At 66.0% G+C, this 110412-nt stretch carries 111 protein-coding genes and 1 pseudogene (1 of these 112 only partly in view); 71 read left to right on the top strand and 41 right to left on the bottom strand.

Annotated features, from left to right (window positions below):
- Positions 1-217: 217 nt before the first annotated feature.
- Together GV832_RS06170 and GV832_RS06175 are read right to left on the bottom strand one after the other, a co-directional pair.
- Positions 218-964 (bottom strand): class II aldolase and adducin N-terminal domain-containing protein, encoded by a 747-nt coding sequence (locus GV832_RS06170; RefSeq protein WP_168773974.1) that lies wholly within the window; start codon positions 962-964, stop codon positions 218-220.
- A 1-nt stretch (position 965) separates the two neighbouring features.
- On the bottom strand, positions 966-1847 hold the full coding sequence (locus GV832_RS06175; protein WP_168773975.1) for an alpha/beta hydrolase fold domain-containing protein: 882 nt from the start codon (positions 1845-1847) through the stop codon (positions 966-968).
- A gap of 109 nt (positions 1848-1956) precedes the next feature.
- On the opposite strand from GV832_RS06175, the gene GV832_RS06180 reads away from it, so the two are divergent.
- Positions 1957-2388 carry a hypothetical protein gene (locus GV832_RS06180; RefSeq protein WP_168773976.1) on the top strand — a complete coding sequence of 144 codons (432 nt, stop codon included), beginning with the start codon at positions 1957-1959 and terminating at the stop codon, positions 2386-2388.
- A 60-nt stretch (positions 2389-2448) separates the two neighbouring features.
- Here the strand turns inward: GV832_RS06180 and GV832_RS06185 are convergent, their stop codons facing one another.
- Together GV832_RS06185 and GV832_RS06190 are read right to left on the bottom strand one after the other, a co-directional pair.
- A complete protein-coding gene (locus tag GV832_RS06185; RefSeq protein ID WP_168773977.1) occupies positions 2449-2655 on the bottom strand; it encodes a cold-shock protein in 207 nt (68 codons plus the stop codon).
- Between the two features lie 157 nt (positions 2656-2812).
- Positions 2813-3046 (bottom strand): HP1242/YdcH family protein, encoded by a 234-nt coding sequence (locus GV832_RS06190; protein ID WP_168773978.1) that lies wholly within the window; start codon positions 3044-3046, stop codon positions 2813-2815.
- A gap of 112 nt (positions 3047-3158) precedes the next feature.
- Between GV832_RS06190 and GV832_RS06195 the strand changes: the two genes are divergently transcribed.
- On the top strand, positions 3159-4967 hold the full coding sequence (locus GV832_RS06195) for an ABC transporter ATP-binding protein (protein WP_354001931.1): 1809 nt from the start codon (positions 3159-3161) through the stop codon (positions 4965-4967).
- Positions 4968-5001: 34 nt separating this feature from the next.
- On the opposite strand, the gene GV832_RS06200 is transcribed toward GV832_RS06195, so the two are convergent.
- Positions 5002-6243 (bottom strand): class II D-tagatose-bisphosphate aldolase, non-catalytic subunit, encoded by a 1242-nt coding sequence (locus GV832_RS06200; RefSeq protein WP_168773979.1) that lies wholly within the window; start codon positions 6241-6243, stop codon positions 5002-5004.
- A 75-nt stretch (positions 6244-6318) separates the two neighbouring features.
- Here GV832_RS06200 and GV832_RS06205 point away from each other — a divergent pair, with 75 nt between their 5' ends.
- Both GV832_RS06205 and GV832_RS06210 read left to right on the top strand, forming a co-directional pair.
- Positions 6319-7089 carry a DeoR/GlpR family DNA-binding transcription regulator gene (locus tag GV832_RS06205; RefSeq protein ID WP_168773980.1) on the top strand — a complete coding sequence of 257 codons (771 nt, stop codon included), beginning with the start codon at positions 6319-6321 and terminating at the stop codon, positions 7087-7089.
- Positions 7086-8030 carry an SIS domain-containing protein gene (locus tag GV832_RS06210; RefSeq protein ID WP_168773981.1) on the top strand — a complete coding sequence of 315 codons (945 nt, stop codon included), beginning with the start codon at positions 7086-7088 and terminating at the stop codon, positions 8028-8030. Before GV832_RS06205 ends, GV832_RS06210 begins: the two co-directional genes overlap by 4 nt.
- Positions 8031-8114: 84 nt before the next feature.
- Here GV832_RS06210 and GV832_RS06215 read toward each other — a convergent pair whose 3' ends face one another.
- Both GV832_RS06215 and GV832_RS06220 read right to left on the bottom strand, forming a co-directional pair.
- Complete coding sequence (locus GV832_RS06215) at positions 8115-9131, bottom strand: DUF4432 family protein (RefSeq protein ID WP_168773982.1); 1017 nt, start codon at positions 9129-9131, stop codon at positions 8115-8117.
- A gap of 83 nt (positions 9132-9214) precedes the next feature.
- The gene (locus tag GV832_RS06220) at positions 9215-10201 is read right to left on the bottom strand and encodes a LacI family DNA-binding transcriptional regulator (protein WP_168773983.1); all 987 of its coding nucleotides are present in this window, start codon (positions 10199-10201) and stop codon (positions 9215-9217) included.
- 325 nt (positions 10202-10526) lie between these two features.
- Here GV832_RS06220 and GV832_RS06225 point away from each other — a divergent pair, with 325 nt between their 5' ends.
- The 11 genes from GV832_RS06225 to GV832_RS06275 all read left to right on the top strand — a co-directional run bounded on the left by GV832_RS06225 (position 10527) and on the right by GV832_RS06275 (position 21364).
- The gene (locus GV832_RS06225; protein WP_168773984.1) at positions 10527-12116 is read left to right on the top strand and encodes an extracellular solute-binding protein; all 1590 of its coding nucleotides are present in this window, start codon (positions 10527-10529) and stop codon (positions 12114-12116) included.
- Between the two features lie 134 nt (positions 12117-12250).
- Positions 12251-13099 (top strand): carbohydrate ABC transporter permease, encoded by an 849-nt coding sequence (locus tag GV832_RS06230; RefSeq protein ID WP_168773985.1) that lies wholly within the window; start codon positions 12251-12253, stop codon positions 13097-13099.
- Complete coding sequence (locus GV832_RS06235) at positions 13096-13953, top strand: carbohydrate ABC transporter permease (RefSeq protein WP_168773986.1); 858 nt, start codon at positions 13096-13098, stop codon at positions 13951-13953. The genes GV832_RS06230 and GV832_RS06235 overlap by 4 nt, the downstream gene beginning before the upstream one ends.
- Entirely contained in the window at positions 13950-14975 is a 1026-nt protein-coding gene (locus GV832_RS06240) for an ABC transporter ATP-binding protein (RefSeq protein WP_168773987.1), read from the top strand. The genes GV832_RS06235 and GV832_RS06240 overlap by 4 nt, the downstream gene beginning before the upstream one ends.
- Positions 14975-15955 (top strand): ABC transporter ATP-binding protein, encoded by a 981-nt coding sequence (locus GV832_RS06245; protein ID WP_168773988.1) that lies wholly within the window; start codon positions 14975-14977, stop codon positions 15953-15955. The genes GV832_RS06240 and GV832_RS06245 overlap by 1 nt, the downstream gene beginning before the upstream one ends.
- 1 nt (position 15956) lies before the next feature.
- Positions 15957-17021 (top strand): Gfo/Idh/MocA family protein, encoded by a 1065-nt coding sequence (locus GV832_RS06250; RefSeq protein WP_168773989.1) that lies wholly within the window; start codon positions 15957-15959, stop codon positions 17019-17021.
- Between the two features lie 12 nt (positions 17022-17033).
- Complete coding sequence (locus GV832_RS06255; RefSeq protein WP_168773990.1) at positions 17034-17945, top strand: sugar phosphate isomerase/epimerase family protein; 912 nt, start codon at positions 17034-17036, stop codon at positions 17943-17945.
- Positions 17946-17988: 43 nt separating this feature from the next.
- Entirely contained in the window at positions 17989-19167 is a 1179-nt protein-coding gene (locus tag GV832_RS06260) for an aldose 1-epimerase family protein (protein WP_227754273.1), read from the top strand.
- A gap of 3 nt (positions 19168-19170) precedes the next feature.
- Positions 19171-20271 carry a fatty acid desaturase family protein gene (locus GV832_RS06265; RefSeq protein ID WP_168773991.1) on the top strand — a complete coding sequence of 367 codons (1101 nt, stop codon included), beginning with the start codon at positions 19171-19173 and terminating at the stop codon, positions 20269-20271.
- Entirely contained in the window at positions 20271-20576 is a 306-nt protein-coding gene (locus GV832_RS06270) for a MocE family 2Fe-2S type ferredoxin (RefSeq protein WP_168773992.1), read from the top strand. Before GV832_RS06265 ends, GV832_RS06270 begins: the two co-directional genes overlap by 1 nt.
- Complete coding sequence (locus GV832_RS06275) at positions 20573-21364, top strand: 3-methyl-2-oxobutanoate hydroxymethyltransferase (RefSeq protein WP_168773993.1); 792 nt, start codon at positions 20573-20575, stop codon at positions 21362-21364. Before GV832_RS06270 ends, GV832_RS06275 begins: the two co-directional genes overlap by 4 nt.
- Positions 21365-21393: 29 nt before the next feature.
- On the opposite strand, the gene GV832_RS06280 is transcribed toward GV832_RS06275, so the two are convergent.
- Positions 21394-22050 carry a GntR family transcriptional regulator gene (locus tag GV832_RS06280; RefSeq protein WP_168773994.1) on the bottom strand — a complete coding sequence of 219 codons (657 nt, stop codon included), beginning with the start codon at positions 22048-22050 and terminating at the stop codon, positions 21394-21396.
- An 86-nt stretch (positions 22051-22136) separates the two neighbouring features.
- Between GV832_RS06280 and GV832_RS06285 the strand changes: the two genes are divergently transcribed.
- From GV832_RS06285 to GV832_RS06300, 4 genes are read left to right on the top strand one after another with little or no spacing between them, the layout of a single operon-like run.
- Positions 22137-23279, top strand: coding sequence for a mandelate racemase/muconate lactonizing enzyme family protein (locus tag GV832_RS06285; protein ID WP_168773995.1), 1143 nt, complete (start codon positions 22137-22139; stop codon positions 23277-23279).
- Positions 23280-23300: 21 nt separating this feature from the next.
- A complete protein-coding gene (locus GV832_RS06290) occupies positions 23301-24530 on the top strand; it encodes an ABC transporter substrate-binding protein (RefSeq protein WP_168773996.1) in 1230 nt (409 codons plus the stop codon).
- Complete coding sequence (locus tag GV832_RS06295) at positions 24530-25384, top strand: carbohydrate ABC transporter permease (RefSeq protein ID WP_168773997.1); 855 nt, start codon at positions 24530-24532, stop codon at positions 25382-25384. Before GV832_RS06290 ends, GV832_RS06295 begins: the two co-directional genes overlap by 1 nt.
- 19 nt (positions 25385-25403) lie before the next feature.
- The gene (locus GV832_RS06300) at positions 25404-26183 is read left to right on the top strand and encodes a carbohydrate ABC transporter permease (protein WP_227754274.1); all 780 of its coding nucleotides are present in this window, start codon (positions 25404-25406) and stop codon (positions 26181-26183) included.
- Here GV832_RS06300 and GV832_RS06305 read toward each other — a convergent pair whose 3' ends face one another.
- The 5 genes from GV832_RS06305 to GV832_RS06325 form a co-directional block, all read right to left on the bottom strand.
- A complete protein-coding gene (locus GV832_RS06305) occupies positions 26184-26951 on the bottom strand; it encodes an SDR family NAD(P)-dependent oxidoreductase (RefSeq protein WP_168773999.1) in 768 nt (255 codons plus the stop codon).
- A complete protein-coding gene (locus GV832_RS06310; RefSeq protein WP_168774214.1) occupies positions 26951-27679 on the bottom strand; it encodes an SDR family oxidoreductase in 729 nt (242 codons plus the stop codon). The genes GV832_RS06305 and GV832_RS06310 overlap by 1 nt, the downstream gene beginning before the upstream one ends.
- Positions 27676-28626: a tagatose kinase gene (locus GV832_RS06315; protein WP_168774000.1), complete on the bottom strand. Its 951-nt coding sequence runs from the start codon at positions 28624-28626 to the stop codon at positions 27676-27678. Before GV832_RS06315 ends, GV832_RS06310 begins: the two co-directional genes overlap by 4 nt.
- A 108-nt stretch (positions 28627-28734) precedes the next feature.
- Positions 28735-29850 carry an ROK family transcriptional regulator gene (locus tag GV832_RS06320; RefSeq protein ID WP_168774001.1) on the bottom strand — a complete coding sequence of 372 codons (1116 nt, stop codon included), beginning with the start codon at positions 29848-29850 and terminating at the stop codon, positions 28735-28737.
- Positions 29851-29881: 31 nt separating this feature from the next.
- Positions 29882-30766 carry a sugar phosphate isomerase/epimerase family protein gene (locus GV832_RS06325; RefSeq protein ID WP_168774002.1) on the bottom strand — a complete coding sequence of 295 codons (885 nt, stop codon included), beginning with the start codon at positions 30764-30766 and terminating at the stop codon, positions 29882-29884.
- Positions 30767-30936: 170 nt separating this feature from the next.
- Between GV832_RS06325 and GV832_RS06330 the strand changes: the two genes are divergently transcribed.
- From GV832_RS06330 to GV832_RS06370, 9 genes are all read left to right on the top strand, one after another.
- On the top strand, positions 30937-31881 hold the full coding sequence (locus GV832_RS06330; protein WP_168774003.1) for a helix-turn-helix domain-containing protein: 945 nt from the start codon (positions 30937-30939) through the stop codon (positions 31879-31881).
- 199 nt (positions 31882-32080) lie between these two features.
- Positions 32081-33508 (top strand): extracellular solute-binding protein, encoded by a 1428-nt coding sequence (locus tag GV832_RS06335; protein WP_168774004.1) that lies wholly within the window; start codon positions 32081-32083, stop codon positions 33506-33508.
- Between the two features lie 49 nt (positions 33509-33557).
- Positions 33558-34439 (top strand): carbohydrate ABC transporter permease, encoded by an 882-nt coding sequence (locus GV832_RS06340; RefSeq protein ID WP_168774005.1) that lies wholly within the window; start codon positions 33558-33560, stop codon positions 34437-34439.
- The gene (locus tag GV832_RS06345; RefSeq protein ID WP_168774006.1) at positions 34439-35269 is read left to right on the top strand and encodes a carbohydrate ABC transporter permease; all 831 of its coding nucleotides are present in this window, start codon (positions 34439-34441) and stop codon (positions 35267-35269) included. The genes GV832_RS06340 and GV832_RS06345 overlap by 1 nt, the downstream gene beginning before the upstream one ends.
- A gap of 4 nt (positions 35270-35273) precedes the next feature.
- Positions 35274-35453 (top strand): DUF2160 family membrane protein, encoded by a 180-nt coding sequence (locus GV832_RS06350; RefSeq protein WP_168774007.1) that lies wholly within the window; start codon positions 35274-35276, stop codon positions 35451-35453.
- Between the two features lie 23 nt (positions 35454-35476).
- On the top strand, positions 35477-36514 hold the full coding sequence (locus tag GV832_RS06355) for an NAD(P)-dependent alcohol dehydrogenase (RefSeq protein ID WP_168774008.1): 1038 nt from the start codon (positions 35477-35479) through the stop codon (positions 36512-36514).
- Positions 36515-36523: 9 nt separating this feature from the next.
- A complete protein-coding gene (locus GV832_RS06360) occupies positions 36524-37579 on the top strand; it encodes an ABC transporter ATP-binding protein (protein ID WP_168774009.1) in 1056 nt (351 codons plus the stop codon).
- A 91-nt stretch (positions 37580-37670) separates the two neighbouring features.
- Positions 37671-38393: an SDR family oxidoreductase gene (locus tag GV832_RS06365; protein ID WP_168774010.1), complete on the top strand. Its 723-nt coding sequence runs from the start codon at positions 37671-37673 to the stop codon at positions 38391-38393.
- Between the two features lie 14 nt (positions 38394-38407).
- Positions 38408-39055 carry an HAD-IA family hydrolase gene (locus tag GV832_RS06370; protein ID WP_168774011.1) on the top strand — a complete coding sequence of 216 codons (648 nt, stop codon included), beginning with the start codon at positions 38408-38410 and terminating at the stop codon, positions 39053-39055.
- 115 nt (positions 39056-39170) lie between these two features.
- Here GV832_RS06370 and betC read toward each other — a convergent pair whose 3' ends face one another.
- A complete protein-coding gene (gene betC, locus GV832_RS06375; RefSeq protein ID WP_168774012.1) occupies positions 39171-40679 on the bottom strand; it encodes a choline-sulfatase in 1509 nt (502 codons plus the stop codon).
- A 155-nt stretch (positions 40680-40834) separates the two neighbouring features.
- Here betC and GV832_RS06380 point away from each other — a divergent pair, with 155 nt between their 5' ends.
- The 6 genes from GV832_RS06380 to GV832_RS06405 all read left to right on the top strand — a co-directional run bounded on the left by GV832_RS06380 (position 40835) and on the right by GV832_RS06405 (position 48856).
- Complete coding sequence (locus tag GV832_RS06380) at positions 40835-42838, top strand: CocE/NonD family hydrolase (protein ID WP_168774013.1); 2004 nt, start codon at positions 40835-40837, stop codon at positions 42836-42838.
- 85 nt (positions 42839-42923) lie between these two features.
- Positions 42924-44516: an ABC transporter substrate-binding protein gene (locus tag GV832_RS06385; protein WP_168774014.1), complete on the top strand. Its 1593-nt coding sequence runs from the start codon at positions 42924-42926 to the stop codon at positions 44514-44516.
- 4 nt (positions 44517-44520) lie between these two features.
- Entirely contained in the window at positions 44521-45477 is a 957-nt protein-coding gene (locus GV832_RS06390) for an ABC transporter permease (RefSeq protein WP_168774015.1), read from the top strand.
- Entirely contained in the window at positions 45474-46289 is an 816-nt protein-coding gene (locus GV832_RS06395; protein ID WP_168774016.1) for an ABC transporter permease, read from the top strand. Before GV832_RS06390 ends, GV832_RS06395 begins: the two co-directional genes overlap by 4 nt.
- Complete coding sequence (locus GV832_RS06400) at positions 46282-47913, top strand: ABC transporter ATP-binding protein (RefSeq protein WP_168774017.1); 1632 nt, start codon at positions 46282-46284, stop codon at positions 47911-47913. Before GV832_RS06395 ends, GV832_RS06400 begins: the two co-directional genes overlap by 8 nt.
- Positions 47914-48019: 106 nt before the next feature.
- Complete coding sequence (locus GV832_RS06405; protein ID WP_168774018.1) at positions 48020-48856, top strand: alkaline phosphatase family protein; 837 nt, start codon at positions 48020-48022, stop codon at positions 48854-48856.
- A gap of 129 nt (positions 48857-48985) precedes the next feature.
- On the opposite strand, the gene GV832_RS06410 is transcribed toward GV832_RS06405, so the two are convergent.
- Both GV832_RS06410 and GV832_RS06415 read right to left on the bottom strand, forming a co-directional pair.
- Positions 48986-50197, bottom strand: a complete 1212-nt coding sequence (locus tag GV832_RS06410) for an ROK family transcriptional regulator (RefSeq protein WP_168774019.1) — start codon at positions 50195-50197, stop codon at positions 48986-48988.
- A gap of 7 nt (positions 50198-50204) precedes the next feature.
- Positions 50205-50648, bottom strand: coding sequence for an RbsD/FucU family protein (locus tag GV832_RS06415; protein WP_168774020.1), 444 nt, complete (start codon positions 50646-50648; stop codon positions 50205-50207).
- Positions 50649-50867: 219 nt separating this feature from the next.
- On the opposite strand from GV832_RS06415, the gene GV832_RS06420 reads away from it, so the two are divergent.
- From GV832_RS06420 to GV832_RS06435, 4 genes are all read left to right on the top strand, one after another.
- Positions 50868-51878, top strand: a complete 1011-nt coding sequence (locus tag GV832_RS06420) for a substrate-binding domain-containing protein (RefSeq protein WP_168774021.1) — start codon at positions 50868-50870, stop codon at positions 51876-51878.
- Positions 51879-51972: 94 nt separating this feature from the next.
- Positions 51973-53088 carry an ABC transporter permease gene (locus GV832_RS06425; protein ID WP_168774022.1) on the top strand — a complete coding sequence of 372 codons (1116 nt, stop codon included), beginning with the start codon at positions 51973-51975 and terminating at the stop codon, positions 53086-53088.
- 29 nt (positions 53089-53117) lie between these two features.
- On the top strand, positions 53118-53864 hold the full coding sequence (locus GV832_RS06430; RefSeq protein ID WP_168774215.1) for an ATP-binding cassette domain-containing protein: 747 nt from the start codon (positions 53118-53120) through the stop codon (positions 53862-53864).
- Positions 53861-54466 (top strand): nucleoside triphosphate hydrolase, encoded by a 606-nt coding sequence (locus GV832_RS06435; RefSeq protein WP_168774023.1) that lies wholly within the window; start codon positions 53861-53863, stop codon positions 54464-54466. Before GV832_RS06430 ends, GV832_RS06435 begins: the two co-directional genes overlap by 4 nt.
- Here GV832_RS06435 and GV832_RS06440 read toward each other — a convergent pair.
- On the bottom strand, positions 54463-54915 hold the full coding sequence (locus GV832_RS06440) for a GNAT family N-acetyltransferase (protein WP_168774024.1): 453 nt from the start codon (positions 54913-54915) through the stop codon (positions 54463-54465). The genes GV832_RS06435 and GV832_RS06440 overlap by 4 nt on opposite strands.
- 87 nt (positions 54916-55002) lie before the next feature.
- Between GV832_RS06440 and GV832_RS06445 the strand changes: the two genes are divergently transcribed.
- Complete coding sequence (locus tag GV832_RS06445; protein WP_168774025.1) at positions 55003-55599, top strand: nicotinate-nucleotide adenylyltransferase; 597 nt, start codon at positions 55003-55005, stop codon at positions 55597-55599.
- Positions 55599-56987: a D-alanyl-D-alanine carboxypeptidase/D-alanyl-D-alanine endopeptidase gene (gene dacB / locus GV832_RS06450; RefSeq protein ID WP_168774026.1), complete on the top strand. Its 1389-nt coding sequence runs from the start codon at positions 55599-55601 to the stop codon at positions 56985-56987. Before GV832_RS06445 ends, dacB begins: the two co-directional genes overlap by 1 nt.
- A 67-nt stretch (positions 56988-57054) precedes the next feature.
- Here dacB and GV832_RS06455 read toward each other — a convergent pair whose 3' ends face one another.
- Positions 57055-57480 (bottom strand): tellurite resistance TerB family protein, encoded by a 426-nt coding sequence (locus GV832_RS06455; protein ID WP_168774027.1) that lies wholly within the window; start codon positions 57478-57480, stop codon positions 57055-57057.
- A 99-nt stretch (positions 57481-57579) separates the two neighbouring features.
- On the opposite strand from GV832_RS06455, the gene GV832_RS06460 reads away from it, so the two are divergent.
- Complete coding sequence (locus tag GV832_RS06460; RefSeq protein WP_168774028.1) at positions 57580-59160, top strand: lysine--tRNA ligase; 1581 nt, start codon at positions 57580-57582, stop codon at positions 59158-59160.
- Between the two features lie 67 nt (positions 59161-59227).
- Positions 59228-59674 carry a DUF4864 domain-containing protein gene (locus tag GV832_RS06465; RefSeq protein WP_354001932.1) on the top strand — a complete coding sequence of 149 codons (447 nt, stop codon included), beginning with the start codon at positions 59228-59230 and terminating at the stop codon, positions 59672-59674.
- Between the two features lie 54 nt (positions 59675-59728).
- Here the strand turns inward: GV832_RS06465 and GV832_RS06470 are convergent, their stop codons facing one another.
- Entirely contained in the window at positions 59729-60184 is a 456-nt protein-coding gene (locus GV832_RS06470) for a GNAT family N-acetyltransferase (RefSeq protein ID WP_168774029.1), read from the bottom strand.
- 96 nt (positions 60185-60280) lie between these two features.
- On the opposite strand from GV832_RS06470, the gene smc reads away from it, so the two are divergent.
- Positions 60281-63730, top strand: coding sequence for a chromosome segregation protein SMC (smc, locus tag GV832_RS06475; RefSeq protein ID WP_168774030.1), 3450 nt, complete (start codon positions 60281-60283; stop codon positions 63728-63730).
- Between the two features lie 30 nt (positions 63731-63760).
- Here the strand turns inward: smc and GV832_RS06480 are convergent, their stop codons facing one another.
- The 7 genes from GV832_RS06480 to GV832_RS06510 form a co-directional block, all read right to left on the bottom strand.
- Positions 63761-64573, bottom strand: a complete 813-nt coding sequence (locus tag GV832_RS06480; RefSeq protein ID WP_168774217.1) for a lysophospholipid acyltransferase family protein — start codon at positions 64571-64573, stop codon at positions 63761-63763.
- Between the two features lie 83 nt (positions 64574-64656).
- Complete coding sequence (locus tag GV832_RS06485) at positions 64657-64923, bottom strand: HPr family phosphocarrier protein (protein WP_168774031.1); 267 nt, start codon at positions 64921-64923, stop codon at positions 64657-64659.
- Positions 64920-65318 carry a PTS sugar transporter subunit IIA gene (locus GV832_RS06490; protein ID WP_168774032.1) on the bottom strand — a complete coding sequence of 133 codons (399 nt, stop codon included), beginning with the start codon at positions 65316-65318 and terminating at the stop codon, positions 64920-64922. The genes GV832_RS06485 and GV832_RS06490 overlap by 4 nt, the downstream gene beginning before the upstream one ends.
- Positions 65315-66223: an RNase adapter RapZ gene (rapZ, locus tag GV832_RS06495; RefSeq protein ID WP_168774033.1), complete on the bottom strand. Its 909-nt coding sequence runs from the start codon at positions 66221-66223 to the stop codon at positions 65315-65317. Before rapZ ends, GV832_RS06490 begins: the two co-directional genes overlap by 4 nt.
- 7 nt (positions 66224-66230) lie before the next feature.
- Positions 66231-66647, bottom strand: a complete 417-nt coding sequence (locus GV832_RS06500; protein WP_168774034.1) for an HPr kinase/phosphorylase — start codon at positions 66645-66647, stop codon at positions 66231-66233.
- A 33-nt stretch (positions 66648-66680) separates the two neighbouring features.
- Positions 66681-68378, bottom strand: a complete 1698-nt coding sequence (locus GV832_RS06505) for a sensor N-terminal transmembrane domain-containing protein (RefSeq protein WP_435531743.1) — start codon at positions 68376-68378, stop codon at positions 66681-66683.
- A gap of 1 nt (position 68379) precedes the next feature.
- Positions 68380-69081 carry a response regulator transcription factor gene (locus GV832_RS06510; RefSeq protein WP_168774035.1) on the bottom strand — a complete coding sequence of 234 codons (702 nt, stop codon included), beginning with the start codon at positions 69079-69081 and terminating at the stop codon, positions 68380-68382.
- A gap of 348 nt (positions 69082-69429) precedes the next feature.
- On the opposite strand from GV832_RS06510, the gene GV832_RS06515 reads away from it, so the two are divergent.
- Positions 69430-71022 carry a phosphoenolpyruvate carboxykinase gene (locus GV832_RS06515; protein ID WP_168774036.1) on the top strand — a complete coding sequence of 531 codons (1593 nt, stop codon included), beginning with the start codon at positions 69430-69432 and terminating at the stop codon, positions 71020-71022.
- Positions 71023-71100: 78 nt separating this feature from the next.
- On the opposite strand, the gene GV832_RS06520 is transcribed toward GV832_RS06515, so the two are convergent.
- Positions 71101-72261 carry a lytic murein transglycosylase gene (locus GV832_RS06520; RefSeq protein WP_168774037.1) on the bottom strand — a complete coding sequence of 387 codons (1161 nt, stop codon included), beginning with the start codon at positions 72259-72261 and terminating at the stop codon, positions 71101-71103.
- 162 nt (positions 72262-72423) lie between these two features.
- Between GV832_RS06520 and GV832_RS06525 the strand changes: the two genes are divergently transcribed.
- Positions 72424-72774, top strand: a complete 351-nt coding sequence (locus GV832_RS06525; protein WP_168774038.1) for a hypothetical protein — start codon at positions 72424-72426, stop codon at positions 72772-72774.
- Here GV832_RS06525 and GV832_RS06530 read toward each other — a convergent pair whose 3' ends face one another.
- Positions 72775-73923 (bottom strand): MalY/PatB family protein, encoded by a 1149-nt coding sequence (locus GV832_RS06530; protein ID WP_168774039.1) that lies wholly within the window; start codon positions 73921-73923, stop codon positions 72775-72777.
- Between the two features lie 171 nt (positions 73924-74094).
- On the opposite strand from GV832_RS06530, the gene def (GV832_RS06535) reads away from it, so the two are divergent.
- From def (GV832_RS06535) to fmt, 4 genes are read left to right on the top strand one after another with little or no spacing between them, the layout of a single operon-like run.
- Entirely contained in the window at positions 74095-74616 is a 522-nt protein-coding gene (gene def, locus GV832_RS06535; RefSeq protein ID WP_168774040.1) for a peptide deformylase, read from the top strand.
- Complete coding sequence (gene def, locus GV832_RS06540) at positions 74613-75065, top strand: peptide deformylase (protein WP_168774041.1); 453 nt, start codon at positions 74613-74615, stop codon at positions 75063-75065. Before def (GV832_RS06535) ends, def (GV832_RS06540) begins: the two co-directional genes overlap by 4 nt.
- The gene (gene def / locus GV832_RS06545) at positions 75062-75562 is read left to right on the top strand and encodes a peptide deformylase (protein WP_168774042.1); all 501 of its coding nucleotides are present in this window, start codon (positions 75062-75064) and stop codon (positions 75560-75562) included. The genes def (GV832_RS06540) and def (GV832_RS06545) overlap by 4 nt, the downstream gene beginning before the upstream one ends.
- Positions 75559-76443, top strand: a complete 885-nt coding sequence (gene fmt / locus GV832_RS06550) for a methionyl-tRNA formyltransferase (RefSeq protein WP_168774043.1) — start codon at positions 75559-75561, stop codon at positions 76441-76443. Before def (GV832_RS06545) ends, fmt begins: the two co-directional genes overlap by 4 nt.
- Here the strand turns inward: fmt and GV832_RS06555 are convergent, their stop codons facing one another.
- Positions 76444-78393, bottom strand: coding sequence for a methylmalonyl-CoA mutase family protein (locus GV832_RS06555; protein WP_168774044.1), 1950 nt, complete (start codon positions 78391-78393; stop codon positions 76444-76446).
- A gap of 130 nt (positions 78394-78523) precedes the next feature.
- On the opposite strand from GV832_RS06555, the gene GV832_RS06560 reads away from it, so the two are divergent.
- From GV832_RS06560 to GV832_RS06585, 6 genes are all read left to right on the top strand, one after another.
- Positions 78524-79876, top strand: a complete 1353-nt coding sequence (locus GV832_RS06560; RefSeq protein WP_168774045.1) for a 1-acyl-sn-glycerol-3-phosphate acyltransferase — start codon at positions 78524-78526, stop codon at positions 79874-79876.
- 71 nt (positions 79877-79947) lie between these two features.
- Positions 79948-80292 (top strand): hypothetical protein, encoded by a 345-nt coding sequence (locus tag GV832_RS06565; RefSeq protein WP_168774046.1) that lies wholly within the window; start codon positions 79948-79950, stop codon positions 80290-80292.
- A gap of 128 nt (positions 80293-80420) precedes the next feature.
- Positions 80421-81710, top strand: coding sequence for a crotonyl-CoA carboxylase/reductase (gene ccrA, locus GV832_RS06570; RefSeq protein WP_168774047.1), 1290 nt, complete (start codon positions 80421-80423; stop codon positions 81708-81710).
- A gap of 127 nt (positions 81711-81837) precedes the next feature.
- The gene (locus tag GV832_RS06575) at positions 81838-82032 is read left to right on the top strand and encodes a hypothetical protein (protein WP_168774048.1); all 195 of its coding nucleotides are present in this window, start codon (positions 81838-81840) and stop codon (positions 82030-82032) included.
- Positions 82033-82075: 43 nt separating this feature from the next.
- Positions 82076-83596 carry an ATP-dependent DNA helicase gene (locus GV832_RS06580; protein ID WP_168774049.1) on the top strand — a complete coding sequence of 507 codons (1521 nt, stop codon included), beginning with the start codon at positions 82076-82078 and terminating at the stop codon, positions 83594-83596.
- A gap of 83 nt (positions 83597-83679) precedes the next feature.
- On the top strand, positions 83680-83916 hold the full coding sequence (locus GV832_RS06585) for an Lrp/AsnC ligand binding domain-containing protein (protein ID WP_168774050.1): 237 nt from the start codon (positions 83680-83682) through the stop codon (positions 83914-83916).
- Positions 83917-83986: 70 nt separating this feature from the next.
- Here the strand turns inward: GV832_RS06585 and GV832_RS06590 are convergent, their stop codons facing one another.
- On the bottom strand, positions 83987-84853 hold the full coding sequence (locus GV832_RS06590; protein ID WP_168774051.1) for a universal stress protein: 867 nt from the start codon (positions 84851-84853) through the stop codon (positions 83987-83989).
- 222 nt (positions 84854-85075) lie between these two features.
- Here GV832_RS06590 and ccoN point away from each other — a divergent pair, with 222 nt between their 5' ends.
- The 8 genes from ccoN (at position 85076) to ccoS (ending at position 93236) form a co-directional block, all read left to right on the top strand.
- On the top strand, positions 85076-86683 hold the full coding sequence (ccoN, locus tag GV832_RS06595; RefSeq protein WP_168774052.1) for a cytochrome-c oxidase, cbb3-type subunit I: 1608 nt from the start codon (positions 85076-85078) through the stop codon (positions 86681-86683).
- 12 nt (positions 86684-86695) lie between these two features.
- Positions 86696-87421 carry a cytochrome-c oxidase, cbb3-type subunit II gene (ccoO, locus tag GV832_RS06600; RefSeq protein ID WP_168774053.1) on the top strand — a complete coding sequence of 242 codons (726 nt, stop codon included), beginning with the start codon at positions 86696-86698 and terminating at the stop codon, positions 87419-87421.
- 6 nt (positions 87422-87427) lie between these two features.
- Positions 87428-87619 carry a cbb3-type cytochrome c oxidase subunit 3 gene (locus tag GV832_RS06605; protein WP_168774054.1) on the top strand — a complete coding sequence of 64 codons (192 nt, stop codon included), beginning with the start codon at positions 87428-87430 and terminating at the stop codon, positions 87617-87619.
- Positions 87620-87622: 3 nt separating this feature from the next.
- Positions 87623-88561: a cytochrome-c oxidase, cbb3-type subunit III gene (gene ccoP, locus GV832_RS06610; protein WP_168774055.1), complete on the top strand. Its 939-nt coding sequence runs from the start codon at positions 87623-87625 to the stop codon at positions 88559-88561.
- Between the two features lie 402 nt (positions 88562-88963).
- Positions 88964-90409, top strand: a complete 1446-nt coding sequence (gene ccoG / locus GV832_RS06615) for a cytochrome c oxidase accessory protein CcoG (protein ID WP_435531744.1) — start codon at positions 88964-88966, stop codon at positions 90407-90409.
- A gap of 1 nt (position 90410) precedes the next feature.
- Positions 90411-90896: a FixH family protein gene (locus GV832_RS06620; protein WP_168774057.1), complete on the top strand. Its 486-nt coding sequence runs from the start codon at positions 90411-90413 to the stop codon at positions 90894-90896.
- 4 nt (positions 90897-90900) lie between these two features.
- Entirely contained in the window at positions 90901-93084 is a 2184-nt protein-coding gene (locus tag GV832_RS06625; RefSeq protein ID WP_168774058.1) for a heavy metal translocating P-type ATPase, read from the top strand.
- Positions 93072-93236 (top strand): cbb3-type cytochrome oxidase assembly protein CcoS, encoded by a 165-nt coding sequence (gene ccoS, locus GV832_RS06630; RefSeq protein WP_168774059.1) that lies wholly within the window; start codon positions 93072-93074, stop codon positions 93234-93236. Before GV832_RS06625 ends, ccoS begins: the two co-directional genes overlap by 13 nt.
- Here ccoS and GV832_RS06635 read toward each other — a convergent pair.
- The 3 genes from GV832_RS06635 to GV832_RS06645 form a co-directional block, all read right to left on the bottom strand.
- A complete protein-coding gene (locus tag GV832_RS06635) occupies positions 93233-93895 on the bottom strand; it encodes a fumarylacetoacetate hydrolase family protein (RefSeq protein ID WP_168774060.1) in 663 nt (220 codons plus the stop codon). The genes ccoS and GV832_RS06635 overlap by 4 nt on opposite strands.
- Positions 93892-95361 carry a D-alanyl-D-alanine carboxypeptidase family protein gene (locus GV832_RS06640; protein ID WP_168774061.1) on the bottom strand — a complete coding sequence of 490 codons (1470 nt, stop codon included), beginning with the start codon at positions 95359-95361 and terminating at the stop codon, positions 93892-93894. Before GV832_RS06640 ends, GV832_RS06635 begins: the two co-directional genes overlap by 4 nt.
- A 129-nt stretch (positions 95362-95490) precedes the next feature.
- Positions 95491-96186, bottom strand: coding sequence for an HAD family hydrolase (locus tag GV832_RS06645; protein ID WP_168774062.1), 696 nt, complete (start codon positions 96184-96186; stop codon positions 95491-95493).
- 118 nt (positions 96187-96304) lie between these two features.
- On the opposite strand from GV832_RS06645, the gene clpS reads away from it, so the two are divergent.
- Both clpS and GV832_RS06655 read left to right on the top strand, forming a co-directional pair.
- Positions 96305-96625 (top strand): ATP-dependent Clp protease adapter ClpS, encoded by a 321-nt coding sequence (gene clpS, locus GV832_RS06650; protein ID WP_168774219.1) that lies wholly within the window; start codon positions 96305-96307, stop codon positions 96623-96625.
- A complete protein-coding gene (locus GV832_RS06655; RefSeq protein ID WP_168774063.1) occupies positions 96626-97588 on the top strand; it encodes a class I SAM-dependent methyltransferase in 963 nt (320 codons plus the stop codon).
- On the opposite strand, the gene GV832_RS06660 is transcribed toward GV832_RS06655, so the two are convergent.
- A complete protein-coding gene (locus GV832_RS06660; RefSeq protein WP_168774064.1) occupies positions 97576-97959 on the bottom strand; it encodes a hypothetical protein in 384 nt (127 codons plus the stop codon). The two genes, GV832_RS06655 and GV832_RS06660, sit on opposite strands and share 13 nt — an antisense overlap.
- A gap of 108 nt (positions 97960-98067) precedes the next feature.
- Here GV832_RS06660 and hemF point away from each other — a divergent pair, with 108 nt between their 5' ends.
- Together hemF and cobS are read left to right on the top strand one after the other, a co-directional pair.
- Positions 98068-98913 carry an oxygen-dependent coproporphyrinogen oxidase gene (gene hemF, locus GV832_RS06665; RefSeq protein WP_168774065.1) on the top strand — a complete coding sequence of 282 codons (846 nt, stop codon included), beginning with the start codon at positions 98068-98070 and terminating at the stop codon, positions 98911-98913.
- The gene (gene cobS, locus GV832_RS06670; RefSeq protein ID WP_168774066.1) at positions 98904-99632 is read left to right on the top strand and encodes an adenosylcobinamide-GDP ribazoletransferase; all 729 of its coding nucleotides are present in this window, start codon (positions 98904-98906) and stop codon (positions 99630-99632) included. Before hemF ends, cobS begins: the two co-directional genes overlap by 10 nt.
- Here cobS and GV832_RS06675 read toward each other — a convergent pair.
- Positions 99621-100505 carry an EamA family transporter gene (locus tag GV832_RS06675; RefSeq protein WP_168774067.1) on the bottom strand — a complete coding sequence of 295 codons (885 nt, stop codon included), beginning with the start codon at positions 100503-100505 and terminating at the stop codon, positions 99621-99623. The genes cobS and GV832_RS06675 overlap by 12 nt on opposite strands.
- Positions 100506-100512: 7 nt before the next feature.
- The gene (gene hemE / locus GV832_RS06680; RefSeq protein ID WP_168774068.1) at positions 100513-101541 is read right to left on the bottom strand and encodes a uroporphyrinogen decarboxylase; all 1029 of its coding nucleotides are present in this window, start codon (positions 101539-101541) and stop codon (positions 100513-100515) included.
- A gap of 131 nt (positions 101542-101672) precedes the next feature.
- Between hemE and hemC the strand changes: the two genes are divergently transcribed.
- A complete protein-coding gene (hemC, locus tag GV832_RS06685; protein ID WP_168774069.1) occupies positions 101673-102608 on the top strand; it encodes a hydroxymethylbilane synthase in 936 nt (311 codons plus the stop codon).
- A 105-nt stretch (positions 102609-102713) separates the two neighbouring features.
- Here the strand turns inward: hemC and GV832_RS06690 are convergent, their stop codons facing one another.
- Positions 102714-103874, bottom strand: coding sequence for an MFS transporter (locus tag GV832_RS06690; RefSeq protein WP_168774070.1), 1161 nt, complete (start codon positions 103872-103874; stop codon positions 102714-102716).
- Positions 103867-105078, bottom strand: a complete 1212-nt coding sequence (locus GV832_RS06695) for an MFS transporter (RefSeq protein ID WP_168774071.1) — start codon at positions 105076-105078, stop codon at positions 103867-103869. The genes GV832_RS06690 and GV832_RS06695 overlap by 8 nt, the downstream gene beginning before the upstream one ends.
- Before the next feature lie 162 nt (positions 105079-105240).
- Between GV832_RS06695 and GV832_RS06700 the strand changes: the two genes are divergently transcribed.
- Complete coding sequence (locus tag GV832_RS06700; protein WP_168774072.1) at positions 105241-106833, top strand: GMC family oxidoreductase; 1593 nt, start codon at positions 105241-105243, stop codon at positions 106831-106833.
- On the opposite strand, the gene GV832_RS06705 is transcribed toward GV832_RS06700, so the two are convergent.
- The 3 genes and pseudogenes from GV832_RS06705 to GV832_RS22500 form a co-directional block, all read right to left on the bottom strand.
- Entirely contained in the window at positions 106817-108415 is a 1599-nt protein-coding gene (locus GV832_RS06705) for an alpha-amylase family glycosyl hydrolase (protein ID WP_168774073.1), read from the bottom strand. The genes GV832_RS06700 and GV832_RS06705 overlap by 17 nt on opposite strands.
- Before the next feature lie 81 nt (positions 108416-108496).
- Complete coding sequence (locus tag GV832_RS06710) at positions 108497-109441, bottom strand: substrate-binding domain-containing protein (protein WP_265332499.1); 945 nt, start codon at positions 109439-109441, stop codon at positions 108497-108499.
- Positions 109442-109489: 48 nt separating this feature from the next.
- Positions 109490-109567: pseudogene (locus tag GV832_RS22500) on the bottom strand (LacI family DNA-binding transcriptional regulator); the annotation flags it as partial.
- A 162-nt stretch (positions 109568-109729) separates the two neighbouring features.
- Between GV832_RS22500 and GV832_RS06715 the strand changes: the two are divergent.
- Both GV832_RS06715 and GV832_RS06720 read left to right on the top strand, forming a co-directional pair.
- Positions 109730-110074 (top strand): carboxymuconolactone decarboxylase family protein, encoded by a 345-nt coding sequence (locus GV832_RS06715; RefSeq protein WP_168774075.1) that lies wholly within the window; start codon positions 109730-109732, stop codon positions 110072-110074.
- A gap of 59 nt (positions 110075-110133) precedes the next feature.
- A protein-coding gene (locus tag GV832_RS06720; protein WP_168774076.1) for an EF-hand domain-containing protein crosses the window boundary here: on the top strand, positions 110134-110412 show its 5' portion. The gene runs 159 nt beyond the window's last position; only the first 279 of its 438 coding nucleotides appear in the window; the start codon lies at positions 110134-110136; its stop codon lies beyond the right edge, outside the window.

Below are 110412 nucleotides of genomic sequence, written 5' to 3' on the forward strand. Positions count from 1 at the left end.
TCTTGGGAAAGAAGGGCCGAAGCCGGTCCATCTGGGCTTCGGTCAGCCAGAACAAGTTGCTCATAAATCAGGTCTCCTGGCCGACCGTGAATCACGGTCTTAGAGCGTGATCAATGGGTCCTGACCCAAGGGGGCAGCTGGAGACTGCTTCGACGATTTTTTTGTCTTTCGTCAATTGCTGCTTCTGGCCCAAAGAGGGCAATAAAGTGAACGCCCTTCACCCCGCATAGCCCGCCCCCTCCTCGTCCAACAGCGCCTTGATCTCCCGCAAGTGGAACTCCGCAAACCCCGGGTAGGCTTCCCATTCCCGAGCCGTCTTCTCGGCGACCTCATCCGACAGCACCCGCAGGGGGCGGCCGGTCTGCAGGGCCTTGATATAGGTCTCCGCCGCGCGTTCGAAGTAGTAGAGGCGGTTGAAGGTCTCGGCGACCGTCTTCCCGATGATCAGCACGCCGTGGTTGCCCATCACCATGGCGATGACCTTGGGGTCGGAGAGCATCGCGGCGCAACGCGCGCCCTCTTCCTCGAAGGCCATGCCGCCGTAAGACCCGTCCACCACCTGGCGGCCAAAGAACATCGCGGAGTTCTGGTCGATCGGCGGCAGCACGCTATCCGCCAGCGAGGCCAGGACCGTCGCATGGATCGAATGGACATGCATCACGCAGCGCGCATGGGGGAGAGCGCGGTGGATCGAGCCATGCAGGCCCCAGGCGGTGGGGTCGGGGGCATCGGGGCGCTCCATCGTGCCGGGGTCGTTGGCGTCGATCTCCACCAGGGAACTCGCCGTGATCCGCCCGAAATGCCGCCCGTTGGGGTTGATCAGGAAGCGCGAGCCGCTGTCGTTCACGGCCAAACTGAAGTGGTTCGCCACCGCCTCGTGCAGGTTCAGCTTCACGGTCCAGCGGAAGGCGGCGGCCAGGTCCACGCGCTCGGCCCAGTTGGTGATATTCGCCCGCTCGTTCATCTTATCCCCCATAGGGCCAGTGGCCCTCAGCCAGCGCGGCAATCGCCGCCTTGATCCGTTCGAAACTGTCGCGCGCGCGGGTCACAGAGTGGCGCGCGCGCAGATAGCCATGCACCAGGCCCTTTTCGGTGAAACTGACCGCCCTTCCCCCCGCCGCCCTCACCGCCGCCGCATAGGCCTCGGCATCGTCGCAGAGCGGATCACATTCGGCACCGAAGGCCACGGTCGGCGGCAGGCCCTCGAAGGGCCCAAGCAGCGGAGAGACCGAAGGGTCAGGCGCGGGCACTTCGCCGCCATGCCGGATGCCCGCGTAAAACAGCACATCGGCCCGGGTCAGCATCGGCGCATTTGCATGGGAGAGGTAGCTGCCCTTGTCATGGTCTCCGCCCAGGCCCGGATAGATCAGGACCTGGCCCTTCACGGCAACCTGGGCTGCCACGGCGGCACAAAGGTTGCCGCCCGCGCTGTCGCCCGCCAGGACCACATCGCCCAGGCTGCGCACGACCGCCAGGCAGTCGTCAAGCGCGGCGGGGTGGCGGTTCTCCGGTGACAGGCGATAGTCGACCAGAACCACCCGCAGCCCCGTGGCCGCGTTGATCTCGGCGCAGATGTCGTCGTGGCTGTCGAGGCCCCCCACCACGAAGCCGCCGCCGTGCAGATAGACCACGGCCGGCGCGGCGCCCGCGAAATCCCGCACCCTCACGCCCGCGATCACATGATCGAGTGGCCGCTGCGGGTAATCGCGGTGGAAGACCGCGCACATGGCGTCATAGACCCGCCGCTGGCCCGCGATGTCCAGGTCCACCGCATCAGGCGGATAGGCGGCATCGGTGGCGCGGATGAAGGCCCAGGTCTCGGCGTCGATGAGTTTCGCGTAATCCATGCCCGCAGTCTGCCCCAGGCCGCCGCCATCGCGCCAGCCCCTTGCCCCACTTCCGCCCGGATTCTTCGCAAGATTGAATCAAACAGGCCATGCTGGCAGGGAGGCGCCCATGCAACTGATCCACACTTTCCCGCATCCCGGTCTTCTGTCCGGAGCCGGTATCCGTGTGCTTCTGCTGTCCGGTGAGGCCGACCCCATCGCCCGCAAGCTCGAGGCCCTGGGGGCCGAGGTTCAGGCCCGTGACGAGCTTTACACCGCACTGGCCGATATCCTGGACGACCCGCAGGACGCCGGGCTTTTCGTGATGGATTGCGACACGATCGAGGCCGAGGGCGTCGAGGGCGCCCGCAGGGCGCTGCGCATCCTGTCCGAGACGCGGCGCCATATCCCCGTCATCCTGATCTCGCGCGCTTTCCAGCGCCAGAGCTTCCCCGAGGACCGGTTCCAGCCCGTCGAGCTGCGGGCGCCCCTGTCGGCGGTGTCGCTGAAGGTGGGGTTCGAACATGCCCTGCGCGACCGGCTGGATGTGGCCTGCGCCTGACAGGGGGCATGAAAAAAGGCGCGAGGGGCCTCGCGCCTTTTCCCGAAATGTCGTGCGAGCTTACGCCAGCGAGATATTGATCGCCGATTCGCGGCCATCGCGGCCCGACTCGATGTCGAAGACGACCGGCTGGCCGTCCTTCAGCGAGGTCAGACCCGCGCGCTGCAGAGCGGTGATGTGGACGAACACGTCCTTCTTGCCGCCTTCGGGGGCGATGAAGCCGTAGCCTTTGGTTTCATTGAACCATTTCACGGTGCCCTTGGCCATCGTGAGTACTCCTGTCAAAACCCGCCCGCGGAATGCGGCGGCTCGGCTCAGTCAGCTTTTCGAAAGTCGGGCCGACGGGGGCGGACAGGTCGAAGACAACGTAGCAGTCTTCATATGCAAGAATGCGGGGGCCAAATCAAGACCCCCGCTGTTAACCTTAGGCCAAAGCCTTGGCAATCTGGTCTTTCAGCGACAGTCGCTGCTTGCGCAGGCGGGTTTCCTCCTCCTCCGAGATCGTGTCGACCCGGGTTTCCGCGCGGTGAAGCGCGCGGTTCACCTCGTGGTAGCTGTCGGCCAGCTTGCGGAAATGCTCGTCACTCTGGCGCAGGGCATGGATCGCCTCGGCCTTGGCGGGGAATTCGTCGTGCAGCTCGTGGGGGGTGTTGGACATCTTGGTCTCCTTTCGTCCGGACTGTCGCGCCTTGGGCCCTGCGCCGCCTTGACCTGCATCAAGCCCCCCCCTTTGCGCTTTGCCCCCCGTTGCGCTAGACCTGCCGCAAAAGGTGGAACCCGACGTGCCCCGCATCCTCTCCCTGATCCTGGCCCCCTTCGCGCGTCTTCTGGGCAGCGCCCAGGTGAGGTCCACCCTGGGCCGCGTCATCGCGCAGAACGTGCCGCAGCAGAAGTGGACCTATGTCTTCGCGGGCCTGGCCATGGCGGGGGTCGCAGCCGCCACCGCCGCCTCGGCCTGGATCATGCAGGCCTTCTTCGACGCCATCGCCACGCCCTCGGACCGTGCGCAGGTCTGGACCGTCGCCGGGGCCATCGCGCTGATCTTCCTCTGTCGCGGGGTGTTTTCCTACCTGCAGGCCGTGCTTCTGGCCAAGGCGGGCAACCGCGTCGTGGCGGGGATCCAGTCGCGCATCTTCTCCCGGCTGATGGGCCAGGACCACGCCTTCTTCAGCGGCACCGAAAGCTCCGAGATCCTGATGCGGCTGACCCAGGGCGCGACCTCGGCCCGGGCGATGATCGACGCCCTGGCCGTGGGGCTGATCCGCGACCTTCTGACCTTCGTGGGCCTCGCCGCCGTCATGGTCTGGCAGCATGCGACCCTGTCCCTGATGTTCCTGGTGATCGGCCCCCTGGCGGCCATCGGGCTGCGGCTGGTCCTGGCGGGGGTGCGGCGGCTGGCGGGGCAGGAGCTCTCCTCCATCGCCGATGTCTACCGCGTGCTTCAGGAAAGCGCGGCCGGCATCCGCATCATCAAGGCCTTCGCGCTGGAGGACCTGATGTCCGCCCGCATGGACCAGGCCGTCCGCCAGACCGAGGCGCGGCAGAACGCCCGCACCCGCGTGGCCTCCTTGACCGTGCCGATGCTGGACGTGCTGGCGGGCTTCGCCATCGCGGGGATCCTGGTGATCTCGACCACGGCTCTGATCGGTGGAGAGGCGACCTCGCCCGGGCAGCTCATGTCCTTCGTGACGGCGCTGCTGATGGCCTATGACCCGGCGCGGCGGCTGTCACAGACAAGGGTGGCGATCGAGGCCAATATGGTCGGCGTCAACCTGATCTTCGACCTGATGGACCGCCCCCTGGGCCTGGCCGAGGCGCCGGACGCGCAGGCTTTGCCTGGGGCGCCGCTGGAGGTCGCTTTCGACGGCGCGGGCTTTGCCTATGGCGAGAAGGTCGCCGTCCATCCCCTGACCCTGACCTGCGCGGCGGGGCAGACGACGGCCTTCGTGGGCCCCTCGGGCTCGGGGAAATCGACGCTGTTGAACCTGGTTCTGCGGCTGCAAGACCCGACCTCGGGCGCGGTGCGGATCAACGGGCTGGACCTGCGGCAGGCGCAGATGGGCTCCTTGCGGGCGGCGATTGCCTATGTGGGGCAAGAGACCTTCCTCTTCTCCGACACCTTGCGCGAAAACATCCGGCTCGGTCGCCGCGATGCCAGTGATGCCGAGGTCGAGGCGGCGGCAAGGGTCGCCCAGGCCCATGACTTCATCGCGGCCCTGCCCCAGGGCTATGAGACCCCGGTGGGCGAGAACGGCGCCTTCCTGTCGGGCGGGCAAAAGCAGCGGATCGCGATTGCCCGGGCGGTCTTGAAGAACGCGCCGATCCTGGTCCTGGACGAGGCGACCAGTGCCCTGGACAATATCTCGGAACGTGGGGTGCGGGATGGGCTGGCGGCGCTGTCCCAGGGCCGGACGACCATCGTCGTGGCGCATCGCCTGACGACGATCCAGCATGCCGACCGGATTTGCTTCCTCGAGGCCGGGCGCGTGGTCGAGGAGGGGACGTTCGACGACCTCATGGCCCGGGGCGGCAAGTTCCGCGCGCTGCATGATGGGGCTGCGGGGGAAGCGGTGGGTTGACACCCACCCTACCCGGCCTGGCGTAGGGTGGGTGTCAACCCACCGCCCCCTGTGCCGCCCGGTTGTACAGCGCCACCACCCGCCCGACCGCCGCATCCAAAAGCCCCGAGGCCGTCGGTGCGCAAAGCCCCTCGGCCCAGACCGCGCCGAGGTGCTGGCTGACCAGGGTCTCGGGGATGATACGCTCGCCCAGCCGCTGTAGCACCGCCTCCGCCGCCTGGGCCGCAGGGGCTTGCGTCCAGTAATAGCGGATGCGGTCCGAGTAGGAGTAATGCCGCATCAGCCGCTGCTCCTGGGCCGAGCCGGGGTAGTATTTCGCCCAATGCTTCGGATCGGAGAGCATCAGGGCCTCCATCGCCGCCTGGACCCTGGGGGGCTGGCCGTCGAGCTCTGCCGCGATCAGGTCGAGGCCATAAAGCGCCTCCCGCAGGGCAAAGGTCAGCCAGGGGCCGACCTTCAATATCGCGAAACCGTCGGTGACCAGGGCGCGCAGGGCCTCTTCCGACTGGTAATCCGTCGAATGGGCTTCGAAGACCAGGCCGGGCAGGGCCTTCAGGCTTTCCGACAGCGCCCGCGCCTTGTCGGGCGCATAGGGGATGACGTTGGAATTGCCGAACTCCACCCCCGGCTGGACGACCAGTCCGATGACGCGGTCGAAGGCCGAGGCCAGCCCCGCCTTTGCAAAGGCCGCGCGGTGATCCTCCACCGTCTGCGCCGCGGCCTTGGGGTCGGTCACGGCCAGGGTATCGACATGATGCAGCGCGCCGCCGGGGATCGGGACTTCGGTGCCGATCACATAGGCGGCAGCCCCATGTGCCTCGGCCACCTTGGCAAGCCTTGCGGCGCGGGTCGCCGTGACCTCATCGGGCAGCGCCTCGGGCTCGCCCGCGCAACCCATCGAGCAATCGAGGTGGATCTTGGTGAACCCCGCCGCCGCATAGGCCGCGACCATGGCCTCGGCGCGTGCCATGGCGGCCTCGGCGGACAGATGCTTCCACGGGTTCGGCCCGAGGTGATCGCCCCCGAGGATCAGGTCGGCCGTGTCAAAGCCCTCGACCGCCGCGATCCCTTCGACAAAGCGCCGGAAGTCGGTCGGGGTCATGCCGGTATAGCCGCCCTCCTGGTTGACCTGGTTGCAGGTCGCCTCGATCAGGACCGGCCCCCCGCGCCCCAGCCGCAGAGCCGCAGCGATGACACGCGGATGGGCCGAACAGATCGAGGGGATGCCACGGCGATAACGCCCCTGGGCCAGGTCGAGCAAAGCGGGATGAGTCATGGGAACCTCCTGTTTCGATCAGTAACGATCAAGATTGCGATTGACAAGCTTCGTTTCACAGTGAAAACCACGGATATGAAATCTGAACGCGCCGCCCTGATCCGCCGGTATCTGCACGAACACGGCCCCTCTTCGCTGGCGGCCCTGTCGCAGGCGACCGGGGCCTCTTTGCCCACGCTGCGCCGCGACCTGACCGAGATGGAGCGTCAGGGCCTGGTGATCCGCGACCACGGGGGGGCCTCGCTCGCCGAGAGTCACCTCCGCGAGGCCGCCTTCGAGGCGCGCGAAGCCCTCGCCCTGCCGGAAAAGCGCGCCATCGCCGCCGCTGCCCATGCCCTCCTGACCCCCGGGGCCACGGTCTTCCTCGATGCTGGGACCACCGTCCTGCAACTCGCCCGCCGCATCCGGGCCGAACCCCTGGCCCTGTCAGTCTTCACCAATTGCCTGCCCATCGCGCAGACGCTCGCCGAGGCCGAAGGGGTCAAGGTCACGCTCCTCGGCGGCGCCTACCGGCCCGAAAACGCCTCGATCACGGGACCTTTGGCCGAGGCGATGCTGGAGAGCCTCTGGGTGCAGCACCTCTTCCTCGGCTGCGGATCGGTGGCGCCCGACCTGACCCTGACCTCGGCGGACGAGTCCGAGGCGCGGCTGAACGCCCGCATGATCTCGCGCGCCGCCCAAGCCACCCTTCTGGCCGATCCGTCGAAGTTCGGCCCCCGTCTGACCTATGGCTTCGCGCCCCTCGCCGCCGTGCATCGCGTCATCACCACAGAGCTTCCCCCCGACACCGCCGCCGCGATCCAAGCCGCTGGCGCAGCCCTCATCCAGACCCGGAGCCCGTCATGAATGTCACCGAAAAAGTCATCCGCGAACAATTCGCCTTCTGGCAGGGCGCGGCGAGTGCTCCCCTGCCGCAGATCACGCAAAGGACCGTCGTCGTGGTCGGCTGCGGGACCTCCTTCTACCTCGCCCAATCCATCGCGGCGGCCTTCAACGAGGGCGGGCGGCGGGCGATCCCGGTGCCGGGCGCCGAATGGGCGCGGCGGATGGGGACTTACCTCGCCGACCGCAGCGATACCCTGGTGATCGGCCTCTCGCGGTCGGGGACGACGACCGAGACGGTGCAGGCCATCGAGGCCTCGCGTGCGGCGGGCCTGCCGACCCTGGCGATTTCCTGCGAAGAGGGCTCGACCATCCTTCAAGCGGCGGATCGGGCGATCTACCTGCCGACACACAAGGAAGAGGGGATCGTCATGTCGGTCTCGGCCAGCCTGATGCTGATCGCGGGCCTGCGGCTGGCGGGGGTGACGCCTGCGCGGGCGGCAGAGGCTGCGGCGGCGATGGCGGCGGTCGAGGGGGCCGATGACCTCCTGCGCGGCAAGGGGCATTTCGTCTACCTCGGCGCCGGGGCGATGTATGGCGCGGCCAATGAGGGGGGCCTCAAGCTGATGGAGATGTCGATCAGCCTCTCCCAGGCGTTCCACCCGCTGGAATACCGCCACGGGCCGATTTCGCTGATCGACGAGGGCTCGCTGGTCGTGATGCTCTATTCGGCGGAAACGGCGGAGGAAGAGGCCAAGGTGGTCGCCGATGTCCGCGCCAAGGGGGCCAAGGTCATCGGTTTTGGGGGCCCGGGGGATCTGTCGGTGGCCCTGGCCTCCAAGGGGCCCGCGCGGGCGGTCGAGGTTCTGCCCGCGCTGCAGCTCCTGGGCGAGAAGGTGGCGCTGTTGAAGGGTCTCGACACGTCGCAGCCCCGCCACCTGACCAAGGTCGTGACGCTGGTCTGAACAGGGCTTTGGTGGCGCTGCGTAGCCCGGGGTATACCCCGGGTCTGCGGTGGAAACCCGGGGTATACCCCGGGCTACGCGGATTTAGACCGAGTCCTGCGATCCGAACCGCAGCTCTGTGCGGAAGCGCTGCCCCGGCTCCAGCCACACCACCTGGCCATCCCGCATCGCCTGGGCTCGCCCGTCGGGCCGCGCCGTGGCTGGGAGCGCGAAACCCATGGCCTGGAACCCCGGATGCCGCGCCATCCAGCGCACCAGGTGGGGCAGGTCTGCGGGCTTCCAGGCCACGACATCGGCGTGCTTCCCATCGACCTGCCGCGCCTCGGTCCAGCCATCCGCCCCCGCCTTGGGCGCAAGGGTGAGGACCATGTCGCGCACCTCGGCCTCGGCGCCCGGGACGATGCGGTGAAAGCCCGGGTCCTTTTCCACCTGCGCATACCAGGCCAGGGCCGCCGCCGTGTCATGGGCATTGGGCGGGCGGCGGTGGATCGCCCGGTCGTCCTCTTGCGCATCGGTCAGCCGCGCGCCCGGCACGGGGCGGAAGTTCACATGGGCGAGGTAGAAGAAGGGCATCCGGCCCCCGCCGATGTTCTCGACCTCGAGGCTTGCATGAAACAGGCTCTCCCCCTCATGCAGCCGCAGCCTCGGCCGGAAGGCAAAGGCATGCCCGAAGGCGACGCGGTCCAGGGCCTCGCCCGACAGCTCCACATAGCGGCCGACCTGGTCCTGGCCGAAATGCAGCTCGGCGCGGGCATAGGGGATGTTCGGGAGCTCCCCATGCAACGGGTGATCGTCGCCCGGCCCCGGATTTCCCAAAGAGGTCCCGCCGCAATGCAGGAAGAAGCCGCCATAGGTGCGCAGGTAATCGCGGGTCGCCACGGGGGCCGTGAACCCCGTCTCCATCGTCAGCCTGCGGCCCTGAAAGGTCGCGTCCCAGACCTGCTGACCCTGGAACGGCAGGAGGATGACCCGCCCTGCGCCGTTCTCGATCTCCAGCGCCTGCACCCCGGTGGGATAGGTGAAGGCCCTCACCACAATGGCGCCGTTGCGGGCCAGGAGGCGGTCGGTGAAGAGGTCGGGATAAAGCGGGAGCGTCGTCAAGGCGGGCCTCGTCAGGTTTGGTGTCGCGGGGCAGGCTTTCGGGTCCAGTCTGTGGCGCCCTCTCGGCGCCCAATCCTTGGCGTCTAGTCCTCCGGGATATTCTCGCGGAAGATGATGTGCTGGCGGGGCGGGATCGGCGTATAGGCCTCGCCGCGCAGGGCGGCGGTCAGGCAGGCCAGCGCCTCGCGCGCCTCGACCCTTGGGTTCTGGTCGATCACGGCATCCATCGTGCCATCGAGGAGCATCGCCTTGTTGCCCGGAGTCGCCTCATGGCCGATGAGCACGATCTTGCCCGCCAGCCTCCGGTCCTTCAGCGCCTGGCCGATGCCGTAGCTGCCCGCGCCCACGTTGTAGATCGCGGCAAGGTCGGGGTGGCGGTCGATCAGGGCCAGGGTCTCGGCGCGGGCCTTCTCGCGGTCGTCCAGCATTTCGCGCAGCTCGACCACCTGAAGCTCGGGGAAATCCTCGTGCAGCACCTGGCGGAAGCCCATCTCGCGCTCCTGGTGGCCGCGGTAGGACAAGGACCCCGCCATCAGCGCCACCTTGCCCTGACCGCCCAGGAAGCGCCCCAGGACATGGCCCGCCAGCCGCCCGGCCTGGGCATTGTCGGTGCCGATATAGGCGATGCGCGGGGTGCTTTGGATGTCGGAACACAGCGTCACCACCTTGACCCCCGAGGCGCAAAGCCCCCGGATCGCCTCGCGCACCAGGGGATGGTCCAGCGCAATCACCCCCAGCCCATCGACCGTGCCCCTGAGCCCCGCAATCCGGGCGGCAAGGGCAGAGGGATCGAAGCCCTCAAAGGTCTCGACCCGCGTCGCGACGCCTTCCGGGGCCTGGGCCTCGATCTGGGCGCGCAGCATCTGGATGAAGGTATTGGTGCCCTGCGGCAGAAGGAAGGCCAGGCGCAGCGTCGGAGTGGCGCGGTCGATATAGCCCAGCCGCCGGGCCACGGCCAGGACATGGGCGCGGGTATGTTCCTTGACGCCAGGGCGTTCGTTCAGAACCCGGTCCACGGTTGCAGGCGAGACCCCGGCTTCGCGGGAAATGTCGGTCAGGGTGGCGCGCATCGTGTCTCCTCTGCCCTGAGGTAGGGCCAAGGCGCAGGGTTTTCAACAGGCGGTGTGGGTGACCTCAAAATGATTATTTTTCCATCTTTGCCCTTCGGCGCTGTGGTCTGGACTTGGATCAAGCACTTGGATTCCGGCCGATTTCTGCGTCGTGGTGTGTTGGAGCTGCGAAGAATCAGCGGAATCCCTTCATAGTGACGCCAATTCATGCCAATGCAATCATCTTTTTGATGTTAAAGAGTGACGAAAATGATTGACTCATGCCTTGGGCCTCCCGCATAAACCCTCCTCACAGGCTTCGGGAGAAAGCCTTTGGGAGGAACCAATGATCCATCGCATGACCCGGCGCGGCCTGATCAAGGCCAGCGCCAAGGCAGGACTTCTGGGCGCCGGCGCGCTCTTTGCCCCTCGCTTCATCGGCCAAGCCTGGGCGGCAGAGCTCGCCCCCGGCATGATCGGTGGCCCCACGGGCTTTGACGGCGCCGAGACCTATCAATACGGCCCCGACACGCCCGAGGGCCGCGCCATCGAGGGCGCCCGCGCGCTCAAGGCCAAGGGCGTCGACAAGATCGTCGTCGGCCTCTCGGATGGCTCGATCGGCCAGTTGACCCAGCCCTTCCCCGCCGGCGCCCCCTCGATCAAGGAGCTTTGGGAGCGCGAAACCGGCATCACGCTCGAGATCGTGGGCCTGCCGAACGGGCAGGAATTCACCAAGACGATGCAGGATATTTCCACCTCTGCGGGCGGCTTCGACATCTATTCGACCGACTGGAACCGGCTGGGCGACCTCGCCGAGTCCGGCGGTATCGCGAAACTCGACGACTATGTCGCGGCCTACAAGCCCGAGTGGGACGATGCCGAGAATGGCTATGTCGGTGGCGCCCAGGGCGTGGCGCTCTTGAACCAGTATCGCGGCGCGACCTATGGCGTTTCGCTGGACGGCGACTTCCAGACCTGGGTCTACCGCACCGACCTCTTCGGCGATGCGAAAGAGCAGGCCGACTTCAAGGCCAAGACCGGCCGCGACCTGGCCGTGCCCAAGACCTGGGCCGAGCTCGACGAGGTCGCGGCCTTCTTCACCCGGCCCGACAAGGGCATGATCGGCTGTTCCGACCTGCGCAACCAGGGCTGGGGCTATACCAACTGGGTGCAGCGTTTCACCTCGATGGGCAATCCGAACCAGTTCCTCTTTGCCGAGGACGGGACGCCGCTCATCAACTCCGAGGCCGGGATTGCGGCGACCAAGGAATACGTGGCCTCGCTGGCGGTCCATTCGCCGGATGCGATCTCCTGGGGCTGGCCGGAGCAATATGGCTCCTTCGGCCAGGGCAATACGGCGATGACCTGCGCCTTCTCGAACCTGCCGAAGTTCCTGGACAATGCGGGCAACACCGGCAGCGTCGTCACCGGCAAGGTCGGCTCCATGCTGCCCCCGGGGCGCGAGGTCGGCGGCGGCCTCATCCGCCGCTCGGTCCTGTGGTTCTCGCTGACCGGCATGGTCTCCAGCCAGTCGAAGAACCCGGAGGCGGCTTACCTCTTGCTGCAATGGCTGGGCTCGGCGCGGATCTATGCCTGGATGACGGCCAACCCGGGCGGCTATTTCGACCCCTTCCGGCTCTCGGACTTCAAGGACCCGCTGGTCCGCCAGACCTACCACGCCTACCACATGGACGTGGTTCGCGAGACGGTGGCCCGCACGGTCCCCACGATCAACTACGCGGGCGCGACCGCCTATCACAACGCCCTGGACGAGAACCTGATGGCGGCGCTCACGGGCGCCAAGGCCCCGGAACAGGCCATGGCGGATGTGGAAACCGAATGGGCCAAGATCACCCGCCGCACGGGGGAAGAGAAGGTCATCGAGGCGATCAAGGCCAACCGCGCCGGCTGGCCCACCCTGGTCGACCCGGTCTAAGGCGCCCGCGATCCGGGCCCCCATCCGGGCCCTGATCTCGGCCCCGATCCTGGCGCGGTCCCATACGCGCCAGGGTCGCATCCATCTCCTCGACTGGGGGAGGCCCCGTCCTCCCCCCCTTTCCCCGGACACACATGACCCGCGCGATCCTCCGCACCCTGGCCATCCTGGCCGCCCTGGCCGTGACGCTGATCCCGATCCTGTGGATGGTGTCGATGGCCTTCAAACCGCCCTCGGAATGGCAGGCGGCGGGCGAGGCCCTGACCTGGGTCCCCCGCGCGCCGACCCTGGACAATTTCCGCTATCTCTTCGGCCAAGGCGGGTCCGACCTGATCGCCACGCTGGACCGGACGGCGGTCAAGCCGATCCTGTCCTCGCTTCTCTCGGCCTCGGTGGGCACGCTGATCGCCATGACCTGCGGGACCGCCGCCGCCTATGGGCTGAGCCGCTTTGGGTCCGGCGCCAACCTGCCGCTCGCGCTGATCCAGTTGCGGCTCTTCCCGCCCATGGCCGTCATGATCCCGGTCATGATGATGTGGGCCTTCCTGGGCCTGATGGACACCTGGTTCGGCCTGGCCCTGGTCTATGGCATCGTGACCCTGCCCTTCGCCTTCTGGCTGATGAAGACCTTCTTCGACGACATGCCCAAGGAAATCGAGGAGGCAGCCCTGGTCGAGGGCTGCACGCGGTGGCGCGTCTTCACCCGCGTCACCCTGCCGATGATGGCCGCCCCCTTGGCCGCCGCATCGCTCTTCGTCTTCATCCTGAACTGGTCGGACTACCTGATCGCGCTTTTGCTGACCACGCGGGAGTGGGTGACGATCCCGGTCTACATGGCCTCGCTGTCCTCTTCGATGACCGGTCAGCTTTACGGGGCGAAAGCCGCCCTGGGCCTGATCGCCGCCGTCCCCCCCGTGGTGCTGGGCGTCCTGATCCAGAAGCACCTGGTCCGCGGCCTGACCTTCGGAGCGCTGAAGCAATGAAACTCGGTCTCCGCCTTACCCTTCCGGCCCAGGTCCTGGTCCTCTTCATCTCGGTCTTCCCGCTGCTGATGCAGCTTTACATCTCTCTGACCGACTGGTCGCCCCTGTCGGGCGCGCCCTGGCCTCGCGCATGGGAGTTCTGGAACAGCTTCGCCAATTACACCGACATTCCCGGCGACCGCCGCCTCTGGGCCGCCCTGGGCCGCACGCTTCTGGTCATGGTGATCTGCGTGCCGGTGGAGTTCCTCCTGGGCCTCGGGCTTGGGCTTTTGTTCGTCGAGGATTTCCCGGGCAAGAAGCTGGCCTATTCCATCCTGATCATGCCGATGATGGTCGTGCCTGCGGTGGCGGGCTACATGTTCTTCATGCTCTTCCAGTCCGGGGGGCCGGTGAATGACCTGCTCTCGGTCTTCGGCCCGGTCACCATCGCCTGGCTCTCGGACCCCTGGCTGGCCCTCGTCGCCGTCATGGTCGCCGACATCTGGCAATGGACGCCCCTGATGTTCCTGATCCTGCTGGCGGGCCTGGTGGGCGTGCCGCAAGACCAACTCCGCGCCGCCACCCTGCTGGGCGCCAGCCCCTGGCAAAGGTTCCGCACCATCACCCTGCCGCGCATGAAAGTCATCATCACCATCGCCTTGGCCATCCGCGCCATCGAGGCCTTCAAGATCTTCGACACGCTTTACATCATGACCGGCGGAGGCCCCGGCGTCGCCACCGAGACCATCTCTGTCTATTTCTACAAGATCACCACCAATGACCTGATCTGGGGCTATGTCGCGGCGCTCGCGCTCTTCATCCTGGTCTCGCTGTCCATCGCCGCCCAATTCGCGATGAAGAGGATGGCCCGATGACCGCCATCCATCTGCAAGGCCTGACGAAACGCTTCGGCCCCTTCACCGCGCTGCAACCCATGGACCTGGAGATCCGGGATGGCGAGTTCCTGGCGCTCCTTGGCCCCTCGGGCTGCGGGAAGTCCACCACGATGAACATGATCGCGGGGATGGAGAAGCCCACGGGAGGGCGCATCCTGTTCGGCGACCGCGACATGGGCGCCGTCCCGATGGCGCGGAGGGGCGTGGGCTTCGTCTTCCAGAACTACGCGATCTTCACCCATATGACGGTGCGGCAGAACCTGGATTACGGGCTGCGCATGGCCGGGGTGGACCCGGGGCCGCGCACCGCTGCCATGGCCGAGCTTCTGGGCCTGACCGACCTCCTGGACCGGCCGTCGCAGGGCCTTTCGGTCAATATCCTGCAACGCCTGGCCATCGGGCGCTCGGCCATCATGGAGCCCGCGATCTTCCTTTTGGACGAGCCCCTGTCCAACGTCGACGCCGCCTTCCGCGCCGTGATGCGGACCGAGCTGAAATCGCTGCAACGCCAGTTCCGGCAGACCATGGTTTACGTGACCCATGACCAGCTCGAGGCCATGACCATGGCCGACCGCATCGCCGTCATGGATCACGGCGTGTTGCAACAGGTGGGCACCCCGCTTCAGGTCTATAACCGCCCGGCCAATACTTTCGTGGCGCGGTTCCTGGGCGCTCCGGGGATGAACCTCTTGCCGGGGCATGCGGTGCAGTCGGGCAGTGCGGTGCAGGTGGACCTCGGGCCCATCGGTCTGACGCCGCCCCTGCCGGGCCCGGCCTCGGGGCCGGTGACCTATGGCTTCCGCCCCGAAGAGGTCACGCTTGACCCCGCCTCGCCGCTGAAACTGCCTGTCACCCATGTCGAACGGATCGGCGCGCGCTGCATCGTCCACCTTGGCCCCGTGAAGGCCGTCTTCCCGGCGGGGACCGAGATCCCCTCGGGCGTCGTGGGCTTCACCCCCGGCAAACCCTGCCTCTTTGACGCCAAGGGGGGGCGCATCTGATGGCCTCCATCGAATTCCGCAATGTCTGCAAGAGCTTCGGCACTGTGAAGGCCGTGGTCGATGCCAGCTTCAAGGTCGAGGACAACGCCTTCTTCTGCCTCTTTGGGCCGCCGCTCTCGGGCAAGACCACGATCCTGCGGCTGATCCTGGGGCTGGAAACCCCCGACAGCGGCGAGATCCTGATCGACGGCAAGCCCGCCCTTGGCGTGGCCGAGCGCAATGTGGCCATGGTCTTCCAGAACCTCGCGCTCTTCCCCCATATGACCGCGCGCGACAACATCCGCTTTCCCCTGGTCGAACGCCGCCAGCCCGAGGCGCAGATTGCGCCCCGTGTCGCCTCGGTCGCGGAGAAGCTGCACATCACCCATATCCTGCACAAGCACCCCGGCCAGCTTTCGGGCGGGGAGCGTCAGCGGGTGGCCATCGCCCGCGCCCTGGTGCGGGACCCGGCGGCCTATCTGATGGACGACCCGATCTCCGCCCTGGATGCGCGCCTGCGCGAAGAGGCGCGGGTCGAGTTGAAGCGCATCCAGCGCGAGGCCGGGCGGACCCTGGTCTATGTCACCCATGACCAGGAAGAGGCCATGTCGGTCGCCGACCAGATGGCCGTTTTGGACCAGGGCCGGATCGTGCAGATCGGCACGCCTTCGGAGTTGTATGACCGCCCCCAGACGCCCTATGTGGCGCGGCTCCTGGGCTCTCCGCCGATGAACCTCTCGACCTCGGGCGCCTTTGGCCCGGGTCAGGTCGGCATCCGCCCCGAGGACCTGACCGTGACGCAATCTGACACAGGCGCCGCGCTGATCACCGGGGTGGAGCCCTTGGGCGGTTACACCGTCCTGACCCTGGCCCAAGGCCCCGAGACCTTTCGGGCGCTGTTGCGCGGTCAGCCGGAGGTCTCCCCCGGCACCCGCGCGACGCTTTCCGCCACCAAGACCCATCCTTTCACCGCAGACGGCCACCGCCAGACAGGAGCCTGACATGGACTTCCGCCCCGACCCCGAAATCCGCTCGAAATCCCTGCCCATCGGCTGCATCGGCGCAGGCATGATCATGGCCGAATGCCACCTCGCCGCCTATGCCATGGCGGGCTTTCCCGTGGTGGCCATCGCCAGCCGCACGAAGGCCAAGGCGGAAGCAGTCGCCGCGCGTTATGGCATCCCCAAGACCCATGCGACGCCGCAAGACCTGATCGAGGATGCGGGTGTCGCGATCCTGGACATCGCCTACCCGCCCGACCTGCAACCGGCCCTGATCCGGGCGGCGCTGAAGCAGCCCCATATCAAGGCGATCCTGGCGCAGAAGCCGCTGGCCCTGACGCTGGAAGAGGCCCGGGCGCTCCGCGACGAGGCGGCAGCGGCGGGGAAGCTCCTGAGCGTCAACCAGAACATGCGCTATGACCAGTCGATGCGGGTGCTGAAGCAGATCCTTGACGCGGGGATCCTGGGCACCCCGGTCTTCGCCCAGATCGACATGCATGCCATCCCGCATTGGCAGGACTTCCTGAAGGGCTACGACCGCCTGACCCTGTCGAACATGTCGGTCCATCACCTGGACGTCATGCGCTTTCTGTTCGGAGAGCCCGAGAGCATCACGACCCAGACCCGCACCGATCCCCGCACGAGCTTCCCCCACCAGGACGGTATCACGATATCAACTCTGCGCTTCAAGGACGGACTGCTGGCGCTTTCCCTGGAGGATGTCTGGTCCGGCCCGCGTGAGGCAGGCTATCCGGACGACCAGCACATCACCTTCCGGGTGGAGGGGACCCTGGGCGTCGCCAAGGGCTCGATCGGCTGGCCGAATGGCAAGCCCTCGACCCTGAGCTACGCCACCAAGGCCAGTGGCGCATGGATCACGCCCTCCTGGGAGACCCATTGGTTCCCCCATGCCTTCATCGGCGTGATGGAGCAGCTGCAACACGCGGTCGCCACCGGCACCGAACCCGCCCTGACCGTGGCCGACAATGTGAAAACCGTGGCCCTGGTCGAGGCCGGTTACCGCTCCATCGCCCTGAACCGCACCGTTCAACTGTCTGAAATCTAAAGGGAGGCAAACATGTTCCAATCCGGCATCTTCACCGGCTATTTCCCCTATGGTCTGGAGGAATCGGCCCGTCGCATCCGCAGCCACGGCTTCAACACCGTGCAGCTGGACCTGCATTTCAAGGACATCGATTTGGGCTTCGGCCAGATCACCAAGGCCAAGGCCAAACAGGTCCGCGACACGTTCCGAAACCATGACCTGCCGATCTGCTGCATCAGCGGTTACACCAACATCATCCACCCCGACCTCGCCCACCGCAAAGCCAATATGGAGCGGCTGAAGGAGATCATCCGCTGGGCGCGGGAGTTCGGAACGCCTTATGTCATCTCGGAAACCGGCACCTTCAACACCGAATCCGAATGGATGTCGGACCCGAAGAACAAGAGCCAGGAGGGTTTCGACCTCTGCGCCGCTGCCATCAAGGAGCTGTCCCAGGTGGCCTATGACCACGGCGCGCAGTTCCTCTTGGAGACCTATGTGAACAACGTCGTGGGCAGCGTCGAAGAGACGGTGAAGATGTTCGCCGCCGTCGATCACCCGGGGCTTGGCCTCTTGATGGACCCGACCAACTACTTCGAGGACCACAATATCGACAACATGGACGGGGTCTTGAACCAGGTCTTCGACACGCTCTCCGACAAGATCAAGATCGCCCATGCCAAGGACGTGGCCCGGGCCAAGGATACCACCGAAAAGCACGCCGATATCGGCGATGACGACGCGCTCGCCTCGCATACCTTCCGGGGCGTGGGTGCCATTGCGCTCGATGCGCCGGGGATGGGGGTCTTGAACTATGACCTCTATCTTCAGCGGCTGGCGCAGAAGCACCCGAATATCCCGATCATCGTGGAACACCTGGACGAGGCCGATGTGCCCCGGTCCAAGAAATTCCTTGAAGACAAGATGCGCGCGAACGGATTGTAATGGCGAAAGGCGCGCCCGGAGGAGGGCGCGCCACTTCGGAGGAATGATGCCCAAGCTTTACGGAGAAACCCTGTCGCGGCTGGATTTGGCGCGCATGTCCGGCGACGCCCGCGCCTTTGGCGGCGTCCGGCTGATGACGCTCGGCGATGGGCTGGAGCGCGGCATCCGCCTGCTGGAGTTCCGCGCCGGGTCCTTGCGGTTCACGGTGGCCGTCGACCGTGCCATGGATATCCTGGAGCTGGAATGGCAGGGCGTGCCCTTGCACTGGTCGGGGCCCTCGGGCCTCCGCTCGGCCAGCCTGCATGAATATGAAGGCGAGGGCGGGTTTTCCTGGGGCCGCAGCTTTACGGGCCTCCTGGTGACCTGCGGGCTGGACCACACTTTGGGCCCGGCGGAAGTTCCGGCCAGCAATTACAACTATCCCGGGGTCAAGACGATCCGCCACGGGCTCCATGGCCGCGTCTCCACGATCCCCGCCCGCCTGACCGGCTATGGCGAGCGTTGGGAGGGCGACCGCTGCATCCTTTGGGCGGAAGGCGAGATCCGCCAGGCCGCGACCTTTGGCGAGAACCTGACGCTGTATCGCCGCATCGAATGCGACCTGGGTTCCCAAGAGATCCGGCTGTCAGATCGGGTCGTCAACACCGGCTTTCTGAACACGCCGCATATGTTCTTCTACCACGTCAACCTCGGAGCCCCCCTCTTGGCCGAGGGCGCCCGCTACCTCGCCCCCATCACCGACACGCCTTGGGCCGCCCATGAGGCCCGCTACCGCGACCAGGGCGTCGGCTATCAGACCATCCCCGCCCCGCAGCGCCACTTCTCCGAACAGGTCTGGCAGCACGAGACCAAAGCCGACCCCCAGGGCGAGACCCATGTGGCCCTGGTCAACCCGCGCCTCGGCCTCGGCTTCATGGTGACGACGCGCAAGGATCAGCTCCCCTGCCTTTACGAATGGCAGCACTTCCAGGAGGGCGGCTATGCTTTGGGGATCGAGCCCTCGACCCATCATGTGCTGGGCGACACTGCCGCGCGGGACCGCGGCGAGATGATCTGGCTCGGCCCCCAGGAAGAGCGCCGCTACGACAGCCGCTTTACCGTCCTGACCGACCTTGGCGCGGCGGAGGCCCGCATCCGCGCCATCCATCCCCAACCGCAAGATGATTACCCGCAGCCCTCGGGCCACTTCCGCCCCCTGACGGGCCGCCCGCAGAAAGAGTAAGCCATGCCCCTGGATCAAACCGTCACCCAACGCGATTACACGCTGACCGGGCCCTCTTCCGAGAGGGCGCGCGAGCTCGGCCTGGCCTCGGCCGAATGGTATCACTCCGACATCCCCCGCAAGGTGATGAAGGAGCTTATGGCGCGGAAAGACGGCCCCGCGATCCGCGATACGGTGATCTGGGTGGTCGCCCATGTGCTGACGGCCTGGGGAGGCATCCACTTCTGGGGGACCTGGGCCTGCGTGCCCTTCTGGATCGCTTACGGCGTGCTGTATGGCTCGGCTTGCGACTCGCGCTGGCATGAATGCGGCCATGGCACTGCGTTTCGGACGGCCTGGATGAACGATGTGGTCTACCACATCGCCAGCTTCCAGGTGATGCGCAATCCCGTGTCGTGGCGCTGGAGCCATGCCCGCCACCATACCGACACGATCATCGTGGGCCGCGACCCCGAAATCGGCTGGATGCACCCGGTCTCGCTCTTCATGAAGCTCCTCAGCTTCACCTCGATCATCGATGCCTGGGTCTCGTTGAAGATCCTCGCCCGCAACGCCATGGGCAATTTCACCACCGATGAGCGTGATTACATCCCGGCGTCCGAGCTGCCCAAGGCCGTTCTTGCCGCAAGGGTCCATATGGCGATCTATGCGGCGACGGTGCTCGCCGCCGTCGCCTGGCAAAGCTTCATACCCTTCATGCTCATCGGCCTGCCGAGGCTCTACGGCTGCTGGCACATGTATATGACCGGCCTCATCCAGCATGGCGGCCTCGCCGAAGACGTGCTGGACCACCGCCTGAACTCCCGCACCGCCTATATGAACCCCGTCAGCCGCTGGATTTACTGGAACATGAATTACCATGTCGAACACCACATGTTCCCCATGGTGCCCTATCACGCGCTCCCGCGCCTGCATGAGCTGGTGAAGGCGGATTACCCCGCGCCTTGCCCCTCGATCTGGGCCGCCTATGCCGAGATGATCCCCGCCGTGATCCGCCAGCGCCACGAGCGCGGCTATTTCCTGAAAAAGACCCTGCCGCCGACCGCCCGCCCCTACCGCGAGGACCTGCAGCCCCCCGCCCCCACCCGAGAGGAGATGCGCTGATGTGGGTTACCGCCTGCGCCCTTGACGATATCGACACCGAAGACCTGGTCCGCTGGGATCATGACGGCCGGACCTTTGCGATCTACCGCGACACCAAGGGCGCGGTCTTTGCCACCGACGGGCTTTGCACGCATGAAAACGTGCATCTCTGCGACGGTCTGGTGATCGGCGACCAGGTCGAATGCCCGAAACACAACGGCCGCTTCGACTATAAAACCGGAGAGGCCAAGCGCCTGCCCTGCACGGCGCGGCTGAAGACCTGGGCCACGCGCGTCGTGGATGGGAACGTGGAGATCGACCTATGAGAAAGCGCCCGACCGTCGCCGACCTCCGCGCGCTGAAGGGGAAGAAGCAGCTGACCATGCTGCGCATCTTCACCGTGGAGGAAGCCGCCGCCGCCGAGGAGGCCGGGATCGATGTGGCCTCGGTGCCGCCCTCGCTGATCCGGCATCCCGATTTCCGCCAGGCGGCTCCGGGGATCTTCGCCATGACCGGGGTGGATCACCGCGAGATGGGAAGCCGCGAGGATTACCTGCGGCTCTCCTGCGAGATGCTGATGAAAGGCGCCGATGCGATGTATTGCTCGGCCAGCCTGGAGACGGTGAGCTATCTCGCCCGGGAGCATATCCCGATCGTGGGCCATGTGGGCCTCGTGCCCTCGCGCGCGACCTGGACCGGGGGCTTCAAGGCGGTGGGCAAGACGGCGGAGCAGGCCCTGGCGCTGCTGCGCGAATGCCAGGCCTACGAAGATGCCGGCGCCTTTGCGGTCGAGATCGAGGTCGTGCCGGAGGAAGTGGCCTCCGAGATCAGCCGCCGGATGAAGAAGCTGCTTCTTTGGTCGATGGGGGCCGGGGCGGGCTGCGATGTGCAGTATCTTTTCGCCATGGATATCCTGGGTGAGCACAAGGACCACATGCCGCGCCACTCCAAGGTCTATCGCAACTTCGCCGCCGAATATGACCGGCTTCAGCGCGAGCGCGTGGCGGCCTTTGCCGAGTTCAAGGCCGATGTCGACGAGGGGCGCTTCCCCGAGGAGCGCTACCTGGTGAAGATGGACCCAGGCGAGCTGGCGAAGTTCAAGGCGGCGCTCTGAGAGAAGAAAGCTGGCCCAAGCACATCACCTCACGCCACCCCCAGGTTGCGGTTCAGCGCATTGGTCAGGTGGCGGGCCATGGCGGCCTCGGCCTGGGTCTCGTCGCGGATCAGGCAGGCGGCGATGACCTCGCGGTGTTCGCCCACCGACACCAGGGCGGCCCTTGGATAGACCGCCGCCTTGACCCTGATGATCCGCGCCATCAGTTGCAGGCGGCGGTAAGATGCGTCCACCAACTCGTTGCCAAGGGCCGCGATGATCGTGGAATGGAAGGCGCCTTCCAGCTGCGAAAGCCTTGGCCCCACATCGGCATTGGGATCGGCGGCGGCAAAGCCCTCGGCGGCGGTGTCATGCAGCGCCATCATGTCGCGCAGGACGGGCTCCGGCGCGGTCATGGCAAAGGCGCGGGCGGCGGGACGCTCCAGCATGGCGCGGAACTGGTAAGTCTGGCGCACCAGGTCGGTTGATCGTCCAATGACCTGGATCCCGCTGCGAGGATGAACCGTGACGATGCCATCGGCCTCGAGCAGTTTCAGCGCGTCGCGCACCGGGCCCAGGGGCACTCCGGTCACCGCGATCAGCGCGCCTTGCGTCAGACGCGCGCCCATCGCAAGGCGGGCGTCGAACAGCGCCTCGAGGATGCGCTGATAGGCAAGGTCGGAGAGGAGGGGCGTGTCGTGTTTCATGACCTAAGGGTAACGGGAGGCTTGTGCGGCGGCAATAGATGTGATTGGCTATCTGATAAATCAGATAGCCAGCCTGAGTCGATCAAATGCACCCCTGCGCCATCAAGGACTTTACCCTGACGCGGTTCCAGTTTCGCCGCGATCGGGTCATCGGCGATGCCCAGGTGAAGTTCGACACGTTCAACGCCCTGGCCCTGGAGCTTTCGGATGGCGCGGGCCATACCGGTCTGGGTTTTGCGCATTCCATGTGGGACGCGATGCCCTCCTTGGCCGCGCTGACCCAGACCTTCACGACCCATCTCTGGCCCGGGCTTGACGGAAAGCAGCCCGGCGCCCTGATCCACCGGATCGAGCGACCCCGGGGCGGCAATCAGCGTGACACGACTTACGGCTTCGCAGAGGCTTTGCAGATCGCGCTTTGGGACCTCGCCGCGCAGCAGGCGGGGCTGCCCCTGTCGGATTACCTCGGCGGCAGTCGCAGGACATCGCCCGTCTATGCCTCGGGGCTGGACTATCACATGACGGATGCCGAGTTCAGCGCCTTTTTCACCCGCGCGGCGGACCTCGGCTTCACCGCCTTCAAGATCAAGGTCGGCCCGGATGCGGCTTGGAACCTGCACCGTCTCGACCTCCTCCGCCAGGCCGTCGGACCACAGGCCGGCGTCATGGTGGACGCCAACGAGACCTGGAGCGCCAAGGAGGCCTCTGCGCAGCTCCACCTCTTTCACCGCGCGGGTCATCACCTGGTCTGGGCCGAAGACCCGATCCTGCGGACCGATTTCGACGGGTTGAAGGCGCTGTCGGCCGCCTGCCCCTGGACGCAGATCAACGCGGGCGAATATCTCGACGCCCCCGGTCGCGCGCGGCTGTTGATGGCGCGGGCCACCGATATCATCAATGTCCATGGCCGCATCACCGAGGTCATGCACACCGGCTGGCTGGCCGCCGAACTGGGCATCCCGGTCGCGCTGGGCAACACCAACCTGGAAATCGGCGTCCATACCGCCTGCGCCTTGCCGGAAGTGCCCTGGCTGGAATACTCCTTCCAGAATTACGACCACCTGGTCGAAGAGCCCTTCCGCATCCATGCCGGCGAGATCCATGTGCCCGACCGCCCCGGTCTTGGCCTGACGCTCTCGCAGGCCGCAAGGACCACCTGGTCGGCCCCCGAGCCACTGCAAGAGCTGCAAACCGGACCTGATTGCCAATTGTTTCAACCCCGGGCCTGACCGGGACGGGAGGAGGACCCCATGAAGTATCTGCTTGGAACCGCGCTGGCCCTGATGACCTCTGCCGCCATGGCACAGGAGCTGACCGTCTGGGACTGGAAGTCCGGCGACCCGGCTGCGGCGAGCTATATCGAGGCGGCCAAGACCGCTTTCGAGGCCGCCCATCCCGGGGTGACGGTGAATTTCGTCATGCAGCCGAATGACCAGTATTACACTTTGCTGGGCACGGCCCTGTCCTCGGGCGCGGGGCCCGATGTCTTCCTGATGAACGGTGGCGCCCAGGCCAAGGCGCGCTTCGATGCGTTGACCGATCTTTCGGCGGAGGCCAAGGGCCTGGCGGGCTTGGCCGAGTTCTCGGATGGCGCCACGGTCCATGCCCTGCCGATCACGATCCAGGGCTTCGTCGTCTATTACAACAAGACGCTTTACGCCGATGCTGGCCTTGACCCCGAAAAGCCGCCCACCACCTGGGAGGAGCTGAAAGCCGCCTGCGAGGCGATCAAGGCCAAGGGCTCTGCCCCCTGTTTCGCCATGGGCAACAAGGAGGGCTATGGGGCGGAGTTCTTCGTCTCGGCCCTGGCGGCCTCGATGCTGACCGCCGAGGAACAGGCGGCCTTCGCGGAAGGCAAGCTCGCCTGGTCCTCGCCCAAGATGAAGGCGATCCTGCAGGCCTTTGTCGATACGCAGACCTGGGGCTGGTATGGCGAGGGCGCCAATTCCACCGCCAAGTTCATGGATGAATACGAGATGTTCATGCGGGGAGAGGGCGCCAATACGATCGGGTTGCTCTCGGACGTGGCCCATTGGAAGCAGTTCGGCGAGATGATGGGGCCCGAGACCATCGGCGCTTTCCGTCACCCGGCCCCGGATGCGGTGACTTTGGCCGCCGATGGCGGGCCAATGCTGCCCCTGGCGGGGGGGATCGGCTATGGCGTCAACAAGGCGGGGGCGCATGTCGATCTGGCGACTGACCTGGTGAAGACGCTGGCCGATGCCGGGCCCATCGCGGTCTTCACCAAGGATGCCGGGATCCTGCCGGCCAATCCGGCGGTGGATACTTCGGGGCTTTCTTCGCCCACGCTGACCACGATCCTGCCCTGGACCCTGGGCGCCGCGCCCATGGCCCATGCCAATGCCTCGGCGGCGGAGCTCGAGGCGCTGCACCAGCAAAGCCAGCTCCTCCTGAACGGCGAAACCACGGTTGACGCGGCCGCCGCCGCGTTGGACGAGGTCCAGGCCAAGGCGCATTGATGGAGAGCCGGACCGCCTGGGCCTTTCTGGCGCCCTCGCTTGTGCTGATCGCCCTTTTCCGCATCGCCCCCCTCATCTGGGGGGCGCAGCTTTCGTTGACCGATGCGCGGGGCATCACGCCGGGGGACTATGTCGGCCTCGCGAACTACCGCGAGCTGGCCAGCGACCCGGCCTTCCAGGATTCGATGTCCAACACGATCCTTCTGATTGCCACCCTGCCGGTCTGGGTCTGCTTTCCGCTCCTCCTGGCCATACTGATCCACCAGGGCGTGCCGGGGGGGCGGTTCTACCGCGCCACCTATTTCCTGCCCGCGATCCTGTCCTCGGTCATCGTGGGGTCGATCTTCAACACGCTTCTGCGCCGGGATGGCGCGGTCAACGCTTTGCTGAAACTGGCGGGCATCGCGCCGGTCGATTGGCTGGGCAGCTCCTCGACCGCGCTGATCTCCTTGATCGTGGTGCAGCTTTGGGCGACATTTGGCATGTCGCTGCTCATCTTCCTCGCGGGGCTTTCGACCGTGCCGCAAGACATGATCGAGGCGGCGACCTTGGACGGCGCGAAACTCCGCCACATGATCTGGCATATCATCATCCCGACCCTGCGGCCGATCATCGAGTTCGTCGCCGTCGTCACCACCATCGGCATCCTGACCTCGATGTTCGGGCTGATCTATGTGCTGACGGCGGGGGGGCCGGGGACATCCACCACGCTGCCCGAGTTCCTGATCTGGCTGGAGCTGGGGAAGCTCAACCGTCCCGGCTATGCGGCGGCGATTTCCATGGTGCTGTTTGCGCTGATGGCGGGGCTGGCCTGGGCGCAGATCCGCATCATGCAGAGGAATGCCGATGTTTAAGCGGCTTTTGTCCCTCCCCATGGCGGTGATCGCCTTCACCTGCCTTTACCCTTTGTTCTTCACGCTGAACAACGCATTGAAGACGAACAAGGAATATATCCTCGACCGCTTTGGCCTGGTGTCGAGCCCGACCTTCGAGAACTTCGTCCAGGCCTGGACCCGGTCACGGCTGAGCGAATATTTCCTGAACTCGGTCACCGCCACGGTCGGGGCCTGCCTGCTCTTGATCCTCCTGTCCTCGATGGCGGGCTTTGCCCTGGCGATCCTGCGCTTTCCGCTGAGGAGGCTGGTCTTCATCGCGATCCTGGCCAGCCTGATGATCCCGGTGCAGGTCGTGCTGGTGCCGTTTTACAAGACGATCATCGCCTTTGGGCTGCTCAATACGCGGCTGGGCCTGATCCTGAGTTACACCGCGTTCTTCCTGCCGTTTTCGATCTACCTGATGACCTCCTTCTACGCCGGGCTGCCGCGAGAGCTGACCGAGGCCGCCCGGATCGACGGCTGTTCCTACCCCCAGATCTGGTGGCATGTGATCTTCCCGCTGGGCAAGCCCGCGATGATCACCCTGGGGATCCTGAACGCGCTCTACTGCTGGAACGACGTGCTGATCTCGCTTCTGGTCTTGCAGAACGAACGCACGCTGATGGTGGGCATTGCCGCCCTGCGGGGCGAATACACCACCAACGTGCCCTTGCTATGCGCGGGCATTGTGCTGGCCGCCCTGCCCATCGTGGCGCTTTACCTGATCTTCCAGCGCCAGATCGTGAACGGCATCGCGACCGGAGCCGTCAAGGGCTGATCACCACACCGTCAGCCCGCCATCGACCGCCAATATCGCCCCGGTGATCAAGCTGGCGGCAGGCGAGGCCAGGAACAGCACCGCCGCCGCGACCTCGTCCGCCTTGCCCATCCGGCCCAGAGGCGTATCGGCGATCCAGACCGGGATGCGCTCTTGGTTCTCGGGAACGGCCAGAACCATGGGCGTCTCGATATAGGTCGGCGCAACGGCGTTGACGCGGATGCCATGCGGCGCCCATTCGGCGGCCAGGTTGCGCGTCAGGTGATGCACGGCGGCCTTGGAGGTGTTGTAGGCCGTCTGCGCCTGGGGCCGGTTGACGATGGTCCCCGACATCGACCCGATGTTGACGATCACCCCCCGTTTGGCCGCAATCATCGCCCGGCCAAAGGCGCGGGCGCACCAGAAGACGCCGCCCACATTCACCTCCATCATCAGCCGCCATTCCGCGTCGGTCAGGTTCTCCGCCGAGGTCCCATTCCGCCCCACGCCCGCGTTGTTGATCAGCACCGAGGGCGCCCAATCCTGAAGCTCTGCCGCGCAGGCGTCCATCCGCGCCGGGTCGGTCACATCGCCCTGGATCGCGCGCGCCTGGAACCCCTTGGCGCGGAGCCCCTCTGCCGCCGCCTCGGCCTCCTCGAGCCGGGGCTCCAGGATCACCAGCCGCGCCCCCGCCTCGCCCAGGGCCTCGGCGCAGGCGAGGCCGATGCCCCGCCCGCCGCCGGTGATCAGGGCCGTCTCTCCGGCCAGTCGAAAGCGCTCCAGGTACATCAGATGTCGAAGGCTGCGGGGAGGATGATCACGTCGCGGATCGTGACCGTCCGGGGCCGCGAGAGCATGAAGACGGCCGCCGCGCCGATCTCTTCGGCACCCAGGAGCGCACCGTCGGCCTTGGCCTTGGCCAGGCGCTCGGGCAGCCAGTCCTTCAGCAGCGCGGTCTCCACCGGGCCGGGGGAGAGCTCGCCCACGCGGATGCCGTGCTTCAGGGCCTGGCGGCGGACGGCGTTCACGAAGGCGGTGACGGCGTGTTTGGAGGCGGTGTAGATCGGCTCCCAGACCACCGGCGTATGGCCCGCGACGGAGGAGGTCGCGAGGATATCCCCCGTGCCGCGTTCGATCATATGGGGCAGGACGCGGTGGATGCAGCGGAAGACCGCGTTGATGTTGAGGTAAAGCATCCGGTCCCAGGCATCGGCGTCGCCTGTCCAGGCCTCACCCGCGATATAGGCGCCGGCATTGGCGTGGAAGACGTCGAGGTGGGGGACCAGCTTCAGGATGCCGGGCAGGATCTGGTCGATCGAGGCCGGGTCCAAAAGGTCGGCCTGAAGCGCCAGGGCCTTGGGGCCAAGCTCGGCGCAGATGCGGGCCATGGCTTCGGCGTCGCGGTCGATCAGGACGACGGTCGCGCCCTCGGCCCAATAGGCCTTGACGCAGGCCAGCCCGATCCCCGAGGCGGCGCCGGTGATGGCGATGGTCTTGTCTTTCAACAACATGGTCAGATCCTTGCAGCGATGAATTGGTTCAGGTCTTGCAGCGTGCCTGCGCCCTCCATCGGGCCCAGCACGGTGACATTGCGGGCGCCCGCAGCCGCCGCCAGTCGCAGCGGCTCGGCCAGGCCCAGGCGGCGGGCGGTCAGATAGGCGGCGCCGAAGCAGTCGCCCGCCCCGGTCGGGTCGATCTCGGTGACGGCGAAGGCCGCTTGGTCGAGGCGCCCCTCGCGGGTGAAGAGCGTGGCGCCCTGGTCGCCCCGTTTCAGCACGATCTCGGGGACCTTTTGCAGCAAGGCCGCGACGGCCTCGGCCTCTGTTGCATCGGGGAGGCCAGCGGCCAGTTGCAGCTCGGGCCCCGAGGGGAGCAGAAGGTCGCATTGCGCCACGACCTGGGCGAGGCGGGCCGAGGTCTCGGGCGTCATCAGCTCTTTCCTCAGGTTGGGGTCCAAGGAGACGCTGCCGCCGCGCGACTTCACCGCCGGGATGGCCTTGGCCAGCACGGCCCAAAGATGGGGGATGGCAAAGGCCGAGCCCATGACATGCAGATGCCCCGCGCGGGCGACCAGGGCGCGCGCCTCGGGTGTCATGGCGATCTGCCCCGCCGCCGATTTCGCGATGTTGAAGACGAAGTCGCGCCCTCCGTCCGGGCGATAGCGGACAAAGGCCGTGCCGGTGGGCAGGTCGGGCGAGATCGCCACGGCCGAGACATCGGCACCATCCGCGCGCAGGCGATCGGTGTTCAGCCGCCCGAAGTCGTCGTCTCCGACGCAACCCACGATGCCCGCCTGGCCGCCCAGCCTGGCGCATTGCGAGATGAAGATGGCGGGCGCGCCGCTGGGAAAGGGGCCGCGCAGGTCCAGGGCCTCGGTAAAACCATGGCCGGGCAGGGTGGCCATGATCTCGACGAGGATCTCGCCGAAGGTGATCGTCGGGCCTAGAGAGTCAGGGGAAAGCATCGGGCCGGATCCAGGATAGCGCCTTGCGGCATCAGGTGAGGGGTCCGGCAACCCCATGATTCGACGTCAGGTTAGCCGGATTTGTCGCGCCGCGCAACATACCCTTCGTCAATTCGCCGCATCCGCTCCCGAGAGGGCGCGTTGATGCATCATGGCCGCCGCGCCAAAGGCCGCGCCGAAGGTGCTGTCGGGGGCAAGCTCGATGGGCGGCAGGGTAAAGCTCTGTGTCTGCGCGGTCAGCCGATGCACCTGCACCCGCGCCGCCACCAGCGGGTAAAGTGCCGCCACCGAGCCGCCGAGGATCACCCGGTCGGCATCGATGATCCGGCAGGTCTGGGTCAGGGCAAAGGCCAGGGTCTGGGCCCAGTCCTCGGCGATCAGCACGGCACGGGGTTCGCGTTCGGCCACTGCAGAGAGGAAGCTTGCGAGCGGTGCGCCATAGTCGGCCAGGAGGCGCCCCAGCCCCAGGCGCTCCTCGATCACGGGGCCGCCGGGGCCCATCTGCATGTGGCCGATCTCTCCAGCCAGGCCCCCGCCGCCGCGAAAGAGCCGCCCGTCGATCAGGATGCCGCCGCCGACCCCGGTCTCCATGTTGATCAGAAGCGTGACCCCGGGGGCCGAGAGCCTGCGCCCCCAGGTCACCCCCAGCGCCAGGGCATTGGCGTCGTTCTCGGCGCGCAGCGGAAGCCCCGGGGGCAGGTCGCCGACCTCGCGCGCAAGGGCCGCCAGGTCCAGGTCGCGCCAGCCCAAAAGCGGCGCAAGGCGCAGCCCCCCCGCCCGGTCCATCTGCGCCGGAACCGCGATGCCAATCCCTGCCAGCCGCCTCGGCCGCCCTGCCATTTGCAGCGCATGGGCCAGGGCCAGGCTGACCGAGGCCGTGGCGCCGTCGAAGGCCCGAGTCTCGGTGCGCAGCACCCGGGCCGAGAGGTCCAGCTCGACGACGGAAAGATGTTCGACCCCCAGTTCCAGCCCCAGGAAACTCATGGAATCGGGGATCAGGTCCAGGAGGATCCCGGGCCGCCCCGGCCCCGGTGCGGGGGCGCTGGCGGCGGTCTCGCGGACCAGGCCCTGGTCGATCAGGCTGGCGATGATATGGCCCGAGGAGGAGCGGTTGAGCCCCATGACTCGCGCCATATCGGCCCGCGTCATCCGCCCCTGTTCATAAAGCGCGCGCAGGGCGGCCTTTTCGCTGGGCAGATCGGGAAGGCGGGGCGGGCTGTGCATCGCGGCAGAATCGGCGTCCGGCGGCCTTTGGTCAAGGGCGCGCATTGGTCTGGCGCCGTCGCAGGGCCTCGGTCCGTTTCAGGTCGATGAAGGCTTTCGCATGGGCGGCCAGGGGCACGCTGTCCGTCCAGGTGTCGCGCCAGATCGCGCAGGCCAGCGACAGGCTCTCATCCACCACGGCGCCCGAGAAGCTCTCAAACGTCATGTCGCGGGCATAGCCGATGTCCAGGAGCGCATCGAACTGGGCGGCAAAGTCGATGACACCGTCGCCCAGGTAGCCCCGGTTCGATTCGCCGATGTGGAAATAGCCCAGGCGGTCGCCGGCCAGGCGGATCGCGGCCGCCGGATTGGCCTCTTCGATGTTCATGTGGAAGGTGTCGAGATGCAGCCGCACATCGTCGCGGCCCACCAGGTCGAGGTATTCCAGCCCCTGGGCCGTGGTGTTCAACAGGTTGGTCTCGAAGCGGTTGACGACCTCCAGCACGATTTCCACCCCGGCCGCCTTGGCCTTTTCGGCGGTCTTGGCGATGACCTCGGCGGAAGTCTTGCGGCCATCCGCCGAGGGCAGGGCGTTGTATTTCGTATGGGCCGAATAGAGGATCCCGCCCAACCGGACGCCCCCGATATCGCGCACCGCCGCTACGGCCGAGGCCAAAAGCGCCTCTCCGGCGGCGACCTTGTCGCGGTCGGTCGAGGAGATATCGGCCGAAACCGGCAGGCCCATGGTCACCGTTATCCCGAGGTCCAGCGCCTGGGCCCGTTTCGCCAGGGCGGAAAGGTCGAACTTCTCGGGCCGCAGATAGGCCAGCTCTATGGCCTTGAACCCGGCCTCTGCCGAGCGGTCCATCGCCATCTCCAGCCCCTCTTGCGTCGTGCCACCGGTCCAGACGAAAGAGTGAATGCCAAGCCGTGCCATGGGGGACTCCTATATGTTGTTGTGTGCAACAAAATCACGAAACCGCAGCGAGTCAAGTGGGTTTCGCAGCGGATGCCCCTGCGGCAATGCAGGCGCAGCAGGAATAACCAGTTGACACGACTCGGCTTGCGGATGATTTGTTGTTTAAAGCAACATAACGGGAGGGGAAGATGAAGGGACAGCTTCGGCTTGTGCCGCATTACGAAGTCATCGTTTGCCCGCCCGAGGAAAGCTTCCGCTGGTACAGCCACGACTACCCCTGGCACCTGGCCAAGTTCAACTATCACCCGGAGTATGAGCTGCACCTGAACCGCATCTCCTCGGGGACGATGATGGTGGGCGACTACCTGGGCGACTTTGGCCCGGGGAACCTGGTGCTGACCGGGCCCAATGTGCCGCACAACTGGGTGTCGAATATCGCGCCCGGAGAGGTGATCCGCACCCGCGACATGCTGATCCAGTTCACTCCGGACTGGGCCGAAAAAATCGCGGGCCTGTGCCCCGAGCTGGGCCGGCTGCGGGCGCTTTTCGACGATGCGGCCTGGGGGGTGGAGTTCTCGGGCCTGACGGCACGAGACGGCGCGCGGATGCTGGAGGAACTGGGGACGGCCACGGGGCCTGACCGCTTCTTCCTCTTCCTGCGGCTCCTGGAGCGGCTGGGGCGGAACCCGGCGGACCGCCGCAAGCTCTCGCGCCAGGCGCCCCTGGAGGCCGCGGCCCTGCCGGGCCAGGTCGACCGCGCCATGCGCTTCCTGAACGAGAACCTCTCCGAAGAGATCGACCTGACGACCGCCGCCGCCAAGGCCGGGCTGACGCCGCAGACCTTCTCCCGCGCCTTCAAGCGCCAGACCGGGCATACTTTCGCCAGCTACCTGGTGATGGCGCGGGTCTATGCGGCCTGCACCGCGCTGACCCAAAGCCATGCGCCCATCACCGATATCTGCTTTGACGTCGGCTTCAACTCGATCGCCAACTTCAACCGGCAGTTCCTGAAGATCACCGGGCGCACGCCGTCCGACTACCGCCGCGCCGCCCACCGAATCGCCGCCGAAGGTCATGACGTGACAGAACAGTTTTCGCCCCGGGAATCGCGTATTTCAGGCGGAAAAGGTTAGGTCTGGCGCGGTCTGCGCGTGGCGCGACCCCGTCCCGACCCCTAACGTAGATGAACGCCAAATCCCCGACGGCTCCGGCAAGCCATTGGGAAGTCAGGCGAATTCTGTCCGAAGTCGCGAGAGGAGGCGCGATTTCCGGGCCCGGAAACCTGCGCCCATAGCGCGGGAAAGACCAAGACAATCCAGCAAGGAGGAATGGATGTATCTCAAGTCCAAGATCACGGCCATTGCGGCCGTTCTGATGACCACCGCCTTCCCCGCTTTCGCCGACTTCTGGTCGGATGCGGGCGCGAAATACAAGGGCGTCGTGCTGCACGGCGTGACCGAAAGCTCGCCGCCCTCGGTCTATATCAAGGAAGTCCTGGCCCCGCAGTTCGAAGCCGCCACCGGCATCAAGGTCGAGATCGAGACGACCTCCTGGGACCAGATGTACGACAAGGCCATCAAGGACATGGAGGCCGGGACCGGTCTGTATGACATGGTCTATATCGAGCAGGACATCATCTACGCCTATCTGTCGCGCAACTTCCTGGTCGACATGACCCAGACCCTGGCCGACAAGCCGGAGCTGAAGGCGCCGACCTATGACGACGCCAACTTCACGACCTTTGCGAACTACTTCAAGAACGCCGACGGGCATCTGTTCGGCGTGCCGATGGAAGCCTTCATCAAGCTGTATCTCTACCGCAAGGACCTGTTCGAGAACCCGGACATCCAGGCCGCCTACAAGGCCAAGACCGGCAAGGACCTGGCGCCCGCGACGACCCACGAGGATTACACCGCCATCGCCGAATTCTTCACCGAATACGGCAAGGAAAAGGGCATGGAGCTTTGGGGCACGACCGCCCAGGCCCATACCGGCCATGCAGCTTCGTGGTACGAATACTACGAGTCGATCGCGCCCACCTTCGGCGTCTACAACTGGGGCATCGACCCGGCCAACAACTATGCGGCCTCGGTCGCCAATGGCGGTCGGATGAACTCGGATGAAGCCAAGGCGGCCATGAAATACTGGCTGCACCTGCGCGACATCGCTCCGCCTGAATCGGCCCAGTCGACCTGGACCGAGACCGCGACGACCTTTGCCGCCGGCCGTGCGGCCCAAGGGCTGATCTATGGCGAGAACGCCGCCTGGATTGCGTCCGATGCCGAGAAGTCGAAAGTCGTGGGCCAGGTCGGTTTCGCGCTTCCCCCGCTCGCCGATGGCGTGATGGCGGCGGCCGAGGGCGGCACGGGCTATATCGGCTACTATGACGGCGGCGCCTTTGGTCTGCCGGTGACCTCCAAGAACCAGGAAGCCGCGCTTCTCTTCCTGCAGTTCATTGGCCAGAACGAGGTTCAGCCCGACTGGGCGGTCGCGGCTCCGCGCATCACCAACTCCGCCACCTATGACGACCCCAAGGTCGTGGCGATGGATGCGACGCTGGGCGGCTACTACACGATGCTGAAGGACCAGGGCAAACTCTTCGCCGGTGCGCCGCCCTATCCGTTCCACGCCCAGGTGCGTGAAGCGACCGCGCCGATCTTCTATCAAATCCTGACCGGGGCCATTGGCCCGGATGAAGGTCTGGATGCGATGGCCGCCAAGGCCGAGGAAGAGCTGACCAACCTCGGGTATCGTCAATAACACCAAGATCCCCGGCCGGAGACGGCCGGGGCTCCCAGGGGAGGGGAAGATGAGATCGAACAGAACCGGCTGGCTGATGCTGGCCCCCACGCTTGCCATCCTTGGCACCTTCGGCATCCTGCCCTTCATCTATGTGGTTTACGTGGCCTTCCACCGCTGGAACCCTTTCGGCGCCAGCCCCGACATGGTCTACAACGGCGCCAAGAACTTCCGCCGCCTGGTCTTCGATGCGGAATTCCTGACGGCCATCGCCTATACGCTGAAATTCGCGGTCTTCGCCGTGGGGTCAGAGGTGATCCTGGGCTATTTCCTCGCCCAGCTTCTGATGAAGAACTTCCCCGGCAAGGCGTTTTTCCGCACCATCCACACCCTGCCGCTGATCGTGGCGCCCATCGTCGTGGGCTCGGTCTGGCGGCTGATGACCACGCCCTCCATCGGGATCATCCCGCATTACCTGAACGAGTTCTTCGGCTATGACATGAACATGGGAAGGGACGCGGGCACCGCCTTCCTGATGACCGTGATCATGGACATCTGGCACTGGACGCCGCTCGTCACCCTGACGCTTCTGGCCGCGCTGCTGGCTCTGCCCCGTGACCCCTTCGAGCAGGCCGAGATCGACGGCGCCAACCGGCGGCAGATCTTCTGGCACATCACGCTCCCGATGATCAAACCGGCCATCCTCGCCACGGTCTTCATCCGCCTGATGGACGCGCTCCGCACGGTCGACGAGGTCTGGATGCTGACCGGAGGCGGCCCGGGCGATGCCACCCGCTATGTCGGCCTGCATATCTGGAAGGTGGTCTTCCCCAAGACCGACTACGGCTATGGCTCGGCGATTTCCATCATCGTCCTCTACCTGACCCTGGTCATGTGCTGGATTCTTTACGTGGCGCTGGTCGCCCCCCGTCCGAAGAAAGAGGTCCTGTGATGCGCGGTCCCATCTCGCAACTCATGCTTTGGCTGGCCCTGTCCTTCCTGACGCTGTTTCCGATCTACTGGCTTTTCGTCATCTCGGTCACCCCGGCGGTGGAGCTGTTCTCCACCCCCTCGATCCTGATCGACACCGCGATCTGGACCAATTACCGCGAGATCTTCCACGACGAGACCCTGCGGCGCTACATGCTGAACTCGGTCATCATCTCGACGGGCAATGCCTGCCTGGTGACGGTCCTGGCCTTCTTCGCCTGCTATGCGCTGTCGCGCTTCGACCTGGGCGGGAAAGAGAACATCTTCTTCTGGACCATCACCAACCGGATGGCGCCCGCGGCGGTCTTCCTGCTGCCCCTGTTCCTTCTCTTCACCAAGGTCTTCGCCATCGGCGACTGGAAGCTTTACGACACCCATGTCGGCATGATCCTGCTTTACTGCACCTTCAACCTGCCCTTCGCGATCTGGACCCTGCGGCCCACCATCGACGGCATCCCGAAAGAGCTGGACGAGGCCGCAACGGTTGACGGCGCCTCGACCTGGACCGTGATCCGCCACGTGGTCTTCCCCCTGGCCGCCCCGGGCCTCGCGGTCACGCTGATCCTGACCTGGGTCTTCGCCTGGAACGAGTTCCTGCTGGCGGCCACGCTCACCTCCTTCAACGCCCGCACCATCACCACGGGGCTTTCCGAATACGTGACCACGACGGGGACGGAATGGGGCAAGATGGCCTCCATCGCCATCATCACCCTGATCCCGGCGCTCGTGATCTTCTCGGTCGTCCAGCGTCATATCGTGGCGGGCCTCACCTTCGGCGCGGTCAAGGAGTAAGCCCATGAAGAAACGCGGTTTCCTTCCCATCGTCACCAACTGGTTCGACAGGCTCTTCATCGGCATCTACCTTTGGGTTGCCATAGAGTTGTTCTGGCTGCGCTTCCTGGAAGCTTACGCGCCCTTGACTTTCGCCCATCTGCTTTCCTTGGCTGTGGCCCTGTTGATCCTCACCCGCGGCTGATGCGGCCCACCATGGAGATAGCGATGAAGTCGCTCGTTCTGGAAGAAAAACTGAAACTCTCGCTGCGGGATTTCCCGATTGAGGAAGCCCTGGGGCCGCGCGATGTGCGCATCGGCATCCATACGGTCGGCATCTGCGGGTCGGATGTGCATTACTACACCCATGGCGGCATCGGGCAGTTCATCGTGCGCGAACCGATGATCCTGGGGCATGAGGCCTCGGGGACGGTCACGGAAGTTGGGGCGCAGGTGACGAACCTCAAGGTCGGCGACCGCGTCTGCATGGAGCCGGGGATCCCCGACCCGAACAGCCGGGCGTCCAGACTTGGCATGTACAACATCGACCCCGCCGTGCGCTTCTGGGCCACGCCGCCGGTGCATGGCTGCCTGCGGCCTTCGGTCGTGCATCCGGCCGATTTCACCTTCAAGCTGCCCGACAATGTCAGCTTCGCCGAGGCCGCGATGGTCGAGCCCCTGGCCGTCGGCGTCCATGCCGCGACCAAGGCGCGCGTGAAGCCCGGCGACGTCGCTTTGGTCCAGGGCGCCGGGCCGATTGGCCTGGTGACCGCGCTGTCCGCCCTGGCGGCGGGCTGCGCCAGGGTCTTCCTGACCGATGTCGACGATACGAAGCTGGAAATCGGGGCGAGCCTCTCCAAAGCCATCACTACGATCAATGTGGGCAAGGGCGACGCGACGGCGGAAATCCTGCGTCAGACCGAGGGTTGGGGCGTCGAATGCGTCTTCGAATGCTCGGGCCACCCCCGCGCCGCTGGCCAGGTCTTCGACGCGCTCTGCCCCGGCGGGGTCGTGGTCTTCGTGGGCATCCCGGTCGAGCCCTTCCACTATGACCTCGGCAAAGCCATGGTCCGCGAAGCCCGCGTCGAGCAGATTTTCCGCTATGCCCATGTCTTCCCGCGCTGCGTCGGCCTGATCGCCAGCGGAGCCATCGACGTCAAACCCCTCATCACCCGCAAATTCGCCTTCGAGGACTCGGTCCATGCCTTCGAGGTCGCGGCCACCGCGCCCAAGGGCCAGGTGAAAATGCAAATCGAATTGCCATAAGGAGCCATAATGGCCGAAGTCAGGATCAAGGATGTCGTCAAGGGCTATGGCGATGTGAAGGTGATCCACGGGGTTTCCGTGGATATCAAGGATGGCGAGTTCGTCGTGCTGGTCGGCCCCTCGGGCTGCGGGAAGAGCACCCTTCTGCGCATGATCGCGGGGCTCGAGACGATCACCGGGGGGGAAATGTCCATCGGCGGCCGTGTGGTCAACGACGTGCCGCCCAAGGACCGCGACATCGCCATGGTCTTCCAGTCCTACGCCTTGTATCCGCACAAGACCGTGGCCGAGAACATGGGCTTCTCCCTGATGATCAAGGGCGCGCCCAAGTCCGAGATCGAGGCCAAGGTCGGTCGCGCGGCCGAGATCCTCGACCTGACCAAGCTTCTGAACCGCTATCCCAAGCAGCTTTCCGGCGGCCAGCGCCAGCGCGTCGCCATGGGCCGTGCGATTGTCCGTGACCCCCAGGTCTTCCTCTTCGACGAGCCGCTTTCGAACCTGGACGCGAAGCTCCGCGTCCAGATGCGGGTCGAGATCAAGGAGCTTCACCGCCGCCTGAAGACCACGATCATCTATGTCACTCATGACCAGATCGAGGCCATGACCATGGCCGACAAGATCGTCGTGATGAAGGATGGCCGCGTCGAGCAGATCGGCCGTCCGCTCGACCTTTACGACCGCCCCGGCAATCTCTTCGTGGCGGGCTTCATCGGCTCTCCGGCGATGAACTTCCTGAAGGGCGTGACGGCGCAGCGCGACGGTCGGTCGGTGGTCGTGACACCGGATGGCATCGAACTCCCCGCGCCCGAGACCCCTGCGGGCCGCGAGGTCGTCTATGGCATCCGCCCCGAACATATCGGCGTGGGTCCGGGCGGCAATCGCGTCAAGGTCGGCATCCTGGAGCCCACGGGGTCGGAGACGCTGATCTTCGCCCATATCGGGACCCAGAAGATCGACGCCGTGATCCGCGACCGGATCGAGGCCGAGCCGGGGCAGGACCTGTCCTTCGTGCTCGACCCCGCGCGGGTGCATCTGTTCGACGCGGGCACGGGTCTGCGTCTCTGACGTCCTCCCAACGGAGGGGCGGTCACCCCTCCGGGACAGCGGGCCGCGCCTTGGCAGAAAGGCGCGGCCCGTCTCAAACAAGGAGAAGAACATGGATTTCACCGGCAAAAGGGTGCTCTTGACGGGCGCAGGCAAGGGGATCGGCAGGGTCCTGGCCGAGATGCTTTTGGCGCGGGGGGCGCAGGTCGTGGCGCTGACCCGCTCAGCGGGCGATGTGGAGGAGCTGCGGGCCTTGGGCGCCGAGGCGCAGCAGGTGGACCTTGCGGATGCCGAGGCCACAAGGGCGGCGGCGCGGGCCGCGATGCCTTGCGACTACCTGATTTCGAACGCCGGGACGACGGAGTTGCAGAGCTTTCTGGACACCACGGTTCAGGCCTTCGACCACCTGATCGCGGTGAACACGCGGGCTCCGATGATCGTGGCGCAGGAATATGCGCGGGATGTGATCGCGCGGGGCGCCAAGGGGGCGATCGTGAACGTCTCTTCGGTGGCGAGTTTCGTGGGCATCCCGGATCACGCGGCCTATTGCACCAGCAAGGCCGGGGTGGATGGGCTGATGCGGGTCATGGCGAAGGAGCTGGGGCCCAAGGGCATCCGCGTCAACAACGTCAACCCGACGGTCACCCTGACGCCCATGGCGGTCAAGGCCTGGTCCGATCCCGCGAAATCGGCGGGGATGCTGAACCGCATTCCGCTTGGTCGTTTTGCAGAAAGCGCGGAAGTGGGCGAGGTCGTGCTTTTCCTTCTGTCCGATGCGGCCTCGATGATGAACGGTGTTTCGCTTCCCGTGGATGGCGGCTACATGATCGCCTGAATCAGGAGGCGCGCATGGAATTTACCGGTAAGCTGGGGCCGTTTCAGGCCTTTCTCTTTGATATGGACGGCACGATCCTGACCTCGATTGCCGCGGTGGACCGCGCCTGGCGGGCCTGGGCGCGGCGGATCGGGACGGATGAAGAGGCGGTCATGGCCTATATGCATGGCCGCCGGGCGCGGGATACGATCAGCCATTTCATGGTGGGCGCGCCGGATGCCGCCATCGACGCCGAGGCCGATTGGCTCGAGGCCTTCGAGCTTTCGGATATCGGCGGGATCGAGCCCATCCCGGGGATCCAGGCGGTCTTGGAGGCGGCCAAGGGGCGCTGGGCGCTGGTGACCTCGGCCACGCCGGGGATCGCCCGGGCGCGGGTCAAGGCGGCGGGGCTGAGCCTGCCAGAGGTCGTCGTGACCTCGGCCGATGTGACGCGGGGCAAGCCCGATCCGATGGGCTACCTGATGGCCGCCAAGGCGATGGGCGTCGATCCGGCGGCTTGCCTGGTCTTCGAGGATGCCCATGCCGGGATCGCGGCGGGGCAGGCTGCGGGCGCCACGGTCATGCAGATCCTCGGCACCGAGGCGCCGCAGGCCGAACATGGCATCCGCGATTATTCCGGGGTTTCCGTGACCTTCGACGGCGGGCTTTGGTTCCAACGCTAGCCCCGGGGTTTACCCCGGGCTACGCAGCGGAAGCAGAGCGCCCTCCCCCCGCGCCACGGTGCAGATGATGCACTCGGACAGGGGGTGCGTAGCCCGGGGTAAACCCCGGGTCTGCCTATTCCCCGCGTGGGAAGCGCTTGTTTTCCTCAAGCACGTTCAGGTCCATGTGGTTGCGCATATAGCGTTCCGAGGCGAGTTTCAGCGGCTGGTAGTCCCAGGGGTAGTAATTGCCGTTGCGCAGGGCCTCATAGACGACCCAGCGGCGGGCCTGGCTTTGGCGGACCTCGGCGTCATAGGCATCGAGGTCCCAGCGTTCCTCGGCCATGACCTGGAAATGCGCGAGAACCTCGGCGGCGCGGGGATCGGTGGCCAGGTTGACCTCTTCCTCCGGGTCGGCGTTCAGGTCGAAGAGCATATCCGGATCGGCTTTGCAGCGGATGTATTTCCAGGCGCCCTGGCGCAGGCAGACCATGGGCGTGATCGTGCCCTCGGCTGCATATTCCATGGCCACCGGGGTCAGGCGCGGGGTGCCCTGCGCCAGGGGGACCAGGCTCTCGCCATCGGTCCAGGGCATGACCTCGTCCATCGAGATCCCCGCCAAATCGCAGAGCGTCGGCGTCAGGTCGATGGTGGAGACGGGGGTTTCCACGAGGCCCGGGGTCAGGCCCTCGGCCGAGATCATCAGGGGCACGCGGGCGGCGCCGTCGAAGAAGTTCATCTTGAACCAGAGCCCCTTGCGGCCCAGCATCTCGCCATGGTCGGAAACGAAGACGACGATGGCCTCCTGGCGGGAGGCGCGCATCGCCTCGAAGATCTCGCCGATCTTGCTGTCGACGTAAGAGATATTGGCGAAATAGCCTTGGCGGGCGCGGCGGATGTGTTCGGCGGTGACCTCCAGGCCGCGCCAATCGCAGGCATCCATCAGGCGCTGGGAATGGGGGTCCATGTCCTCGTAAGCCAGCGACGAAGGCGGCTCGAGCTCCGGGATGCCCTCGTAAAGGTCCCAGAACTTGCGGCGGGCCACGAAGGGGTCGTGGGGATGCGTAAACGAGGCCGTCAGGCACCAGGGGCGGGGGTCGAGGCCTCGGGACAGGTCATAGATCTTCTGCACCGCCTGGTGGCAGACGTCGTCGTCATATTCCAGCTGGTTGGTGATCTCGGCCACGCCCGCGCCCGTCACTGAGCCGAGGTTGTGATACCACCAATCGATCCGCTCACCGGGTTTGCGGTAGTCGGGGGTCCAACCGAAATCGGCGGGGTAGATATCGGTGGTCAGACGCTCCTCGAAGCCATGCATCTGGTCGGGGCCCACGAAATGCATCTTGCCCGACAGCGCCGTCTGATAGCCCGCGCGGCGCAGGTGGTGGGCATAGGTCGGGATGTCCGAGGCGAACTCGGCCGCATTGTCATAGACCCGCGTGCGGCGGGGCAATGCGCCCGACATGAAGGCGGCACGGGCGGGGGCGCAAAGCGGCGAGGGCGTATAGGCGTTCTGGAACCGCACCGAATTCTCGGCCAGGGCCCGCAGGTTCGGCACATGCAGGAAGTCCGCCGGACCATCGGGGAACAGGGTCCCGGTCAGCTGGTCCACCATGACGATCAGGATATTCGGGCGCTTGGTCATATTCTTCTCCCTGCGGGGTTGGAAATGGCTAAACTTCGCCGGGCGCGGCTGGCAAGGGGCGATTTTGGCCCGTGTCGCTTCTGCCCCGAAAAGCGGCGCAACTGGGCGGGGCGCAGGGGTTTTCCCGGTGCCTGATGGCGCAAACGGAGACAAGCATGACAGTGCGCAGCGCATTCCCCTTCGAGGTCGTCGAAACCGAAGACATGGGGATCGTGATGAGCGACGGGGTCAGGCTCTCGGCCCGGGTCTGGATGCCCAGGGATGCCGGGATGAACCCGGTTCCGGCGGTGCTGGAATACATCCCCTATCGCAAGCGCGACGGCACTTTGCCGCGCGATGAGATGATGCATCCCTATTTCGCGGGCCATGGCTATGCGGCGGTGCGGGTCGACATGCGGGGGAATGGCGACTCGGAAGGGTTGATGACCGACGAGTACACGATCCAGGAGCTGGCCGATGCCTGCGAGGTGATCGAGTGGCTGGCGGCTCAGCCCTGGTGCAGTGGCGCGGTGGGGATGATGGGGAAGTCCTGGGGCGGGTTCAACTGCCTTCAGACGGCGTTTTTGCAGCCCCCGGCCTTGAAGGCGGTGGTCTCGGTCTGCTCGACCTCGGATCGGTTTGCGGATGACATCCACTACAAGGGCGGCTGTCTTCTGGGCGAGAATTTCGGCTGGGGCGCGGTGATGCTGTCCTATTCGTCTCGCCCGCCGGACCCGCTGTTGCGCCCGGATTGGCGCGAAATGTGGTTGGCGCGGCTGGAGGCGGAGCCCTGGCTTGCGCCGCGCTGGGCGGAGTTTCAGGAGAAGTCGGACTACTGGAAACATGGCTCCATCGGCGAGGATTGGGCGCAGAATATCGTGCCGATCCAGGTCTGGGGCGGCTGGGCGGACAATTACATGAACACGGTCGCGAAGATCGTGGGCAATGTGCCGGGGGCCAAGGGGATCGTTGGACCTTGGGTGCATCAATATCCGCATACGGCGGTGCCGGGGCCGAAGGTCGGGTTCCTGGATGAGGCCCTGCGCTGGTGGGATCGCTGGTTGAAGGGCGTCGACAATGGGGCCGATGCGGACCCGGCTTACCGCGTCTGGATGATGGAGTCCGAGGCGCCGGATGCCAGTGCGAAGGCGCGGGCTGGGCGCTGGGTGGCGGGGGGGCTTGATGAGGGCGTTTCGCGGCAGGTCTTGCGGCTGACCCCGGGGGGCTTCGCGCCCCCCGGACCCCCCGCGGGATATTTGGGAAAAGATGAAAGCCTGGGGGTGATCGCTTCGCCGCAGCACCTGGGGATGGATGCCGGGGAGTTCTTCCCCATGGGGCTGAATGCCGAGATGCCGGGGGACCAGGCGGCGGATGACGCCTTCTCTTTGTGCTTTGACGGTTCGGTGCTGGGGGAGCCCCTGGCCCTGATGGGGGCGGCGCGGCTGTCGTTGCGGCTGTCCTCGGACAAGCCCCTGGGCTTTGTCGTGGCGCGGCTTTGTGACGTGGCGCCGGATGGGAGTTCCGTGCGGATCGCGCATGGGATGCTGAACCTCTGTCATCGCGACTCCATGGAGGAGCCGTCTCGGCTGGTCCCGGGGCAGGCCTATGACCTGGCCTTTGACCTGGACCAGATGGCCTACCGGGTGGCCAAGGGGCACCATCTGCGGCTCGCCCTGTCGAATGCCTATTGGCCCTTTGTCTGGCCCTCGCCCGAGGCGGGGCGGCTGACGGTTGAGGCCGGGTCCTTGGACCTGCCCGTACATCAGGGCGGCGGGGCTTGGGAGCCTCCGCCCGCGCAACATGCCAAGCCTTGGGCGCATGAGGTTCTGCGGCCCGCAAAGACCACCCGCAAGGTCGAGCGCGACCTGATCACCGGCTCCCGCGCCATGGTCGTCGTGGATGACCTGGGCGATGTGAAGAACCTGGCCCATGGGCTTTGCACCGGCGAGACCATGACCGAGCGCTGGGAGATCGGTGAGGGTCCCCTTTCCGCCGTGGCGACCCATACCTGGGAGCAGCGGCTTTCCCGTGGCGATTGGCAGGTCAGGACCGAGGCCTGGGCCGAGATGACCGCGACCGCGACCCATCTGCGGATGCGGGCGCGGCTCGTGGCCCATGAGGGCGCGGTCGAGGTCTTCCGCCGCGACTGGGATGATACGGTCGAGCGCCGCTTCGTCTGAAAAATACGCTTTGTTTTGGCGCGGTTTCGCGCTTTGATGGCTTCAAAGGACAACCCGCAACAGACGGGACAACAGGGAGAAGAGAATGTCGGAACAAATGAAAGACCTCGTGCGGCTGGCAGCCAGCGGCAAGATCAACCGCCGCGCCTTCGTGGGCCGGATGGGGGCGCTTGGCCTTTCGGCCACCACGGCCAGCACGATGTTCGGCATCGTGGCCCATGCGGAAGGCGCGCCGGTGATGGGCGGCACCTTGCGTGCGGGCGTCCAGGGCGGGCAATCGACCGATTCGCTCGATCCGGCGCTGGCGGCCTCGGATGTGCCCTTCATGATCAACATGACCTGGGGCGAGACCCTGGTCGAGCTGGAGCCGGGTGGGGTTCTCTCCATGCGCGTGGCCGAAGAAGTGACCTCGAACGCCGATGCGACCGAGTGGAAGTTCAAGATCCGCCAGGGCGTCACCTTCCACAATGGCGCGCCGGTGACGGCCGAGGACGTGGTGGCGACCTTGAAGCGTCACACCGATGACAAGGCGCAGTCGGGCGCCCAAGGCCTGGTCAAGGGCATCGCCGAGATGACCGCCGAGGGCGATACGGTGACCCTGAAGCTCGCGGCGGCCAATGCCGACCTGCCCTTCCTGATGGCCGATTACCACCTGATCATCCAGCCCGGCGGCGGTGTGGACAATCCGGCAGCGGGCATCGGCTGCGGCGCCTATATGGTCAAGGAGTTCGAGCCTGGCGTGCGCTGCGTCATGGAGAAGAACCCGAACTACTGGGACAAGACCCGTGGCTTCGCCGATGTCGTCGAGGTCCTCTCGATCAACGACAACACCGCGCGGACGGCAGCGATCACTGCCGGTCAGATCCACATGATGACCCGCGTCGACCCCAAGATCGCCGAGATGCTGGCAAGCGCCGAAGGCGTCGTGATCGAGCGCGCGGCGGGCCCGGGCCACTATGTCTTCATCATGCATTGCGACAAGGCGCCCTTCGACAACAACGACCTGCGCATGGCCTTGAAGCTTTCGGTCAAGCGGGCCGAGATGGTCGAGAAGATCCTGGGCGGCATGGGCTCGATGGGCAATGACTTCCCGATCAACGCCGCCTATCCGCTGTTCGACGAGACGATCCCCCAGCGCGAATTCGACGCGGCCAAGGCGGCGGAGCACTACAAGGCCTCCGGTCACGACGGCTCGCCCATCGTGCTGCAGGTGGCGCCTGCCGCCTTCCCGGGCGCGGTGGATGCGGCGAACCTCTTCGTGGCCTCGGCCAACGAGGCGGGGATTCCGCTGACCATCAAGCTGGAGCCCGATGACGGCTATTGGTCGAACGTCTGGAACGTCGCGCCCTTCTGCGCCTCCTATTGGGGCGGGCGTCCGGTGCAGGACCAGATGTATTCGACGGCCTATCTGTCCACCGCCGACTGGAACGACACCAAGTTCGTCGATGCCAATTTCGACGCGCTTCTGGTGGCGGCACGGGGCGAGCTCGATCCGGTCAAGCGCAAGGCGCAGTATTCGGAAATGGCCAATATCCTGCGTGACACCGGCGGGTTGATCTGCCCGATGTTCAACGACTGGGTGGAAGGCCGTCGCGCCGAGGTCGGTGGCTGGCAGGCCAACCCGGCCGGCACGCTGATGGACGGCAAGGCCTTGGTGAAGTGCTGGCTGAACGCCTAAGGTCATGCACCCGCTCATAACCCTCGTGGTCCAGCGCATTGCGCTGGGCCTCATCCTGCTTCTGGCGGTCTCGGTGCTGATCTTTCTCGGCGTCGAGGCCCTGCCGGGGGATACCGCCCAGGCCATCCTGGGCCAGGGCGCGACGCCCGAGACGCTCGCCAACATGCGTGAGAGCCTGGGGCTGAACGAGCCCGCGATCAGCCGCTATTTCACCTGGCTTGGCCATGCGCTGACCGGGGATTTCGGCGTGGCGCTGACCAACAAGATCGACATCGCCCAGGCGATTGGCCAGCGCTTGGGCAATACGCTGTTTCTGGCCGCCTGCGCCGGGGTCATCGCGGTGCCCTTTGCCATCGGGCTGGGGCTTCTGGCCGCGCGCCACAATGGGCGCTGGCCGGACAAGCTGATCTCCGGTGTGACGCTGGCCGCGATCTCCTTGCCCGAGTTCGTCGCGGCCTATTTCGTGATCTACCTGCTGACCCAGGTCTTTCCGGTGCTGCAACCGGTCTCGATGGTCTTTCCGGGCATGGGCTTCCTGGAGCGCCTGCACGCCGTGGCCCTGCCGGTCATCGTGCTGGTCATGGTGGTGCTCGCCCATATGATGCGGATGACGCGGGCGGCGATCCTGAACGTCATGCAGTCGCCTTACATCGAGACCGCCGAGCTAAAGGGCCTGTCGCCCATGCAGGTCATCTGGCGCCATGCTTTGCCCAATGCGGTCGCTCCCATCGTCTCGGTCGTCGTCATCAACCTGGCTTACCTGGTCGTGGGCGTCGTCGTGGTCGAGGTGGTGTTTTCCTATAACGCCCTTGGCCAATACCTGGTCGATCACGTGACCAAGCGCGACCTGCCGGTGGTGCAGGCCGTGGGTCTGATCTTTGCCGCCGTCTATATCGGGCTGAACATCTTTGCCGATGTCGTGGGCATCGTGGCCAACCCGCGCTTGAGGCATCCGAAATGAGAATACCCTTTTCGGCCTTGCTGGGTCTTGCCGTCATGGGGCTCATGCTCCTGTCCTCGGTGCTGGCGCAGTGGGTCGCGCCCTACGGGCTGAACGAGACCGTGGGCAAGGTCTGGGAGAACCCATCGGCCACCTTCTGGCTGGGCACGGACCAGATCGGCCGAGATATCCTCTCGCGGCTCTTGTACGGCGGGCAGGTGACGATCTTCGTCGCGGCGGCCTCTTCGGCGCTGGCCTTTTCGATGGGGGCCTTCTTTGGCTTCCTGGCGGCGGTGCGGGGCGGTTGGGTCGATACCACCCTGTCGCGGATCGTCGATGTGATGATGGCGGTGCCCTCGCTGATCGTGGCGCTGGTCGTCCTCTCGGTCCTGCCCTTGACGCTGCCGACACTGATCCTGGTCATGGGCGTGCTGGATTCCACCCGCGTCTTCCGCCTGTCCCGCGCCGTGGCCGCCGATATCGCGGTCATGGACTATGTCGAGGCCGCCAAGCTGCGCGGTGAGGGGCAAAGCTGGATCATCTTCCGCGAGATCCTGCCCAATGCCATGTCGCCCCTGGTGGCAGAATTCGGCATGCGTTTCATCTTTGCCGTGCTTTTCATCTCGACCCTGTCTTTCCTGGGCCTGGGCATCCAGCCGCCCGATACGGATTGGGGCGGCATGGTGCGGGAAAACAAGGAGGGCCTGATCTACGGCAAATCCGCTGCCATGGTGCCGGCGGCGGCCATCGCGGTCCTCGCCATCGCGGTCAATACCGTTGCCGACTGGATCTTGTCGCGCACCTCCTCCCTGAAAGGAGGCCGCAATGGCTGACCTGCTGAGCATCAAGGACTTGGTGATCGAGGCGACCTCATATCCTCCGGGCGAAAAGCCTCGGACCGTGACCTTGGTCGACGGGGTCTCGGTGTCCTTGGAGAAGGGGCGGGTCCTGGGCCTGATCGGCGAATCCGGGGCAGGGAAGTCGACGATCGGCCTCGCCGCCATGGCCTATGGGCGCGGCGGGGTGCGGCTGACCGGCGGAGAAGTCCGCTTGAACGGGCGCAACATCCGGGGCGCCGGGGCTGTGACGCTGCGCGAGCTGCGCGGGCGCGAGGTGACCTATGTCGCCCAATCCGCCGCCGCCGCCTTCAACCCGGCGAAAAAGCTGATGGAGCAGGTGATCGAGACCTGCCTGCTGCACAAGATCATGACCCGCCCCGCCGCCGAGGCGCGGGCGGTGGAGCTTTTCCGCAAGCTCGGCCTGCCCAACCCCGAGGGTTTCGGCAACCGTTACCCGCACCAGGTCTCGGGCGGGCAGTTGCAGCGGGCGATGACCGCGATGGCCCTGTGCCCCAAGCCTGACCTCGTGATCTTCGACGAGCCCACGACGGCCCTGGACGTGACGACGCAGATCGAGGTCCTGGCCGCGATCAAGGAGGCCATTCACGATCAGGGCGTGGCAGCCATCTACATCACCCATGACCTGGCCGTGGTGGCCCAGGTCGCCGATGACATCATGGTGTTGCGCCATGGCAAGACGGTGGAATATGGGCCGACCGATCAGATCATCAACCGCCCCGGGCAGGCCTATACCCAGGCCCTGGTCTCGGTGCGCGAGATTGCCCATGTCGAAAAGCCCGATGCGGCGCCGATCCTGACGGTGGATGCGGTGACGGCGCGCTACAAGGGCACCAATTTCGATGTGCTCAAGCGGGTCTCGGTCGCCGTGGCGCCGGGGCAGACCCTGGCGGTGGTGGGCGAATCGGGGTCGGGGAAATCGACCCTGGCGCGGGCGATCACCGGGCTTTTGCCTGCGGGCCAGGGGGCGATCACCTTTGCCGGGCGGTGCTTGTCGCCGGACCTGGCCGGGCGGTCGCGCGACGACCTGCGCGAGTTGCAGATGATCTACCAGATGGCCGACACCGCGATGAACCCGCGCCAGACCGTCGGCACGATCATCGGTCGGCCCCTGGAGTTCTATTTCGGCCTGAAGGGCGCGGAAAAGGCGAAACGGGTGGCCGAGCTGCTGGACCAGATCGAGATGGGCAAGGGCTTTGCCGAGCGCTATCCGGCCGAGCTTTCGGGCGGCCAGAAGCAGCGCGTCTGCATCGCCCGCGCCCTTGCCGCCAAGCCCAAGCTGATCATCTGCGACGAGGTCACCTCGGCGCTTGATCCCCTGGTGGCCGATGGCATCCTGAAGCTGCTGCTGGAGCTTCAGGCGCGGGAGGGGGTGGCCTATCTCTTCATCACGCATGACCTGGCCACCGTGCGCGCCATCGCCGACAAGATCGCAGTGATGTATCGCGGCGAGGTTGTGCGCTATGGCCAGAAGTCCGATGTGCTGAGCCCGCCCTTTGACGATTACACCGACCTTTTGCTGAGCTCGGTGCCCGAGATGCGGCTGGGCTGGCTGGAAGAGGTGCTGGGGCGCCGCAGGATGGAAAGCGCGGGGAACTAGCGCCGGGGGGACTGCCGTCCCCCGGACCCCCTGCCCAAAGGGGAGCACGCTCCCCTTTGGAAACCCCGTGGATATTTGGGAAAAGATGAAAGCGAAAGAGGGCGCTATGGCGAAGGTGCTGTTGATCTTGCTGGATGGGGTGCCGTGGCGGAATTGGCGGCGGCTTTTCGGCAATCTGGAGGGCTGGGTGGCCCATGGCGAGGCGCGGGTCTGGCGGATGCGGTCGGTTTTGCCTTCGACCTCGGGGACTTGCTATGCCTCCATTCACACCGGGCTGGCGCCCCAGGTCCATGGGATCTGGGGCAATGCGACGCGGCGGAGGCTGGAGTTTCCGGATATCTTCTCCGAGGCAGTGAAGGCGGGGCTGAAGACCGGGGCGGTGACGCATTCCTTCTGGTCGGAGTTCTTCAACCGGGCGCCTTTCGATGTGGTGGGCGATATCGAATATGACGAGCCGGGCGGGCCGATCACCCATGGGCGGTTCCACACGATGACCGGCGACAGTTCGTATAACCAGATGACCCCTGCCGATGTGGACCTGTTTGCGACGCTGACGATGCTGTGCGAGCGCAAGGGGATCGACTACGGCATCCTGCATACTTGCACCCTGGACAGCCTGGGGCACCGGTTCTTCCATGACTGCGAAGAGATGGATGACGGCTGTTACCGGATGGACGAGGCCCTGGCCAATTTCATCCCGCGCTGGCGGGCGGCGGGCTATGAGGTCATCGTGACCGCCGACCACGGCCAGGACGCGCGGGGCCATCATGGCGGGACGACGGAAGAGCAGCGGGATTTCGCGCTCTATTACTTCGGCGCGGGCGAGGGGCCGGGCAAGGATGTGCTTCTGGACCAGTTGGCCCTTGCGCCGACGATCCTGACGCGGCTGGGGGTGGCGGTGCCCGAAACGATGAAGGCAGTGCCGTTTCTGACCGCGGGGTGAACGGGGGCGAACTGGCCGTTTTCTCTGAGCCGCCCCGGGCTTGACCCGGGGCCTCGACCCCCAGGTCGCACCCTTTCCGTCGAGGCCACGGGGCTCAAGCCCGGGGCGGCGGGGAGAAGGGGGCTGCCGTCACGCCTCGCGCGCTGCGGCGTTCTGGTCGATCAGGTAGCGCTGGCTGAGCGGGATGGCGGCTGCGCCCAAAGACCGCGCCTGTGCGCCCAGCGTGCCTTCGCGCAGCAAGGGGGGCGCGATGCCCGAGAGGTCTTGCCGCAGGAAGGCCTCTTGCGTGGCCTGCACCATCCGGGCGCGCACCCAGGGCGGCATCCAGCCGTCGATCAGCACCGAATCAAGCTCCAGCAGCGTCGTGGCCGAAAGGATCGCGCCCGCCAGGCCCTCGGCCGCCAGGGCGATCCAGCGGTCCAGCACCGCGTCCGAGACCTGCCAGGTGTCGGGCTGCTCCCAGATGTGGTCCGAGCTTTCGCCGGCCGCCTCCATCATCTCGGCCAGGACCGAAAGCGAGGCGCTGTCGAAGAGCCGGCGCATCCGGCCATCGGGGCCCTGCACGGGCATGGGGCCCACCCCCGCCGCATTGCCGGTGCGGCCCAGGTGCAGCTGGCCGTTCAGAACCAGCCCGCCGCCGATGAAGGTGCCGAAGTAGAAATACAGGAAATCCTTGGGACGCTCCTTGGTGCCGAAGACCAGCTCCGCCCCACAGGCCGAGGTCGCGTCATTCTGGACATAGACCGGCAGACCGGTGACCTCGGCCAGGGCTGCACGCATGTCCACGTCGCGCCAGGCGTCCATCTCGTCCTGCGGCGCACCAAGCGCCTCGACCCAGGACCAAAGCTGGAAGGGCATCGCCACGCCAAGCCCGGCCACACGCCCGCGCAGGTCTGGGGCAAGAACCGACAGAAGTCCGGGCAGCGCGCCCGCGACGAAGCCCACCACGGCTTGCGGCGTGGGGTAACGGTAGATGCGGCGGTGGGTGCCGCGCACCACGCCCTGGAAATCGACCAGCACCAGGTCGGCCGACCGCCGCCCGATCTTCAGCCCCAGGAAGAAGGCCCCGTCGGCGTCCAGCGACATGGGCACCGAGGGCTGACCGATGCGACCGCGCACCGGCTCGCCGCGCATGAGAAGCCCGTCCTGTTCGAGCGCGCGCATGATCACGCTGACGGTTTGCGCCGACAGGCCCGTCATCCGCGCGATGTCGGATTTCGCCAAGGCGCCGTGCTGGCGGACCAGGGAGAGCACCAGACGTTCGTTATAGGCGCGCATCCCGGACTGGTTCGTCCCGCGCGGCGCCTCTGATCGGTCTGTGGGCTCGGTGATGTGTTGCATGGCCGCCTCAGGCCGGTCTCCCATTCGCGTCGATGACGCCTTTTCGCAGGATCACATTGGCAAACAAGGCGGATTCCGTGGTGGCGACGATTGTATGGGCCGCGCGGATCCGGGGGTAGAGATCTGCCCCTTTCAAGGGCAGGACGGTGAAATTCGGGGCAAGCTCGGAAATCGCCGCGTCGAAATCGCGGTGGAAATCGCCCGTCTGCGCGGGGTCGTTGTTCAGGCTCGCGCGCATCACCGCATGGGGGACGGAGCGGTCCAGGGGCATCACCGCCAGGATCGCCCGGACCAGCGCCATCGAGCCATGACCATCGGCGCGCACCAGGCGGCGGGCATGTTCCTGCGCCGGGTAATTCGCATCCACCAGCGCGATTTCGTCGCCATGGCCCATCGACCGCAGCGTGAAAAGAAGGTCAGGCCCCAAGATGGGCGGAATACCGATCAGCATCGAGGTCCCCAGGTTGCGAATGTCTTGCCCTCTCCTCCAAGCGGGCAATTCAGGCCGCAGACTGCGGCGGCGGGGCCCGACTGTCAATAATAAATCACACTGATTTATTTATCTTGACGAGGCTTTGGGAATCGGCTTTTCTGCCGCCATCGCCGGGGAGAGGGAGATCGCCCCGGGATGAACCGGATGAAAAGTCCACATTCCTTGGGAGGAATATCCATGACGTTCAAAGCCGCTCTTCTGGGCGCTGCTGCGCTTGCCCTGGTCGCTGGCTCTGCCTCGGCTGCCGACCTGGCTTGCCTGATCACCAAGAACAACACCAACCCCTTCTTCGTGAAGATGAAGGAAGGCGCCGAGAAGGCCGCCGCCGAAGCTGGCCTGGACTTCCAGGCCTATGCAGGTGAAGTGGACGGCGACGCCGCCCCGCAGATCACCGCCATCGAGAACTGCGTCACCGCTGGCGCCAAGGGTATCCTGATCACGCCCTCGAACGACTCGGTCGGCCCGGCCCTGAAGGCTGCCCGCGAAGCTGGCATCCTGGTCATCGCCCTGGACACCCCGCTCGCCGACAAGGACGCGCAGGACATCACCTTCGCGACCGACAACTTCGAAGCCGGCCTCCTGATCGGCAAGTGGGCTGCTGCCCAGCTGGGCGACAAGGCGGCCTCCGCCAAGATCGCGATGCTGGACATCAACAAGGACAACATCTCGGTCGACGTCGCCCGTGACACCGGGTTCCTGGTGGGCTTCGGCATCGAAGTTCCGGACCTGACCGTCATGGGTTCGGAAACCGATCCCCGCGTGATCGGCCACGAATCCTCGGGCGCCAACCCCGAAGGCGGCCAGAAGGCCATGGAAACCCTGCTCGCCAAGGACCCGGACATCAACGTGGTCTACACGATCAACGAGCCGGCCGCCGAAGGCGCCTACCAGGCCCTGAAGGCCGCTGGCAAAGAAGGCCAGGCGCTGATCGTTTCGGTCGACGGCGGTTGCCCGGGCGTGGCTGCGGTCAAGGACGGCCGGATCGGCGCGACCTCGCAGCAATACCCGCTCCTGATGGCGTCCAAGGGCATCGAGGCCATCGTGGCCTTCGCCAAGGACGGCACCAAGCCCGCCGTGACCGAAGGCCTGTCCTTCTACAACACCGGCGTGAACCTGGTGACCGACAAGCCGGTCGATGGCGTGCCCTCGATCGACACCACCAAGGGCACCGAGCTCTGCTGGGGCTAAGCCTGGGTTCAGTAAGTCAGGCTCTCTGACTTGATTAACGGAAGGGCGAGGTTACTCTCGCCCTTCTTCATACCGGAGGGGGGGCATCCGAGCGATGAGCAGTCCAGAGACACCGACCAAGACGATTTCCGATTTCGAGGCCAAGCTGGCCGAGGCCGACAAGACCGTCGCCCAGTTCGAGGCCGATGACGCTTCGACCTTCAACGTGATCAAAGGGGTGCTGCGGCGCAATCCGACGCTGATCCCGGCGGCCGTTCTGATCGTTTCCTACCTGGCCTTTGGCCTCGTGGCCTTTGCCATGGACCATGGCAACTTCTTCCGCGGCACCGTCCTGTCGACCATCCTGCAGCAGATGACGGTCGTGGGCTTCATCGCCCTGGCGCAGACCCTGGTCATCCTGACCGCCGGCATCGAGCTTTCGGTGGGCGAGATCCTGATCATGTCGGCCCTGATCATGGCGAACCTGGGCGTCAATCCCGGCGAGCCCGAGATCGCGGGCTGGCCTGCGCCCTTGGCAATTGCGGCGGGCATCGGCATCGGAGCCTTGATGGGGCTCTTGAACGGGATACTCATCACCAAGATCAAGCTGCCGCCCTTCATCGTGACGCTGGGGACGCTGTCGATCTTCCGCGCGCTGAAGCTGGCCTATTCCCACTCGGAATCGGTGCGCAACGTCGATATCGAGGCCAAGTCGCCGCTTCTTCTGTTCTTCGGCCAGGGTTTCAAGTTCGGCAGCTTTACCGTGACCTTCGGCATGATCGGCCTGTTCCTTTTGGCCGCCGTGGTCTGGTTCGCGCTGAACCGCACCGCCTGGGGCCGCCATGTCCATGCCATCGGCGATGATCCCGATGCGGCGATGCTCTCGGGCATCAAGGTCGACCGCGTGCTGATCTCGGTCTACACCGCTGCCGGCGCCATCTGCGGCCTGACCGCCTGGGTCGCCATCGGCCGCGTCGGTTCGGTCTCGCCCATCGCTTTCGGCGACATCAACCTGGCCTCGATCACCGCCGTGGTGATCGGCGGGACCTCGCTCTTCGGCGGCCGCGGCTCGGTCGTCGGAGCGGTCCTCGGCGCCATCATCGTGCAGCTCTTCACCACGGGCCTTTCGGTCGCGGTGCGGGTGGACGACTACTGGCAAACCTTTGCGGCGGGCTGCCTTGTCATCGTCGCCGTGGCTTTGGATCAATATATGCGGAGGGCTTCGAAGTGACCCAACCCATCATCAAAGCCCGTGGCCTGATGAAGCGCTATGGCACGGTTGTCGCCATGAACGGCTGCGATTTCGACCTTTACCCCGGCGAGATCCTGGGCGTGATCGGCGACAACGGGGCGGGGAAATCCACCCTCATCAAGGCGCTCTCGGGCGCCGTCACCCCCGACCATGGCACGATCGAGCTGGAAGGCCGCGAAGTCCACTTCCGCGGCCCGGAAGAGGCGCGGAGCGCGGGGATCGAGACGGTTTACCAGACGCTCGCCATGTCGCCCGCGCTGTCGATTGCCGACAACATGTTCCTGGGTCGTGAGTGGCGCAAGCCCGGCATCCTGGGCAGCGTGTTCCGCATGACGGACCGGGCGCGGATGAACGCCTTCGCCCGGGAAAAGCTGTCGGAACTGGGTCTGATGACCATCCAGAACATTGACCAGGCGGTCGAGACGCTCTCGGGCGGTCAGCGTCAGGGCGTCGCGGTGGCACGGGCGGCGGCTTTCGGGTCCAAGGTCGTGATCCTCGACGAACCGACGGCGGCCCTGGGCGTCAAGGAAAGCCGTCGCGTGCTGGAGCTGATCCAGGACGTGCGCAAGCGCGGCATCCCGATCATCCTGATCAGCCACAACATGCCGCATGTCTTCGAGGTCTGCGACCGCGTCCATGTGCATCGCCTGGGCCGCAGGCTCTGCGTCATCGACCCGAAAAAGCACTCGATGTCGGATGCGGTGGCCTATATGACCGGGGCGAAACTCCCCGATGACGTGAACGAGGCCGCATGACACCGCAAGCGCTGGCAGAGCTGATCCTTGCAAAAGCCAGCGCGAAAGGGGGCCGCTTCATCGCGGCCCTCGCAGGCCCTCCGGGGGCCGGGAAATCGACCCTGGCCGAGACGCTGGTGGGTCTGCTTGGCCCCTCGTCGCGGGTCGTGCCGATGGACGGCTTTCACTATGACGACGCCATCCTGATCGCGCGCGGCCAGCGCAACCGCAAGGGCGCGCCCGAGACCTTTGACGTGGCGGGCTATCGGCATCTGCTCTCGCGCCTCCGCGAGGAAGACGAGGTCGCCATCCCGGTTTTCGACCGCTCTCTGGAGCTGTCGCGCGGATCGGCCGATATCGTGACGCGGGATCATCGCATCCTGGTCACCGAGGGCAATTACCTCCTCTTGAACGAGGCGCCCTGGACCGAGCTGCGCTTTGACATGACCGTGATGATCGAGGTGCCCGAGGCGGAGCTTGATCGCCGCTTGCTGGCGCGCTGGGATTTCTACGGTAAGACGCCCGAGGAAGCCCGGGCCTGGATCGACGGCAACGACATGCCGAACATCCGCCGCGTGATCCATGGCTCGCGCGAAGCGGATCACCGGATCGTCTGGCGCTAAAGCGACTTCCCGAACCAATGCGTGGCGGGCGCCCCGGTATAGGGGGCGATCTCCGCCCAACCCAGAGCCTGATAAAGCGCAATCGCCGGCGTGAGGTTGCGGTGGGTGTCGAGCTTCAAGGCCGTGTATCCCATCGCCCGCGCGTGATCCTCGGCCGCCGTCATCAAGCGGCGGGCCAGGCCCATGCCCCGCGCCTCATCCATGACGTAAAGCCGCTTCACCTCGGCCGTTCCCGCGTCCAGCGGCCGCAGAAGCACGCAGCCCAAGGGCCGCCCCTCCTCGGCCAACAAGCAAGCGCCGCGCGGGCCGTGGAAGTCGGTGGCATCGGGCATCGGCAGGGGGATCGGGTTCGGCCCCTCTTCCGGCACGGCGCCTTCAAGGAAACGGGAATAGGCCGCGATGCAGGCCCAAAGCGCGGGATCGTCGGGGGAGGTGAGGCGGATCAGCATGGCCGCGACCCTAAACGCATGGGTGTCAGGGTCAAGCACTTGACTCCGCCCCTTTCCCCCCGTGAAACAGGGGAAAACGGGGGGGAAATGCACCAGGGCTTTCCGGCAGCTTACCGCGGCATGGTCGTGGGTCTTCTGGGCGGGTCCTTTGACCCGGCCCATGACGGCCATGTGCAGATCACGCGCGAGGCCCTGCGGCGCATCGGCCTCGACCGCGTCTGGTGGCTGGTCTCGCCCGGCAACCCGCTGAAATCCCGCGCGCCTGCGCCCATGGAGGACCGCCTGGCCCGGGCACGCGCGCTGATGGAGGACCCCCGTGTCACCATCACCGACCTGGAAAGCCGCCTCGGCACCCGGGCCACGGTGGACACGATCCGCAAGCTCCAGGCGCTTTACCCGCAGGTGACCTTCGTCTGGATCATGGGGGCCGACAACCTGGTGCAGTTCCACCGCTGGAGCCGTTGGCGCGAGATCCTGGCCCGCGTGCCGGTGGCCGTCATGGCACGCCCGGGTTCGGGCCTTTCGGCGCGGCTCTCGGTCACGGCCCGCGCCTATGCCCGGGCGCAAACCCGCCCCGAAGCCCTGTTGCGCCAGCCCCCGGCCTGGTGCTTCATCAACATGCCGCTGAACGCCGCCTCTTCGACCGCCATAAGGGCGCGGGGCGACTGGCGAGGAGAAAGCTGATGGACCTGACGAGACGCGTTCTTCTGGCCGGAATGGGGGCGGCGCTGGCGGCCCCTGCCCTGGCGAAATCCGCCCCGGGGATCAAGGACCTTGTGGCGGCCGCCAACCTGAAGGGGACGAGTTCGATCCTGGTGGCCGATGTGGGCTCGGGCCGGGTGGTGGAAAGCCTGAACCCGGGGGCAGACGTGCCCCCCGCCAGCGTCGCCAAGGCGATCACCACGCTTTTCGCGCTGGAGCACCTGGGCGCGCGCCGCTTTGCCACCCAGGTCCTGGGCACGGGGCCCCTGGTCGAGGGGCGGCTGAAGGGCGACCTGATCCTTCTGGGCGGGGCCGATCCGACTTTGGACACGGACAGCCTGGGCGACCTGGTTGCCGCTTTGGCCAAGCGGGTCAAAAGGGTCGAGGGCCGGTTCCTCGTCCATGCCGCAGCCCTGCCGGAGCTTGCGCGGATCACCGACGACCAGCCCGACCATGTGGGTTACAACGCGGGGATCTCGGCCCTGGGGCTGAACTTCAACCGCGTGAGCTTTGAATGGGGCAAGGGGGGCGCCAACCCGCAGATGCTGGCGCGGGGCGAGCGCTATATCCCCGAGGTCTCGGGCATCAAGGTCAAACTGGCCGACCGTGAGAGCCCGCTGTTCACCTATGCCGACAAGGGGGCCGAGACCTGGACAGTGGCCAAGCCCGCGCTGAAGAAGGCGGGCAGCCGCTGGCTGCCGGTGCGCCGCCCGGCCGACCATGCCGCCGAGGTTTTTGCCCGCCTTTGCGCCGCCCAGGGCATCGACCTGCCCCCGCCCGAGCGGATCGCGGCCCTGCCCCAGGCCTCGGTCCTGGCCGAGCGCTCCAGTGACCCCCTGCCGGATATCCTGCGCGATATGCTGCGGTTTTCGACCAATGTGACGGCGGAGACCATGGGGCTTGCGGCCTCGGGGGCGGGCGACCTGCGGGGCTCTGCCGGGGCGATGAGCGACTGGGCGAAATCCGCCCTGGGCTTCCGGGGGCGCTTCGTCGATCACTCCGGCCTTGGGGCGGCCAGCCGGGTCACCGCCGAGGGCATGGTCCAGGCGCTGATGGCCGGAGAGCGGCGCCAGCCGGGGCTGCGCGGGCTCTTGAAGGAACAGGGCGTGCTGGGCCCGGATGGCAAGAAGGTCAAGGGCGGGCCGGTGCGCTGCGTGGCGAAGTCGGGGACGCTGAACTTCGTCTCGGGCCTCGCGGGCTTCATCGAAAGGCCGCAGGGCGACCTGTGTTTCGCGATCTTCTCGGCCGATGTGGCAAGGCGCGAGGCCGTCCCCCTGGCCGAGCGCGAAGGCCCGCCCGGGGTCAAGTCCTGGCTCGGCCGCGCGCGGGAGCTGCAGAGCCAGCTCATCGCGCGGTGGGCAGAGGTGTAACGGTGCGCTGAAGCGCACCCTACGCAAGCGGGGTAGGGTGCGCTTCAGCGCACCATCCTTCGCACCGTCACGGGCGCAGGTGTCGCACCCGCGCGCCCCATTCGATGGCCGCCGCATGGAGCCGGTCGATGGACAGCTCCTCGCGGACCTCTTCCAGCATGTGCAGCTCTGCCTCGCGCACCGCGCCATCCGCCGAGGCCACATCGCAAGCCAGGGCATAGGCCGTCTCGAACAGCTTCTCCGGCAGCCCGTCGCGGATCAGGCCGAAGAGCGCGGCCAGCCCGTCCTCTTCCTCGAAGAGGTCAAAGACCGTCTGGGCGATGACCCGGATCCGGTCGCCGTCGTAATCGGCAAAGACCGGCAGATGGCCGACGATCTTCTGGATCGCCACCAGTTCGGAGGTGCGCATCTGCTCATCCGAGGCGGAAACCGCGATCATGACGGCGATCAGCGCGTCTTGCGGCGAGAGAGAGGCGAGCATGGGGTCGGACATTGCGGTTCCTTGGGTCATTTCCCTTACAATATTGACGCGCTGCGCCCCCTTCAATAGACGAACCAAGCGGCGGCACGGGGCCGCCCATAGGAGACTGCGATGACCGCCTTGCGCGATGCTGCGATGAAGTCGAAAGCCTGGCCCTTTGAAGAGGCGCGGGCTTTGCTGAAACGGGCAGAGGCCGGGGCGGCGAAGAAGGGCTACGTGCTTTTCGAAACGGGCTATGGGCCGAGCGGTTTGCCCCATATCGGCACCTTTGGCGAGGTGGCGCGCACGACGATGATCCGCCGCGCCTTCGAGGTGATCTCCGATATCCCGACGCGGCTGATCTGCTTCTCGGACGACCTGGACGGGATGCGGAAAGTGCCGGAGAACGTGCCGCAGCAAGAGCTTCTGAAGGCCAATATCCAGAAGCCGCTGACCTCGGTCCCCGATCCATTCGGGCTGTATGACAGCTTTGGCGGCCATAACAACGCCATGCTGCGGCGGTTCCTCGATACCTTCGGCTTCGAATACGAGTTCTATTCGGCGACCGAGTTCTACAAGTCCGGGGCCTTTGACGACACGCTGCGGCTGGCCTGCGAGCGCTATGACGCGATCATGGCGATCATGCTGGCAAGCCTCCGCGAGGAGCGTCAGCAGACCTATTCCTGCTTCCTGCCGATCCATCCCGAAACCGGCCGCGTGCTTTATGTGCCGATGAAGGAGGTCAACGCCAAGGAGGCCACGATCACCTTCGACGACGAGGATGGCCGCGAATGGACGCTTCCGGTGACGGGCGGCAATGTGAAGCTGCAATGGAAGCCCGATTTCGGAGCCCGCTGGGCCGCGCTTGGCGTCGATTTCGAGATGTATGGCAAGGACCACTCCACCAACACGCCGATCTATGACGGGATCTGCGAGGTCCTGGGGGGGCGCAAGCCCAACCACTTCAGCTATGAACTGTTTTTGGACTTCGAAGGTCAGAAGATCTCGAAATCCAAGGGCAATGGGCTGACGATCGACGAATGGCTGGCCTATGCGGCGACCGAGTCGCTGTCCTATTTCATGTATCAAAAGCCCAAGACGGCGAAGCGGCTCTGGTGGGATGTGATCCCCAAGGCGGTGGATGAATACCACCAGCAGCTGAAGGCCTATCCGACCCAGGATATCGACGCACAGGTCAACAACCCGGTTTGGCATATCCATTCCGGCAAGGTGCCTGAAAGCAAGATGGTGGTCTCCTTCGGGATGCTCTTGAACCTCGCCTCGGTGGCGGGGGCCAAGGATGCGGCGGGGCTTTGGGGCTTCATCAAGAAATACGCCCCCGATGCCAGCCCCGAGGGCAACCCGGACCTCGATGCGGCGGCGGGCCATGCCCTCGCCTATTTCAACGACAAGATCGCACCAAGCCGCGTCTATCGCCTGCCCTCGGACAAGGAGCGCGCCGCGATCCTCGACCTGCGGGGTCGGCTGTTGGCCTATGACGGCGCGGCGGATGACGAGGCTTTGCAGAACATCTGCTACGCCGTCGGCAAGGAACACGCGTTCGAGCCGCTCCGCGACTGGTTCAAGGCGCTTTACGAGGTGCTGATGGGCGCCTCGGAAGGCCCGCGCTTCGGGGGCTTCATCGCGCTTTACGGCGTGGCGGAAACCGTGGCGCTGATCGACCGGGCGCTCGGCGGAGAGCTTGCCGCCTGACGCCTGGCGCCAGAATCTTCGCAGAAAATTCGTGAAGGTCGCCTTGCCAAAGAAAAATCCGGGCCGCGTGAAACCACGCGGCCCTTTTTCGCGTATCATCCTCACCAACATGGAGGTGATGATGCGCTATGCCGTATTTGCCTTGGCCGTCCTGGCCGCTCCTGCCTTCGCCCAGGAGGCCGAGATCGCCGAAACCATCAATGGCCAGATGGAGGCCTTCCGCGCCGAGGATGTGGTGACGGCCTTCACCTTCGCCTCTCCGACGATCCAGGGGATCTTCGGCACGCCGGAGAACTTCGGCAAGATGGTCCGCGAGGGCTATCCCATGGTCTGGAAGCCCGGCGCGGTGCAGATGATGGAGCTGCGCACCGTGGCGGGGGCGCTTTGGCAGCGCGTCCGGGTCGCGGATTCGGGCGGGCGGGGCTGGTACCTGGATTACCGCATGGTGCCGGGGCCCAAGGGCTGGCTCATCGATGCGGTGCAGCTTCTGCCGATGCAGGACCTCGGCGCCTGAGCCTGTGGAGCGGTCGGAGCGGGGGTTTCACACCCCCGCACCCCCGTGGGATATTTATGAAAAGATGAATTTGGAGAAGGTGATCGAGGTGGGGCGGTCGTAGCCCTTGTGCGCCGTGCGGGCGGTCTCGGTGAAGCCGAGGGCGCGAAAGGTGGCGTGGTTTTCGGTCAGTTCAACGCGGGTTTGCAGGCGGAGTTCGGGCAGGCCAAGGGCCCTGGCCCGGGTCTCGGCATGGGAAATCAGCGCGCGGGCGAGGCCCTGGCGCTGGTGCGCGGGGTCCACGGCCAGCTTGCCGATGTAAAGGTGGTCGGGAAAAGGCGTCAGGATCACGCAGGCCAAGAGAAGCCCTCTCGATGGCAGGGTCCAGACCTCTCCCCTGGTCGCGGCAAGGCTCTCCGGCGTCAGGTCCCGGGCCGAGGAGGGCGGGTCGATGCGCCCCTCCATCCCGGCGAAGGCGCGCAGGATCAGGGCGTGGACGGCGTGGAAATCGGTCGCGAGGGTCGGGGTCATCCTTTGATTGTGGGGCAAAGGGGGCTTTGCCGCAAGATGTTGGGGATAAACCCGGGCGGGCGTTGACTCACAGGCCCATGGCGGCACAATGGCGGGATGCGCATGAACCGCCTCCGCCTGAATGGGTTCAAATCCTTCGTCGATCCCACGGATCTGATGATCCTGGAGGGGCTGACCGGTGTCGTCGGCCCCAATGGCTGCGGCAAGTCGAACCTCTTGGAGGCGCTCCGCTGGGTCATGGGGGAGACTCGTCCTTCGGCCATGCGCGGTTCGGGAATGGAGGATGTGATATTCAACGGCTCTGGCAGCCGTTCGGCGCGGCACTTTGCCGAGGTCTCCTTGATCCTGGACAATTCCGACCGGCTGGCCCCTGCGGGGTTCAACGACAATGACACGATCGAGGTCATAAGGCGGATCACGCGGGATGCGGGCTCGGCCTACAAGGCCAATGGCAAGGATGTCCGCGCGCGGGATGTGCAGATGCTCTTTGCCGATGCCTCGACCGGGGCACATAGCCCGGCGCTGGTGCGGCAGGGGCAGATCTCCGAGCTGATCAACGCCAAGCCGCGCGCCCGGCGGGTGATCCTGGAGGAGGCTGCGGGGATCTCTGGCCTCTATGCGCGCCGGCACGAGGCCGAGCTCAGGCTTTCGGCGGCGGAAGCGAACCTTCTGCGGGTCGATGACGTGCTGGAGGGGCTGGCGCAGCAGCTTTCGACCCTGACGCGGCAGGCCAAACAGGCGGCGCGCTATCGCGAGATCGGCACCGAGCTGCGGCGGGCCGAGGGGATGCTTCTCTACCGCCGTTGGCGCGAGGCCGAGATCACCCGGGCGGAAGCCGAAAGCGCCCTGCGTCAGCGGCTGGTCCTGGCGGGGCAGGCCGAGGTGGCGGCACGGGGGGCCTCCAAGGCCCGCGAGGCCGCCGAGGATGCCCTGCCGCCCAAGCGCGAGGAAGAGGCGGTGGCCTCGGCCATCCTGCAACGCCTGACCCTGCAACGCGACGCCTTGGGCAACGAGGAGAGCCGCGCCTTGGCGGCGATCGAGGCGCTGAAAGCCCGCATCCTCCAGATGGGCCGCGATGCGGAGCGGGAACAGGGGCTCAACCGCGACGCGGGCGAGATGATCGAGCGGCTGGACTGGGAGGTCGAGCAGCTGATGCGCGCCTCGGAAGGCCAGGAGGAGCGGCTGGCCGAGGCGGGCGACCTCGCCCGGGCGGCGGCGGCGGAACTGGCCGCGCGCGAGGCCGAGCAGACCGCGGCCACCGAGGATGCCGCGCGGCTGGGCGCGCGGCACCAGTCGGCCGAGCGGCTGATCGCCGACAGCCGCCGTGGTGTGGAACGGGCCGAGGCCGAGGCCCTGCGGGCCAGGGATGCGGTGGCGGCGGCCTCAGAGGCGCTGGAAACCGCCGGAGAGGCGGCGGAGGCCCTGGCCGAGGCGGTGTCAGAGGCCGTCGACCTGGCCGAGGCGGCCGAGGAAACGCTTCTCGCCGCCGAAGAGGCGCGGGCCGAGACCCAGACCCGCGAGGCCGAGGCGCGGGCGGTGCGCTCCGGCGCCGAGGGCGAGGCTGCGGCCTTGCGGGCCGAAGTGGGCGCCTTGGCGCGGCTGGTGCAGCGGGAGACAAGCGAGGGCGGCGCGATCCTCGACCGGATCGAGGTGGAACCGGGCTTCGAGGCGGCCCTTGGCGCGGCCTTGGGCGATGACCTCAGGGCGCCGGAAGTGGGCTCGGAGGCGCGGTCGGGCTGGGTGGCTTTGGCGGAGGTCGATCAGGGGCTTCCGGCGGGCGTCAGGCCGCTCGCGGGGCATGTGGTCGTGCCCGAGGCCTTGATGCGGGCCGTGTCGCAGATCGGGATTTGTGAAGCTGCGGAGGGCCCGGGGCTGCAAGGGTCACTCTTGCCGGGGCAGCGGCTTGTGTCGATGGAGGGCGACCTTTGGCGCTGGGACGGGTTCCGGGCCGGGTCGGAGGATGCGCCCTCGGCGGCTGCGGCGCGGCTGCGGCAGCTCAACCGCTTGGTGCAGCTGAAGCGCGACCTGGAGGAGGCTCAGGCCAAGGCCGATGGTGCCGCCCGGGCGCATGAGGCCTTGGCGCAGCGGCTGGCCGATCTGACCCGCGCCGACCAGATGGCGCGCGAGGCGCGGCGGGCAGCGGATGCGCGGGTGACCGAGGCGAACCGGGCGGCCAGTAGGGCGGACAGTGAACGCTCGATGGCCGAGGGGCGGCTAGAGACGGCGCGGCTGGCGGTGGCGCGGCATGAGGAAGAGGCCTTGCAGGCCGGGCTGCGGCTGGCGGAGGCGGAAAGCGCGCAGAGGGAGCTCGGCGACCTTGGGGCGGCGCGGGCGCTGGTCGAGGATATGAAGGTGGCGGTCGAGGGCGCGCGGATCGCGATGATGACGCGGCGGGCCTCGCTGGATGAACTCCGCCGCGAGGGTGAGGCGCGGGTCAAGCGGCGGCAGGAGGCGCAGAAGGAGCTTTCCGGCTGGAAGCACCGGCTGGAGACGGCGGGGCGCCGGATGGCCGAGCTGACGGAGCGGCGGGCCGAGGCCGAGGAGGAGCTCGCCGAGGCCATGGAGGTGCCCGAAGAGATCGCCGCCAAGCGCGAAGAGCTGGCCGATGCCATGGCGGAGGCCGAGGCGCGGCGGGCCAGGGCCTCGGATGCCTTGTCGGTGGCGGAAGCGGCTTTGCGGGCGGCCTTCGAGGCCGAGCGCGAGGCGGAACGGGCGGCCGGTGAGGCGCGGGAGGCGCGGGCCCGGGCCGAGGCGCGGGTCGAGGCCTCCAAGGCGGCCAGCACCTATGCGGCGGAACGCATCGCCGAGGAGACCGAGGGCACGCCAGAGCAGCTTTTGGACACTCTGCGGTTTGACCCCGACCGCATGCCCTCGGTCGAGGAGCTGGAGACTGACGTGGCGCGGCTCCGCCGTCAGCGCGAGGCCCTGGGGGCGGTGAACCTGCGGGCCGAGGAGGATGCCAAGGCGGTCTCGGGGGAATATGACGCTCTGGTCTCCGAGAAGGTCGACCTGGAGGAGGCGATCAAGAAGCTCCGCGCCGGGATCGCTGGCCTGAATCGCGAGGGGCGGGAGAGGCTTCTGACCGCCTTCGAGCAGGTGAATGCCAATTTCGGGACGCTGTTCACGCACCTTTTCTCGGGCGGCGAGGCGCGGCTTGTGCTGGTGGAAAGCGAGGATCCGCTCGAGGCGGGGCTGGAGATCATGTGCCAGCCGCCGGGCAAGCGGCTCTCGACGCTGAGCCTTTTGTCGGGGGGCGAACAGACCCTGACGGCGCTGGCGCTGATCTTCGGCGTCTTCCTCGCCAATCCCGCGCCGATTTGCGTGCTGGACGAGGTGGATGCGCCGCTCGATGACGCCAACGTCACCCGCTTCTGCGACCTGATGGACGAGATGCGGCGGCGGACCGAGACGCGCTTCCTGGTCATCACGCACCATGCGGTGACCATGGCGCGGATGGACCGGCTTTTCGGGGTGACCATGGCGGAGCAGGGGGTCAGCCAGCTCGTCTCGGTCGATCTGAAGCGGGCGGAGGCCTTGGTGGCGTAAGGCCCGGGGTATACCCCGGGCTACGCGGCTTTACCGTTGCGCGCCCAGGTCCAGCGTGTGCTGCCGGAGCCAGGCCAGGAAGCCGCGCGGGTTGCCCTTCCACTTGGCCAGCTCATCGGCGGAGAGGGGCTCTCCGATGATCGGGCGCTGGGGTTTGAAGAGGCTGCGGCGGATTTCATAGAGCAAGAGGCCCTGGCGCAGGGTCGCCGAAATGAGGTTGGCGATCTGGTAGGCGCGGGAGTTCTGACCGGGGAAGAAGATCGGCAGGATCGTCGCACCCGACTTCGAGATCATCTTGTGGGTGAAGACGTTCCACTCACCCTCCACCGCCTTGCCGAAGAAGGTCTCGGAGCAGGCGACGCGGCCGGCGGGGAAGAGGATGATGACCCCGCCGCGCGCCAGGTGGGCCATGGTCTCGTCGCGCATCTGCAGGCCCAGCTCGCGGGAATTGTCCTCATGCGGGAAGGGGACCGGGATCATGAACTCTTCGATCTCGGGGATGCCGGTGAGCAGACTGCGGGTCAGGATCTTGAAGTCGCCCCGCACGCGGCTGACCATCTCGGCCATGATCATGCCATCGACCAGGCCCGAAGGGTGGTTGGCCACGACGACGACGGGGCCGGTGGCGGGGATGCGGGCGATCTCCTCGGGCGGGGTGTCCAGACGGATGCCCATGTGGCGCACGGCCTTGGACCAGAAGGCCACGCCAACCGGGGCGCCGGATTTCTCGAAAGACCGGATCAGGCGCAGGAGCGTGACCTTGGCGGTCAGCCATTCCAGGGTGCGGATCGACCAGACCTTGAAGGGGTTCTTGAAGGTCCCGGCATAGGAGAGCCTGCGCATGTCATACTTGCGCCCGACCCCACGGTTCGGGTCGCCCGTCGCGATGCGCGTGCTGTCGGTCACTTCACTTCGTTCCCAAGTCTTCAGCGGTCTTCGCCGAAACGGTCTGCCACCAGGGCCGCAAGCGCAGCGCCAAGTTCCGCCGCCTGTGCCCCGCTGGTTTCGACCTCAATAGTCGTTCCCCGGCTGGCTGCCAACATCAAAAGCCCCATGATGCTGTCGCCCGACACCGTCATCCCCTCACGCGTGACCTGGGCACCGGCGTCGTATTCCTCGACGACCTCGACGAACTTGGCCGAGGCGCGGGCGTGGAGGCCCTTTTCATTCACGATTTTCAAGGTCTGAATCATGCACCGCTGCCAAGGTCGAGGCTGTTGATATACTTGCGACCGGCATCCAGCGAGGCGGCCACCGCATCATTGATGGACAAAGCGCGGGATTTCGCAAGCTTGATCAGCATGGGCAGGTTGGCGCCGTAGATGATCCGACGCTCGGCCCCGGCCGTGCAGGCCAGGAGCGACAGGTTCGAGGGTGACCCACCGAACATGTCGGTCACCACCACCACGCCCGCGCCCTTGTCCACCGCATCGGCGGCGGCGCAGATCTCGGCCTGTTTCAGGCCCCGGTCACAGTCATCCTCGATCGAGATGGCCTGCATGTCTTCCTGGTGCCCCACGACATGTTCGACCGCCGAGAGATACTCTCGCGCCAAACCACCATGAGCTACGATGACGACGCCGATCACGCGCGAATGACCCCCTCGGTCAGGGCATGTGCCCGCCGTTCCAGTTCCCGGTGTCGTTTTGACACTTGCCACCCGGATTCCGCAAGCAGTTTGGATAAATTTTCTGCAACTGCAACAGACCTGTGTTGGCCGCCGGTACAGCCAAAACCAAGGGTCAGGTGCGATTTCCCCTCGGCCATTTGGGCTGGAAGGAGAAAGGCGACCAGGTCTTGCAACTTGTGGAGGAAGGGCGCGTAGAGCGGGTCGGCGGCGACATGGGCCGCCACCGCTGCATCGCGGCCATCTTTCTCCCGCAGGGCGGGAACCCAATAGGGATTCGCCAGGAATCGGCAGTCGAAGACCATGTCCATTCCCCGGGGCAGGCCGCGCTTGTAGCTGAAGCTTTGCACCGAAATCGTAAGACTTTGTGTAGCGCCCTGGCCGAACCACTGGCCGATCTCGGCCTTCAGGTCATGCGGCGTCAGCTCTGACGTGTCGATCAGGTGGTCGGCGCGGACGCGGATCGGGGCGAGAAGGTCCAGCTCGCGCTCTACCCCCTCGGTCGGGGTCGTGGCCTCGGGCAGGGGGTGGCGGCGCTTGGTCTGGCTGTAGCGGCTGACCAGGACGGCGGGGGCGCAGTCCAGATAAAGGACCTCCAGCGTGACGGAAGGGTCGCGGGTCAGGGTGTCGATCAGCTCGATGGCCGAAGTCGCGGAAAAATCGCGGTTGCGCACATCGAGGCCAAGCGCGATGGGCCGGTCCAGCGGCGGGCCGTCCAGAAGCCGGGGAATCAGCGACAAGGGCAGGTTGTCGATGACCTCGTAGCCAAGGTCTTCGAGCGCGTGGAAGGCGGTGGAGCGGCCCGCGCCCGAGGGCCCGGTCACGAGGACCAGGCGATGCGGGGCAGGGGCGTCGGTGACGGTCATTTCGGCCTCAAGCGAAGCGGGAACCCTTCAGATAGCACAGGATTGCGGCATTGAGATGATCATGCGACGGGCGAAACACAAGGGGCAAGGGGATGCCCAGCACGGTGATGTGACGCAGGGGCGGCAGGCGGTCGGGCTCGGGCTGGTCAAGGTCGATGACGAGGGTCACCTGAGCCTCCTCGCGGTGGGGGGCGCGGAGGAGGCCGATGCCGCGCGCCTCGACCAGGCCCTTCAGCGGATCGGGGGCGCGGGCGAAAAGCGCGCCGTCGCGGGCCGTGACTTCGGTCCGGTCGTCGGCGACAAGGTCGCAGCCCAAGGCCATCAGGTTCAGCGCCAGGGCCGATTTCCCCGCGCCAGAGCGCCCGAGGATCAGGAGACCCCGGTCTGCGAGGGCCACGCAGGAGGCATGGAGCGTCTCAGGCATCGGAAGCCCAGCGGATCTCCGAGCCGGCGCGCATCACACCGGCAGGCCCACCACGAAACGGGCGCCCAGAGGCTCGGAGGTGATGTCGGCTTGCGTCGGGCGGATGTTCTCGGCCCAGATCACGCCGCCATGGGCCTCGATGATCTGCTTCGAGATGGCAAGCCCCAGGCCCGAATGGTTGCCGAAGTCGTTCTTGGGCCGCTCGGAGTAGAAGCGTTTGAAGATCTTGGTCAGGGCCTGTTCGGGGATGCCGGGGCCGGTATCCTCGACCACGATCAAGACGCGGTTGTCGCGCTTGCGGGCCCAGACGCGGACCGCGTCGCCCTCTTCGCAGAAGGAGATCGCATTGGTGATCAGGTTGACGAAAACCTGCGCCAGACGCGCCTCAAGCCCCGTCACGCGGATCGGTTCCTGCGGGAAGTCGGTGATGAACTCCACCCCCTTCTCGCCCGCCTGCTGACCCAGATACTCGGTCAGATTGGTGAGCGTCTTCAGAAGGTTGAACTCTTCTTCCTCTTCCTTCACCAGCTCGGAATCCAGCCGCGAGGCATTGGAGATGTCGCTGACCAACCGGTCCAGCCGCCGCACGTCATGTTCGATCACGTCGAGCAGCTTCTCCTTGTGCTCTTCCTTTTTCACCATCCGCAGCGAGCCAACGGCCGAGCGAAGCGAAGCGAGCGGGTTCTTGATTTCATGGCTGACATCGGCCGCGAACTGCTCGTTGGCGTCGATCCGGTCGTACAAAGCCGAGACCATGCCGCGCATGGCAATCGACAGGCGACCAATCTCGTCGGGGCGGGCGGAGAGGTCGGGGATGCGGACCCGGCCCGGGGCCATCGCGCGGCTGTCGCGGTCGCGGCCAATCTCTGCGGCCGCGGCAAGGTCAGACAGCGGGTTGGCGATGGTCGAGGCCAGGACCAGCGAAAGCCCGATGGACACGAGGATCGCCACGACGAACATTTGCAGGATCTGCTCGCGCTCATCCCGGACCAGGCGGTCGATCTCACCCTCGGCGGAGGTCACGCCGACCAGGCCCACGACCGCGCCGTTCAGCTTGATCGGCGCCGCCACGGCGAATTGCGTGCCGCCCTCTGGCCCCTGGGCGGAAATCTTGGCGATTCCATCGGTTTGCGCGGTTCCGAGCAGCCCACGCACCAGTTCTTCTCCGGTCTTGGCGCCGGACTGCGCCTGGCCGCCCGAAAGAAGCGAGGAAATGCCGTCCCAAACCATGTTCAGGAAATCGGTGATGACGGTGGAATGAAGGCCGCTGCGGCTTTCATTGCGGGGGGCGCCGATGGCACGGGCCAACAGCTTGCCCGAGGAATCAAAGAGATAGGCCGAGGATCCCTGGGCGACCGTCGCCGCCTCGAGCCCCCGGGCCAGGTCTTGCTGCCCCGGGGCGAGACCGGCCGAGATCACATCGGCAATCAGCCGCGCTTCGTTGACCAGGCCGTCTTCGCGCTGGTTCACCAGGCTGTCGCGCGAGGGGTTCATGAAGAGAACCCCCGCGACCAGGACCACCAGGCCCATCAGGTTGAAGACGATGATCTTGCGCGCGAGCGGCGAGTGGTTCAGCGAGATCAGACCGCGTTTGCGCCGACCGTCGCGCAGCGAAGGCTCCACCGCGCCCTCGGGCGCCTCCCAGTCTTCGCCCAGAAGCAGGTCCCCGGGCGCGTCTTCGCCCTTGGGATCGCCTTTCTGCGACATGCGGATTTGCGGGATCGCGGTCATCTCACTCTTCGTTGTAGCGATAGCCGATGCCGTAAAGCGTCTCGATCGCGGAGAAGTCGCTGTCGACCGCCTTCATTTTCTTGCGCAACCGCTTGATATGGCTGTCGATGGTGCGGTCGTCGACATAGACCTGATCGTCATAGGCCACGTCCATCAGCTGATCGCGGCTTTTCACGAAACCGGGCCGCTGGGCCAGGGCCTGCAAGAGCATGAACTCGGTCACGGTCAGGGAGACGTCTTTCCCCTTCCACAGCACCGAATGGCGCAGCGGGTCCATGCGCAGGTTCCCCCGCTCCATGATCTTGTTTTCCTCGGTGACGGCCACTTCGCCGGTCACGATGGCATCCTGGCGGCGCAGAAGCGCGCGGATGCGTTCGACCAGAAGCCTTTGCGAGAAGGGCTTCTTCACATAGTCATCCGCCCCCATCCGAAGACCCAGGACCTCATCGATCTCGTCGTCCTTCGAGGTCAGGAAGATCACCGGCATCGTCGTCTTGGTGCGCAGACGCTGCAGAAGATCCATCCCGTCCATGCGGGGCATCTTGATGTCGAGGACCGCCATGTCGGGCAGCCTTCGGTTGAACGCGTCTAGCGCGGATTGTCCGTCGTTGAAGGTTTCGACTTCGAAACCTTCGGCTTCCAAAGTCATCGAAACGGACGTCAGGATATTCCTGTCGTCGTCCACAAGGGCGATCCTGGCCATGCTGGCGTGTCCTTACTGCTCGGTCTTATTTTTTCCACATCATCGCTGCTTGACCCCCGAGAATCAACACTCAAGTGCGAATCACCGCCATCTGCCCCCTCAGTGACGCGAAAAAACCTGAAGAAATGGCTAATATGCCTCACCGGGGGCGAGGCCATGCCTTTGGTTGCGCTAACCTGAAGATGGTTGCGCTAACAGGCGCAATGAGTGCTTTTCTCCTTGGAAATCCTGATGTTATAGCGAAATCACCGCCAACTCCCACGGCCCGGGACGCGGCGGTGGCAGCCCAAGGCCCGGCTGTCACATTTCACAAAGGACGCCGCACTGACGCGGCAAGGAGCTTGCAGGATGACCAAGGCACGAGTGAACCCGTCGATGACGCTGACCCACCAAGGCATCGAGGTCGCCCGCGCCTATTATAACCTGCTGGAGCCCGCGCTGGTCGAAAAGGCCGTCGCGCGCGGTGAGGGTCGGTTGGGTCTGGGCGGCGCCTTCCTGTGTGAGACCGGACAGTTCACTGGCCGCTCGCCCAAGGACAAATTCGTCGTCCGCACGCCCTCGGTCGAAAACACGATCTGGTGGGAGAACAACGCGCCGATGGCACCCGAGGCCTTCGACCTTCTCCATGCCGACATGCTGAACCACCTGAAAAGCCAGGAGGTCTTCGTCCAGGACCTTTACGCCGGCGCCGATCCGATCCACCGGCTGGATGTGCGGATGGTGACGGAACTGGCCTGGCACGGGCTCTTCATCCGCCACCTGCTGCGCCGTCCCGAAGCCGCCGAGCTGGGCTCTTTCACCCCGGATTGGACGGTGATCAACTGCCCGTCCTTCAAGGCCGATCCGGCGCGGCATGGCTGCCGGACGGAAACCGTCATCGCCTTGAACTTCGACAAGAAGACCATCCTGATCGGCAATACCGCCTATGCGGGCGAGAACAAGAAGGCCGTCTTCACCCTGCTGAACTACCTCCTGCCGGAAAAGGGCGTCATGGCGATGCATTGCAGCGCCAACCACGCCATCGGCAACCCGGTCGATACGGCGGTCTTCTTCGGCCTCTCGGGCACCGGCAAGACCACGCTTTCGGCCGACCCGTCCCGCACCCTGATCGGCGACGACGAACACGGCTGGTCCGACCGTGGCACCTTCAACTTCGAAGGCGGCTGCTATGCGAAGACCATCAACCTGAGCCCCGAGGCCGAGCCCGAGATCTTCGCCACCACCCACCGTTTCGCCACGGTGGTCGAGAACATGGTCTATGACCCGGAGACGCTGGAGATCGACTTCGCGGATGACAGCCTGACCGCCAACACCCGCTGCGCCTATCCCTTGGACTATATCTCCAATGCTTCGGCCACCGGGCTTGGAGGCCATCCGAAACATGTGGTGATGCTGACCTGCGACGCTTTCGGCGTCCTGCCGCCCATCGCGCGGCTGACCCCGGCGCAGGCGATGTATCACTTCCTCTCGGGCTTCACCTCCAAGGTCGCGGGCACCGAGCGCGGCGTGACCGAGCCGTCGCCGACCTTCTCGACCTGCTTCGGCGCCCCCTTCATGCCGCGCCGGCCCGAGGTCTATGGCAAGCTTCTGGAGGAGAAGATCGCCAAGTTCGGCGCCTCCTGCTGGCTGGTGAACACCGGCTGGACCGGGGGGGCTTACGGCACGGGGCGGCGGATGCCGATCAAGGCGACGCGGGCGCTCCTGGCGGCGGCGCTGGATGGGTCCTTGGGGGCGGGCCAGTTCCGCCGCGACCCGAACTTCGGCTTCGAGGTCCCGGTTTCGGTTCCCGGGGTGGATGAGGCGCTCCTGGACCCGCGCCGCACCTGGGCCGATGCGCAGGCCTATGACGCGCAGGCCAAGAAGCTGATGTCCATGTTCGCGGCCAATTTCGAGCAATACCTGCCCTTCATCGACGCCGACGTCCGCGCGGCGGCGATCTGAAAACAGGAGGTTCCCGCCTGCGCGGGAACGCCTTTGTCCATGTGAGACGGGCTGCTCCGGGCTTGACCCGGAGCCTCATTAGAGCTTGCCCAGAAGCGCGGGCGTCGGCCAGCCATCGGCCGGCATCCCCGCCTTGGCCTGTTCCTTCTGCACCGCCGCCCGCGTCATGGCGCCCAAGACCCCGTCGATCTTGCCGACGTCGTAACCCTTGGCCGCCAGCCGCTGTTGCAGGGCCTTCATCTGGTCTGCCGACAGGCCCGGCTCGGGATCGCCCGCATCATAGGGCGCCGCGCCTTCGATCCTGGTGGCGAAATAGGCCGCCGTCGTCACATAGACGAAGCTCTTGTTCCATTCGAAGAGCACCTTGTAATTCGGATAGGCCAGGAAAGCCGGACCCTTGCGCCCCATCGGCAAAAGCAGGCTGGCTTGCAGGTTGGCAAGATCGCCCTCCCGGGCGCGAACCCCCATCTGCGCCCATTGGCTGGCGGGCAGCGCCTTGTCGATTCCGGCCTGGGACCAATCCATCTGCTCGGGCACCACGACCTCTTGCAGCCAGGGCTCGTTCGGCCGCCAGCCGTGGTATTGCAGCATATGCGCCGCCGAGAGGATCGCATCCGGCGCCGAGGTCTTGAGCGTGATCAGCCCGTCGCCGTCGCCATCCTCGCCGCGTTCCAGGATATCCTTGGGCAGCATCTGGACCTGGCCGATCTCGCCCGCCCAGGCGCCCTTGGTCACGCCCGGTTCGAAATCGCCCATCGCGGTCAGGGCGATGGCGGCGAGGACCTGGGGCTGGAAGAGCTCGGGTCTGCGGCAATCATGGGCGAGTGTCATCAGCGCGTTGCGGGTGTCGAAATCGCCCTGGACCGCGCCGAAATCGGTCTCGAAGGCCCAGAAAGCCAGGATCATCCCGCGCGGCACCCCGAATCGCCGCGCTGCCTCGTCGAAGCTGCGGTCATGTTTCTTGGAATAGACCCCGGCATTCTGCAGGCGGCTCTTGGAAATCAGGGCTTGGCTGAATTCGATGAAATTCTTGCGGAAAAATCCCTGGCCCCGGTCGGCCTTGAGGACCGCCTTGTCGACCTGCGCTCCGGCCATGAAGGCCTCGATGGCGCTTTCCGCAAGGCCCATGGCGCGGGCCTCGGCGGCCATGGCGGCCTTGAAGTCCTTGAAATCGCCTCCACAAGGGGCAGAAAGGGCAGGCAGGGCCGAAGCCAGAAGCAAAGCCAGAGCAAGACGCATGACATCCTCCAAAATCCGCCCGCAGCATAGCGCGGGAGCCTGCGCGGGGGAACCTTTTTGACTGTGGCGCCCCGGCCACGCGGTCTTCACATCTGTGCCACAAGCTGCGGATAACTTGTCTTTAACCTTTCCTCGGCGAGACTGTTTCCAATGGAGGCGGAGATGCAGGAATTCCTTTCGAAAGAAGTCCTTGCCGGACTGGAAACGGCCCGGAAGTCGCGTGAACGCAAACAGTCCCGCCTGCGGATCCAGGTGGGTGAGGCGGTCTTCCCGGTGTTGCGCTTCTGGCACGATGGCTGCGTGCTGGATGGAAAGCTTTCGCCGAAACTGCGCGGCCTGGTCGATCTTTACGACGGATCGCGGCATGTCTTCCAATGCCTGATCGTCGCCACCACGGGGGATGGCGACGAAATCACCTGTGAGTTCAAGAGGTTGACCCCGGTGACCGATGCCCCCGCGCTGGATTTCTGGCGCGACGACAGTGGCCCCGTGGCCTATCTGCCCAAGGCGTGATCACTGCAGGTCGGCGAAAGCCGCCTGCAAGCGCGCCACGGCATCGACGATCTGGGCATGGGGCATGGCCAGGTTGAAGCGCAGGTAGCTCTCGCCGCCCAGACCAAAGCTCTCGCCATAATTCGCAGCGATTCGCGCGGATTTCTCGACCCGGGCGATGAACTCGGCCTTCTCCATCCCCGTGCCGGAGAAATCGACCCAGGCGAGGTAAGTCGCCTCCAGCCCCACCGACTTCACCCCCGGGATGGCATTGACGCCTGCGTCAAAGACCTTCCGGTTGCGGTCGAGGTAAGCCACAAGCGCATCGACCCAGGCCGCGCCCTCGGGGCTGTAAGCCGCCGTTGCCATATGCATGCCGAAGGAATTGGGCGAGATCCCCATCTTCATCATCACCGCGCCGAACTTCTTCTTCAGCTCCGGCTCATGGATGATGACATTGCCGATATGGCTGCCCGCGATGTTGAAGGTCTTGGTCGTGGCCGTCATCATCACGACCCGATCATCCAGCGTCGCCAAGGGGATATGGCGATGCCCCGGCATCACCAGGTCATGGTGGATCTCGTCCGAGACCACCACCAGCCCATGCCGCGCCGCAAAGTCCAGGACCCCGCGCAGCTCTGCCTCCGTCCAGACCCGGCCGCCGGGATTGTGCGGCGAGCAGAGGATCAGCATCTTCGCCGTCCCGTCCATCTGTGCATCCCAGGCGGCGAAATCCATCTGGTTGTCCTTCAGCGGGCATTCCACCACCCGCCGCCCCGCCGCCGAGATCACCCGGGCAAAGGCGTGATAGACCGGGGTCATCAGGACAACCCCATCCCCCGGCGCGGTAAAGGCCTCGACACAAAGCGCCGTGCCGTTCACCAGCCCATGGGTGGTGAAGATGTCGCTCTTGTCCAGCGACCAGCCGTGGCGCGTCTGCATCCACCAGCGGATGGCCTCCAGATAGGCGCGGTCGTCGCCGAAATAGCCATAGACCCCATGCGCGGCCATGGCCTCGACCGCCTTTTGCACACAGGCCGGCGGGCGGAAGTCCATGTCGGCCACCCACATGGCCAGCCCGTCCCGGGGCGAGACGCCATAAGCGCCCTCCATCCCATCCCACTTGACGGAATGGGTGCCGATGCGGTTGATGATCTCGTCGAAGTCCATGTCTTTGCCCCTGTTCGGTCGTTTGTTCCAGATAACTCAAAGGAAACGGGAAGTCATTCTGGATTTTAGCTGAAAGCCGGTAAATCGTCCCTAAACGAGGAAATCCGCAGAACTTCCTCCCTGTTTCCCATCGCCCTTGCGCGCCTGACCCCCAATGTCTAAACCCATGCCATGATCCGTCCCATCCTGATCCACCCCGACCCGCGCCTCAAGAAGGTCTGTGATCCCGTCACAGGGGTCACCGAGGACCTCTCGCGCCTGGCCCGCGACATGCTGGACACGATGTATGACGCCCCCGGCATCGGTCTGGCCGCCCCGCAGATCGGCGTGATGAAGCGGCTGATCGTGATGGATTGCATGAAGGCGCCCGAAGTCGCCCGGCCTCTGGTGCTGTTCAACCCCCAGGTCACCTGGTCGTCGTCCGAGGTTTCGACCTATGAGGAAGGCTGCCTCTCGATCCCCGAGCAGTACGCCGATGTCACCCGCCCCGCCGCCGTGACCGTGACCTGGATGGACGAGACGGGCGCCGCCCGGGAAGAGACCTTCGAGGGGCTGTGGGCGACCTGCGTCCAGCACGAGATCGACCATTTGAACGGCAAGCTCTTCATCGATTACCTTGGCCTGATGAAGCGCCAGCTGATCACCCGCAAGATGGAAAAGCTCAAGCGCGAACGCGCGCGGTCCGGCCCGTGATCCTGCCGCTTCGCCTCTGGCCCGACCCGGTGCTGTCGCAGGTCTGTGCGCTGGCTCCGGTCGATGCCGGAACGCTGGCCCTGGCCGAGGACATGCTGGAGACGATGTATGCCGCCAAGGGACGGGGCCTCGCCGCGCCCCAGGTCGGCGTCCTCTCGCGCCTCTTCGTCATGGATGAGACCTGGAAGACCGGCGAAAAGACGCCCGAGATCTTCCTGAACCCCGAGATCATCTGGACCTCGCCCGAGACGGCGCCCTCGACCGAGGGTTGCCTCTCGATCCCGGGGCAGGAGGTGACGGTGATCCGCGCGAAGTCGATCATCCTGCGCTGGACCATGCCGGACGGCGCCATCGCGGCGCAGAAGCTGACCGGCTTCCGCGCCATCTGCGCCCAGCACGAGATCGACCACCTGAACGGCATCGTGACCCTGACCAAGGCCCCGCAATGATCCGCCCCTGCTTGCCCTTTCCCCATCCCGTGCTGAAGGCCGTGGCCGCTCCGGTGCCTGCGATCACCGACGAGATCCGCGCGATCTGGCGCGACATGGTCGACACGATGGAGGCGATGCCGGGTTACGGCCTCGCCGCGCCGCAGATCGGGCATAGCCTGCGGTTGGCCGTGGTGGATTGCAGCGAAGAGCGCGGTCAGGCCGTTCTGATGGCCAACCCGGAGGTGCTTCACGCCTCGGGTCAGCTGCGCGAGCATGAGGAGGCCTCGCCCAACCTGCCCGGCGTTTCCGCCAAGATCAGCCGCCCTCGCGCGGTGACGGTGCGGTTTCTGAACGCGGCGGGCGAGGTGGAGGAGCGGGATTTCGTCCTCCTCTGGGCGACCTCGGTGCAGCATCAGATCGACCACCTGAACGGCAAGCTCTATTTCGACCACCTGTCGGCTCTGAAGCGCAACATGCTGATCACCAAGGCACAAAAACTGGCGAAACGCGGATGAAACTGGTCTTCATGGGCACGCCGGACTTCTCGGTCCCGGTCCTTCAGGCGCTGGCCAAGCACCATGAGGTCGTGGCGGTCTATTCCCAGCCGCCGCGTCCGGCCGGGCGGGGCAAGGCCGACCGCGCCTCCCCGGTGCAGCAGGCGGCCGAGGCCCTGGGGATTCCGGTCCGCCATCCTGTCAACTTCAAGACCCCGGAGGCGGTGGCCGAGTTTGCCGCCCTCGGCGCCGATATTGCCGTCGTCGTGGCCTATGGCCTGATCCTGCCGCAGGTGATCCTCGATGCGCCGAGCCTGGGCTGTCTGAACATCCATGCCTCATTGCTCCCCCGCTGGAGGGGCGCCGCGCCGATCCACCGCGCCATCATGGCGGGCGACAAGGAAACCGGCATCTGCATCATGCAGATGGAAGCGGGGCTGGACACCGGCCCCGTGCGCCTGACCCGATCCACCCCCATCGGGGCGGAGGAGACGACGCAAGACCTCCATGACCGCCTGTCACAGATGGGCGCCGAGATGATCGTCGAGGCGCTGGAGACCATGCCCCCCGCTGTGCAGCAGCCCCCGGGCGAGACCTATGCCACCAAGATCGACAAGGCCGAGGCCAAAGTGGATTGGACCCGTCCGGCTGTCGAGATCGACCGACTGATCCGTGGGCTTTCCCCCTTTCCGGGGGCCTGGACCATGGTGGGCGGGGAGCGTGTGAAGCTCCTCCGCTCCCGCCTTGCGGAAGGCCAAGGCGCGCCGGGGCAGGTCCTGCAAGGCTTCACCATTGCCTGTGGCGAGGGCGCGGTGGAAATCACCCTTGCGCAGCGCGAGGGCAAGAAGCCCAGCCCCGCCGCCGATATCCTGCGCGGGCTGACCCTGCCCGCGCGGCTCTAGTCACTCCGCCGCGAGCGCCGGGGTTTCCACCAGGTCCACGATCTGCCCCATGATCCGGGTCAGGTCGAAATCCTTGGGCGTATAGACCTCGGCCACGCCCATCGCCCGCAAGGCCGCCACGTCGCCCTCGGGGATGATGCCGCCGACCACCACGGGCACCGAGACCCCCGCCGCCGCCAGCCCCTCCATCACCTCGGCCACCAGGGGCAGGTGAGAGCCCGAGAGGATCGAGAGCCCCAGCACATGCGGTCCCTCGGCCACCACGCCCGCCACGATATCGGCAGGCGTCTGGCGGATGCCGTCGTAATGGATCGCCATGCCGCAGTCCCGCGCCCTTGCGGTGATCTGCTCGGCCCCATTGGAATGGCCATCAAGCCCCGGCTTGCCCACCATCAGCTTCATCTGCCGCCCCAAGCGCCCCGACACCGCCGCGACCCTTTCGCGGATCGGCTCCAGCCCCTCGGTGCGGTTCGAGGGAGACACCGAAACCCCGGTCGGCGCACGATATTCCCCAAAGGCCGCCCTGATCGCCGCCCCCCATTCCCCCGTCGTCACCCCGGCCTTGGCGGCAGCAATCGAGGCGGGCATGATGTTCTCACCCCCCACCGCCGCCTGGCGCAAGGCCATCAGCGCGCGGTTCACCGCCACCCCATCGCGCCCCGCCCGCCAGGCATGGAGCCTTGCGATCTGGTCCGCCTCTGCCGCCGGATCGGCCTCGAAGACCGCATCGCCGGTGGTCAGGGGCGAGGGCTCTCCGCCCGCCCAGCGGTTCACGCCGACCACGACCTGGGCGCCGCTTTCGATCCGCGCCAGGCGTTCGGCATTCGATTCGACCAGCCGCGATTTCATATGCGGAATGGCCGCCACCGCGCCGCCCATGGTCTCGATCTGCGCGAGCTCTGCCTTGGCCTCGGCCACCAGGGCGGCCACCTTGGCCTCCATCACCGGGTTGCCGTCGAAGAGGTCGCCATATTCCAGGAGGTCGCTTTCATAGGCCAGGATCTGCTGCATCCGCATCGACCATTGCTGATCCCAGGGACGCGGCAGGCCAAGCGCCTCGTTCCAGGCCGGAAGCTGCACGGCCCGGGCGCGGGCGTTCTTCGACAGGGTCACGGCCAGCATCTCGATCAAGATGCGCGCCACGTTGTTCTCGGGCTGCTGCTCGGTCAGGCCGAGGGAGTTCACCTGGACCCCATAGCGGAAGCGGCGATGGCGTTCCTCGGTGATGCCATAGCGGTCACGGCAGAGCTCGTCCCACAGCTGCACGAAGGCGCGCATCTTGGCGATTTCGGTGACGAAGCGGATGCCCGCGTTCACGAAGAAGGAAATCCGCCCCACCATCGCCGGGAAATCCTCGGCCGGAACCTTGGCACGCAGGTCGTCCAGCACGGCAATCGCGGTTGCAAGCGCATAGGACAGCTCCTGCACCGGCGTCGCGCCGGCCTCTTGCAGGTGGTAGCTGCACACATTCATCGGATTCCACTTCGGCATCGCTTTTGCCGTCCAGGCGGCGATGTCGGTCGTCATCCGCAGCGAGGCCTTGGGCGGCGAGATATAGGTGCCGCGCGAGAGGTATTCCTTGATCAGGTCGTTCTGCACCGTGCCTTGCAGAGAGCTGACATCGGCCCCCTGCTCCTCGGCCACCGCGACATAAAGCGCCAGGAGCCAGGGCGCCGTGGCGTTGATCGTCATCGAGGTGTTCATCTGCCCCAGGGGAATCCCGTCGAACAGCGCCCGCATGTCGCCCAGGTGGCTGATCGGCACGCCGACCTTGCCGACCTCGCCCCTCGCCAGCACATGATCGGCGTCATAGCCCGTCTGGGTCGGCAGGTCGAAGGCCACGGAAAGCCCGGTCTGCCCCTTGGCCAGGTTGCCGCGATACAGCGCGTTCGAGGCCGCAGCGGTCGAATGGCCCGCATAGGTGCGGATCAGCCAGGGTTGGTCTTTCATCAAGGGCCTCGATTCTGATGCGCAATTTTGTTGCGTCATCGACTTCATGCCAGAAATTTTCCACCCCTGTCAATCGCCGCATTGCAGCATCACAATTTGCACCCCCCGCCCGCCCGTGCCATCAGGGCCCATGACCCAGCCGATCACCCTGCCGCTTTGGCTTTTGCTGCTGATCCTCGCCTTTGCGGCGACCTCCTTTGCGTCGAATTTCCTGTTTCCCTCCGTCCGCTGGTTCTTCCGCAGCCGGATCGAGCGCGGCATCGCGCGGCTGAACCAGGGCCTCGCCCGGCCCATCGACCTCTTCAAGCTGGCCAAGCGCCAGGACGGCATCGCGCGGCTGGCCTATGACCCAAAGGTCCTGCAAGCGGTCACCGAACATGCGACTGAGCGCGGCATCCCGCCCCAGGTCGCCTTCCAGGAGGCCCGGGCCTATGCGCGCGAGATCGTGCCAGCCTTCTCCGCCACGATCTATTTCGGCGTCGCCCTAAGGCTCGCGCGCTGGCTGACGAAGAAGCTCTACCGCGTCCGGTTCGGCCAGGTCGAAGAGGTGCTGAAGAGCATCGACCCCCGCGCCACCGTGGTTTTCGTCATGAACCACCGCTCGAACATGGATTACGTGCTTCTCACCTGGCTCGTCTCGGGCCAGGCCTCGATTTCCTATGCCGTGGGGGAATGGGCGCGGATCTGGCCGTTTTCGCGCTTCATCCGCGCGACGGGGGCTTATTTCATCCGGCGCGGCAGCCGCAGCGCGCTGTATCGCAAGGTCCTGGCCCGCTACGTCCAGATGGCGACCGAAGAGGGCAACACCCAGGCCATCTTCCCCGAGGGCGGCCTGTCGCTGGATGGCAGGCTTGCCAAGGCGAGGCTGGGGCTTCTGACCTATATCATGCAGACCGAAACGCCGCGCGACGTGGTCTTCATTCCCGTGGGCCTGGCCTATGACCGGGTGCTCGAGGACCAGATCCTGACCGAGGCCGCCGCCAGCGGCTCGCGGCGTTTTCGCGTCGGGCCCCTGCGCGCTTTGCATTACGCGCTGATCGGGCTGCGCAGGCTCTTGTTCCCCGGGGTCTGGAGCCTCGGCACCGCCGCTGCCGCCATTGGCCGCCCGGTCTCGCTGGCGGAGTTCATGGCCGGCCCCGACCCCTCGGCCGAGGCATTGGGAGAGCGGCTGATGGCCGAGATCGGCCAGGCCATCCCGGTGCTTCCGGTGCCGCTGGTCGCCGCCTGCCTGCCGCAGCCCTCGCGTGAGGCCCTGGTCGCCGCCTGCGAGGCGCGTCTTGCCCTGCTTGTGGCCGAAGGCCGCGACATCAAGCTGGCGCCGCAGGGGATGGAGGCCACGGTGACCGAAGCCCTGGCCATCCTGCACAGCCGAGGGCTGGTCCGCGGCCTGGCGCCTTTGCCCGAAAAAGCCGCCATTCTGGGCTTCTACGCCGCATCGCTGCAACAGGGCCAGCAAACAATCCCGCTGGATCAAAAACTTTGATTGATTGGACAAGACTCCGACTTTAGCCTTCGGCCACCGGGTCAACCGGACATTTCAACGAGGGATAAGCCATGAACTTCAAAGCCATCCTCCTCGCGGGTGTTGCAGCCCTGTCGCTGTCTGCCTGCGTCGAGACCACCACCTACACCACCTCCAGCGCCAACAAGCATGTCCTGGTGATCAACAACTCCGGCAAGACGGTGCGCGAGTTCTACGGCTCGAACGCGGGCAGCGATTCCTGGGAAGAAGACATCCTCGGCTCCGACATGCTGGCCTCGGGCTCGTCGGTCGACATCAACTTCGAAGACGGTTCGGGCTATTGCACCTTCGACTTCAAGGCGGTCTTCACCGATGGCTCTTCGGTCGTCGAGCCTGGCATCGACGTCTGCTCGGTCTCTTCGGTCACCATCAACTGATCGCTGCAACGCGGCAGTAATAAAGTTTCAAAGTTGCGCGCTTAATTGTTGCAATCGTGCGCGCAACTTTATATCTCAAGGTTCAACGCCCCGCGATTCTGCGGTGCGGCGAACCTTGGGAGGCCCCGATGGCACTGGATGCGCAAACCCCGCTGGCTTACGACGCCCCGGTGAAAGACCTTTACGCCCTGGGCGAGATGCCCCCGTTGGGCCATGTGCCCGCGCAGATGTACGCCTGGGCGATCCGGCGCGAGCGTCACGGCAACCCCGACAGTGCCATGCTGGTCGAGGTCGTCGATACGCCCAAGATCGACAGCCACGAAGTCCTCGTCATGGTCATGGCGGCGGGGGTCAATTACAACGGGGTCTGGGCCGCGCTCGGCACCCCGATCTCGCCCTTCGACGGCCATGGCGCGCCCTTCCACATCGCGGGCTCGGATGCTTCGGGCATCGTCTGGGCGGTCGGCGACAAGGTCAAGCGCTGGAAGGTCGGTGACGAGGTCGTCATCCATTGCAACCAGGACGATGGCGACGACGAGGAATGCAACGGCGGCGACCCGATGTTCTCGCCCAGCCAGCGAATCTGGGGCTATGAGACGCCCGACGGCTCTTTCGCGCAGTTCACCCGCGTCCAGGCCCAGCAGCTGATGCGCCGCCCCCAGCACCTGACCTGGGAGGAGAGCGCCTGCTATACCCTGACGCTCGCCACCGCCTACCGGATGCTCTTCGGCCACAAGCCGCATGAGCTGCGGCCGGGCCAGAACGTGCTGGTCTGGGGCGCCTCGGGCGGCCTTGGGTCCTATGCGATCCAGCTGATCAACACGGCCGGCGGCAATGCGATCGGCGTGATCAGCGACGAGGACAAGCGCGATTTCGTCATGGGGCTGGGCGCCAAGGGCGTCATCAACCGCAAGGACTTCAAGTGCTGGGGCCAGATGCCCACGGTCAACACGCCCGAATACAAGGAGTGGTTCAACGAGGCCCGCAAGTTCGGCAAGGCGATCTGGGACATCACCGGCAAGGGCAACAACGTCGACATGGTCTTCGAGCACCCGGGCGAGCAGACCTTCCCGGTCTCGGTCTTCGTGGTCAAGCGCGGCGGCATGGTGGTGATCTGCGCGGGCACCACGGGCTATAACCTGACCTTCGACGTGCGCTACCTGTGGATGCATCAAAAGCGCGTCCAGGGCAGCCACTTCGCCAACCTCAAGCAGGCCAGCGCGGCCAATCAGCTGATGATCGAACGCCGCCTGGATCCCTGCCTGTCGGAGGTCTTCCCCTGGGCCGAGATTCCCGCCGCCCATATGAAGATGCTGAAGAACGTCCACAAACCGGGCAACATGGCCGTGCTGGTCCAGGCCCCCCGGACCGGCCTGCGCACCTTCGAAGACACGGTCGAGGCCGCCCAAGCGCGCTGATCCCATTGGCAAAATTCCGCCCCGCCTGCTGATTGCAGGCGGGGCTTTTCATTTTGCGACGGAAAATTAACCACTCCCGTGTTGAACTGGCGTTGCAAGATGTCAGGATCAAGTGGATTGTTGCGGCATGGGAAACAATAAGCCCGGGGAGCATATGGGTTTCGAGTGGATTTTCGATGTCTTGCGGGACCTGAAATCATTTGCCTCCGCGAATGACATGCCCGCCCTGGCCCATAAGGCCGATGAGGCGATTGCCGCCGCCCGTGCCGAGCTTGAGGCGCGCAGCGATGCGCCCAAGGAGAAGCCCGACCAGTTGCATTAAGCCCGGGCTGGCCCCCGCTGGCGCTCTCGTCTAGGGTCGCGCCATGACACTCCCTGCGATCACCTTCTCCGACGATCAGGCCGAGGCGCATGATCGCGTCGCCTCCGAGCTTCTGTCCGCTGGCATCGATCTGGACAATGGCGACCTCGTGCCCCTGGCGGAGGGCAAGACCTCGGTCCTGGCCGTGATGGGCAAGGCGGGGTCCGGCAAGACCATGCTTCTGGCCAGTCTTTACAAGGACTTGCGCGCGGCTGGGGTCGAAATCATCTCGGGCGAATATGAAAGCCGCCGGAAGAAGGAACGGCGCAGCCTGGCGGTTCTGGCACCGACGAACAAGGCGGCCTCGGTCCTGCGGCTGCGCGGCGTGCCCGCGACGACGATCCACCGCATCCTTTATACGCCGCTTTACGACCCGCAATACGAGGCCATCGCGGAATGGCTGGCAGGCAACCTGCCCCGCCCCAAGGCCGAGACCCTGACCGACCTCGCGCTCGACCGCGCCCATGCCTTCTATCAGACCACCCCCTCGATCCCGGGCGCCCTGGCGGCTGCGGGGCTCAGGGGTTCGGACTTCATCAAGGGCTGGAAGCGGCGGGAAGAGCCCCTGGACGTGGGCTTCATCGACGAATCGTCCATGCTGGACGAGCGCCAGTTCGACGACCTGCGCGAGATCTTCCCGACCCTGGTCCTTTTTGGCGACCCGGCGCAGTTGGCCCCGGTGCAGTCCAGTGGCATGGTCTTCGACAAGCTGGGTGACAACCGCAAGCTGACCCTGTCGCGCATCCATCGGCAAACGCAGGACAATCCGATTCTGGACCTCGCCCATGCCCTGGCCGATGACAGCCTGACCTTCGACAGCTTCGAGGACATGATTCGCGATGCCGCCCGCAAGGATGACCGCGTCGTCTGGTCCGAGAGGGTCTCTTCCGACCTCATGGCGCGCTCCCCCGTCCTGGTCTGGCGCAACGTCACCCGAATCAAGCTGATCCAGGCCTTCCGCTCGGCCCATGGCGCGCCGGAGGACGAGCTCCTGCCGGGCGAGCCCCTGATCTGCGACGGGATCGAACTGCCGCTGAAACACCGCAAGAAGCGCATCGACCTTGAAGCGCGCGGCCTGATCAAGGGCGCGCAGGTCATCTACCTCGGCCCCGGCACCAAGGCGGGCTTCGCGAAACTGCATGTCGTGGGCGCTGAAGAGCCCCAGGTTTCGGCCGCCAGCATCATCAAGATCGAGAAGCCGGACGAGGAAGAGCCCTTCATCCCCTCCGCCGCCACGATGGGAGCCACCTTCCTGCATGGCGCGGCGGTGACGATCCACAAGGCCCAAGGGTCGCAATGGAGCGAAGTCCAGGTCTTCGCCCCCGACCTTTTCGCCGCCGCCCAGGCCGGACGATCCGAGGCGGGCATCCCGCTGTGGAAGCGCTTGGCCTATGTCGCCATCACCCGCGCCGAAAAGCGCCTGCATTGGGTGGTCCGCAACCGCCTCGCCCTGCCGAAATCCCCCTTGGGCATCAGTGACCTCATCGCCCGCCCGGCGCCGCTCAGCCTCGAAAGCGAAGAGTAACCCCTTTCGCTTTCAATTTGGCTCAAATATCTCTCGGGGGTCTGGGGGTGGAAAACCCCCAGCGCGTCCCACAGGAGCCCAACATGACCGCCGTATTCGTCCAGTTCCGCTGCACCCCCGGCCAGACCTATGCGGTGGCCGATGCGATCTATGACCGCGAAGTGGTCTCCGAGCTCTATTCGACCAGCGGAGAATACGACCTGATTGCCAAAGTCTATATCCCCGAGGGCGAGGATGTCGGCCACTACCTCTCGAAGCGGCTTTTCGACATCCCGGGCATCGTGCGGACGCTGACCACGATGACCTTCAAGGCGTTCTGAGAGGCCAGGACAGGAAGAAGGTGCGGCGGGGCTCCTCTCCCCGCCGCACCCCCCAAAAGGTCCGAGGCGCCTAATGCGCCATCAGGACGGGGATCTCCGCGCCTTCCAGAACGGCCCGCGTTGCCCCGCCCAGAACCGCCTCGCGCAGGCGCGAATGGCCATAGGCGCCCATGACCATCAGGTCGCAGCCCTCGTCCCGCGCATGCCGCGCCAGCACTTCCGAGACCTTGGGCGCGGTCTTGGCCAGGACCGAGACCTGGGCCTTGATGCCGTGGCGCACGAGGTATTGGCAGAGAAGCCCGCCCGGGTCCGAGCGCTCCGGCCCGCGCTGGGGCGGATCGACCACGGTGACATCGACCAGATCGGCCAGCTTCAGCAAGGGCAGGGCGGCCTTGGCCGCCGCCAGGGCCTCGGCGGACTGGTTCCAGGCCAGAAGCACGCGCTTGGGCGCCGAAAGGCTCTCCAGCATCGCGGCATTCCCCGCGATATCGCCCGGCACGATCAGCACCGGGGAACGCCCCTCGAACAGCGCCGCCTCGACCGCCGCTTCGGCACGGTAGGTCTGGCCCTGGCCATAGGGCCGGGCCTGGACGACGACATCGACAAAGCTTGCCGCATTGCCGATCACGGCGGTCAGCCCGCCCATCTCGGCCACGGCGGTATCAAGCCCCCAGCGCAGGGCCGGGTCGATCTCGCGCAGCGCCGCCTCGGCCGCCTTGGCCGCCGCGCGGGCCTCGGTCTCGGCCTCTTCCAGCGAATAATCGGCCAGCAACGCCCCGGCGCCCAGATAGGAATAGCCGATCTGCGCCTGGTCGACGCCAAGGGCCAGCACATCCAGATGCGCGTCGCAGCCCAGGGCGAGCCGTGCCGCCGCCGTCACCGAGGCTTCGGCCGTCGCGGGATCGGTCACCACGGTCAGAATGGATTTGAATCCCATGCCAAACTCCTTTTCTCGCCCAGTTTCGGGCCGTCATGCGCAACCATCGCCTGCAGCCACAGCCCCCGCCTTGATGCGGATCATGAAGCCCCTCGCCTGCGGTTGACATGGATCAAGGCGGTTTTGCGCTGCGGCTGCGAAATCTGGTCCGTCAGAAACCCGTCCCCCCGGGGGGCACGCTGCCGCCCAGGGAATCGGGTCAAGGGACGAAGGGACAAGAAAATGTGGGATTACGCCAAATTGATCGTGCTGGCGGCGGTGGGGTTCCTCGCCGCGCTGGCCGCCAATTATGCACATGATCTTCCCTATATGGTGAACGCCATCGAAGTGATGATCGCAGCCGCGATCACCTTCATCGTGGTGTTGCGCGGTATGGGGGAGACCAAAACCAAGACCAATCCGAACGAATACAATGACGGCGTCGTGCGCGCCGGGGTCATCGCCACCGCCTTCTGGGGCGTGGTGGGCTTCCTTGTCGGGGTGGTCATCGCCTTCCAGCTCGCCTTCCCCAGCCTCAACCTGGGCGGCATCACCGAGGGCATCCTGAACTTCGGGCGCCTGCGCCCCCTGCACACCTCGGCGGTGATCTTCGCCTTTGGCGGCAACGCCCTGATCATGTCGGCCTTCTACGTGGTGCAGCGCACCTCGGCCGCGCGGCTCTGGGGCGGCAACCTCGGCTGGTTCGTCTTCTGGGGCTGGCAGCTGATGATCGTCCTGGCCGCGTCGAGCTATATCCTCGGCGGCACCCAGGGCAAGGAATATGCCGAGACCGTCTGGTATATCGACATCTGGATCGCCGTGGTCTGGGTCGGCTTCCTGGCCGCTTTCGTGGGCACGCTGGTCATGCGCCGCGAGCCGCATATCTATGTCGCCAACTGGTTCTACCTGTCGATGATCGTCACGGTGGCCATGCTGCACATCGTGAACAACCTGGCCATCCCGGCCTCGATCCTCGGCTCGCAAAGCTACCCGATCTACTCGGGCGTGCAGGATGCCATGGTGCAATGGTGGTATGGCCACAACGCCGTGGGCTTCTTCCTGACCGCCGGCTTCCTTGGCATGATGTATTACTTCGTGCCCAAGCAGGTCGAGCGGCCGGTCTTCAGCTATAAACTCTCGATCATCCACTTCTGGGCGCTGATCTTCCTCTATATCTGGGCCGGTCCGCACCACCTGCACTATACCGCGCTGCCCGAATGGGCCTCGACGCTGGGCATGGTGTTTTCGGTCATCCTCTGGATGCCCTCCTGGGGTGGCATGATCAACGGCCTGATGACGCTCTCGGGCGCCTGGGACAAGCTGCGCACCGATCCGGTCGTCCGCATGATGGTCATCGCCATCGGCTTCTATGGCATGTCGACCTTCGAAGGCCCGGTCATGTCGATCAAGGCGGTCAACAGCCTCAGCCACTACACGGACTGGACCATCGGTCACGTCCACTCGGGCGCCCTGGGTTGGAACGGGATGATCACCTTCTCGGTGCTTTACTTCCTGACGCCGCGCCTGTGGAACCGTCAGGGGCTCTACTCCCTGAAGCTGGTCTCCTGGCACTTCTGGCTCGCCACCATCGGGATCGTGCTTTACGCCGCCTCGATGTGGGTCACCGGGATCATGGAGGGCCTGATGTGGCGCGAAGTCGACGCCAACGGCTTCCTCGTGAACGCCATCGCCGACACGGTCGCCGCCAAGTTCCCGATGTATGTGGTCCGCGGCCTGGGGGGCACGCTGTTCCTCGCCGGTGCGCTGATCATGGTCTATAACCTGTGGATGACGGTGCGGGCCCAGCCTGCCAAGGCTGCCAGCCTTGCCGCCGCCATCCCGGCCGAATGAAGGAGGCCGGACATGGCAATTCTTGACAAACATGGCGCCATCGAACGCAACGCCAGCCTGCTTCTGGTGCTGTCCTTCCTGGTCGTCACCGTCGGCGGCCTGGTGGAGATCGTGCCGCTGTTCTATCTGCAGAACACGATCGAAGAGGTCGAGGGCGTGCGGCCCTATACCCCCCTGGAGCTGGCGGGTCGCCAGATCTACATCCGCGAAGGCTGCTATGTCTGCCACAGCCAGATGATCCGTCCGATGCGCGACGAGGTCGAACGCTATGGCCATTACTCGCTGGCGGCGGAGTCGAAATACGACCACCCGTTCCAGTGGGGATCGAAGCGCACCGGGCCCGACTTGGCCCGCGTGGGTGGCAAGTATTCCGACGCCTGGCATGTGGACCACCTGATGGACCCGCAAGCCGTCGTGCCGGAATCGGTGATGCCGAAATATCCCTACCTGATGACCTCGCCGATCTCGGCCGAGTACATCTCCGACCAGATGTGGGCCAACCAGGTCGTCGGCGTCCCCTATACCGAGGAGATGATGACCGCCGCCAAGGAGGACTTCGCCGCCCAGGTCAATCCTGATGGCGACACGGCCGGCCTGATGGAGCGCTATGGCAAGGTCACCGTCTCGAACTTCGACGGGCAAGCCGAGCTGACCGAGATGGATGCGCTGGTGGCCTATCTGCAAGTCATGGGGACGATGGTCGACTTCTCGACCTTCACCCCCGTTGCAAGCCGATAGGAGGCGATGATGACCTACGAAATCCTCGCCGCTTTCGCACGCAGCTGGGCCGTGGTCGGGTTGCTGGCCTTCTTCGTGGGGATGGTCCTTTGGATCTTCCGCCCCGGCAGCCGCAAGCTGCACGAAGATGCCGCCAACCTGATCTTCCGGCATGACAAGAACCCCGGGCCCTTGCCCGGCCAGTCCAAGGAGGTTTGAGCCATGGCCAAACCAATCAAGGAAGACCACAAGTCCGACAAGGTCGGCACGACGGGTCACGAATGGGACGGCATCCAGGAGCTGAACAATCCGCTGCCGCGCTGGTGGGTCTGGGTCTTTTACCTGACGATCATCTGGGGCGCGGCCTATACGGTCGCCTACCCGGCCTGGCCCCTGATCACCGGGGCGACGCCGGGGGTTCTGGGCGCCTCGGTGCGGGCCGATGTCGCGGCCGAGATCCAGAGCTTTGACGACAAGAACGGTCCGATCAAGGCCAAGCTCGTGGCCGCCGACCTGACCGCGATCGAGGGCGACGAAGAGCTCAAGTCCTATGCCATGCAGGCCGGCAAATCGGTCTTCATGAACAACTGCGCCCAGTGCCACGGCTCGGGCGCGGCGGGTGTGGCGGGCAAGGGTTACCCGAACCTCCTCGACAACGACTGGCTCTTTGGCGGCGACATGACCGCGATCCACACGACCATCACCCATGGCGTGCGCAACACGGTCGATCCCGATGCCCGCAACGTGGGTCTCGTGATGCCCGCCTGGTCTGACAAGGCCTCGGGTCCCCTGGCGGATGCGGCTTCGGCCAAGTTCACCGAGGAAGAGCTGGGCAGCGTCGTGCATTACGTGCTTAAGCTCTCGGGCCAGGAGGCGGATGCGGCCAAGGCCACGGCGGGGACGCAGCTCTTTGCCGACAACTGCGCCGCCTGCCATGGCGAAGACGGCAAGGGCAACCGCGACATGGGCGCGCCCAACCTGACCGACGCCGTCTGGCTTTACGGCGGCGACGAGGCGACGCTGACCGCCACGCTGACCCTTGGCCGCCAGGGCGTCATGCCCGCCTGGGGCTATGCCGGAGAGGGCGTGGCGCCGCGTCTGACCGAGGACCAGATCCGCTCGGTCGCCGTCTATGTCCATTCCTTGGGCGGCGGCGAGTAAATCAGCCGGTATCGGCGGGGAAGGGGGCCTTCGGGCCCCCTTTTCCTTTGGCGCTTCCCCGGGCGCTTGCGGGCTTGACCTGAATCAAATGCGGAAAAATGCGCCACTTGATGCAGGTCAAGGAAAAGCCCTGACGAATCGGCGAATGTGTCTTTGCCGGGGAGCTTCCGGCGGGCACCGATCCCCTCCTGTTCGCGCGGTTCCTGGGGGATCGGTGCCGTCTTTCCCCTCCCTGCCCGGGACACCCGGCAAACTCTTTACCACTCCCCTCATCAAGCGGTCCCTCGGGGCCGCTTGATCAATTCTGGCCCTTGGGTTTGCCGAAAGCGCGGGGGCTTGACCTAGGTCAAGGCCGCCCCCCTCGCCGCAGTGCAGAAGATCAAGGCGAACAGGATGGGTCACATGCAAGAATCCGAATCTCCCAAGCTTTATGCCGCCCGCGAACCGATCTTCCCCCGCCGCGTGAAGGGCACCTTCCGGACGCTGAAATGGTGGCTCCTGGCCGTCATGCTGGGCATCTATTACCTGACGCCCTGGATCCGCTGGGACCGGGGCCCCGCGATGCCCGACCAGGCGGTGCTTCTGGACCTCGCCAACCGCCGCTTCTTTTTCTTCATGATCGAGATCTGGCCGCACGAGTTCTATTTCGTCGCGGGCCTCTTGATCATGGCGGGGCTGGGGCTCTTCCTCTTTACCTCGGCGGCAGGCCGGGTCTGGTGCGGCTATGCCTGCCCGCAGACCGTCTGGACAGACCTTTACATCCTGGTCGAGCGCTGGGTCGAGGGCGACCGCAACGCCCGCATCCGCCTGCACCGCCAGAAATGGGACCTGGAGAAGACCTGGAAGCGCCTGTTGAAGTGGACGATCTGGCTGGCCATCGGCCTCGCCACCGGTGGCGCCTGGGTCTTTTACTTCACCGATGCGCCGACGCTTCTGGGTCAGCTTCTGACCTTTACCGCCCATCCGGTCGCCTATGGCACCATGGCGGTCCTGACCTTCACCACCTTCTTCTTCGGCGGCTTTGCCCGCGAGCAGGTCTGTATCTACGGCTGCCCCTGGCCACGCATCCAGGCCGCGATGATGGACGAGGAAACCATCACCATCGGCTACCGCTCCTGGCGCGGAGAGCCGCGTGGCAAGCAGACCGTGGCGGGCAATGGCGATTGCATCGACTGCATGGCCTGCGTGAACGTCTGCCCCATGGGCATCGACATCCGCAACGGCCAGCAGCTGGCCTGCATCACCTGCGGCCTGTGCATCGACGCCTGCGACAGCATGATGGACAAGATCGGCAAGCCGCGCGGCCTCATCGGCTACCTGGCGCTCACCGATGAACCCCTGGAACGCCAGGGCCTGAAGGACAAACCGATCTGGAAGCACATCCTGCGGCCCCGGACCATCGTTTACACGGTGCTTTGGGCGGGCATCGGGATTGCCCTGGTCGCGGCGCTCTTCCTGCGCGCCAACCTCGATGTCTCGGTCAGCCCGGTGCGCAACCCGATGTTCGTGACCCTGTCGGATGGCTCGATCCGCAACACCTATGACCTGCGGCTGCGCAACAAGCATGGCGAAGACCGCTGGTTCACCTTCACGGCCTTTGCCCCGGCCGATGTGACCCTGACGCTGGAGGGCACGGAAGAATTCCGCGTCCTGGTCAAGGCGAATGAGACCAAGGAGCAGCGGCTTTACATCACGGCCAAGGCGGATACCGTGGCAGCCAAGACCGACAACCTGCCGGTGCGGCTCTGGATCACCGATGCCGAGGGGCCGAGCCTGCCACCTGTGACGGATATTCCCAAGGCCGAACGCGTCTACAAGGACACGGTCTTCCACGGAAAGGTTGAATGACATGACGACGCTTCCTGCAAAACCCGTGCGGCCCTTTACCGGCTGGCACATGCTGGCCCTGGCCCTGGGCTTCTTCGGGGTCATCATCGCGGTCAATGTCGTCATGGCCTGGCAGGCGATCGCGACCTTTCCCGGGCTCGAGGTCAAGTCGAGCTATGCCGAAAGCCAGAACTTCGACAAGGTCCGCGCCGCCCAGGTGGCGCTGGGCTGGAAGGTCTCTCCGGGCTACGACAGGGCCAAGGATCAGCTCCGGCTGAGCTTCCTGGACCGTGCTGGAGAGCCGGTGGTTCTGAAGGACATCTCCGTCCTGGTGGGCCGTCCGACCGAGACGAAGGAAGACCGCAATCCGGTGATGCGGATGGCCGAGGATGGCGCCTATGTGGCGGATGAAAAGCTGCCTCTGGGCAAGTGGATGATCCAGATCAAGGCCCATGCCCAGGATGGCACGCTTTATCAGGCGCGCAGCTATTTCTATGTAAGGGACTGAGATCATGACCATGGTCGAGGAACACGCCAGTTTCGCCGCTTGTCCGGCCTGCGTCGTCGTCTCTCCGGCCGACCGGGTGGCCGCGATCCGGTCGCAGGCTGCGCGGATGATGCTGTCCCTGCCGGGGGCCGAGGGCGCGGCCTGCATCGCGGCGGTCGAGGCCGCCTTGCGGGCGACGCCGGGCGTGCGCTCGGCCCGGGTGAACCTCAGCCAGAAGCGCGTCTCGGTCGAGGCCGATCCCCATGTCATCGCCGCCGACCTGATCCCGGTCCTGGCCGCCGCGGGCTACGAGGCGCATGAGCTGGACGCGGGCATGCTCTCGATGACCGAGACCGACCGGCAGGGGCGCGAATTGCTCATGCGGATCGGGGTGGCCTTCTTCAGCATGATGAACATCATGCTTCTTTCGGTCGCCGTCTGGTCGGGGGCCGAGGCCGCGACGCGCGACCTCTTCCACTTCCTCTCGGGCGCCATCGCCCTGCCGACCGTCCTCTTCTGCGGCCAGCCGTTTTTCCGGTCGGCTTGGGGTAGCCTCAGGCAAGGCAAGCTCGGGATGGATGTCCCGATCTCCCTGGCGCTGATCCTGGCCTCATCGATCTCGGTCTATGAGACCCTGCATTCCGGCGAAAAGGCCTATTTCGACGCTGCCGTGATGCTGTGTTTCTTCCTGCTGATCGGCCGCTTCCTCGACCACCGTTCCCGCGCCTTGGCGCGGTCGGCCGCCGAGGAACTGGCCGCGCTGGAGGTCCCCCGTGCCATCGTCCTCGACGGCGGGAAGGAAGTCGTCCTGCCCATCGCCCAGGTCGCCGTGGATGACCTGGTCCTGGTGCGCCCGGGTGGCCGGATGCCGGTGGATGGCGTCGTGATCCATGGCACCTCGGAAATCGACCGTGGCCTTCTAACCGGGGAAAGCCTGCCCGTCTTCGCAGGCCCCGGCACAATGGTCAGCGCCGGAGAGGTCAACCTGACCGGCCCCCTGACGCTGCGCGTGACGGCTGCCGGGCGGGACTCGTCGCTGCACCGCATGGCTGACCTGGTCGCCGTCGCCGAAAGCGCCAAGAACCGCTATACGACCCTGGCCGACCGGGCCTCGGCGCTTTACTCGCCCATGGTCCACCTTCTGTCCTTCTCGGCCTTCGGCTATTGGATGTGGCAGACCGGGGGGGATATCCGTTTCGCCGTCAATATCTCGGCCGCCGTGCTGATCATCACCTGCCCCTGCGCCCTGGGCCTGGCCGTGCCTGCCGTGGTGACGGCGGCTTCGGGCAAGCTCTTCCGCAAGGGCGTGCTGATCAAGAACGGCACCGCCTTGGAGCGTCTGGCCGAGGTCGATTGCGTGGTCTTCGACAAGACCGGCACCCTGACCATGGGCGCGCCGGAGCCGCTGGGTCTGGATGCCCTGCCCGAAGAGGCCCGCGCCGTCGCAGGCGCCCTCGCCCGTGCCTCCTCCCATCCCCTGGCCCAGGCCCTGGCCTCGCGCCTGCCGACCACCGAGGTGACCGAGCTGCGCGAGGTTCCGGGTTATGGCGTCGAGGGCCTGTGGAACGGCCAGCCCGTCCGCCTGGGCCGCGCCGAATGGATCGGTGCCACGCCCCTGGCCCTGACGGCGACTTACCTCCTTATGGCGGGCCAGACCCATGCCATCGGCTTCACCGACCAGATCCGCCCCGGCGCCGAGGCCGCGATTGCGGGGCTGCGGGCGCAGGGGATCGCCGTCAAGCTGGTCTCGGGCGATACGAAGGCCGCCGTGGGCGCCTTTGCCGACCGGGTGGGCATCACCGATTGGGTCGCGGGCGCCCTGCCTGCGGAGAAGGCGGCGCTGGTGCAAGAGATCACCGCCCAGGGCCACAAGGTGCTGATGGTGGGCGATGGGCTGAACGATACGGGCGCCTTGGCTGCGGCCCATGTCTCGATCTCTCCGGCCCAGGCCTTGGACGCGGCGCGGGTGGCCTCGGATATCGTGCTTCTGGGCCGTGACCTCTCGGCCATCGCCGATGCCGTCCATATTGCCCGGCAGGCCAGCCGCCGGATGGTGGAGAACTTCGGCATCTCGGGCGCCTATAACGTCATCGCCGTGCCCCTGGCCTTGGTTGGGGCTGCGACGCCCCTGGCCGCCGCGCTGGCCATGTCCTTGTCTTCGATCACTGTCTCCCTCAACGCCCTAAGGTTGCGCCAATGGAAATCCTGACGATCCTCATTCCGGTCTCGCTGCTCTTGGGGGCGGCTGGGCTTGGCGCCTTTGTCTGGGCCATGCGGACGCATCAGTTCGACGACCTGCAAGGCGACGCCAACCGCATCTTGCTCAAGGATTTCGACGAGAAGCCCGCCCAGGACGACTAGGCGATGGTGACCGAGGCCGGCGAGAGCCCCTCGATCGTCACGACGCAGCTCTGCCCGCGTTGCAATGCGCCGACGCCTGCGGGCGTGCCGGTATAGATCAGGTCTCCGGGCGCCAGGGTCACGAGGCTGGAGAGATAGGTCACGATCTCGGGCACCGACCAGATCATCATGGACAGCATCGAGCTCTGGCGCTCCACCCCGTCCACGGTCAGGCGGATCAGGCCATCGCCCAGGGGGCCGGGGCGGATCGCCCCCATGACGGCCGAGTTGTCAAAGGCCTTGGACATGTCCCAGGGCCGCCTTTGCGCCTTGGCCTCGGCCTGAAGATCGCGGCGGGTCAGGTCGTTTCCGGCGGCAAAGCCGAAGATATGGGCTTCGGGATCGGCGATATCGGCGCCGCCCTTGCCAATCGCGATGACCAGCTCGGCTTCGTGATGCAGGTCATGGGTGCCGGGAGGATAGGGGATCACCGCGCCCGACTGGACCACGGCATCCGCAGGCTTGGTGAAGAAGAAGGGCAGATCGCGGCTGTCGCCCCCCATCTCGGCCACATGGTCGGCATAGTTCCGCCCGACGCAGAAAATGCGGCGGACGGGGAACAGCCCGCCGCCTTCGACGGGCACGCCCACCGGCGGGGCAGGGGGGAGAACCCAGCTCATTCGCCTATCGTGAAGCACTGGACGGCGCGGGCCTGCAGCTTGCGGCAGGCAAGGTCGGCGGCATCGCGGTTCAGCCCCAGGACCACGGCGTCATAGCCATTCGACCGCGACACGACCTTCGACGTGCCCCCATCCAGCGCCGCGCTCTCCAAGAGCCTCACCTGGATCAGCGCCTTTTCGGCCACCATGGAATTCGGATAGCGCCCGATGTTGATGCCCCATCCAGCCCCGCCCGAGGTCGCAACCCGCGTCACAACCTCTGGCTTGGCGGGCACCAGGGCCAGTTCGGCATCCTGATCGGTAAAGACCGGCGCATTGCGCGCCTTGGTTTCGGCGGCGGCGTCCAGCGTCTGCGGCTCTTCGGCGGCAGAGGCCGTCACGGTCAGCTCGCCCTGGGCGGTGGCCATGGCCACGGCATCCTCGATGCCTGTCAGGTCCAGGGTCTCGGAGCCCGGCTTCTTCTTCGGCCGCGGAGATGTCGCGACCGCGACCTGGGTGGCCGCCTCAGCGCCCTCTTCCTCGGCCACCACGGTATCGTCGGGCGTGGGCGGCTCCTGGTCGGCGGTCTCTGGCTTGACCACGGCGGCCCCCGGCTTGGCCTTGGAGAAGCCCAGGTCCAAAAGCTCGGCCACCTTGCGGTTGCGCGCATCGGTCGAGGTCTCGCCGAAGACGGTCACGATCAGCCGCACCCCGCGCCGCTCGGCGCTTGCGGTCAGGTTGAAGCCCGCCTCGCGGGTATAGCCGGTCTTGATCCCGTCGGCGCCGTCATAGGCATCCAGGAACTTGCGGTTGGTGTTGGCGACCTTGGCCACGCCCGCATCCGTCGTCCGGCGCGAGAAGATGTTGTAATACTGCGGGAAATCGTAAAACAGCCGCCGCCCCAGCACGGACATGTCGCGCGCGCTTGAGACATGGCCCTTGGCGGGCAGGCCGTTGGCGTTCTTGAAGACCGAGTGCTTCATCCCCAGGGCCTTGGCCGTCTGGGTCATGCGCTTGCCGAATTTCTCGGGGCTGCCCGAGAAGTAATCGCCAATCGCCGCCGCCGCGTCATTGGCCGATTTCACCGCCGCCGCCCGGATCAGGTAGCGCAGCGCGATCTTCTGCCCCGCCTTCAGCCCCAGCCGCGAGGGGTCCTGGTTGGCCGCGTTCTTGGACACGGTGATCATCGTGTCGAGGCTCACCCGCCCTGCCTCGATCTCCTGGAAGGCGATGTAAAGCGTCATCATCTTGGTCAAGGAGGCCGGGGGCAGCGCCTTGTCGGCATTCTTGGCAAAGAGCGTCTCACCCGTGCGGGCGTCCATCACATGGGCCGCAAAGGTCGCGGCCTGTGCCTGTGCCAGAACCAGGGCGCCGAGCAAGAGCCCCAGAATCCAAGCGTGAAAAGGCTTCAGGAACCTGCCCGTCAAAAGATGTGCCAATCTCTGCCTCGTCTCGGACGCGCCCCCTTTGCGAGGGTCACTGTTCATTATTTGAAGACAGAGTAACACGGGCGCTTGAAGAGGAAAACCCAAAGATTTCCAAGGGTTCACGGGGGTTCTTGAACCGTGGCACTTTTGCCTGACCCGCAGATATGGTGGTTAAATATTTCCTGCCGTCTACCTATTGTGGGTAAGGGTGGCATTAACCACATCCGGCAATTCCGCCAGCCGCTGGATCACGCGAAAGCGCGGCGCATCGGTCGGCGGGTCGGCGCGCTCGTAGGACCAGGTCAGCTCATGGGGGATGTGAACGCCCCAGGCCCCGGCTTGCAGGGCGGGAATGACGTCGGATTTCAGGCTGTTGCCCACCATCATCGCATGATCCGCCCCGGCACCGTGACGCGCAAAGGCGCGGGCATAGGTTTCGGGCGTCTTGTCGCTGACGATCTCGACCCCATGGAAGAGGTCGCCCAGGCCCGACTGCGCCAGCTTGCGCTCCTGGTCCAGAAGGTCGCCCTTGGTGATGACGATGACGCGGTGATCCTGGGCCAAGGCCCGGACGACCTCTTCGACATCGGGCAGAAGGTGGATCGGATGGCGCAGCATCTCGCGCCCCTCGGCCAGGATCTCGGCGATGACCGAGGCCTTGACCTGGCCTTCCGTCGCCTCGATCGCCGTCTCGATCATCGAGAGCATGAAGCCCTTCACCCCGAAGCCGTAATGCCCCAGGTTGCGCTTTTCCGCCTCGTGCAGGCGCTCGGTCAGCCCCGGATCGCCGCCCAGAAGCGCGATGAACCGCGCCTCGGTCAGGCGGAAGAAGGTCTCGTTCTGCCACAGCGTGTCGTCGGCATCGAAGCCTATGCAGGAAATCATCGCCTGTTCCTTTACCAGCCCGTGTCGCGAGGCCTTTTAACGGTTCGAAAATGCTTTATATTGCACAAAACCCCAAAGCGAAAACCGGAGCCCGGCCTTGACCGCATTTCCTGACATGATGTCCGATGGGCCGAAGGGGCCGGGTCAGGATACCTCGCTTCTGACCAAGCCGAAAGCCAAGACCGAGCGGCCGCCGCTTTACAAGGTCATGCTCTTGAACGACGACTACACGCCGATGGAATTCGTGGTCCATGTGCTGGAGCGGTTCTTTGGCCTGAACCATGCCCAGGCGTTTGAGATCATGCTGACGGTCCACAAGAAGGGCCTCGCGGTGGTTGGGGTGTTTTCGTTTGAGGTCGCCGAGACCAAGGTCGCCCAGGTGATGGATTTCGCCCGCCGTCACCAGCACCCGCTGCAATGCACGATGGAAAAAGAATAGGTGCGAAGCGCCCGTCTTGACCTGGCCCGGGAAGAGGGTCTTTTCGCGCCTGGCTCTTGCATCGTCATGCGTCCGCGGGTTGGCGACGACCTGTCCTCCTTTGGCCAAGCCGCTGTTCTGACGGGCTTTCGCCCTGATCACGACCATTTTGCCGCCCAGGGCTTCCAGACCGAGGCCATGGCGGTCGATGCCGTCCTGGTCTGCCTTCCCCGGGCCAAGGACCTCGCCCTTGCCATGGTGGCCCAGGCGGTGACCCTGGCCCCCCTGGTCGCCATCGACGGACAAAAGACCGACGGTTTCGACGGCATCGCGCGCGAGCTCCGCGCGGCCGGGTTCCAGCTGTCGGATACCTTGTCCAAGGCCCATGGCAAGCTTGCCACCTTCGCCTCCCGCCCCGCGCCTTCGGAGTGGCAGGCCCAGCCCCGCGACATCGGCGGCTTCTTCACCCAGGCCGGGGTCTTTTCGGCCGACGGCCCGGACGAGGGCTCTCGTCTTCTGGCCGAGGTCCTGCCCAAGGACCTCCCCGCCAAGGTCGGCGACCTCGGAGCGGGCTGGGGATATCTCTCCCGGGCGATTCTCTCCCGCCCCGGGGTCAAGTCGCTGGACCTGGTCGAGGCCGAGGCCCTGGCGCTCGATTGCGCAAGACTGAACATCGACGACCCCCGCGCCGCCTTCCACTGGGCCGATGCGACGAGTTTCCGCGCGCCGCGCCTTTGGGGCGCTGTGGTGATGAACCCGCCCTTCCATGTCGGCCGCGCCCCGGACCTCGCCCTGGGTCAGGCCTTCATCCGCGCCGCCCACCGGGGCCTCGCCCCCGATGGCACGCTTTACATGGTGGCCAACCGCCACCTGGCCTATGAGCCCCTGCTGACCGCCCTCTTCCACAAGGTCGAAGAGATCGGCGGGTCAGGTGGCTTCCGCGTCTCGAAAGCCGCCTTCCCGAATAAGCGTCACTCCGGGTAGCGCGCCTTGCAGGCCGCCAGCGCGGGCGCCATGGCGGCGGCCATCTGGTCCCGGCGTTCGACCATCGAATCAAGCTTGGCCTGCTCGGCCCGCAGGTCCAGCGACACCGGGCGGCGGACCTCTTGCGCCACGTCGTCGAAGCACATCTGCGGCTTGGGCGTCGGGTTGGCCTCGGTCGGGCGCGGGGTGCAATCGACCCATTCGGGCATCATCTCGACCCGGGTCTCATAGCCATAGCCCCGCGCGATATTGCCCCGCGTCTCGGCGATCAGCCGGTCCAGGGTCGCCAGGTCGCTCGAGACCCCGCGGATGCATTGCTCTTGCGGCGTGCCACAGGCGGCCAGCGCCAAAAGGATCAGGAACCGTTTCATCGTCACCTCCAATGCCCCCTGATAGGCCGATGCGCCTTGATATGCCATGTCAGCCCACGTTGAGCCGACTTCACCTTCCTGCTAGCACTGGGCGAAAGGGAGAACGTCATGGCCGATTTCGACGACAACAAGGCGCGTGCGAGCGCCTGGTTCAAGAGCCTCCGCGACCAGATCGTCGCGGCCTTCGAAGAGCTGGAGGGGCCCGATGGCGCCCGCTTCGAGGTCTCGCCGACCCAGCGCCCCGATGGCGGTGGTGGCATCATGAGCGTGATGCGCGGGGGCCGCGTCTTCGAGAAGGTCGGCGTCAACTGGTCCGAGGTCCATGGCAACCTCGCCCCCCGCGCCCAGTCGGCGATGGCGGCGCGTGGCGTGCCGGGGATGGCGGAGGACCCGCGCTTCTGGGCCAGCGGGATTTCGCTGGTGGCGCATATGCAGAACCCCCATGCGCCTGCGGTGCACATGAACACGCGGATGTTCTGGACCCCGGGTGCCTGGTGGTTCGGCGGTGGCAGCGACCTGAACCCCTGCATCGAATATGCCGAGGATACCGCCGCCTTCCATGGCGTCCTGCAGGCCGCCTGTGACACGCATGGAGCGGATGTTTATCCCATGTTGAAAGCCTGGGCCGATGAGTATTTCTTCATCCCGCATCGCAAGCGGGCGCGGGGCGTCGGCGGGATCTTCTATGACGACCTGAACACCGGCGACTGGGAGCGCGATTTCGCCTTCACCCAGGACGTGGGCCGCGCCTTCCTGCCCGCTTTCCTGCCGATCACGCGCGCCCGGATGGACACGCCCTTTACGGAAGGAGACCGCGAGACCCAGGCCATCCACCGCGGGCTCTATGCCGAGTATAACCTCGTCTATGACCGCGGCACCAAGTTCGGGCTGGAGACCGGGCATGACGCCAATGCCGTGCTGATGAGCCTGCCGCCGATGGCGAAATGGCACTGAACAGCTTTCTTCTGGCCGTCCAGTTCCTGACCCGCCTGCCCGTCTCGCCCGCCTATTCCGAGGCGGCGATGGCGGCCTCGCCGCGTTGGTATCCGGCAGCGGGGGTCTTGGTTGGTGCGGTTGGCGCCCTGGTCTGGGGGCTTGCGCCCTGGCCGCCCCTGGTCTCGGCCCTGGTGACGCTGGCGGTGATGGTGGCCGTGACGGGGGGGCTGCACGAGGACGGGCTGGCCGACACTTTCGACGGGCTGGGCGGTGTGCGTCCGAAAGAGCGCGCGATGGAGATCATGCGCGACAGCCGGATCGGGACTTATGGGGTCCTGGCGCTGGTGGTCTCGCTGGGGGTCAGGGGGGCGGGCTTTGCCGAGCTTCAGGCCTTGCCCTTCGTGCTGGTGGCGGGGGCTGCGGCCTCGCGCGGGGCCATGGTCTGGGCCATGGCCACAAGCCGCTATGCCCGCGCGACCGGGGCGGGCAGCGCGGTGGCGGGGGGGATCGACGCGGCGACGGTGAGGGTAGCAGCGGTGACGGTGGCGCTGGCCCTTGTGCCCCTGCTTTTCGTTCTGCCGCTGGGCCAGGTGGCCCTTGGCCTGCTGGGCCTTGGCCTGGGCGCCTGGGCCATTCGCGCCTGGTATCAAAGGCGCCTGGGGGGCTATACCGGGGACTGCCTCGGCGCCGTGCAGCAATGCGCCGAGATCGGTTTCATCCTCGGCCTATTGGCCTAGGCGCAAGAGCGCTCCGACGCCCACGAGGATCAGCGCCATGCCGATCCCCTGGCGCAAGGTGGTCTTCTGCCCCATCCGCATCGCCAGGCCCTGCGCAAAGATCACCTCGACCAGGGCCAGCGTCCGCACATTGGCCGCCGAGGTCAGCGAGAACCCCAGGAACCAGAACTGCGAGGCAAAGGCGCCGAGGAAGCCCGCCGTCAGGGACTGCCTCCAGACGGTGAAGGAGGCCACCAAGGCGCGGCGATCGAAGATCCCCAGCCAGATCAGCAGCATCCCCGTTTGCATCGCCAAGGAGATCACCAGGACCGAGGAGGCGCGGATCAGGTAGCCGCCCTCCAGCCCCAGGATCGCGCCGCGAAAGGCCACGGCCGAGAGGCCAAAGAGCCCGGCGGCCACCAGCCCCGTCCCCGCCGCCCCCATGTCGCCGAGCCGTGTTCCGGGCTTGACCGTCATCACCAGCACCCCCGCCACCGCGACCGCGATGGAGAGCATCGCGACCGAGGAGGGCACCTCGGCGAGGAGAGCCGCCGAGACCAAGGCGACCAGCACCGGCTCGGTCTTGAGCCAGGCGGTGGTGACGGCGAAATTCGCCCGCTTCATCGTGACCAGCATCAGCGCCGTGGCGCCGATCTGCGCCGCCGCGCCCAGGGCCGTGAACCAAAGCGTCGAGGCCCCGGCTCGAGGCCGGGGCAGCGGCTCTCCTGTGGCGAGGGCGACGCCCAGAAGGAACAAGCAGGCAAAGGGCAGGCCAAACAGGAACCGCACCTGGGTTGCGCCAAGGGTCCCGATGGCCCGGGTCAGCCCCTGTTGCGCCGCGTTCCGCCCGGTCTGGGCGGCTGCGGCCACCAGGGTCACAAGCGCCCAGATCACCCCCCGATCATCCTCTAATCGCTTCCATCAGCTGGGTGACATGGTCCGGATTCGCCTCGGGCGTGATGCCATGGCCGAGGTTGAAGATATGCGCCCCGCCCTTGAAGGCCTGGACGATCCGCTTGGCCTCGGACACCAGGCGCGGGCCGCCTTCGACCATCAGCTTGGGGTCGAGGTTGCCCTGCACGCAGCCGTCCTTCTGCACATGGGCGGCCGCCCAATCGGCGCTGACCGAATTGTCCAAGGCCACGCAATCGGCCCCCGTGGCCTTGGCGAAGCCCTCATAGCGGGCGCCCGCCTCACGCGGGAAGGCGATGATCGGCAGACCCGGGTGACGGGCCTTGAGCTCGGCGATGATCTTGCGGGCAGGCGCCACGGCGAAATCGTCGAAATCGGCGCCCTGGAGCGTGCCGGCCCAGCTGTCGAACAGCTTGACGACCTCGGCCCCGGCCATGACCTGGGCCGAAAGATACTCCACCGTCGCCTCGGTGATCAGGTCGATCAAGGCGGCAAAGGTCGCCCGGTCTTCGGATTTCAGGCGATGCGCGGGGCCCTGGTCCGGCGTGCCACGACCCGCCACGACATAAGAGGCCACGGTCCAGGGCGCGCCCGCAAAGCCGATCAGGGTGGTCTCTTTCGGCAGCTCGCGCTTGAGGATCTTCACCGTCTCATAGATCGGCGCCAGGGTCTCATGCACATCCGAGGCCGCGCGCAGGCTGCGCAGTCCCTCGGGCGTGGTGACGGGCGTCAGGCGCGGCCCCTCTCCGGTCTCGAACCACAGGGGCACGCCAAGCGCCTGGGGCAGAAGCAGGATATCGGCGAAAAGGATCGCGGCGTCGAAGCCATAGCGGCGGATCGGTTGAAGCGTGACCTCGGCGGCCAGCTCGGGATTGTAGCAGAGCTTCAGGAAATCGCCCGCCTGGGCCCGGGTGGCACGATACTCCGGCAGGTAGCGCCCGGCCTGTCGCATCAGCCAGACGGGCGGCACCGCCTGGGTTTCACCGCGCAGCGCCTTCAGGATGGTCTTGTCGCTCATGCTCTTGCCCTTCTGGCCCCAGATTGCCCTTGGGCCCCAAGGCGGCCCGCTTGACACATGCCTTGCTGCATGGCGCGAAAGTGTCAAGTGCGGCGATTGCCTCAGGCGTCATCCGGCGTTAACAATGCCGCATGACCCAAAGCTCGCCCACCCCCGCAGAACCCCTGAAGATCGGCACCCGAGGCTCTCCCCTGGCTCTGGCCCAGGCGCATGAGACCCGTGGCAGGCTCGGCGCCGCCTTTGGACTGCCTGAAAGCGCGTTCCAGATCGTGGTGATCAAGGTCACCGGCGATGCGATCCAGGACCGGGCCTTGAAGGACATCGGCGGCAAGGGGCTCTTCACCCGCGAGATCGAGGAGGCGCTTCTGGAAGGCTCCATCGACATCGCGGTCCATTCAATGAAGGACATGCCGGTCGATCAGCCGGAAGGCCTGGTGCTGGACTGCTACCTCCCGCGCGAGGATGTGCGCGACGCCTTCGTCTCGCTCTCGGCCAAGGGCCTGACCGACCTGGCCCCGGGTTCGGTGCTGGGGTCCTCGAGCCTACGGAGGCGCGCCCAGGTGGCCTTGCGCCGCCCCGACCTGCAGCTGGTCGAGTTCCGGGGCAATGTGCAGACCCGGATGAAGAAGTTGGGCGAGGGCGTCGCCCATGCGACCTTCCTGGCCATGGCGGGGCTGAACCGCCTTGGCATGGCCGATGTGCCGCGCACGGCGGTCGAGCCCGAAGAGATGTTGCCTGCCGTGGCCCAGGGCGCCATCGGCATCGAGCGCCGGGCGTCGGATGACCGCGTGGCCGCGATGCTCTCCGCGATCCACCACCGCGACACCGGTCTTCGTCTTGCGGCGGAACGGTCCTTCCTGAAGACCCTGGACGGCTCCTGCCAGACCCCCATCGCGGGGCTGGCGCTCTTGGACGGCGGCCTCTGGCTGCGCGGCGAGATCCTGCGGCCCGATGGCTCTGCCGCAATCGCCGGAGAGCGGCGCGGGGCGGTGACCGATGGCGCCGCAATGGGCGCCGACCTCGCGCGGGAGCTTCTGGCCAAGGCCGGTCCCGGCTTCTTCGGTTGACTGGGGGCGCTGCCCCCAAACCCCCGGGATATTTGAGCCAGTGTGAAAGGGCATGCCCCCTCTTTCATACTGGCCCAAATATCCCCGCCGGAGGCTCCGACCTCCTCACCCGCGCTGCGGCCTCAGGATCAGCGCGCCCATCAGGCTGAGCCCGGCGCCCAGGATCGCCGCGAGGGCATAGCCTTGCAGCGCGGTGCCCAAGCCGAAGCAGGTGGCGGCCATGGCGTCGCCTGTGACCTTCATCAGGGCCATCAGGGCGGCGGCTGTGCCCGGCCGGGCCGACAGCGCGTCTTGCAGGACCGAGATCGGCAGGGTCAGGGTCAAGGCGCCTCCCATGGCGGCGGGCAGGACCAAAAGCCAGAGCCAGGGCGTGCCGGCAAGGAAGGGTATGCCCACCAGGTGGATGGCATAAAGACCCGTGCCGATCAGGATCAGCCTTTCGCGGGGCAGGCGCAGGACCAGGGGCAGGGCCAGCATGAAGGGCACCTCCAGCCCCGCCACCAGGGCGCCATAAAGCGGGGCCGAGGCGCCCTGGCCCGCCTGGGTCAGGGTCAGGCCGAGGACGGCCCAATAGACCGCTCCGGGTGCCGTCACGGCGCCAAGGGCCAGGATCGTGCGGAGGAGGCCCGGATCGGCCAGCTCCCGCAGCGCCGCCCGCAGCGACAGGCCCGAGGGGCGGTCGCTGGCTGAGGCGGCAGGCCAGGCGCGCCAGGTGATCGCCGCCATGACCAGCGCCAGGCCCAGGGTGACCGGATAGATCGCCAGCGGCCCCACGCCTTGGGCCGAGGCCCAGGACCAGAGCGGCAGGACCAGGAGGAAGGGCGCGGCGAAGAGCGCCCTGATCGTCGACTGGATGGCGTCGCGCTGGGGATGCGCCTCTGCCGCCAGGCGGCTTTGCGCGAAGAGCTGGCCGAACAGCGTGTTGGCCGGGAACAAAAGCCCCTGGGCCAGGAGGAAGGCGGGCAGCGATGGCGCCAGCACCATCACCCCGGCCCCTGCCATCATCAGCCCGCAGGCCCCCAGCGCAATCCCGCGCCGGTTGGCCGTCTGGTCCGCTCTTATCCCCGCCGCCAGGGCTGCCGTCACCGAGACGACCGAGGCCAGGACCATGAGCCCCGCATAGCCGCTGTCTCCAAGGCCGAAGGTCGTGACGGCCAGCACCGGCACATAGGGCCCGAAGGCGCAGGCCAAGGCACCTTGCAGCACCATCAGCACCGCCACCATCCGCAGGACGGGGTCGCGCCAGATCAGGGCAAAGCTATCCATGCGCGGCCCGGGGCGGCATGAGCCAGGCCCTGCGATCCACCAGCCACAGAGCCGCCACGCCCACCAGGCTGACGCAAACCCCTGTCAGTGCCGCCGCCTCGAAGCCGCCAAGCGCCGTGCCCTGGGCAAAGACCAGCGCCGTGATCACGTCCGAGGCGAGCTTCTGCACCGCCAGCATGGCCGCCGCTGTCCCCGGCCTCCCGGTCATCAGGTCCTGGTAATAGGGGATCGGCGTCGTGATGATGATCGCCCCCCCAACCCCCGCGAAAAAGGTCCCGACCCAAAGCCAATGCGTATCGGCCCAGAGCGGCAGCGCCGCCAGGTGGACGGCGTAAAGCGTCACGCCGATTGCCGCCAGCCCCAGGCGTGAGAGATTGCGCGCGAGGTGCGGCAGGATCAGCATGGCCGGAACCTCCCACCCCGCCACGAGGCCCACGTAAAGCGCCACGTCCGAGGCATCGCGCAGGGGCGAGGCATCGAAGACCAGGCTGACCAGCACCATGTAAAGGTTGCCGGCCGAAGAGATCATCCCCAGCAGCACGACCCGCAGGAAGATCGGCGGCTTCACGATCTCGACCAGGGCCTGGTGCAGGCGCAGGCCCGAGCGCTGGTCGGTCATTCCGCCATCCTGCGGCCAACGCGCCCAGATCATCAGGCTCAGGCCCAGGCTCGCGATCCCCGCCGTGACATAGACCGCCATTTCTGACAGGCCGAAGCCAAAGGCAAAGGTCCAGAAGATCAGCATGCCGAGGAAGGCGAAGGACAGGTTCGACCGCAGCGTCCCCATGACGGCGTCGCGGTCCTGATCCTGCGGCGCGGCAAGGCGGGCCAGAGCGATGAACTGGCCGTAAAGGCTGGAGGCCACGGGCAAAAGCACGCCGTTGAAAGCCAGAAGCGACCACTTTCCCGGAAAGACCAGCATGACGCCGATCCCCAGGGTCGAGCAAAGCGCCGCCGTCAAGGCGATCTTCCGTCGCTTGCCGTATTGGTCGCCGAGGACCCCGATCAACACCGAGGAGACCACCGCCACCGCCGAGGCCAGGGTCAGGAGCCAGGAGAACTCGGTCCGGGTCAGGCCGATGCGCTCAATCGCGATGACCGACTGGTAGGGGTAAAGCGAGGCATTATGCGCGCCAAAGAGCAGAAGCGCATAAGAGATGAACCGCAGCGTCGGGTGACGCAGCACATAGCGGATGGAGGTCATGGGATCGGCAAACCGGGAGCTTCGTGAGGCGGAAAACGTTTTCCTTGGCGACAGGGTAAAGTCGGGCCGGGCCAAAGTCCAGACCGCGTCCGACATGATCTGTCGGGAAAAGCACAACGATCCGTGAAGAGGCTGCTAAATTGCGCAAAAAAGGGGGCGGGAATGGACGTCGATTACATCATCGTGGGCTCGGGGTCTTCGGGTTCGGTCCTGGCCAATCGGTTGTCCGAAAAGCACCGGGTCACCGTGCTGGAGGCGGGGGGGAGCGATCTTCTTCCTTACGTCCAGCTCCCTTTGGGTTATGGGAAGCTCTTCTACGACCCCGCCGTGAACTGGATGTATGCGACCGAAGCTGATCCTGGCCTGGCGGGCAACCGCGACCACTGGCCGAGGGGCAAGGTCCTGGGCGGGTCCTCTTCCATCAACGCCATGGTCTATATCCGCGGCCACCGGGCGGATTACGACGAATGGGGGCAGGCGGCGCCGGGCTGGGGCTGGGAGGAGATGCTGCAAGCCTATCGCGCCATGGAGGACAACGAGGCGGGTGCGGATGCCTATAGGGGCAAGGGTGGGCCGCTGTTCATCAGCCGGAACCGCAAGGGGCTCCATTGGCTGGTCGAGGACTATATCGCCGCCTGTGGCGAGGCGGGCCTGCCCTATAACCCCGACTTCAACGGCGCCGAACAAGAGGGCGCGGGCACCTACCAGATGACGATCAAGGGCGGTCGCCGGAACTCGGCCGCGCGGGCCTTTCTGCGGCCTGCCATGGGGCGCAAGACGCTGCAGGTTCTGACGAAAGCCCATGTCACGCGCGTGCTCTTCGAAGGCAGGCGCGCGGTGGGGGTCGAATATGTCCAGGGGGGCGAGACGAAGACGCTGAAGGCGCGCGAGGTGATCCTCTCGGGCGGAGCGATCAACTCGCCGCAGCTGTTGCAGCTGTCGGGCATCGGGCCGGGGGAGGTTCTCTCCAAGGCCGGCGTGCCGGTCCTGGTCGATAACCCCCATGTGGGCCGCAACCTGAACGACCACCAGGGCATCAACTACACCTGGGAGATGAAGGTCGCGACCTATAACGGCATCCTGCGGCCCTGGTGGGGCAAGGCCTTCGTGGGCCTGCAATACCTGCTGACGCGGGGCGGGCCGCTCGCCAAGTCGATCAACCACGGCGGCGGCTTCTTCCGCACCTCGGCGGATGAACCCCGGCCCAATATGCAGCTCTATTTCCAGGCGTTTTCGACCCTGATCCCCCGGAACGGAGAGCGCCCCTTGCTGACGCCCGACCCCTTCCAGGGCCTCTCGATCGGCCTGTCGAACTGCCGCCCGACCTCGCGCGGGCATATCCATATCCGCAGTGCGGACCCCTTCGCCCATCCCGAGATCGTGGCCAATGCCTTCTCCACCGAGAAGGACGTGGCCGAGATGCTGCTGGCCGTCCGCTACCTGCGCACCATCGCGGCGCAGCCCTCCTTCGCGCGCTGGATCAAGCAGGAGCTGCGGCCGGGCCCTTCCGTGACGAGCGATGCCGACATGATCCAGGACTTCCGGGAGCGTTCGGGGACGGTCTATCACCCCTCCTGCACGGCGCGGATGGCGCCCGAGGGCGAGGGCGTCCTGGACCATCACCTCCGCGTGCGCGGGGTCGAGGGGTTGAGGGTCTGCGACGCCTCGGCCTTCCCCAACCTGATCGCGGGCAATACCAATGCCCCCGCCATGGCGCTTGGCTGGCGGGGGGCTGAGCTTATCCTGAAACGCTGAGCGTCCCGGTCACCGGCAGGAAGACCGCCGCATTGGGGGCCAGCGAGAGCTTGGCCCCTTGCAGAACCCCGCCCAAGGAGGGGCCCACGGGCGAGGCCACGCCCTCGACGCCCAGGCTGCGGCCTTCGGGCGAGAGGTTGAAGACGCAAAGCAGATCGCCCCGGGTGAAGGCCAGGATCGGCTCCGGCGTGTCCAGGAAGGTGGTCTTGCCATCCTTCAGGGCCGAAGCCTTCCGGAAGGCCAGCATCGCCCGGTAATGCTCCAGCACCGAGCCCTGAGCGCCGTCCTGCGCCGCCACGTTCCGCGCCAGTTGCGGCGCCTTGACCGGCAGCCAGGGCGTGGCCGTCGAGAAGCCGCCATTGGCGCTGTCATCCCAGACCATGGGCGTCCTGGTGTTGTCGCGGCCAATCGGCTCGGGCCAGAAGTTGATCCCCTGCGGGTCGGTCAGTTCCTCGAAATCCAGCTGCGTGTCTGTCTGGCCGATCTCTTCGCCCTGCCAGAGGCAGATCGAGCCTTCGAAGGACAGCAAAAGCGCCCCCGCCTGCTTGGCAATCGCGTCCTGTGACACCCCATGCTTGGCCCAACGCGAGGCATGGCGCACCACGTCGTGGTTGGAGAAGGCCCACATCGGCCAGCCCTCCGGCGCGCCCTTGAAGAAGTCGCTGATGCGCGTGCGGAAGAACTCCGCCGAATAGTCATAGCCCATCATTTCAAAGCTGTAGCACTGATGCAGCCGCCCCGGCGCCGTATACTGGCCCATCATGGCGATGGCATGGTGGCTTTCGCCCATCTCGCCCACCGAGGCCCGGTCGGGGTAGTCGTCCAGGATCCGCCGGATCCGCTCCATCCACAAAAGGTTTTCGGGCTGGTTCTTGGAGAACAGGTGATACTGCATGCCGTAGGGATTGCCCTCGGGCTCCTTCTTGACCCGGTAATCCGCCGCATCGTCGCGCAGAAGCGCGTCCTTGTAGAAGTAATTCACCGTGTCGAAGCGGAAGCCATCCACGCCGCGATCCAGCCAGAAGCGCAGCACGCCCTCCATGTAATCGACCACCTCCGGGTTGCGGAAGTTCAGCTCGGGCTGCTCGGGCAGGAAGGAGTGCATGTAATACTGCTTCCTGCGCGCATCCCATTGCCAGGCAGGTCCTCCGAAGACCGACAGCCAGTTGTTCGGCGGCGTGCCATCGGGGCGGGGGTCCTGCCAGATGAACCAATCCGCCTTGGGGTTGGTGCGATCCTTGCGGCTTTCCGCAAAGAAGGGATGCTGGTCCGAACAATGGTTCAGCACCTGGTCGATGATGACCTTCAGCCCCAGCGCGTGGGCCCGCGCCACCAGGGCGTCGAAATCCTCCAAAGTGCCGAAGACCGGATCGACATCCTTGTAGTCGCTGACGTCATAGCCCATGTCCTTCATCGGGCTCTTGAAGATCGGGCTCAGCCAGACGCAGTCGCAGCCCAGGGCGGCGATATGGTCCAGCCGGCGCGTGATCCCCTTCAGGTCGCCCACCCCGTCGCCATTATCGTCCTGAAAGCTCCGGGGATAGACCTGATAGGTCACCGAGCCACGCCACCACTCTGCCATCACCGCTCCTGTCCGCCGCCGGATTCGGGGGCAGGATAGGACGAGGCCGTGGCGGATTCAAACCGCTTTCGCAAGGCTGGCTCAGGCCCCTGACACCGGGCGCAAGGTCGTCACCTGGCCCGAGCGCAATTCCTGCACCGAGCCGCGCCAATGGACCGGCCCTGTGACCAGCATCGGCCCGCCAAGCTGCGGCGCATGGCCCGCCATCAGCGACAAGAGCCGATCCGCCGCCCGCACGCCCATGGCCGAATAGGGCAGGTCCACCGTGGTCAGGGGCGGATCCAGGGTCTCGGCCACCATGCGGTGATTGTCGAAGCCGGCCACCGAGATGTCCTGCGGAATGCGCAGACCCATCGCCGTCAGGAGCTGGTAGACCTTCGCCGCCATCCGGTCGTTTCCGCAGCACAGGACGGTCGGCGGCTCGGGGTTGTGCAAGAGCCGGTCCAGCGAATCCCACAGCAGTTGCATCTCGCCTTCCTGGTCGGTGAAGTCGCAATCCTCGACCAGGTCGGGATCGATCTCGATCCCGGCATCCTTCAGCGCGGCCCGATAGCCCGACAGCCGCAGCCGACCCGCGACGATTTCGGGGCGCAGCGTCAGGAAGCCGATGCGCCGGTGCCCGGCCCGGATCAGGCGCTGCACCAGGTCATATTGCCCGCGCCAATCGTCGGGCAGCACCGAGGCCGTGCCCGCGTTGTCAAAGCAATTGACCATGACCATCTGCATGGGACCGCGCAGGCGGGGCAGGCTGATCGCCTGGTGATACTCGGCCACCAGGATGACCCCGGCAAAGCGTTGCGCCGCAAAGGTGGCGAGAAGCGTGCCAAGCTGGCTCATGCCAGGACCCGGGTCGCCGACCAGCATCACGACACCCGCCTCCGCCAGAACACTGCGGATGCCCTGGACGATCAGAAGTTCGGGCAAGCCTATGGGCTCTTGCGGGTCGATGCGCATCGACAGGGCGCGGCTGATCACCCCCACGACCGGAGGAGCTCCCTTGATCAGAAACCCGTGCCTGTACCGCAACGCCGCTATGGCCGCGTTGATGGCCATGGCGGTTTCGGCGCTGACCATCGACGTGCCGTTCAAGAATCTGCTGACGGTTCGGACCGATACCCCAGCTTTGCGCGCAACATCCTCTATCGACGCCATGCTTATCTCCGAAGCGCGGTCCCCCCCTTCATAAGTGACTCGCGGGCGTCTGTCGAATGGTCTGGATGGTCTTTTAACACATAATGAAAAACAAATATGATTGACCTGGATCAAGGCCGCCCGCGCCAAGTTCGCGCAAGAAGGCGGCAAAAGGAGACTGGCATGACTTACAAGACCGACACCGCCGAGCTGCGCAGCGAACTGCGCGCGCTTCACAAGCTGAACCCTGAAACCGCCAAGGGTTTCAACGCCTTGTCCATGGGCGCCATGACTGACGGCCCGCTGGACAAGAAGACCCGCGAATTCGTGGCCCTTGCCATCGCGGTCACCCAGCGCTGCCAGCCCTGCATCAACCTTCATGTCGAGGCCCTGATGAAGGTCGGCTCCACGCGGGAAGAAATGGGCTCTGTCCTGGCCATGTGCGTCCAGATGGGGGGAGGGCCCGCGCTCATGTATGCCGCCCATGCGCTGGGCGTTTGGGACGAATACGCGGCGCCTGCCGAATAGCGCGACGGAAGCGTTCCGGTCCTGCGTATCACATGCAGGAAACAAAATATGAGGACATCATGAAACCCTTCCTTCCCGCCACCTTCGCCCTTTTGCTGGCCAGCGCGGCCTTGGCGCAAGACATGGTCCCCGGCGGCCATTTCGTCACGAACTGGGACCTCGACGGCGACGGCGCCGTCAGCCTCACCGAGGCGACAGAGCGCCGTGGCGACATCTTCACCACCTTTGACGCCGATGGCGATGGCGCGCTCACCGAGGCGGAGTATGTGGCTTTCGACGAGGCCCGCGCCGCCGACCAGGCCGGAATGGGCAAGGGCCACGGCATGGGCCATGGCAAC

The organism is Stagnihabitans tardus, from assembly GCF_009925085.1.
Lineage (GTDB): Bacteria > Pseudomonadota > Alphaproteobacteria > Rhodobacterales > Rhodobacteraceae > Stagnihabitans > Stagnihabitans tardus.

Excerpts from the sequence above, each read along its gene's own strand:
- GV832_RS06395 (WP_168774016.1), top strand. The coding sequence starts at position 45,474 with ATGAGAATACCCTTTTCGGCCTTGCTGGGTCTTGCCGTCATGGGGCTC.
- GV832_RS06510 (WP_168774035.1), bottom strand. The coding sequence starts at position 69,081 with ATGGCCAGGATCGCCCTTGTGGACGACGACAGGAATATCCTGACGTCC.
- GV832_RS06315 (WP_168774000.1), bottom strand. The coding sequence starts at position 28,626 with ATGCTTTCCCCTGACTCTCTAGGCCCGACGATCACCTTCGGCGAGATC.
- ccoP (WP_168774055.1), top strand. The coding sequence starts at position 87,623 with ATGGCCAAACCAATCAAGGAAGACCACAAGTCCGACAAGGTCGGCACG.
- ccoG (WP_435531744.1), top strand. The coding sequence starts at position 88,964 with ATGCAAGAATCCGAATCTCCCAAGCTTTATGCCGCCCGCGAACCGATC.
- GV832_RS06400 (WP_168774017.1), top strand. The coding sequence starts at position 46,282 with ATGGCTGACCTGCTGAGCATCAAGGACTTGGTGATCGAGGCGACCTCA.
- GV832_RS06185 (WP_168773977.1), bottom strand. The coding sequence starts at position 2,655 with ATGGCCAAGGGCACCGTGAAATGGTTCAATGAAACCAAAGGCTACGGC.
- GV832_RS06210 (WP_168773981.1), top strand. The coding sequence starts at position 7,086 with ATGAATGTCACCGAAAAAGTCATCCGCGAACAATTCGCCTTCTGGCAG.
- GV832_RS06405 (WP_168774018.1), top strand. The coding sequence starts at position 48,020 with ATGGCGAAGGTGCTGTTGATCTTGCTGGATGGGGTGCCGTGGCGGAAT.
- GV832_RS06240 (WP_168773987.1), top strand. The coding sequence starts at position 13,950 with ATGACCGCCATCCATCTGCAAGGCCTGACGAAACGCTTCGGCCCCTTC.
- GV832_RS06715 (WP_168774075.1), top strand. The coding sequence starts at position 109,730 with ATGACTTACAAGACCGACACCGCCGAGCTGCGCAGCGAACTGCGCGCG.
- GV832_RS06245 (WP_168773988.1), top strand. The coding sequence starts at position 14,975 with ATGGCCTCCATCGAATTCCGCAATGTCTGCAAGAGCTTCGGCACTGTG.
- GV832_RS06355 (WP_168774008.1), top strand. The coding sequence starts at position 35,477 with ATGAAGTCGCTCGTTCTGGAAGAAAAACTGAAACTCTCGCTGCGGGAT.
- GV832_RS06585 (WP_168774050.1), top strand. The coding sequence starts at position 83,680 with ATGACCGCCGTATTCGTCCAGTTCCGCTGCACCCCCGGCCAGACCTAT.
- GV832_RS06200 (WP_168773979.1), bottom strand. The coding sequence starts at position 6,243 with ATGACTCATCCCGCTTTGCTCGACCTGGCCCAGGGGCGTTATCGCCGT.
- GV832_RS06305 (WP_168773999.1), bottom strand. The coding sequence starts at position 26,951 with ATGTACCTGGAGCGCTTTCGACTGGCCGGAGAGACGGCCCTGATCACC.
- hemC (WP_168774069.1), top strand. The coding sequence starts at position 101,673 with ATGACCCAAAGCTCGCCCACCCCCGCAGAACCCCTGAAGATCGGCACC.
- clpS (WP_168774219.1), top strand. The coding sequence starts at position 96,305 with ATGTCCGATGGGCCGAAGGGGCCGGGTCAGGATACCTCGCTTCTGACC.
- GV832_RS06440 (WP_168774024.1), bottom strand. The coding sequence starts at position 54,915 with ATGCTGATCCGCCTCACCTCCCCCGACGATCCCGCGCTTTGGGCCTGC.
- GV832_RS06625 (WP_168774058.1), top strand. The coding sequence starts at position 90,901 with ATGACCATGGTCGAGGAACACGCCAGTTTCGCCGCTTGTCCGGCCTGC.
- GV832_RS06255 (WP_168773990.1), top strand. The coding sequence starts at position 17,034 with ATGTTCCAATCCGGCATCTTCACCGGCTATTTCCCCTATGGTCTGGAG.
- GV832_RS06345 (WP_168774006.1), top strand. The coding sequence starts at position 34,439 with ATGCGCGGTCCCATCTCGCAACTCATGCTTTGGCTGGCCCTGTCCTTC.
- GV832_RS06575 (WP_168774048.1), top strand. The coding sequence starts at position 81,838 with ATGGGAAACAATAAGCCCGGGGAGCATATGGGTTTCGAGTGGATTTTC.
- GV832_RS06275 (WP_168773993.1), top strand. The coding sequence starts at position 20,573 with ATGAGAAAGCGCCCGACCGTCGCCGACCTCCGCGCGCTGAAGGGGAAG.
- GV832_RS06235 (WP_168773986.1), top strand. The coding sequence starts at position 13,096 with ATGAAACTCGGTCTCCGCCTTACCCTTCCGGCCCAGGTCCTGGTCCTC.
- GV832_RS06560 (WP_168774045.1), top strand. The coding sequence starts at position 78,524 with ATGACCCAGCCGATCACCCTGCCGCTTTGGCTTTTGCTGCTGATCCTC.
- GV832_RS06175 (WP_168773975.1), bottom strand. The coding sequence starts at position 1,847 with ATGGATTACGCGAAACTCATCGACGCCGAGACCTGGGCCTTCATCCGC.
- cobS (WP_168774066.1), top strand. The coding sequence starts at position 98,904 with ATGGCACTGAACAGCTTTCTTCTGGCCGTCCAGTTCCTGACCCGCCTG.
- fmt (WP_168774043.1), top strand. The coding sequence starts at position 75,559 with ATGAAACTGGTCTTCATGGGCACGCCGGACTTCTCGGTCCCGGTCCTT.
- GV832_RS06380 (WP_168774013.1), top strand. The coding sequence starts at position 40,835 with ATGACAGTGCGCAGCGCATTCCCCTTCGAGGTCGTCGAAACCGAAGAC.
- GV832_RS06320 (WP_168774001.1), bottom strand. The coding sequence starts at position 29,850 with ATGCACAGCCCGCCCCGCCTTCCCGATCTGCCCAGCGAAAAGGCCGCC.
- GV832_RS06180 (WP_168773976.1), top strand. The coding sequence starts at position 1,957 with ATGCAACTGATCCACACTTTCCCGCATCCCGGTCTTCTGTCCGGAGCC.
- GV832_RS06265 (WP_168773991.1), top strand. The coding sequence starts at position 19,171 with ATGCCCCTGGATCAAACCGTCACCCAACGCGATTACACGCTGACCGGG.
- GV832_RS06350 (WP_168774007.1), top strand. The coding sequence starts at position 35,274 with ATGAAGAAACGCGGTTTCCTTCCCATCGTCACCAACTGGTTCGACAGG.
- GV832_RS06415 (WP_168774020.1), bottom strand. The coding sequence starts at position 50,648 with ATGCTGATCGGTATTCCGCCCATCTTGGGGCCTGACCTTCTTTTCACG.
- GV832_RS06565 (WP_168774046.1), top strand. The coding sequence starts at position 79,948 with ATGAACTTCAAAGCCATCCTCCTCGCGGGTGTTGCAGCCCTGTCGCTG.
- GV832_RS06500 (WP_168774034.1), bottom strand. The coding sequence starts at position 66,647 with ATGCCTGAGACGCTCCATGCCTCCTGCGTGGCCCTCGCAGACCGGGGT.
- GV832_RS06335 (WP_168774004.1), top strand. The coding sequence starts at position 32,081 with ATGTATCTCAAGTCCAAGATCACGGCCATTGCGGCCGTTCTGATGACC.
- GV832_RS06205 (WP_168773980.1), top strand. The coding sequence starts at position 6,319 with ATGAAATCTGAACGCGCCGCCCTGATCCGCCGGTATCTGCACGAACAC.
- GV832_RS06360 (WP_168774009.1), top strand. The coding sequence starts at position 36,524 with ATGGCCGAAGTCAGGATCAAGGATGTCGTCAAGGGCTATGGCGATGTG.
- GV832_RS06390 (WP_168774015.1), top strand. The coding sequence starts at position 44,521 with ATGCACCCGCTCATAACCCTCGTGGTCCAGCGCATTGCGCTGGGCCTC.
- GV832_RS06270 (WP_168773992.1), top strand. The coding sequence starts at position 20,271 with ATGTGGGTTACCGCCTGCGCCCTTGACGATATCGACACCGAAGACCTG.
- GV832_RS06190 (WP_168773978.1), bottom strand. The coding sequence starts at position 3,046 with ATGTCCAACACCCCCCACGAGCTGCACGACGAATTCCCCGCCAAGGCC.
- ccrA (WP_168774047.1), top strand. The coding sequence starts at position 80,421 with ATGGCACTGGATGCGCAAACCCCGCTGGCTTACGACGCCCCGGTGAAA.
- betC (WP_168774012.1), bottom strand. The coding sequence starts at position 40,679 with ATGACCAAGCGCCCGAATATCCTGATCGTCATGGTGGACCAGCTGACC.
- GV832_RS06230 (WP_168773985.1), top strand. The coding sequence starts at position 12,251 with ATGACCCGCGCGATCCTCCGCACCCTGGCCATCCTGGCCGCCCTGGCC.
- GV832_RS06580 (WP_168774049.1), top strand. The coding sequence starts at position 82,076 with ATGACACTCCCTGCGATCACCTTCTCCGACGATCAGGCCGAGGCGCAT.
- GV832_RS06640 (WP_168774061.1), bottom strand. The coding sequence starts at position 95,361 with ATGAACAGTGACCCTCGCAAAGGGGGCGCGTCCGAGACGAGGCAGAGA.
- GV832_RS06370 (WP_168774011.1), top strand. The coding sequence starts at position 38,408 with ATGGAATTTACCGGTAAGCTGGGGCCGTTTCAGGCCTTTCTCTTTGAT.
- ccoO (WP_168774053.1), top strand. The coding sequence starts at position 86,696 with ATGGCAATTCTTGACAAACATGGCGCCATCGAACGCAACGCCAGCCTG.
- GV832_RS06365 (WP_168774010.1), top strand. The coding sequence starts at position 37,671 with ATGGATTTCACCGGCAAAAGGGTGCTCTTGACGGGCGCAGGCAAGGGG.
- GV832_RS06435 (WP_168774023.1), top strand. The coding sequence starts at position 53,861 with ATGACACCGCAAGCGCTGGCAGAGCTGATCCTTGCAAAAGCCAGCGCG.
- smc (WP_168774030.1), top strand. The coding sequence starts at position 60,281 with ATGCGCATGAACCGCCTCCGCCTGAATGGGTTCAAATCCTTCGTCGAT.
- GV832_RS06590 (WP_168774051.1), bottom strand. The coding sequence starts at position 84,853 with ATGGGATTCAAATCCATTCTGACCGTGGTGACCGATCCCGCGACGGCC.
- GV832_RS06385 (WP_168774014.1), top strand. The coding sequence starts at position 42,924 with ATGTCGGAACAAATGAAAGACCTCGTGCGGCTGGCAGCCAGCGGCAAG.
- GV832_RS06530 (WP_168774039.1), bottom strand. The coding sequence starts at position 73,923 with ATGGACTTCGACGAGATCATCAACCGCATCGGCACCCATTCCGTCAAG.
- GV832_RS06300 (WP_227754274.1), top strand. The coding sequence starts at position 25,404 with ATGGCGGTGATCGCCTTCACCTGCCTTTACCCTTTGTTCTTCACGCTG.
- GV832_RS06260 (WP_227754273.1), top strand. The coding sequence starts at position 17,989 with ATGATGCCCAAGCTTTACGGAGAAACCCTGTCGCGGCTGGATTTGGCG.
- GV832_RS06705 (WP_168774073.1), bottom strand. The coding sequence starts at position 108,415 with ATGGCAGAGTGGTGGCGTGGCTCGGTGACCTATCAGGTCTATCCCCGG.
- def (WP_168774042.1), top strand. The coding sequence starts at position 75,062 with ATGATCCGCCCCTGCTTGCCCTTTCCCCATCCCGTGCTGAAGGCCGTG.
- def (WP_168774040.1), top strand. The coding sequence starts at position 74,095 with ATGATCCGTCCCATCCTGATCCACCCCGACCCGCGCCTCAAGAAGGTC.
- GV832_RS06690 (WP_168774070.1), bottom strand. The coding sequence starts at position 103,874 with ATGGATAGCTTTGCCCTGATCTGGCGCGACCCCGTCCTGCGGATGGTG.
- GV832_RS06225 (WP_168773984.1), top strand. The coding sequence starts at position 10,527 with ATGATCCATCGCATGACCCGGCGCGGCCTGATCAAGGCCAGCGCCAAG.
- GV832_RS06250 (WP_168773989.1), top strand. The coding sequence starts at position 15,957 with ATGGACTTCCGCCCCGACCCCGAAATCCGCTCGAAATCCCTGCCCATC.
- hemF (WP_168774065.1), top strand. The coding sequence starts at position 98,068 with ATGGCCGATTTCGACGACAACAAGGCGCGTGCGAGCGCCTGGTTCAAG.
- GV832_RS06285 (WP_168773995.1), top strand. The coding sequence starts at position 22,137 with ATGCACCCCTGCGCCATCAAGGACTTTACCCTGACGCGGTTCCAGTTT.
- dacB (WP_168774026.1), top strand. The coding sequence starts at position 55,599 with ATGGACCTGACGAGACGCGTTCTTCTGGCCGGAATGGGGGCGGCGCTG.
- GV832_RS06660 (WP_168774064.1), bottom strand. The coding sequence starts at position 97,959 with ATGAAACGGTTCCTGATCCTTTTGGCGCTGGCCGCCTGTGGCACGCCG.
- GV832_RS06425 (WP_168774022.1), top strand. The coding sequence starts at position 51,973 with ATGAGCAGTCCAGAGACACCGACCAAGACGATTTCCGATTTCGAGGCC.
- hemE (WP_168774068.1), bottom strand. The coding sequence starts at position 101,541 with ATGAGCGACAAGACCATCCTGAAGGCGCTGCGCGGTGAAACCCAGGCG.
- GV832_RS06700 (WP_168774072.1), top strand. The coding sequence starts at position 105,241 with ATGGACGTCGATTACATCATCGTGGGCTCGGGGTCTTCGGGTTCGGTC.
- ccoN (WP_168774052.1), top strand. The coding sequence starts at position 85,076 with ATGTGGGATTACGCCAAATTGATCGTGCTGGCGGCGGTGGGGTTCCTC.
- GV832_RS06445 (WP_168774025.1), top strand. The coding sequence starts at position 55,003 with ATGCACCAGGGCTTTCCGGCAGCTTACCGCGGCATGGTCGTGGGTCTT.
- rapZ (WP_168774033.1), bottom strand. The coding sequence starts at position 66,223 with ATGACCGTCACCGACGCCCCTGCCCCGCATCGCCTGGTCCTCGTGACC.
- GV832_RS06455 (WP_168774027.1), bottom strand. The coding sequence starts at position 57,480 with ATGTCCGACCCCATGCTCGCCTCTCTCTCGCCGCAAGACGCGCTGATC.
- GV832_RS06520 (WP_168774037.1), bottom strand. The coding sequence starts at position 72,261 with ATGCGTCTTGCTCTGGCTTTGCTTCTGGCTTCGGCCCTGCCTGCCCTT.
- GV832_RS06505 (WP_435531743.1), bottom strand. The coding sequence starts at position 68,378 with ATGACCGCGATCCCGCAAATCCGCATGTCGCAGAAAGGCGATCCCAAG.
- GV832_RS06635 (WP_168774060.1), bottom strand. The coding sequence starts at position 93,895 with ATGAGCTGGGTTCTCCCCCCTGCCCCGCCGGTGGGCGTGCCCGTCGAA.
- GV832_RS06295 (WP_168773997.1), top strand. The coding sequence starts at position 24,530 with ATGGAGAGCCGGACCGCCTGGGCCTTTCTGGCGCCCTCGCTTGTGCTG.
- GV832_RS06555 (WP_168774044.1), bottom strand. The coding sequence starts at position 78,393 with ATGAAAGACCAACCCTGGCTGATCCGCACCTATGCGGGCCATTCGACC.
- GV832_RS06470 (WP_168774029.1), bottom strand. The coding sequence starts at position 60,184 with ATGACCCCGACCCTCGCGACCGATTTCCACGCCGTCCACGCCCTGATC.
- GV832_RS06410 (WP_168774019.1), bottom strand. The coding sequence starts at position 50,197 with ATGCAACACATCACCGAGCCCACAGACCGATCAGAGGCGCCGCGCGGG.
- GV832_RS06480 (WP_168774217.1), bottom strand. The coding sequence starts at position 64,573 with ATGCGCAGGCTCTCCTATGCCGGGACCTTCAAGAACCCCTTCAAGGTC.
- GV832_RS06290 (WP_168773996.1), top strand. The coding sequence starts at position 23,301 with ATGAAGTATCTGCTTGGAACCGCGCTGGCCCTGATGACCTCTGCCGCC.
- GV832_RS06525 (WP_168774038.1), top strand. The coding sequence starts at position 72,424 with ATGCAGGAATTCCTTTCGAAAGAAGTCCTTGCCGGACTGGAAACGGCC.
- GV832_RS06170 (WP_168773974.1), bottom strand. The coding sequence starts at position 964 with ATGAACGAGCGGGCGAATATCACCAACTGGGCCGAGCGCGTGGACCTG.
- GV832_RS06325 (WP_168774002.1), bottom strand. The coding sequence starts at position 30,766 with ATGGCACGGCTTGGCATTCACTCTTTCGTCTGGACCGGTGGCACGACG.
- GV832_RS06515 (WP_168774036.1), top strand. The coding sequence starts at position 69,430 with ATGACCAAGGCACGAGTGAACCCGTCGATGACGCTGACCCACCAAGGC.
- GV832_RS06485 (WP_168774031.1), bottom strand. The coding sequence starts at position 64,923 with ATGATTCAGACCTTGAAAATCGTGAATGAAAAGGGCCTCCACGCCCGC.
- GV832_RS06280 (WP_168773994.1), bottom strand. The coding sequence starts at position 22,050 with ATGAAACACGACACGCCCCTCCTCTCCGACCTTGCCTATCAGCGCATC.
- GV832_RS06430 (WP_168774215.1), top strand. The coding sequence starts at position 53,118 with ATGAAGCGCTATGGCACGGTTGTCGCCATGAACGGCTGCGATTTCGAC.
- GV832_RS06620 (WP_168774057.1), top strand. The coding sequence starts at position 90,411 with ATGACGACGCTTCCTGCAAAACCCGTGCGGCCCTTTACCGGCTGGCAC.
- GV832_RS06605 (WP_168774054.1), top strand. The coding sequence starts at position 87,428 with ATGATGACCTACGAAATCCTCGCCGCTTTCGCACGCAGCTGGGCCGTG.
- ccoS (WP_168774059.1), top strand. The coding sequence starts at position 93,072 with ATGGAAATCCTGACGATCCTCATTCCGGTCTCGCTGCTCTTGGGGGCG.
- GV832_RS06220 (WP_168773983.1), bottom strand. The coding sequence starts at position 10,201 with ATGCGCGCCACCCTGACCGACATTTCCCGCGAAGCCGGGGTCTCGCCT.
- GV832_RS06460 (WP_168774028.1), top strand. The coding sequence starts at position 57,580 with ATGACCGCCTTGCGCGATGCTGCGATGAAGTCGAAAGCCTGGCCCTTT.
- GV832_RS06330 (WP_168774003.1), top strand. The coding sequence starts at position 30,937 with ATGAAGGGACAGCTTCGGCTTGTGCCGCATTACGAAGTCATCGTTTGC.
- GV832_RS06420 (WP_168774021.1), top strand. The coding sequence starts at position 50,868 with ATGACGTTCAAAGCCGCTCTTCTGGGCGCTGCTGCGCTTGCCCTGGTC.
- GV832_RS06645 (WP_168774062.1), bottom strand. The coding sequence starts at position 96,186 with ATGATTTCCTGCATAGGCTTCGATGCCGACGACACGCTGTGGCAGAAC.
- GV832_RS06695 (WP_168774071.1), bottom strand. The coding sequence starts at position 105,078 with ATGACCTCCATCCGCTATGTGCTGCGTCACCCGACGCTGCGGTTCATC.
- GV832_RS06340 (WP_168774005.1), top strand. The coding sequence starts at position 33,558 with ATGAGATCGAACAGAACCGGCTGGCTGATGCTGGCCCCCACGCTTGCC.